Origin of the sequence: Kribbella sp. NPDC006257 (assembly GCF_040613535.1) — a bacterium.
Classification (GTDB): Bacteria; Actinomycetota; Actinomycetes; order Propionibacteriales; family Kribbellaceae; genus Kribbella.
Genome location: NZ_JBEXSJ010000022.1, coordinates 56,249 through 147,731, shown reverse-complemented (window position 1 = coordinate 147,731; position 91,483 = coordinate 56,249). Strand labels below are relative to the sequence as shown.

The following is a 91,483-nucleotide window of genomic DNA, read 5'->3' as shown; positions in this document are numbered from 1 at the left end:
CCCAGCGGCCGCGTGCGCGGGTGACGACGCCCCGCCAGGACCAACCACCCGACATAGACCGGGCCGCTCGTGCGGCGCCCGGGGTCCGCCGCGCCCCCCCCCCCCCCCCCCCCGCGCGACTCTCGTACTACCTGCGGGTGAGACCGATCCCCCTCCGCACCACCCCTCACCGACGCTCTTCCACCTGCGGGTGAGAACGATTACGTCGTAGGGTCTAGGGATGAGGATCGTCTCCTTGCTGCCGTCGGCCACCGAGATCTGTTTCGCTCTCGGTGGCGGCGACGACGTGCTCGGGGTGACCTTCGAATGCGACTACCCTCGCGAGGCGCGGGACCGGCGGATCGTCTCGACCACGAATCTTCCGGAAGGCCTGACGCCGGCCGAGATCGATGCGGCCGTCCGGGCGAAGGTTGCGGCGGGTGAGGATCTCTACAAGCTCGACCGCGACGCGCTGCGCGCTCTCGACCCGGAGCTCGTCATCACCCAGGACCTCTGCGCGGTCTGCGCGATCGACGTCGACGATGTCGAGGAGGCGCTGTCGTACCTCGGCTGCCGTGCCGACGTGGTGACCACCGATCCGCACGATCTCGACGAGGTGTTCGACTCGATCGAGACCATCGGCAACGCCATCGGGCGCCCGGCCGGCCGGTTCGTCGAGGATCTCCGCAAGCGGCTCGCGAAGGTCCGGATCCAGGGCAGTACCCGGGTGATGCTGCTCGAGTGGACCGATCCGCCGTTCGCTCCCGGGCACTGGATCCCCGAGATGATCGAGTACGCCGGCGGCGTCAGTGTGCTCGGCACCTCCGGAGTGCGGTCCGTCCGGACGACCTGGCCGGCGATCGAAGCGGCTCGCCCCGACGTGATCGTCTCTGCCCCTTGCGGGTTCGACCTCGACAAGGCTGCCCAGCTCACCACGGAGCTCCTCGACCGCAACGTCCTGCCTCCCGGCGTACCGGTCTGGGCGGTCGACGCCAACGGCTACTTCGCCCGCCCCGGCCCCCGCCTCGTCGAAGGCGTCGAAGCCCTGGCCGGCATCCTCACCAACAGCCCGGTAGAACCTTCCATCGCCCGGCGCCTCCGCTAGCCCGGTGAGCAGGTGGCCTGGTGATCCGTTAGGTTCCTGGCATGTTCTCGGGGTTTGCGGTTGTGGGCTTCATCGCCGTCGTGGGGTTCGCGGCGGTCATCGGGCTGGCGATCCGGCAGTCCCTCAAGCATCGCGACTTCCTGCAGGCCCGGGGGCACGCGGCGGCGCAGCTCGGCTGGTATCCGGCGCCGCCCAATCCGTGGCTGGTAGAAGTTGCCGCGGGCATCTATCAGCGGGGGAAGCCCGGGGAGATGTTCGCCGGCGACTTCCGCGGCCGGGGGATGTGCGTGCTGGACTACAGCTACACGACCACCTCCACCGGGTCGGACGGTCAGACCACGACGACCACGCACCGGGTGTTCATGGTCGCGCTCAACCTGCCGGTCGCGTTGCCGCCGCTGCGGTTGACGATGGACTCGAAGTTCCAGCGGATGTTCGGCGGTCGTGACATCGAGCTCGAGAGCAAGGCGTTCAACGACGCGTTCCGGATCAACTGTGCCGACGACCGGTACGCGTCCGCCGTACTGCATCCCCGGATGATGGAGTGGATGCTGCACAACCCCGGCCTCGAGTGGCAGCTGTCCGGCAACGCCCTGGTCAGCTGGGGGCGTGGGCATTTCACGATCCCGGACACCATCGCCCGGCTGGAAGTGATGGCGCGAGTGATCGACCTCCTCCCGCCCTTCGTACTACGAGACTACGGCCAACGGACCTACTGACGCCCGGTAAGACGGGGCCTCGTCGGACGAGCTACCGTCGCCGCCTCACCTACTGAGCCAGGCGCGTCCAGACCTGGCGAAGCGCGCGGGCCGTATCGCCTTCCAGACCGGCATCGTCCAGCGTCTCGGCCAACTCGTCGAACTCCGGCCCCCACCGCCACGCAACGCTCCGCAGACTCTCAGGCAATCCCGGATCCTTCAACGACCCAGCGTCCGCCCTGACCTGCTGCGCCACCAGCGACTCCGTCACCCCCTGCTTAGCCGCCAGCTCAAAGGCGAGAACCGCGAGCGCCGCCTTCCCCTTGTTGTAGAACGCGTACGCCGACTTGGCCGCACTCGCCGCTCCCGGCTCATCCCCCACGACCATCGGTGTCACCGCAGTCCCCGACCACAGCTCTGCCACCTCCGCAGCCGCAGTACCGGACAGCATCAGGTGCGTCGGTGAAGATCCCCCAACCGGCGGTGGTCCCACCACCCCCGCGTCAACAAAGGTTGCCAAGGGCAACGCTTCCTGGGCGGCCAAGAGCGACTTCGGCGACAGCGGATTCGCTTCGACGTAGAGCCCGCCGAATCCCTCCGCACCAACGCGCCGCGCGATCTCCAGAGCTCCCTGAGGTGCGCACGAGCACAGCACGACTTCCGCCGACCCGACTGCCTCCGCGAACGGCGTACCGATCAATCCCGCTGCCTCGGCCCGCTCCACAGACGCCGTACGACGCCCTTCGGGCACCCAGTGCACCTCATGCCCCGCCACCACCAGTTGCGCAGCGAGCTGAGATCCCATAGCCCCCGGATGAAAGACAGCGATCCGCATTCCAAAGCTCCTGACAAGATGCGAAGGGAAGGGAAGGGAAGGGAGTCTAGTGCTGACCAAGATAGGTCAGTACTGCGAGCACCCGGCGGTGATCCTCGGGGTTCGAGACGAGGCCGAGCTTGGCCATGATGCTGCCGATGTGGGTCTCCACCGTGCGCTCGTTCAGCCAGAGGCGACGGCTGATCCCCGCGTTCGTGTATCCCTCCGCCATCAGCGCCAAGACCTCCCGCTCCCGCGGCGTCAATGGTGCGAGGCGATCGTCGTGATGTGGGCGTCCGATCAGCCGGCCGACCACCTCCGGGTCCAACGCCGAACCACCAGCAGCGACTCGGGTCAACGCGTCCAGGAACTGGTCGACGTCCAGCACGCGATCCTTCAGCAGATACCCGAAGCCGCCCGAGCTGACCAACTCCACCGAATGCCGGGTCTCGACATGCTGCGACAGCAACACGATCCCCATCTTCGGCTGACTGATCCGCAACCGCCGCGCCGCCCGAGCGCCGTCATCGGTGTTGTCCGGCGGCATCCGAATATCAATCACCGCCAGATCAGGCACCGTCTCGGCAACCACGGTCATCAACGTCTCGGCATCCCCCGCCCGCCCGACGATCTCGTGCCCCGCATCGGCCAGCAACCGCGCCAGCCCCTCCCGAAACAACGCCGAGTCCTCCCCGATCACGATGCGCACAGCACCATCACCTCCCCGCGAGCCGCGCGGACCAGCCCTTTCACGACTCGCACGGCAGCACCGCCTCTACCGTCGTCCCGCGGCCGACCGGACTGCGCATCGACAAAGATCCACCGACTGCCGCCACCCGATCGACCAGACCGCTCAGCCCAGACCCCGGTCGTGGCACCGCTCCCCCGCAGCCGTCGTCCTCGACGCTGATCCGGACGTCGTCGCCTGATCGCGCCACCCGGACGGCGATCGAGGTCGCCTGGGAGTACTTCGCCGCGTTCGTCACCGCTTCAGCCGCCACGAAGTACGCGGTAGTCGCCAGATCCTCCGGCAACTGCTCGGCCGGGATATGCAGCTGCACCGGAATCGGCAAGGACTGCGTGATCGCGGTCAACGCCGCATGCAACCCGTCATCGAGGCTCGTCGGCCGCAACCCGTGCGCGATCTGCCGCAGCTCAGCGATCGCCGTAGCCAACTCCGCCACCCCCTGATCAAGCAGCCCGTTCACATCCACAGACCCGTCGTCGAGGTGCCGCTGAGCCAGCCGCATCGCCATCCCCAGCGACACCAACCGCTGCTGAGCCCCATCGTGCAGATCCCGCTCGAGCCGCCGCCGCTCCGCATCGCCGGCCTGCACCAAACGCGTCCGACTCGCCTCGACCTCACGCAACGCCAGCGCCAACTCCGCCCGCAACCGAGTCACCTCCACCAGACTCGCCGCCCCGGCAGCAACCGCCTTCAGTACTGCGGAACCACTCTCGGCCGAAGCCAGTACGCCGATCTGCGCGCCACCGAGCATCACCGGCACACCCCCTGCGGCAGCAACCGCCGTACCAGCTGCATCGACGAAGCCCGATGATCCCGGGATCAGCAGTCCGACTCGGAGTGAGGGGTCGCGCAACGCAGTACGGAGTGCTTTCTCCAGCTCCTCCGGTTGCGCCCGTTCGGTGTGGATCCGTTGCTGCAGGTCCTCGATCGCCAGTAGGGCGGCCCGTCGCGGCGGATAGAGCCGCCGATCGACAACGCGTTGCAGCCGTGCCCGCAACGGCGTGAGCGCCAACGCGCAAACAGCCGTCGCTGCAGCGGCTGCGGAGGCTGATCCCTGTCCGAGGAACAGCCCGAGAGTCAGCGCGCTCACCGCGTAGGTGCCGAGCAGCACCACGGTCACGATCGCGTACGTGACCGTGTCGGCGAGGACCCGATCCACGTCGTACAGGTCGTGCCGCAGCATCGCGACCGCCACCGACGCCGGCACCGCGATCAATGCGGCAATTCCGAAGACCGTCGAGATCAGCCCGGTCCGGCCGCTGACGAGGATCTCGGTCAGACAGACGAAGGGGAAGGTCACCACGGCCAGCCCCGCCAGCGACAGCCACTTGAGCTGCGCCCGGGGTCGGCCGGTCGACCGCCGGAAGCGGATGAACAACGAGACCCCGCACGCGAGCAGCAGCATGAGCATCGACCAGAAGACGGCCTCGCTGAGCACCCGCACCAGCAGAGGCGGTTCCCCGAACGGCCGCGGCAGATCCTGCAGCGGCGCCGGGAAGGGTGCACTTGCGAAGGCGCTCAACGCCTGCTGCGCAAGGCAAAGCACCAAGAGAAGAGCCGGTACGACGCGCCAGCGCCGCCCCGGCAACCGCCCGTCCGGGAAGTGCAGCAGGACAAGAGCGACCGCGACGAACAGCCACCAGCCCGACTCGTCAAGCGCCGCGACCACCCGGCTGTCCAGCGGCAACCCGCCCGGATCGGCGACCGCCACCGCGTAGTACACGTCTCGCGCCGCCAGGAACATCGCGCACGCACCGGCCCACGCCAGCAGCGGCCCGACCAGGTTCCCGCGTACCCGAACCGCGATCAGCAGCCCGAGCATCGTGATCGCCGCGCTGATCGTGCCCAGCGCGAGATAGTTGCGGGCTGTGTGCGGACCGAGCGGATGCGTGAGCAGCAGCCAGACGCTACCCACCGGCATCGCCACGACGATGAGCAGGAAGGCGCCGAGCAGACCCCGCCGCGGCCACCGCATGTCGTCAGAGTAAGTCCGAACCTTTGAGAAAGGCTCCGAGCCAGCACGGAGATCAGGTTCCGCGCCCGCTCCGATGTGCCGCACACCCCGCCGGCGGTTCTCTGAAGACCTCGAAACCATTCTTCGGAGGTTCCAGCCATGTCGACCGAAACAGCCCAACTCACACCGGTCTCCGATCCGGTCACCCGCCGCCGGGTCGGCTTCGTCAGCCTCGTCCTGGCGCTCACCGCCGTCGCCGCGCTCCCCGGCGGCCTCCTGTGGCCGTCCCCGTCAGGAGGCGGCGAGACCTACACGTACGCCGATATCCAGCCGATCCGCGATCGCTGGTGGATGCTGCTGGTCTTCCTCAGCGCCAACCTGATCCTGAATGTGCCAGCCCAGGCCCTGGCCACAGTCATCCTCGTACGCCGCCGCGGCGCCGCCTGGGCGTCGGCCGGTGGCGCGGTGATGTGGATCGGCACCGCCCTGTACGCCGTGGGCGTCGGCGGATGGGCCGCGACGTACTACTTCGCCACCTCACCAGCGGTCGGTCAGGCTGCCGGGTCCGCGGTGATGGACGCCACCGCCGACGACCTGCTGCATCTGTTCGGCGCGATGATCACCGGCTCGCTGATGGTTGCCGTGGGCACCGTGATCCAGACGGTCGGCCTGTGGCGCTCGCACGCCGTGCCGCGCTGGATCCCGCTGCTCTGGCTGACGACCATCCTGACCTTCGTCATCCCGGGCAACGGGGTCGCCGGGCTGCTGACCGCCGTACCGATGACCGCCGCATCGATCGGTACCGCGTACTACGCCTGGCGCGCGGCCCGGGCGGGTTAGGCGCGGCCCTCGAAGAGGCTGGTGACCGAGCCGTCCTCGAAGACCTCGCGGATCGCGCGGCTGATCAGCGGGGCGATCGAGAGCTCGGTCAGCTTGTCGAACTTGCGCTCCTCGGCGATCGGCAGCGTGTTGGTGACGATCACCTCCATCGCCTGGCAGTTCTTCAGCCGGTCGACCGCCGGGCCGGACAAGATGGCGTGCGTCGCGGCGATCACCACGCCCGCGGCGCCGTCGGCCATCAGCGCGTCGGCCGCCTTGGTGATCGTGCCGCCGGTGTCGATCATGTCGTCGACCAGGATGCAGACCCGGCCCTTGACCTCACCGACGACCCGGTTGGCGACGGTTTCGTTCGGCCGGTCGATGTCGCGGGTCTTGTGGATGAAGGCCAGCGGCGCGTTGTTCAGCCGGGCCGACCACTGCTCGGCGACCTTGATCCGGCCGGCGTCCGGGGAGACCACGGCCAGCTGCTGGTCGCCGTACTTGTTCCGCACGTAGTCCGACAGGATCGGCAGCGCCATCAGGTGGTCCACCGGGCCGTCGAAGAAGCCCTGGATCTGCGAGGTGTGCAGGTCGACGCAGATCAGCCGGTTCGCGCCGGCGGTCTTGAACAGGTCGGCCATCAGCCGGGCCGAGATCGGCTCCCGGCCGCGGTGCTTCTTGTCCTGCCGGGCATACCCGTAGAACGGCAGCACCACGGTGATCCGCTTGGCCGACGCCCGCTTCAGCGCGTCGACCATGATCAGCTGCTCCATGATCCACTCGTTGATCGGCGAGGTGTGGCTCTGGATCACGAACGCGTCCGAGCCACGCACCGACTCCTCGAAGCGGACGTAGATCTCGCCGTTGGCGAAGTCGTACGCCGACGTCGGCACCAGCCCCGCGCCGAGCTGCTCGGCCACCTCCGCCGCCAGGCCCGGATGGGCCCGGCCGGAGAACACCATCAGGTTCTTCTCGGTGGTCCGCTTCATGCCGCTCATGGTCATGCCTCCCGTTAGGCCTTCTCGCCAGTGTCGCTCAGCTTGCCCGCATGCGCTGCTGCCTGCGTCTGTCCTGCTGCTTCCTGGGCCTCGGCCGCTTCGGCCGCCTTCGCCGTCTTCGTGCCGGCCCGCTTGCGGGCGACCCAGCCGCGGATGTTGCGCTGTTTGCCGCGCGCGACGGCGATCTCGCCGGCCCCGATCGGCTCGGTGACCGCGGACCCGGCCGCGACGTACGCGCCGTCCGCGATCGAGGCCGGCGCAACCAGGACGGAGTTGCTGCCGACGAACGAGTACCGCCCGACGGTGCTGTGGAACTTGTTGACCCCGTCGTAGTTGGCGAAGATCGTCCCGGCGCCGATGTTCGCGCCTTCCCCGATCGTCGCGTCCCCGGCGTAGGTGAGGTGCGGGACCTTGGCGCCGTCGGCGATCACGGCGTTCTTGGTCTCGACGAAGGTGCCGATCTTGCCCTTCACGCCGAGCGTCGTACCGGGCCTGAGGTAGGCGAACGGGCCGACCGTCGCACCCGCTCCGATCACCGCACCCGAGCCGTGGGTGCGGATGATGCTCGCGTTCTCGCCGACCTGGATGTCGGTCAGCGTGGTGTCCGGGCCGATCGTGGCTCCGGTGGCGACGGTCGTCGTACCGTGCAGCTGGGTGTTGGGAAGCAGGGTCACGTCCTGCTCGAGAGTGACCGTGGAGTCGACCCAGGTGGTGTTCGGGTCGACGATCGTGACGCCGGAACGCATCAGGGTGTCGAGCGTCCGGCGGTTCAGTTCGGCGCGAAGGGTGGCCAGCTGGACCCGGTCGTTCACGCCCTCGGTCTGCATCGCGTCCTGGGTGACGAACGCTCCGACCCGCTTGCCGTCGCTCTTCGCGATCGCGAGCACGTCGGTCAGGTACAGCTCGCCCTGCGCGTTGTCGGTGCCGATCCGGCTCAGCCCGTCGCGCAGGGTGGCCGCGTCGAAGACGTAGATGCCGGCGTTGATCTCGTCGATCTGCCGCTGCTCGGGCGTGGCGTCCTTGTGCTCGACGATCCCGGCGACGCTGCCGTCCTCGGCGGGGACGATCCGCCCGTAGCCGGTGGGGTCGGGGACCCGCGCGGTCAGCACGGTGATCGCGTTCGCGCTCTTGTCGTGCTCCGCGACCAGCTCCTGCAGGGTGTCGGCGGTCAGCAGCGGCACGTCACCCGACGTGACGATGACCTCGCCCTCGAAGCCTTCCGGTACGGCGGTCAGCCCCGCGCGCACGGCGTCGCCGGTGCCGAGCTGCTGCTCCTGGACGGCGGTACGCACGTCCGGGTCGATCGCGGCCAGATGGGCCTCGACCTGCTCCCGGCCGGTACCGACCACGACGACCAGATGCTCCGGCGCGAGTGCACGGGCGGTGACCACCGCGTGCCCGACGAGACTGCGCCCGCCGATCTCGTGCAGCACCTTCGGGGTCGCGGATTTCATCCGGGTCCCCTGACCGGCGGCCATCACGATGACCACCGCAGGACGATGGGAAGTCACGCGGTCTTCTCCTCGAGTTCCCTGCGAATTCGGGTAGAACCAGTTTCTGGGCACTCGAAAACGGGGTGCCTGCGCAAGGGTACTTGCTCAGCCGGCGACGCTGCGCAGGGACTCCACCAGGGTGGTCTCGGTGAACCCGGTGTACTGCTTCATCAGCCGCTCGCGGGCGAACTGGTTGTACCCGCGCCGGGCCACCTGCGCGTAGTACTCGGTGACGGGCTTGAGGCCGATCTGCTTGATCAGGTGCTCGACGGCGATCCAGCTGATGTCGTAACTGTCCGTAGTCGAGAACTCGTCGTCGCCGGGCAGCCGGGTCAGGTCGCCGATCACCCGCCGGTTGATCTCGGTCCGCGCGTTGGCGATCTCCAGGGCCTTGCCGGACGCGGCGACCTGCAGGTTCTCGGCGTACTGCGCCATCCCTTCGGCCAGCCAGCGCGGTGTGCTGTCACCGAGCCGTACGGCGAGTAGGTGGACCAGTGCGTGCGTCTCCTTGGCGGTGTCGAACGTCGCGATCGCGGCTGGGCGGATGACGACGTAGCCGCCGACGGGTCGCGAGTCCGGGCCTGGGCTCGGCATCGGCTGGATCCGGGCCGGCTCGTCGCCGGGGAGCATCGGTGGGAGCTCGGTCAGGACGGTCGGCTCGCGCATCGCGACGACGAGCGGGACGACCTGGAGGTAGCCCTTCCAGAGTTTGCGGACCGACTTCGCCGTACGGACCGTTTGATCGGCCAGCCGTTGCGCGAGGAGTTGCTGGCCCTGGTCGACGATCACCAGGACGTTCTTGCGCTTGACCACGGCGATCTGGCCGAAGTCCCAGGGTTGCCGGCCGGCGCCGATCGCCTGGTCGAGATGGTCGTCGGCGACGAGCACCAGGTGACCGCCGCGAACGGTGTACGTGTAGCCGACGTCGGTGGCGGTCTGGTCGAGCCGGGCGCCGTAGATCTGGTAGCGCATGCTGACCCGGAAGGTGCCGGTGGCGAGGCCGAACCGGCGTACGGCCAAAGGATCGGTCCACACCTCGGCGCGCCGGTAGGTGACGAGCATGCCGACGGTGCGCAGGTTCTGGAACAGCACCCGCTGCTCGGCCCGCAGCTCGGGCGCGACATCGGCCAGGAACAGGTTCACGTCGCCGGTCTTCACGGCGATCCCGCGGCGCGCCAGGATCGCGTCGACAGCCGCCCCCAACCGGGGATCCAGGTCACCGGTCGCGCTCGGCCGCACCTGATCCAGCGTCGGCCCACTCATCGCGGCCGCGGTCAGGTCGAGGTTCTGGGGTCCCGGGGTGATGGCAAGCCAGAGACTGCCGCCCACCACCAGCGCAGCAACCACCCCCGGCCAGGCAGCACCAACCCACCGCCGCCCCGCCGCCCACAACCCCACCATCGCAGCCCTCTCGCCCAACCCCCACACCCAGCCCCGCCCAATAGTCGCCCACCCCCCACCCACAAACAAACCCGCTCGTCGAACCGAGACCTTCTATCTTGAGGGCATGGATGTGGAGTTCAGTGGTGAGGTGTGGTTCTGGCGGGGGCCGGCGCCCTGGTACTTCGTGACGGTGCCGGAGGACGAGTCGGGGCAGCTGGAGGCGACCTCGACGGCGGTCAGCTACGGCTGGGGAATGATCCCGGTCACCGCCCAACTCGGCGACACCTCCTGGACCACTGCCCTCTTCCCCAAGGACGGCGCCTACGTCGTCCCCCTCAAAGCCTCGGTCCGCAAAGCCGAACAAATCGACGAAGGCGACACCCTCACCATCCGCCTCACCGTCGATGTCTAGGCACCTCTCAACGCCTCACGTCATCGTCCACTCCTGGTTCACCACCCGCCGCATCCCGCGCGCCGACATCCTGAGCGCCCGCGCCACGCCGTACGACGGCCAGATCGGCCTCCACACCGACCGCGTCTGCCAACTGGAACTCGAACTCCGCACCCGCCCCGACCCACTCCCCGTCCGCGCGATCGTCGCCACCACCCGCAGCCGCCGGGTCCAGCGCATCGCCTACGTCCTCCGGTCGACCTCGAGGTCACCTAAAGTGTCCGGGTGACGACCGCCCTCTTCCTGTTGGTCCTGGTCCTGCTGGCCGGAGCTCTGATCGCGGGCATCACGAGCGCCCGCCAAGCCCGCCGCCTACCGGTACTCCGGACGCCGACCGTCTCGGACGGCACCGGCCCCGGAGAGTCGTACCGCCCGCCCGCCGAAGAACTCCCCGTGGCCGACGAGGACGAGGACGACCCGACCTACCGCGCTGTCATGGCCGCCCTCGAAGCCCACTCCAAGCGCGCCGACCGCAAGGCCCTTTACTCCAACATCCTCTTCTTCGCCGCCGGCGTCCTGGCCAGCATCCTCATAACCCTCTTGGTCCACCCTCTCTAAACCGAACGCCGGGCGACCACCACCAGCGACGGCACCCCCGCCACGCTCTCAGCCACCCGCAATTCGGCGACTCGCTCGAGCCCAGCCGCACCCAGCAACTCCCAGAGCTGGTCGGGTTGCCAGAGGTAGGTGGTCCAGGTGACTGGTACTCCGCCGTACGCCGTGGTGCGGGGGATCTCGCCGTCGCCCTGGTGGGTTCCGATGATCAGGTGCCCGCCGGGAACCAGCGCCTGAGCGAAGTTCCGCAGTACGGCGGGAAGAATGTCGCGCGGCAGGTTGAACAGCGACCACCAGCCGAGGATCCCGCCCAGCGAGGACTCCGCCAGCTCCAACTCGGTCGCCGATCCGACCTCGAACCGCAGCTCGGGATACACCCGATGAGCGTGCTCGATCATCCGCGGCGACAAGTCCACCCCGGAGACCTCAAGCCCCCGCTCAGCCAAGTACGCCGTCACCGTCCCCGGCCCGCACCCAACATCCAGCACCGGCCCGAGCCCCCGCACCGCCCCCACAAACCCGTCAACCGCCACCCGCAACCACGGGTACGCCGCCAGGTCCCCCAGATTCATCTCCACATAGTTGTCAGCCACCCGGTCATAAGACTCCCGAACCACCGACAGATCCCCAGGCTCCTCAATCCGCATAACCCCAAACCCTAGTAACCACCACCGACACCCACCCGCCACCAGACCCCGCCCGTCACCCCTGCCGGCGCGAGGAGCCAGAGAGCAGCCACCACCCACCGCGAAGAGGCACTGCTGTACCGACGGACATGAGGTGTCGTGTTTCGAGGGATGCGCTCCGCTCAGGTTGGCTGTCGCGACGGCGGATTTGGGCGACGCCTCATGTCCGTCGGTACGCCGGGACTGCGAGTTCTGCGCGGAACTGGCTTGTCCCGATCGACAGGAGATAGTCGGTCCTCGAGCCGCTCGCCACGCTCATCGGCGCGCCGGGCGGCCGTAGTACAAGGTTTATTTTCTGTCGATCGGGACAGCCGTTACGTGAAAACGGCCGGCGAGCGGCGGTGAGGGCTGTTGTCGGAGCTTGTCAGCGTTCGAGGCAGAACTCGTTGCCTTCGGGGTCTTGCATGACGGCGCCATCCTGGTCCTGGTGGACAATCGTCGCGCCCAGTGAGCGGAGGCGATCGACCTCGGCTCCGACGTCGCCGATCGCGCGGAGGTCGAAGTGCTGGCGGTTCTTCGCCGTCTTCTCCTCCGGGACCCGTTGGAACCACAGGTTGGGACCGCCCCAGCCGGCAGGTTCAACCCAAGCGCGGTCTTCGGTGCTGTCCTCGTCGACGTTCGACCCCAGCGCGGCAGCCCAGAACGTCGCGACAACGAGCGGATTGCGGCAGTCGAAGGTGACGGATTTGACGAAGGCGACCATTCCGTCATCCTACGGACGCTCACCGGCCCGGGCATGACACAAGCCCCAGGTCAGAAACGCTCTGACCTGGGGCTTCGGGCTGCTCCCCCGCCTGGTTTCGATCCAGATCTTCGAGATTCAAAGTCTCGCGGGCTGCCGATTACCCCACAGGGGATCGCGGTGTACGCCGGAACAGTGTGCCATGAGTGGGGGGACGACACGCGAGGGGTTCCTTACCTACGGAGCCGTAGGTTACGGTGGCGTAGGTAACCCGTCCGACTCCACGAGGGATACGCCATGACTCCAGTTGCCGCACCGGAGGCGCCCACCGGCGCCCAGCAGGCGAACGAGTTCGATGACAAGGGCACGCTCGGCGGTGAGCAGAAAGGCGCCTGGGAGCAGATCGCTCTGGCGTTGTTCATCGGGATCCCGTTCCTTGCCCTGCTGGCCGCGGCGCCGATCGCCTGGGGTGGTTTCCTCGGCTGGCACGACGTGGTGCTCGCGGTGATCTTCTACACGGTCTCCGGGCACGGCATCTCGATCGGCTTCCATCGGTACTTCACGCACAAGTCTTTCAAGCCGAACCGGCCGCTGAAGTACGCGCTGGCAATCGCCGGTTCGCTGGCGATCGAGGGTCCGGTGGTGCGTTGGGTGGCCGATCATCGCAAGCACCACAAGTTCTCCGACCGCGACGGTGATCCGCACAGCCCGTGGAAGTACGGCACGAGCATGAAGGCACTCACCAAGGGTTTCCTGCACGCGCACATCGGCTGGCTGTTCGACACCGAGCAGACCCCGGCCCGCCAGTACGCGCCGGATCTGCTGAAGGACCGCGACATCGTCCGCGTCTCGAAGCTGTTCCCCACCCTCGTGCTCTTCTCCCTGCTGGCCCCCGCGATCATCGGTGGCCTGTGGTCCTGGTCGATCGAGGGCGCGCTGACCGCGTTCTTCTGGGCCAGCCTGGTCCGGATCGCGCTGCTGCACCACGTCACCTGGTCGATCAACTCGATCTGCCACACGATCGGCGACCGGCCGTTCAAGAGCCGGGACAAGTCGGGCAACGTCTGGTGGCTGGCGATCCTCAGCCAGGGCGAGTCGTGGCACAACCTGCACCATTCCGATCCGACCTGCGCGCGGCACGGCGTACTGCGGGGCCAGCTCGACACCTCGGCCCGGACCATCTGGTTCTTCGAGCGCTGCGGCTGGGTCTCCGACGTCCGCTGGCCGGTCAAGGAGCGGCTGGAAGCCCGGCGGCTGACCGCCGCGGACCGAGCGGCGGCCTGAGGGCGCCGTAAATCTCCCACCTGGTGAGACCGAAGTACGGCATGATGCTGACGTGATCTTCAGGGCGTGGCATCAGTGACGGAACCCAAGCCACGACGCTCCACCCGGGTCCGGATGACGAGTGCGGAGCGCCGTGAACAACTCATCACCATCGCCCGGGGCCTTTTCGCCCAGAAGGGGTTCGAGGCGACTTCGGTCGAGGAGATCGCGGCCCGCGCCGAGGTCTCCAAGCCGGTCGTCTACGAACACTTCGGCGGCAAAGAAGGCCTGTACGCCGTAGTCGTGGATCGCGAGGTCCGCAAACTCCTCGACATGGTGACCGATTCGCTCACCGCCGGCCGCGCCCACGAGCTCGTCGAGCAGGCCGCGCTCGCGTTGCTGGACTACATCGAGAGCTCCTCCGACGGGTTCCGGATCCTGGTCCGCGATTCGCCGGTCGGCAGCTCGACCGGTTCGTTCATCTCGATCCTCAGCGACGTCGGGACCCGGGTCGAACACATCCTGGCCGAGGAGTTCAAGCGCCGCGGGCTGGATCCGAAGTTCGCGCCGATGTACGCGCAGATGCTGGTCGGCATGGTCGCGCTGACCGGCCAGTGGTGGCTCGACGTCCGCCGGCCGAAGAAGCCCGACGTGGCAGCACACCTGGTCAACCTCGCCTGGAACGGCCTGTCCGGCCTGGAGGCCAAGCCCACGCTCTCGACCCGGCCTCACAAGTAGCAGCCCGTACTGCGAACCGCCCGCCGGCGCCGCGTAGGACCAGGCGCGGACGGGCCGTAGGACCACGGTAGGACGGCGAGTCCCGCCCCTGGCATGACTTGGGACGCGGCCGATCGCCGTACCCTGACCCGCATGACGGGGATCCTGGCCGCGCGCAGCCTGCCGGCGAAGAGCAAGGCGTTCGACCTGCTGCTCGCCGGCGTCCTGACGCTGTTCTTCGGCCTGATCTCCCTCACCCAGGAGCACTTCGGCGGCATCCTCGGCCTGGCCATGCTGGTCCCGCTGGTCTGGCGCCGCAGCCATCCCGAACTCGTCTTCTTCGGCGTCTCAGCGGTAGCCGTCTTCCAATGGCTGCTCGGCGTCTCCCTGCAAGGCGGCAACGTCGGCCTGCTGGTCGCGCTCTACGCGATCTCCGTGTACGGCGCGGTGCGCTGGAGCCGGATCGCCCTGGTGGTGGGCGGCATGGGCGTCCTGATGGCGACCGCTCGCTACAACACCAGCAACGACTGGAAACAGCAGTTCACGATGATGGTGTCGCTGGGCGCGCTCGTCTTCGGGATCTGGGCCTTCGGTGAACGCCGCCGGACCCGCGGCCTGTACGTGCAGCAACTCGAGGAACGCGCCGCCCAGCTCGAACGCGACCGCGATCGCGAGGCCAAGCTCGCCGTCTCGAACGAGCGCACCCGGATCGCCCGGGAGATCCATGACGTGGTCGCGCACGGCCTGTCGATCATGATCGTCCAGGCCGACGGAGGCCTGTACGCCGCGGACGCGTCACCCGAACAGGCCAAGAAGGCGCTGGCGACGATCGGCGACACCGGGCGCGCCTCGCTGACCGAGATGCGCAAGATGCTCGGCCTGCTGAAACAGGACGCCCAGCCCGAACTGGATCCGAACCAGCCGCGCCCACAACCAGGTGTCTCCTCGCTCCCGGAGCTGATCGACAACGTCCGGCAGACCGGGCTGGCGGTCGACTACCAGGTGACCGGGATACCGCGGGATCTGCCCGCGTTGCTCGGCCTCACGGCGTACCGGATCGTGCAGGAAGGTCTGACGAACACGCTGAAACACGCCGGGCCGGGGGCGCAGACCTCCGTCCTGCTGGACTTCGGGCGCGAGATGCTGACCGTGGTGGTCACCGACAACGGCCGCGGAGCCGGGCTGGTGCCGGGCAGCGATCCGGGGCACGGCCTGATCGGGATGCGGCAACGCGCCTCGATCTCCGGCGGTACGGTGAGCGCCGGACCCAAGGTCGGCGGCGGTTACGAAGTGATCGCCAAGCTGCCCTACAACCTGCCTGCTGGAGGAGATCAGTGACCGAGACCGGACCTGTCGAAGACGGTGTGATCCGGGTGTTCCTGGTGGACGACCAGGAACTGGTCCGGGCCGGGTTCACGATGCTGGTGGATTCGCAGGCCGACATGCGGGTGGTCGGTCAGGCCGGCGACGGTGGCGAGGCGCTGGAGAAGCTCCAGGTGACCGCGAGCGACGTCGTACTGATGGACGTCCGGATGCCGAGGCTGGACGGCGTCGAGGCGACCAGGCAGCTCCAGTCGTTGCCGCAGGCCCCTAGGGTGATCGTGCTGACGACGTTCGACCTGGACGAGTACGCGTTCGCGGCGATCAAGGCCGGCGCGGCCGGGTTCCTGCTGAAGAACACGCCGCCGGCCGATCTGCTCTCGGCGATCCGGCAGGTGCACTCCGGCGACGCGGTCGTCTCTCCCAGTACGACGCGGCGCCTGCTCGAGCACTTCGCCGGAGCGCTGCCGGACGAGGAGACCGAGCGCCCCGACCTGGCCGCCCTGACCGCCCGCGAGCGCGAGGTTCTCGTCGAGGTCGCCCGCGGCCTGTCGAACACCGAGATCGCCACCCTCTTCACGTTGTCCGAGGCAACGGTCAAGACCCACATCGGCCGCATCCTGGCCAAAACCGGTCTCCGCGACCGCGTCGCCCTGGTAGTCCTCGGCTACGAGACCGGCCTGGTCAAAACCAGCAAGTAGGCGGCTCCGTACGACTGGGGTCGTACGTGGAGTCCATTCCGTGGTCCGACTCTTCTGGGGTTTCCGATCACTACCTTTTCGGAGTGTGGGCGAGAACGTCTCGTTCCTAGTGCTTCGAGGAGAACGATGAGCATCCAGACCGGTGAGCTCCCGCTCGGCCGTTTGCCGCAGGACGTCGCGGACCGGACGGCGATCCGGGCGCACGAGTTGCGCAAGGTGTACGGATCCGGCGATACCGCGGTGGCGGCGCTCGACGGGGTGTCGGTCGACTTCGGCGTCGGCCGGTTCACCGCGATCATGGGCCCGTCCGGTTCCGGCAAGTCGACGCTGATGCACTGCCTGGCCGGGCTGGACACACCGACCGGCGGTCAGGTGCTGCTCGGCGAGACCGAGCTGACCCAGCTGCCGGACGCCGAGCTGACCCGGATCCGCCGGGACCGGATCGGCTTCGTCTTCCAGTCGTTCAACCTGCTGCCGATGCTCTCGGCGAAGGACAACATCCTGCTCCCGCTCGAACTCGGCGGTCGCAAGCCCGACCAGCAGTGGCTGACCACGCTGATCGACGTCCTCGGCCTGCAGGACCGGCTCACCCACCGACCGTCGGAGCTGTCCGGCGGTCAGCAGCAGCGGGTCGCCGTGGCCCGCGCACTGGTCGGCCGGCCCGAGGTGGTCTTCGCCGACGAGCCGACCGGCAACCTGGACTCGCGGTCCGGCGCCGAGGTGCTCGGCTTCCTGCGCCGCTCGGTCCGTGAGTTCGGTCAGACCGTCGTGATGGTGACGCACGACCCGCTGGCGGCGTCGTACGCCGACCGCGTGGTGATGCTTGCCGACGGCAAGCTTGCCGGCGAGCTGCTCGAGCCCACCCCGGAGACCGTGCTCGGCGCGCTGCGGCAGCTGGGGGCCTGACCGTGCGACGTTCGATCCTCTCCTCCCTGCGCGCCCATCTGGGCCGCCTGATCGCCGCCTGTCTGGCGATCGTGCTGGGCGTCGGCTTCGGCACCCTGGCGATGACCACGCACGCCTCGGCAGTGCACGGCATCGACGAAACCATCGGCAAGCAGTACGGCGGTGTCGACGCGGTGATCTCCGCGCAGACCGCGAGCATCGCTCCCAAGGACGTGGCCGCGGCGCGCAAGGTGCCGCAGGCCGACTCGGTGGTCGCCACCACCTCGGCGTACATGCGTATCAAGTGGGCGGACAAGGTCCGGCCCGAAACGCTTGGTGTGCAGGCCCGCTACGACACCTCGAAGATCGCCGGACCCGTCGCCACCAGCGGCCGGCTCCCCGACAGCTCGCTCGAGGTAGCGCTGCCGGCGAAGCTCGCCGCGAAGCACCAGGTCGCGATCGGCTCGAAGCTGAGACTGGCCACGTACAACGACAAGGCCTTCACCGTCACCGTCGTCGGTCTGCTGGACGACTCGACCGCAGTCGGTACGGCGAACGCCGTGGCGACCGCGCAGTCGGTGAAGATCTTTGAACCCGAGGGCTACATCACCGATATCCGGGTCGCCGCCAAGCCCGGTATCTCCCAGGAGGCGCTGGCCGCGTCGCTGACCGATGCCGTCAGCAAGGACCTGCAGGTCTACACCGGCAAGGGGTACATCACCCACGAGATCGAGAGCTTCACGCACGGGATCGACATTCTCGGCGGAGTGTTCGGGATGTTCGCGGTGATCGCGTTGTTCGTCGCCTGCCTGGTGATCGGCAACACCTTCACGATCGTGATCGCCCAGCGGACCAGGGAAATGGCGCTGCTGCGCTGCGTCGGCGCCTCGCGTCGCCAGGTGTTCTCCTCGGTGCTCGCCGAGGCGAGCGTGGTCGGCCTGGTGGCGTCGGCCATCGGTGTGGTGTTCGGTGTCGTCCTGTCGGCGATCGGACTGACCCTGACCCGCCAGTTCGACTGGGGGATCCCGAAGATCGACCTGCACCTCAGCCCGGCCTCGGTCATCTTCCCGTTGCTGCTCGGCACGATTGCCACGATCGTCGCGGCGATCGTCCCGGCGCGGCGGGCGACCCGGGTCGCACCGCTGGCTGCGCTGCGTCCTGACACGGCACCGGTGGCCGCCTCCAAGGCCGGCCTGGTCCGGCTGGTCTTCGGCTTCCTGCTGATCGCCGGCGGCGGAGGACTGCTCGCCCTCAGCGCGCAGTCGAACCAGGTACTCGTCGGGGTCGGCGGCGGTGTCGTCTCGTTCGTCGGAATCCTGGCGATCGGTTCGTTGCTGGTGCCTGCGCTGGTCCGGCTGCTGGGCGCACTTCCGGCGCGGGGTGGCGGGGTCCCCGCCCGGATCGCGGTCGGCAACGCCGTACGGAACCCGAAGCGGACCGCTGCCACCACCTCCGCCTTGCTGATCGGCGTCACCTTGATCAGCCTGACCTGTGTCGGGATCGCTTCGGTCCGCAAGACGTTCGACATCACGATGGATGACCAGTACCCGGTCGATCTGATGGTGGAGACCTACAACGAGCCGATGCCGGCCACCGGCCAGCAGCAGTTGCACGACATCAAGGGAATCACCCAGGTGGTTCCGGTCCGGAGCGCCACCCTCAAGGCCGGTCAGGAAGAGGTCAACGTCTCCGGGATCGACCCGGTGGCGGGTGCTGCGGTGATCCACAACCCCGAGCTCGTCACAAAGCTGAAGACGCCGGGGACGGCGCTGCTCGACTACTCCACGATGAAGATGCTGCACCTGAGCGACGGATCCACGCTGACGCTGGTCTCCGGCAAGCAGAAGCTGGCGATGAAGGCGTACGTGGCGACCGGGCTGCATCCGATCACGATCAACGTGGCCGACCTGCAGAAGATCGCTCCGAAGGCGAACGTCGTCGGCTACTGGCTGGCGTCGGATCCCAAGGCGGACGGCTCGGACGTGATCGACGCGGTGGAGGAGTCGTTGCCGACGGTGAAGGACCTGTCGGTGAGCGGCGGGCTGGCCGAGCGTACGACGTACACGAAGGTCTTCGACGTGCTGCTGATCGTCGGGATCGGCCTGCTCGGGGTGTCGGTGCTGATCGCGCTGGTCGGGGTGGGGAACACGCTCAGCCTGTCGGTGCTCGAACGGACCCGCGAGAACGCCCTGCTCCGGGCGCTGGGGCTGACCAGGCGCCAGCTGCGCGGGATGCTCGCGATCGAATCGTTGCTGATGGCACTAGTCGCGGCCGGGTTGGGGATCGGACTCGGATTGCTCTACGGGTGGACCGGAACGACGGCGCTGATGGGTGGCCGGACGGCGACAGGTGCTGTCCAGTACGCGCTGCCGGTCGGCATGCTCGTCACGATCGCCCTGGTCGCCGCCGTAGCCGGCCTGCTCGCCTCGGTCCTGCCCGCCCGCCGAGCCGCCAAGGTCGCCCCAGCAGGAGCACTAGCCACCGAGTGAGCTCGTGGGTCTGAGGGGACCCACGAGTTCGCCGGGTCCGTGGATCTGAGGGGGTCCACGGAGCGGCGCAAGGGCCGGAGATCTCTGGGGAATCTCCGGCCCTTGCTCTTCTACACGATCTCGACGCGGTTCCCGTGGCCGTCGGCGGTGTGAAAGCGCCGGCGGCCCGGGATCGTCTCGTTGTCCCACTTCACCGGAAAGCCAAGCCCCACAAGCCTTTCCGCCAACGCATCGAGGTCATCCACCGCCAAGGCCGGATGCGCCTTCTTCGCCGGGCGAAAGTCCTCCTCGACCCCGACATGCACCTCCGCCGTACCGGCCTTGAACCAGCACCCACCCCGCGCCGCCAGCAACGGCGGCTTCTCCAGCTCGGTCATCCCGAGCGCGTCGCGATAGAAGGCCCGCGCGACCTCCTCACCGCCGGCGGGGCAAGAGACCTGCACATGATCGAGCCGCATCGGTCAGCCTTCCTTCTGCGCCACCGCGAAGATCCGACGGAACGGCAACACGGTCCCGAAAGAACGCTGCGGGTACGCCGCCGCCAGGCGGGCGCCGTACTCGGCCTCGAACTCCGTCCGCAGGTCATCGGGCAGCGACTGCAACACCGGTCGCGCGCCGGTCCCCTTCACCCACTCCAGTACGGCGTTCTCTCCCGGCAGGATGTGGTTGTAGGTGGTCTCCCACGCATCCACAACGCATCCTTCGGCAGTCAGCGCTTCGATGTACTCCGCTGGGCCCGGAACGTCCGGTCGTAGCGACTTCTCCGCTGCGTACTGCGCGTACGGTTCGGTCGACGCCAGTTCGCGCAGGATCGCGTGCGAGGGCGCGTCGCCGTTCCCCGGGATCTGGATCGCGAGCCAGCCACCCGGGCGCAGCGCACGAACGAACCCGGGCAGCAGCTCGAGCTGCTCCGGAATCCATTGCAGGGTGGCGTTGCTGACGATCACGTCGAGCGATCCCGGCTCGGCGGTCCACTCCAGCAGGTCGCCGACCACGAAGCTCAGCCGATCGGTCGCGTACTCCCCCGCGGCCTCGATCATCGGCTCGGAGCTGTCGATGCCCTGGATGGTCGCCTCCGGCCAGCGGTCCAGCAGGGTCGCGGTGAGATTGCCCGGACCGCAGCCCAGGTCCACCACCCGCTTCACCTCGTCGGCCTCGATCCGGTTGACCAGATCGTCGAACGCCCGGCCGCGCTTGTCGCCGAACTTGCCGTACTGCGTCGGGCTCCAGACCGGTGAGGTCCGCATCGGCTTCTCCTTCAGACGGGTTATCTTGACGTCGAGATACTTTACTCTCGCGAGTTGTCTTGATGTCAAGAGTCTTGATGGAATACGCTCACGCCATGAGAGACGAGGTCGACCGGCTGATCGAGGCCTGGCGCCGGGAACGACCCGACCTCGACGTGGCGCCGATGGAGGTGCTGTCGCGGGTCAGCCGGCTGGCCCGGCATCTGGATCGCGCTCGCAGCCAGGCGTTCGACACGCACGGCCTGGAGTCGTGGGAGTTCGACGTACTGGCCGCGCTCCGCCGGGCCGGCAAGCCGTACCAGCTCTCTCCCGGGCGGCTGCTCAAGGAGACCCTGGTGACGTCGGGCACGATGACGAACCGGGTCGATCGGCTGACCGCGCGCGGTCTGGTCGAGCGGCTCCCCGATCCCGGCGACCGGCGCGGGGTTCTCGTCCAGCTCACCGAAACCGGCCGCGACTCGGTCGACGCCGCGATGGCGGACCTGCTCGCGCACGAACGCACGCTGCTCGGCGGCATCAGCGACCGCGACCAGCAGAAGATCGCCCGGGTACTGCGCGAACTGGTCGCCCCGTTCGACGAAGAAACACACTGAAAGACTTTTCCCGTGCGACGGAACTAACCCGCCGGAATTTGGTCGGAATAATCTGAAAAGACGGCGCGTCACTTAATGCCGCCGACGATCGTTGCTAGTTGCAACGAGATCGTGAGATTGCTGTAGCGCACGACTATCGACACTGAGTGACCGGCCGAACTAGGGTCTCACTGTCGGTACCTGATCGACTACAAAACGTTCACATCACGGTGACTTCGGCGGCAAGAGGTGGTCCGCCGAAGCCTGCCGGTGGTGTCCGGGACTCGGGGCTCGGACAACATCGGCGGGCACGGGGCCCGCTCACCCTTGGGAGGCGGCATACCCTCCTGATCACAGGGGATGGGAGGGTATGCCGCAACTCCAGCGGCCTGGCTGACCAACCGCCGACCGCGGAGATTTGATCATGTATACATTCTTCGGAGTGAAGAACTATTCCGCCCGTTCGGCCGCTTCCAGCCACGCGGTTTCCAGCTCCGCGCGTTCTTCGGCCATCTTGCGCAACTCGGTGTCGAGCTCGGCCAGCCGCTCGTAGTTGCTCGCGTTCGCGGCCAGCTGGTCGTGCAACTTGGACTCGTTGTGGGTCAGCTTCGACAGCTGCCGCTCGATCCGGTTCAGCTCCTTCTTCGCCGCCCGGGCCGCCGCCGCGTCCACCGGCGCAGCAGCCGGTACGACGGATGCGGCGTCGCTGGTCGCCTCGGCCGCTGAAGCAGCATCGCTCGCCGCGGCACCCACGGATGCGGTGACCACCCTGCGTGGCGTAGTACCGGCTTCGAGTTCGTCCAGGTACTGGTCGACGCCGCGCGGCAGGTGCCAGACCTGGCCGTCGCCCATGATCGCGTAGACCATGTCGCTGACCCGCTCCAGGAAGTACCGGTCGTGGGTGACGATCACGACCACGCCCGGCCAGCTGTCGAGGAAGTCCTCCAGCACGGTCAGCGTCTCGACGTCCAGGTCGTTGGTCGGCTCGTCGAGGATCAGCACGTTCGGCTCGTCGAGCAGGATCCGGAGCAGTTGCAGCCGGCGCCGCTCGCCACCGGACAGGTCGTTGATCCGGGTGGTCAGCTTGTCGCCGGTGAAGCCGAACCGTTCGAGCAGCTGCGACGAGGTCATCTCGCCGCCCCGGCCGGCCAGCGCCGCCGTACGCCGGATGTCGCTGATGTGCGTGAGCACGGTCACCGAACCGTCGAGATCCTCCAGGGTCTGGGACAGGTTCGCGATCCGGACCGTCTTGCCCTGTTTCACCAGGCCGGTGTCGGGGGCGAGCTGTCCGGTCAGCACCTTGAGGAAGGTCGTCTTGCCGGCGCCGTTCGGACCGAGCAGACCGATCCGGTCCGACGGGCCGAGGCGGAAGGTGACGTGGTTGAGCATCACCCGGTCGCCGAAGCGGAGAGTGACGTCCTCGGCGTCGAAGACGTCCTTGCCGAGCCGGGAGGTGGCCAGCTTGGCCAGCGCGAGCTTGTCGCGGGGAGCCGGTTCGTCGGCGATCAGGGCGTTCGCGGCCTCGATCCGGAACTTCGGCTTCGCCGTACGGGCCGGGGCGCCTCTGCGGAGCCAGGCGAGCTCCTTCTTCATGAGGTTCTGCCGCTTGCCCTCGACGACCTGGGCGTTGCGCGAGCGCTCGGCCTTGGCGAGCACGTAGGCGGCATACCCGCCCTCGTACGAGTTGACCTGGCCGCCCTGGACCTCCCAGGTCTCGGTGCAGACCTCGTCGAGGAACCACCGGTCGTGGGTCACCACGATCAGTGCGCCGGCGTGGTCGACCACGTGCCGGGCGAGCCAGTTGACCGCCTCGATGTCGAGGTGGTTGGTCGGCTCGTCCAGGATCAGCAGGTCGACCTCGGTGAGCAGCAACTGGGCGAGGGACGCGCGGCGGCGCTCACCACCACTCAGCGTGCCGATCTTGGCCTCGTGGTCGATGCCGCCGAGCAGGTGCTCCATCACCGACCGGGCCTGCGGGTCGGCCGCCCAGGTGTAGGTCTCGGCGTCACCGATCACCGCCTGGATCACGGTCATCTCGGGATCGAGGTCGTCGCTCTGGCCGAGATACCCGAGCCGGAGGTCGCGGTTCTGGGTCACCCGGCCCTTGTCGGCCTCTTCGCGGCGGGCCAGCAGCCGCAGCAGGGTCGACTTGCCGTCGCCGTTGCGCCCCACCACGCCGATGCGCTCACCCCGGCCGACGCCGAGACTGACCCCGTCGAGCAGGGTGCGGGTTCCGAAGCCTTTGGAGACGGCTTCCAGATTGACCAGATTAGGTGCGGGAGTAGCTGCCATGTCCCCAACAGCCTATCCGGGCGAAGAAGTTTGGTGGGCCCCTGGTGCCTGTCCGGTCGGGTGTTCACGGCCGGACGGCCACCTGAACACCAGGGAACCCGTTGGGGATTTGATCACGACTTCGGATCACGGCGCAATGGGTTGTCTGCTTCATGCCTGGTTGAGGTGGAGGAGGTACTGCTTCTGGTCGAGCGGGTTGCCGTCGGTGCGCGGGTGGACGGGCGGCACACCGGTCACCGGACGGAAGGCATCGAAGGTGGTGAGCAGGATGCCTTCGCCGTGCGTGAGGCCGGGAAGCTGGGCTTCGAAGGTGTGGACGCGGCCGGCTGGAATCGTTCCCGTCAATCGCGCTTCTCCTTGCCCGACAACGCTGTTCTGCACGGTAGCCACGGCTTCCGCGAGCTTGCCGAGAACCGGGGAAAGCGCATAGGACGGGAGATCCAGTTCGAAATGATTCACCGGCTGGTTGACGCGGGTTCCTGCCTCTTGCAACGCCTGCATCAACACAAGTGGGACCAGCCGCCGGAAATCACCCGCCGCTGTCACCGGAGGGAAGTACCTGGTGTGGATCAGATCGACCCGGCAATCCACGACCTCCCACCCGTAGAGCCCTTGCAGCAAGGTCTGCCGCACGGTTTCCTCGATCGCGGTGTGGAATGCCCGAGGCAGCCCGCCCAGTTCGACTTCGAGCCGATAGTCGATACCAGTACCGATGGGTGCCGGTGACACCCGGAAGCCGACAGAGGCCGGCCAGAGGTTGTCGGGATCGCCGCCCTCGCGTTGCGCGCTGCCAGTCCCGATCGGTCGTTCGACATGGATCGGCGTGGTCTCGCTGAACTCGACGGCCAGCCGGTACTCGCTCTCGAGCAGGGCAGCGATCACCTCCTTCTGAACCTCGCCGTACAGGCTGACCGAGAGCTCCTCTTCGTGCTTGCGCACCTGGATCAGCGGATCCTGCTCGGCGAGTTGCTGCAAGGCCATGAACAGCTTCGCCCGATCCGCGCCGTGCACCGGCCGGACCACGGTCTCCAAAGTCGGTGGTGCGAAAAGATGACCACTGCCCTCGGTCGCCGTGCCGAGCTGGTCGCCGATCTGGATCTCCTTCAGTCCACGCAGTGCAACGATCCGGCCGGCCTCCGCGGTGTCGACGACGGTCGTCGCGCCGCGCTCGAACACCCGCAGGGAGGTCGGCTTCGCCTCGTACGTCGACGATCCGCGATGGATGTCGATCACCTGGCGCACCTGGAGTTCACCGGCGAAGATCCGGGCGGAGGCGATCTTCTCCCCCGCTGCTCCACGTTCCACCTTGAAAACCGAAGCCTGCAAGGGTTCCCCCGGTTTGGCGGTTGCCTGTGGCAACCACTCGCGGATGCCGGAGATCAGCTCCGGTACGCCGACGCCGGTCATCGCCGATCCGAAGTACACCGGATGCACTTCCGCTCGGCGTACCTGCTCGGCAAGCTCCCGTCGGTAGTCGGTCTCGGTCAACGAGTCGTCGAGATAACCCGCCAGGAACACATCGTCGCGTTCAGCAAGCACTTCGCCAAGTTCCTTACGAACAACGGGAAATCCCTCGTACAGCGCGGCGCGGCTACCGAGGTCGAGCACGGCACCCATTGGCACTGCGGACGGGGTGAGAAGTCGCTCGATGTCGGCCAGCAATCCGTCGTACCGGGCTCCCATCCGGTCGATCTTGTTCACGAACAGCAGGGTGGGGATGCGCAACCGGGTGAGTGTGCGCATCAGGAGCCGGGTCTGGACCTGGACTCCTTCGACGGCCGAGATCACCAGCACCGCGCCGTCCAGGACGGACAGCGCGCGCTCGACCTCGGCGATGAAGTCCGAGTGCCCTGGGGTGTCGATCAGGTTCACGGTCAGGTCGCCGAGTTGGAACGAGACCACGGCCGAGCGGATGGTGATCCCGCGCCGGCGTTCGAGGTCCATCGAGTCGGTGGTGGTGCTTCCGTCGTCCACCCGGCCGACGGTGTCGATCACGCCCGCGGCGTACAGCAGGCGTTCGGTCAGGCTGGTCTTGCCGGCGTCAACATGCGCCAAAATGCCCATCGTCAGGGTGTTCAAGAGTCCTCGCGGGTGCGTCGATGCGATCAGAAGTGATGGCGTAGACCGACACCTGGCGCATCTCTGACTCCTTCTCGCTCGAGGACTTCTTGCCACACTAGCAACGGGGATCGTCCCGCGGCGACTAGATTTGGGCCATGCCGAAGGGGGAAGGGACCAGCGCGGAGTTCGGCCGGTTGCTGACCCGGCATCGGCGCAAGGCCGGGCTGACCCAGGACATGCTGGCTGAACGGGCCAAGATGAGCGCCCAGGCAGTCAGCGCGCTGGAGCGCGGGATCCGCCAGTTCCCCCGCCGGGCCACCGTCACCGCGCTGGCCGACGCGCTCGACCTGCCGCCGCGGGCGCGAGCCACCTTCGTCGCCGCGGCAGCCCGTCCGCGCGCGCCCCGGACGGAAGCAGCGGCCGCGCCCGCACCCACGCCGTACCAGCTGCCGATGCCGGTGGCCGACTTCACCGGCCGCGAGGCGGAGTTGAAGCAGCTGGTCGGCATCCTCTCCGACGAGGGCATCGTCGCGGCCGCGGTGGTCGGCATGGGCGGCGTCGGCAAGACCGCCCTCGCCCTCCGCGCGGCGCACGCCGTACTGGACCGCTTCGGCGACGGCCAGCTCTACCTCAACCTGCAGAGCCACGGGTCCGGCGAACCGATGAGCCAGGCCGACGCCCTCACCTACTTGTTGCGCGGTCTCGGCCTGCCACCCGATGAGGTGCCGCGCGACCCGGACCTCGCGGCCGGCCGGTTGCGGTCGCTGCTGGCCGAGCGCCGGGTGCTGCTGATCCTCGACGACGCCGAGAGTCCGGAACAGATCCAGCGGATGCTGCCGGGCACCGGCGGTTCGGGCGTGATCGTCACCAGCCGGCGCGAGTTCGCAGGCGTCGCCTTCCCTGTACTACGGCTCGCCGTACTGCGCGCGTCCGAAGGCCTCGAGCTGCTTCGCCGGATCGGCTCGGCGGACCGGGTCGACGCGGATCCGCCGGCGGCCGAGGCGGTCCTGGACGCCTGCGGGTACCTGCCGCTCGCGATCCGGATCGCCGCCGGACGACTCGCGACCCGGCCTGCCTGGCCGCTGTCGCACCTGGCCGGCCTGCTCGCCGATGAACGCCACCGGCTGGACCAGCTGAGCCGCGCCGACCACGGCGTACGGGCCAGTTTCGCGCTGTCGATGCGGCAGCTGGAACGCAGTACGAACCCGGTGGAGCTGCAGGCCGCTGACGTCTTCGACCGGCTCGGGATCGCGCAGATCGACGAGTTCTCCGTCGATCTGGCGGCCCGGCTGCTCGATCTGCCGCAGCGCCGCGTGAGCGTCCTGCTCGAACAACTCTGCGACCTGCACCTGCTCGAAGCAGCCAGTCCGGGCCGCTACCGATTCCACGACCTGCTCCGGACCTATGCCCGCGAGCGAGCCATGGACCGGATCCCCCCAGCGGATCAGGCGGCAGCCCTGACCCGCATGGTCGACCTTTGCGCAGCCGTTGCCTGGCACACCGGCGAACTGGCGCACCCCGTCTCCGGCCGAAGATCCTGGTTCGATCCGCGCCCGTCGGACCGGACCTGGTTGCCGGCGCCGGGCGATCTGGCCTCCACACTGGCCTGGCTGGACCGGGAGCGGGCCGTGCTGGTGGCGCTGATCAGCCAGGCAGCCGGTACGCCGGCCGTGCCGGCCAGGTCCGTCCTGCGGCTCGCGGTCGGCCTCATCCCCTTCTACATCACGCGGGGGCACTGGCTGGACTGGTCGCGCGTCATCCGGGCCGGCCTCGCGGTGGCCGACGGCGATCCGCACGCCGAGGCCATCCTGCGCAACGACCTCGGACTGGTGCTGTCGGATGTGGCGCTGTACGGAACGGGCGACTACAGCGACTCGATCGCCGAGCTGGAACGGAGTCTCGCCTGGTTCGATGCCTCTGGCAACCTTTCCGGAACGGCGATGGTGCTGGCGAATCTCGGACACGTGCTGGAGCAGGCGGGCAGCTACGCCGCAGCGGTCACCATCGCGGAGCGTGCATTGAGCTGCTACCGCGAGCTGGACGATTCGGACGGAGAAGCGACCGCCCTGATCACCCTCGGCCAGCTGCACGGCAACCTGGATCACTCCGACCAGGAGCGGGACTGCTACGACCGCAGCATCGAGCTCAGCGACAAACATGGGCATCCGCGAACCTTGTCCATCGCCTCACTGCGCTCCGGAATCGCCTACCTGAACAGCGGTCAGGCAGAACTCGCGGTGCAGCATCTGGAGCGTTGCGTCGAAGGGTTCGAGGCCCTCGGCAACCAGGTCGGCCTGGCCGAGGGACTCGTCGAACTCGGGCATGCACATGAGGCGCTCGGGCACCGCAAGACGGCGATCGAGCACTTCACCGACGCCTACGAGATCTCGCAGTACTACGACGACGGCGTACGGCGGGCAGCTGCGCTCGAGCAGTTGCGCAGGCTCCGGTCACCCCTCGTGGAAGCAGCAGGACGCGACCGCACCGGTGGTCGTGTTGACGACGGCGCCGTCTAGTTCACGTGAACCGCGGACCCAGACCCCACCGGCTCCGTTCGCGACCAGGAACGCACCCCAGAGCAGCAGCAACGGCTCCATACCGTCCTCGGTCGGGAACTGCTCCAGCACCGGGTCGATCCGGCGCTGCAGGATGTGCGGCGAGTCCAGCGCGGCCGTCACGCTGCTCTTCCAGGTGGTCTCATCTGTCTGCCAGCCGAGGACCACACCCTGGCCCGCGTGCAACGTGGTCGGCTTGAGCACCAGCCGGTTCTGGTCGGCGAGGGCGTACTCGACCAGGTCGCGCTGCCGGCCGTCGACGGTCACCGGGCCCTGTCTGACCATCCGGGTCCACGGCAGGATCCGGTCGAGGCGGGCGAGCTCGTCCGCGGAGTACAGGTGCCGGTTCGCCTCGTCCGAGACCAGGGCGAGCGCGCCTTTGCTCCCGTAGAGTTCCGCGTCCAGCGAGGTGAAGATCGACACGTTCCCGAGCTCGGCGGCCCGTAGTACGGGCTCGAGTAGTTCCAGCGCGCCCGGTTTGATCAGATCCTCGATCATGAACAGCCGGTAGATCGTGTCGACCCGCCGGCCGTCCAGCCAGAGGCAGTCGTCGCGGAACTCCAGACTGTCCACCGAACAGGCAGTGGCATCGACGCCGTACGCCGCCAGATCGGCGGCACCCTTGTGCAGGAGCTGTTCCAGATCGGGGTAACTGTCAGGGAAGTCCGCGATCACGACGAACGGCTTCTCCCCGGTCGGCCCGTCGTCGGACAACTTGCCTTCGGCAATGATCGTCTGGACCAGCTCGGCCATCGTGTCCTCGAAGGTCAGCTGATGGGTCTCGACAAACTCCCGGATGAACGGCACCTCGTCGAGCATCGCCCGGTTGAGGACAGCGTTGTCGACGCCACCGGCCGTGCTGCCGGTGTTCAGTTCGAGCAGATGGAAACCGTCGGCGTCGCGGTACAGGTCCGCGCGGCAGAACCTGCTCGGTGCCCTGGTGCTCCCGCGCGCGACCACCTGCGCCTGCAGCTCGGAGAGCCCGACCGCCCGGGCGAACGCGACCAGGTCGCCGCCGAACAGCCGCTCAGGAAGGGCGGTGATGGCGGCGAACAGCACTTCGAGGTCGGCGATCAGCTCGGTGTAGGGCTCGCGTTCCAGGAACACCGGACGGCTCAACGAGTCGCCGCCGTAGATGGAGCCGGTCACGGCGCCGGTGACGGCGGCGCGGAGTTCGGCCGGCTTCGGCCCACGATCGGCGGCCGCGGTGAGGTAGGCATCGGTCAGCGTCATCTGGCCCTCCGGGAGTCTGTTGCCGGGGACAGTACCGAGCCGGAAAGCCGCCAGCCAGAGGCTTGCTGGAAATTGCTCACCGAATCAAACGCTCGTTTGGTGAATTTGGGAATTCGGCCTTGTTTTCAAGGGTTTTCCCGCCTGGCTGAGCCCTCGACAGAGGAGTAATCTCGCGGACTGCGACCGCGTCGGTGACCACCGTGACCGGCTGAGTTGCCGCGCCGAACGCCCCTCGGACAGGAGATTCATGAGCACCTCCACGAGAACCGGTGTCACCGTTGTCATCGTCCCGCCGGCCACCGCCAACGGCCCGATGCATGTGGGCCATCTGTCCGGCCCCTATCTGGCCGCCGACATCGCCGCCCGGGCCGCCCGGTCCCGTGGCGAACGCGTCATCACCACCGCCGGGTTCGACGTCCACCAGAACTGGGTGCTGACGCGGGCCGAACGGGAAGGTGTCGACGTCGAGAAGCTGGCCGCCTCGTTCCGCGAGGAGATCATCGCCGCGCTGGATGCCGCCAGAATCCAGTACGACGTGTTCCTGAACCCGCAGAGCGAGGACTACCAGCGCGGCGTCACCACGCTCGCCGCCGACCTCACCGAGGCCGGCCGCTTCCCTCTTCGCGAACTCAGGTTGCTCGCGTGTTCCGATTGCAACCGGACCCTGCATCAGTCGTACGTCGTGGGGACCTGCGCGTGGTGCGGATCGGAAGCGGCCGGTGGTGGGTGCGAAGGGTGCGGCGGATACACGTCGGCCGAGAACCTCGTCGATCCTCGCTGCAACCGGTGTGGCGGAGAGCCGCGGCCGTTCCTCGCGACGGTGCCGGTCTTGCCGATGGAGGATTACCGGGACCGGATCATGGAAGTCTGGCTGCGCGCCGAACTTCCCGATCGGGCCCGCAAGATCGTCGCCCATTACCTGGAGCACCGGCTGCCCGACGTACCGATTGCCTATCCGACCAACTGGGGTCTGGCCGGGGTCGGACCGCACGAGGGTCTGCGGCTGGAGGTGTACGCCGAGGTCGGGCTGAGCACGATGCACGGTGTCGCGCAGGGGATCAAGCCTGGTTCTCTCGGACTCGAGGCGGTTGGCGAAGCACTGTCCGAGGTGGATTCGCTGTGGCACTTCAACGGGATCGACAACGGGTTCTACTTCGCGTTGTTCTGGCCGGCGTTGTACATGGCGGCCGGGTTGCGGGCCGAGTCGATCGGCGGAGCGCAGGTGAACGAGTTCTACACGCTGGATGGGTCGAAGTTCTCGACGAGCCGCAATCACGCGATCTGGGCGAACGAGTTTCTGACGTCCGAGGATGTCGACGTGGTGCGGCTCTATCTCGCGTGGGACCGCCCGGACCGGTTCGCGAGCAACTTCACCCTGTCGTCGTACCGCGAGTTCGAAGCCTATGTACGACCGCTGCTCGATGCGGCTCGCGATTCCGCTGTTGCTGGGGAGCATCCTTTGCCGGCGGCCCTCGCCGAGGCGGACGTGACGCGGGGACTGGCTGCCTTGAAGCCCCGTGGGTTCGACCCAGCCCTCGCAGTACGGGCTGTTCTCACTGGCCTGGCGGCGAGTGCCCCGGGTGTCGATGCCCTCCTCCAGATCCTGACCGGGCGGTGAGCTGATGGACGCCCCCGACTACAACAACCGCATCTTCCGCCCCGTCGGCAATCCCCCCGGCGCCCCCACCGGCCACTACCACCAGAACGGCAACCTCATCTGGGCCGACTTCGGCGGCGGCAAACTCCACTTCGGCCGCCTGGTCGGCACCTGCGACACCTCAGGCACCATCACCGCCACCTACTGCCAACTAGCAGTAGACGGCACCGTCACCGCCGGCCAAGTCACCAGCATCCCCGACTACGACGAGTCCGGCACCCTGACCCTCACCGAACACTGGCACCGCCTAGACGGCTCCACCGGCATCTCAGTCATAGAACAAGTAGACGACTCCCTATCCCCACCCGCCCCCGAAACCCTCACCCCCTAACCCGCCCCCCGCTCGGGTATGCCCAACTCCCCGCTTCGGTGTGCCCAACTCCTCTTGGCGGGGTTCACCTCCTGCTATAGCAGGGGGTGAAGGACATCAGGAGTGGGTGAGCACACCGATGTGCCGTCCGGAGCCCGTGGGGGTTATCTGTTGATCGGGGCTGGGAGGATTCGGGCGCCGGGGACTGGGCCTTCGGCTTGGCGGACCATTCGGCAGAGGCCGGATTCGGCTAGTTCTACGGCTAGGTCTACTGCTCGGCGGCTGTCGGCTGCCAGGAAGAGGCAGGTGGGGCCGGAGCCGGAGATCATGGCGGCTAGGGCGCCCTGGTCAAGGCCGAATTGGAGCGTGGCGGCGAGTTCTGGGCGGAGGGAGAGGGCGGCTGCTTGCATGTCGTTGCTGAGGGCAACTGCTAGGGCGGCGGCCTGGCCGGACAGGAGGGCTGAGAGGAGTTCCGGGCGTACTTCGGGGGCCTCGACGCGGCGGAGGGGGCGGAGGCGGTCGAGTTCTTTGTAGACGGCGGGCGTGGACAAGCCGCCGTCGGCGATGGCGAAGACCCAGTGGAAGGTGCCGCGGGACATCACCTCGGTGACCTGTTCGCCGCGGCCGCGGCCGAGGGCGGTGTGGCCGACGAGGCAGAAGGGGACGTCGCTGCCGAGTTCCGCCGCGATGCGTTCCAGCTCCGCCTGGGCCAGCCCGAGGCCCCAGAGCCGGTTGCAGGCCACCAGGGTCGCCGCAGCGTCGGTGGAACCGCCGGCCATTCCGCCGGCCACCGGGATGGTCTTGCGGATGGTCAGGTCGACGCCCTCCTCGACGTCGAACTCGACCTGGAGCATCCGGGCCGCCCGGACCGCGAGGTTGGAGTCATCGGTCGGTACGTCGACGGCGAAGTCGCCGACCACCTCGACGGTGATCGCGCTGTCGTCGCGCAGGGTCGCGGTGACGTCGTCGTACAGGGCAACGGCCTGATAGACCGTAGCGAGCGGATGGAACCCGTCCGGGCGGGGCGGACCGACGGACAGACCGAGATTGATCTTGGCCGGCGACCGCACCGTGACCTGGGCATTTGGTGGCACGGCCCAAACCCTAGGGCAAATCAGGACATGCTGCCTGTACTGCGCGTCACTGCTCCGACGTGGCGGCGCCGGCGATGCGGGCGAAGTCTTCGATGCCGAGCATCTCGCCGCGCAGGGACGGATCGATGCCGGCGGCCTCGAACACCGCGTCGAGCCGGGCCCGGTCCGGCATCCACCGGGCCAGCGCGGAGCGGACGGTCTTGCGGCGCTGCGAGAAGGCCCCCTCGATCACCGCGAAGACCTCTTCGCGCGACGCCGCGGTCTCCGGCGCGGGACGACGGGAGAAGGCAACCAATCCGGAGTCGACGTTCGGAGCCGGCCAGAACACGTTCCGCCCGATCGGCCCGGCACGCCGCACCTCGGCGTACCAGGCAGCCTTGGCAGACGGTACGCCGTACGTCCGGGAGCCGGGTGGGGCCGCGAGCCGGTCCGCCACCTCCGACTGGACCATGACCAGGCCGTGCCGCATCGTCGGGGCGATCTCGAGCAGATGCAGCAGGACCGGCACGGAGACGTTGTACGGCAGGTTCGCCACCACTGCCTCGACCGGACCGATCTCGTCGGCGAGCACCGTCATAGCGTCCGCCAGCACGACACGGAACGACGAGGCCTGAGCGGGCGCGTATTCGGCGATGGTTCCGGGCAGCGCCGAGGCGAGCAGCGGGTCGATCTCCACCGCGGTGACCCGGTGGCCCTCGGCAAGCAACGCCAGGGTGAGCGAGCCGAGACCGGGACCGACCTCGAGCACCAGCTCGCCGGGCGACAGGTCGGCGGCCCGGACGATCCGGCGAACGGTGTTCGGGTCGATGACGAAGTTCTGGCCGCGCTGCTTGGTCGGCCGCAGCCCGAGCGTGGCGGCCAGTGAACGCACTTCCGCCGGACCGAGGAGTCTCGGTCCGGCGGAGGTGGATGAATCAGCGCTGGTCACACGGGCCAGTCTCGCACTAAAGCGCGAAAAGCTAGGCGCGCTTACCGCAGACCGGCCAGGCGCCGTAGCCACCGCGGTCGGCCTTGACCTTCTCCGCGATCGCGATCTGCTGCGCCTTGGTGGCACCGTTGGCGTTGTTCGCGTAGGCGCCGCCGCCGTAGGCGATCCAGGTGCCGTGGTCGAACTGCAGGCCGCCGTAGTACCCGTTGCCGCTGGCGATCGACCAGTTGCCACCGGACTCGCACTCGGCGATCCGGTCCCAGGCGCCGGTGCCACCGCTCGGGGCGGTCGGGGTGTCACCGGTCGGCGCCTTCTTGGTGCCGACCGTGACCTGCTCGTCGACCGGCGCCGTGATGACCTTGCTGGCGACGATCTTGGTGCTGGTCAGCTTGCCGTCGACGTACGTCAGGATCTTGCTGACCGACTTGCGGCCGGGCACACCCTTGGCGGTCGTCTTGGTGTCGCCCTCGGTCATCGTCGCCGACTTCGTCTCGTCCTTGCCGAAGGCGATCGGCTCGACGGCGTTGACGGTCTTGACGTCGACCTTGACGATCGTGATCCGGTTCACCGTGCCGGTCTTCAGGACGGCGGCGGTGCCCGGGGTGATCCGGTCGTCGGCGTCGTACGAGACCCCGGCGCTCTTCAGCGCCTCGGCCACGTTCATCGCCATCGACTTCAGCTGGACGACCTTGCCGCGCTGGACGAACTGCACGACCTTCGGCGTCCGGACGTCGAGCTCCAGGCCCTCGCGGCCGATCGGGGCGCTCCGGCTGGTGGAGAAGACCGCGGCGGTGTCGTAGCGCAGGCCCAGATCGGCCAGTGCCTCGTCCACGCTGTCTGCCGTGGTCCAGAAAGTCTTCTTGGTGCCGTCGGCGTTCACGATGAGCTGGCGGCCGTACTGCACCGCGATCTCCTGGCCGTCCTGGAGTTTCGCATCCAGGGCCGGAGCCACCAGGTCGCGCTCGCCGACCTGGATCTTCTTGGCCTTCAGAGCGTCGGCGACGGTGGAGCCGAAGGTGTGCACCTTCTGCACCTGCCCGTCGATCGACAGACTCACGGTCTTGCTCTTTTCGGCATAAGCCACACTGCCGCCCACGACGGCGAACACAGCCGTCGCACCGACGGCCGCGATGATGGACTTGCGCACTAATGCTCCCAGGTAGGGCTACCCGGGCACGGGGTGGGACAGCACTGGCGGAGGCCGCGAACGCCGGGATAACAGGGCCCGGCCAGCACGGTCAACGCCTAAGGGGCGTGCTGTCCGGGACCTTCCCCGATCCCGGCCAACATCACGAGACAGTAACGAAGAAGTCCCGAGAGCGCCAATCCTCTGGTCGGCGAGTCGCAAAAAGGTGTAATGGCCCGCTTACTCAGCGTGTATTCCCCAGTGCCCCCGATGGACCACTTCGGCAGTACTGCGACGCCCTCGTTTGAGGGACGGCGACCGCTTGTCGGGGGCCCGGTAACCGATCGAGATGACCCCGATCGGATCGAAGCCGTCCGGTACGCCGAACTCCTTCTTCAGCCGGCCGACTTTCTCGGCCGGTGGGCCGAAAAGGCAAGCACCCAAGCCTTCGTCAACCACCGTCTGCAACATCAGCAGGGCCGCCATGCCGGTGTCGATGTACCAGTACGGCGCCGTCCAGTGGCCCTCGTCGCGCTCGGTCCAGCCCTTGTCCGGCTCGGTGTACCGGTCGAGGTACGCGTCCTTGTGGGCGAAGGCGAAGATCAGCAGCGGCGCCCGGCGCAGCCCTGTGACCCACTCCACATATTTCGGATCGGGATCTTCGGCCGCGATCGACCAATAACGCTCCCGATCGTCGCCTTCGAGGGTCAGGAACGCCCAGCCCTGGCTGAATCCGCCCGACGGCGCCCGGAGACCGTTTTCCAGGATCCTTTCCCGGATCTCCGCCGGCACCGGCCGGTCCGGGTCGTAGTTCCGAACCATCCGCCGCCGCCGAACAACCTCACTGAACTCCATGCGGCTTGTCTACCAGGTCCCGCCGAAGGCCCGGTTCGCGTTGTCGGACAGAGCTTCGCAGAGTTCGGCGACCGAGATGTTCAGCACGCCGGCCATCTTGCGGACGGTGTGCGGGATCAGGTACGACGCGTTGGGCTGTCCCCGGTGCGGTGAGGGGGTCAGGTACGGCGCGTCGGTCTCGACCAGCACCCGATCGAGCGGCGTCACCGCGAGCGCGTCCCGCAGCGACTGCGCGTTCTTGAAGGTCACCACGCCGGCGAACGACAAGAACGCCCCGCGCTCGACGCACTTGCGGGCGAACTCGGTGTCGCCGGAGAAACAGTGCATCACCACCCGGTCCGGGACGCCCTCGCGGTCCAGCAGGGCCAGGATGTCGTCGTGCGCGTCCCGGTCGTGGATCATCAGCGTCTTGTCCAGCCGCTTCGCGAGCTCGATGTGCGCGGCGAACGACTCGTGCTGGGCAGCCCTTCCGTCAGGCCCGGTCCGGAAGTAGTCCAGCCCGGTCTCCCCGATCACGCGAACCTTGTCCGACGACTTCGCCAGCCGCTCGATCTCGGCCAACGCCTCGGGCAGCTCACCGGCAGCCTTGAGCCGCGGTGCCTCGTTCGGGTGCAGCGCGACGCCGGCGATCAGGTTCGGGTACTGCTCGGCGGCCTCGACCGCCCAGAGCGCACCGGGCAAGTCGCATCCCACCTGGACGATCCGGGTCACGCCGACCGACGCGGCCAGCTTGATCGCCTCGGCGGCACCCAGCCAGGCACCGTCCTCGCCATCGGCGATGTCCAGGTGGCAGTGCGCGTCGACCACACTCATCGGCAACGGGTCCGGCACCGCGGGCCGGGTCCGGTCCCGCGACCGCCCGTCCTCTCCGACGGCAGCACGTTCCCGTGTCGGGCGATCGACCTCCACATTGTCGGTAGACATGAGGACCAGCCTACTTAAGCCGGTAGATCCGGATGTCCTTATTACTGAAGGCCGGTACTGCGAGCTTCTCCAGCGCGGGTGATACCGGTCCGGCCCGCAGGTCGGCCACGATCCAGTCCACCCCGACCTTGTTCCGAAGCCTGGTCAGCAACTGGGGTGTCGGCCGCTCGATCGCGTTCAGGCTGTCCTTCAACCGATCCGGCCAGGGCGACGGCCGCTTCAGGAAGCTGGCGTCGCTGACCGCGCCGAGGTTCGCCGGCGTGTAAGCCCAACCACCCAGATAAAGCTGTACGCCGCTCAGCCCGGACACCCAGTAGGCGTCGTCGTTACAGCCCGGCCGGTACCGCGCGGGCAGGCAGAACACATTGGTGACGGCGACCTCGTCCTTCTTCCTGTGCTTGTGCAGCCACAACATCGCGGCCTGCTCGTCCTGAGTGAGATACAGCCGGGACGTCTCGTCCGGAGCCGGCCGGGACTTCACCATGCTCTCGACCCCGTTGCTCAGGCCGGCCACCTGAGCCGGTAGCCCGGCCGCGATCGTCAGCACGATCAGCTGCAGACTCATCGCGGCGGCGCCTCGCGCCCGATTGACCAGCAGAATCACCAGCGCGCCCACGGCCGCCAGGATCCCGAAGGGCGCGAGCAGACCGGCGGCCGCATCCGCGACAGTCTTCGTGTCGGGTTTCGTGGGCCAGAAGAGATAGAGCGCGCTCGCGGTGAGAATCCCCGCCCACGCCGTGATCACCAGGCTCAGCACATCCGCCCGCTCGGCGAGATCGGCGCCAAGGGCAACGACCGCGACCATTCCGAGCGCGAGCACGCCGGACAGGAAGTAGTACTCCGAATAGCCGGTCTGCGAGAGCACCAAGGTGACCCCGCCGCCGGCCGCCACGCATCCCCCGAACCACCAGTACGCCGGATCCCGTCGTACCGGGGTGTTGGTCAGGCCCAGCAACGCGAGCAGCCTCGGGGCCTCGATGACCAGGTACCAGACGACCAGGATGACGACGAACAGGATCATCCGGGGATCGCCGCCGGCCGCGGACGGGATGATCCAGCCGCCGGTGGCCGGATACGACCTGTCGCCGGTCACGGCTTGATAGAAGGGCTGGACCCGCAGAGCGGCGAAGAGCTGGAGCTTGCTGCCCTGCGCGCTGCCGACCAGGGTGAACGCGGAGACCAGCAACAAGAGTCCGACGATGCCGCTCAGGACGATCAGGCGCCAAGGCGGTCGGCGCTGCGAGAGCCAGTCGCAGATTCCCGCGAAGATGCAGCCGACCAGCATGAGCGGGAGCACGGTCGGCTTCGTCCCGGCGGCCAGCCCGAGGAGCAGGATCATCGCGACCCAGGTGCCGGGACCGGATTGCCGCCGGACGATGAGCAGCGTCGGCCCGACGAGCGCCAGCAGGACGACCGCAGCCATCGTCCCGGTCGGAGACTGCACGACCTGCGAGCCCGCCAGGTTGACGATCGGAGTCTCCGCCAACTGAAGACAACCGGGCAGTACGCCGGCCAGAACCCCCGCGAGCGGGCCGACCCATTTCCGGTCGCTGAGTGCCTCGCCGGCCGCCCACCCGACGAGGACGAGAGTGATCACCATCGTGACCGGCCACAGGTGCAGCAACGCCTGCGGCGGATCGACGTCGGACATCACAGATCCGCTGGCGATCGAGGCGGAGGCGAACCAGTGGTAGATCAGCGGCTCGCCGAGAACCGAGGGATCGGGTGGCGGGATGTGGTAGGAGAGCACTTGCACCAGCCCGAGCTGGTACCAGAAGTCCTGGTTACGCCCTGCGGCTTCCGGGGGCAACGGAATCGTTCGCAGCAGGGTCGCCACGGTACGGAGTACGGCGAGAATCAGGCTCGCCACCAGGACGGCGTGCCACCAGCGAGGCGGGGCGGGCGCCGTACCGCGTAAGCCGAGATGTGGGCGCAGCTCGGGGACCAGGACGAAGGTCAGGAGGAGTAGGCCGACAGCGAGCCATTGGAGCAGCGGCAGGCCGATCGCAGTACAGATTGCCCAGATCGCCAGTTGCCAGGCGAGGCCGAGGACCGCACCGAAGCCGAGGTCCTGGGTCACCGACCGACCGCCGGCCAGCAGCCGCCACAGCAGCGTGCCGGGAAGGAGGACGGCCAGGAGCCAGGTGATGAAGAAGCGGATGGCCTCGCCGCCGGAGTCGCCGATCGCGGCCAGCAAGAGGACCGCGCTGAGCGGGACCAGCAGCCAGTACCCGACCAGTCCGAGCCCGAGCTGCGGTGCTGGCCGGGTGGTTGCTGGGGCAGGTTCGGGCCGAGCATCCAGCGCCGCGCCGACCCCCGTCGCGCCGGTCATCACAGGTAATGATGCCCGAGACCCGCCAGAAGTTCGGTCAACCGCGTTCTGCAGCAACGTGCAGGGCGCGGCGGACGGCGTACCGGCAGGCCAGGTCAGCCGCGTTCGGCGGCCTCCTTGACGCCGCTCACGAGCATCTCCCACATCCCGCGCGAGTGCTCGGCCTCCTCCTCGCTGGCGTTGTTGTCCTGGCTGAGCGACAGATGCGTCGAGGTGCCGCGGTCCTCCAGCTCGTAGGTGAGCGTGTGGTAGTTCTCCGGCACATCCGGCTGACCTGTCAGCGGGCTGTAGTGGGTCACCTTGAGCAACCGCCCCGGATCGACCTCGATGATCTCCCCCTTGTCCTCATACTCCTTGCCCTCGTACACGCCCTGCCAGACGATCGAGCTCCCCGGCTGCCAGTCGGTCTTCACGTCGGCCCCGAACATGAACTTCTTGATCTGCTCCGGATCCGTCAGCACCTCCCACACCTGGGCAGGCGACGCGCTGATCTCGGTCTCGGCCGTGGCTACATAGCCAGTCATGGTTCCAACCTCTCGTCGATACCCCCGACGCTAGTCGCCTCCTCCCGGTACCTCTTGTAAGAAAGCGTCAAACCAGCCGGGCCAGCTCCTCGTCGACCACCGACGGTGCCAACTTGGTGAAGATCGGCGACGGCGGCGGCACCTTCGTGCCCGGTACGACGGGGCGCGAGGCCCACCCCGGTTGCGCCGAGTAGTCGCCCGTGATCACCGGATACCCCGGACCGCCGTCCAGATCGGCTACCTCGCGGATCTCCGGTCCGGGCGCGAAGGTGCCGGTGCCACCGAGCGCCTCGTGGACCCGCTGGGCCGAGTGCGGCAGGAACGGCGCAAGCAGACGATTGCTATCGGCAACCAATTGCGCGGCGACGGAGAGGATCGTCCCCTTCCGCTCCGGATCTGACTCCTTCCACGGCGCCTGCTGCGACAGGTATTGATTCGCGTCGCCGGCGACCCGCATCGCCTCGGTGATTGCCTGCCGCAACCGTTGCCGCTGCAGGTGCTCCCCGACGGTCGCGAAGGCCTGCCGGCCCGCTGCCAGTACGGCGTGATCGGCGTCGGTGAGAGCCACCTGTTCGGGGATCGCGCCGAAGTTCTTCGCGATCATCGAGGCGGTCCGGTTGACCAGGTTGCCCCAGGTACCGACCAGCTCGTCGTTGTTGCGGCGGACGAACTCGGACCAGGTGAAGTCGGTGTCGTGGGCCTCCGGACCGGCGACCGAGATGAAGTACCGGAGGGCATCCGGGCCGTAGCGTTCGAGGACATCGCGGACGTAGATCACCACCTGGCGGGACGAGGAGAATTTCTTGCCCTCCATGGTGAGGAACTCGCTGCTCACCACCTCGGTCGGGAGATTGAGTACGCCGTACCGGCCGGGTTTTTCGTTGTAGGCAAGGAGTTCTGCTGGCCAGATCTGGGCGTGGAAGGTGATGTTGTCCTTGCCCATGAAGTAGAACGATTGGGCGCTCGGGTCGCACCACCAGGCGCGCCAGGCGTCGTCGTCGCCGGTGCGGCGGGCCCATTCGATGCTGGCGGAGAGGTAGCCGATGACGGCGTCGAACCAGACGTAGAGCCGCTTGTTCGGGTTCTCCTCCCAGCCCGGCAGTGGGACCGGGATACCCCAGTCGATGTCCCGGGTCATCGCCCGCGGGCGCACGTCGTCGAGGAGGTTGGTGGCGAACTTGAGCACGTTCGGCCGCCAGTCCGTCCTGGTCTGCAGCCAGCCGCCGAGCTTGTCGGCCAGCGCCGGGAGGTCGAGGAAGAAGTGCTCGGTCTCGACGAACACCGGGGTCTCGCCGTTGATCCGGCTGCGCGGATTGCGGAGTTCGATCGCGTCGAGCTGGTTGCCGCAGTTGTCGCACTGGTCGCCGCGCGCACCGTCGTACCCGCAGATCGGGCAGCTGCCTTCGATGTAGCGATCCGGCAGAGTGCGCCCGGTCGATGGCGAGATCGCGCCCATCGCGGTCTTGGTGACCAGGTAGCCGTTGCGATGGATGGTGCGGAACAGTTCCTGCGCGACGGCGTGATGATTGCGCGTCGTCGTACGGGTGAAGAGGTCGTAGGAGAGTCCGAGGCCGTGCAGGTCTTCGACGATGACCCGGTTGTAGCGGTCCGCCAACTCCTTCGGCGAAACGCCTTCCCGCTCCGCCTGCACCAGAATCGGCGTGCCGTGCTCATCCGTCCCCGACACCATCAGCACGTCATGCCCGGCCATCCGCTGATAGCGACTGAAAACGTCGGAAGGAACGCCGAACCCCGAAACATGCCCGATATGCCGGGGCCCATTGGCGTACGGCCAAGCAACCGCTGCCAGTACGTGAGTCATGCCGCCGACTGTAAGGCGACCCCATCGCCCGCGCGACGGAATTCCGCGTCAACCTCAGGGCTTGCCACCACCCGCACTCTGGGCTTGCCACCACCCGCACACTCCCGCCCCCACTCGCGGTGCCGATCTCCACTTACCGGCTGGGCGAGTCGAGCCGGGTAGTGGCCGGTGGCGGCCTGCGCTCAGGGCGACAGTGCGGCTCAAGATGGTTCCAGCAGAGATAGTTTCTCCAGTGGAACCATCTTGCGCTCAGTTTTAGAGCTGGACGACGAGCTCTCCGCTGCCCTCGGAGATCTCTACGGCTTTGGCAGCGAGCCCGAGGCCGGCGGGCGGGCGGGCGACGGAATTAGGGCTTGAGGACGAGCTTTCCGGGGGCGTGGCCGGCTTCGGAGATCTCGGCGGCCTTTGCGGCGTCGGCGAAGGTGAAGGTTTCGCCGATGCGTGGCTTGAGCTTGCCGGCCGCGGCGAGCTGGAGGTGCTCGCGGAGGCCGGCTGCCTGTACGTCGGGAGGCGTGCCGCCGCCGGAGAACGGGACGCCCAGGTCCTGAGCAGCCATGTCGGCAATCGTGACGATGCGATCCGTTCCGCCGCGCAGCTCGATGGAGTCCGGCAGCGCGCCCTTGCCCGCGACGTCGTAGACGGCGTCGATACCCTGCGGCGCGACCGCGTGAACCCGCTCGACCAGACCGTCGCCGTACGCGACCGGGATGGCGCCGAGCGAGCGCAGGTAGTCGTGGTTCGCCTCGGAGGCGGTGCCGATCACGGTCGCGCCGAGCGCCACCGCGAGCTGGACGCCGACCGCGCCGACGCCACCAGCGGCGCCGTGGATCAGGATCGTCTCGCCGTGCTTCAGGCCGAGCAGGCGAAGCACCCGGGCGGAGGTCTCCCCGGCGACCGGGATGGCCACGGCGTCGGTCCACGAGACCTCGGCCGGCTTCTTGGCGATCGCACCGGCCAGGGCGTACTCCGCGAAGGAACCGGTCTTGGCCCAGCCGACCACCTCGTCGCCGACCGCGAACTCGGTCACTCCGTCGCCGACCGCATCCACCACACCTGCGACCTCGATGCCCGGGACGACGGGGAAGACTGCCGCCTCGGCGTTGAACCAGCCGTACCGCAGCTTGTAGTCCATCGGGTTCACTCCGGCGGCCCGAACCGCGATCCGGACGTCACCGGGACCCACCTGCGGTTCGTCGACCTCGAGCGTGTGCAGCACCTCGGGACCACCGAACTCTTCGTAAACGACCGCTTGCATGAGAGACCTCCGCTGGAGATGAGTTGATGCTTCAAGTTTGTGTTACTTGAAGCATCAATCGTCTCCGCGCTGAAGGTATTCCCGATCGTCAGAAGATTCTTAAGCCTCGACCTCGGCCAGGCGGGGGAAGAGGGCGTCGCCCTTGACCAGGACCGAGCCGGCCGGGAGCTGACCCCAGGTGCCGGCGTCCTGGACGCGCTGGTCCTTGAGCGGGCCGAGCTTGGCCTCGGCGCCGAGCAGGGTCCAGAGCTTGGCGGCCGTCTTCGGCATCGTCGGGTTGTGCAGGACCGCGACAGCGCGTAGTACCTCGGCCGACGTGTACAGGATGGTCGCCAGCCGGGCGCGCTGTGCCTCGTCCTTCGCGACCTTCCACGGCTCCTGCTCGGAGACGTAGCCGTTCACCGCGCCGACCAGGTCGTTGATCGCGGTCAGCGCGTCGGAGAAGGCGAGCGTGTCGATCGCCTTGTCCGCCGCCACGACCGTCGAGGCCAGCTTGTCGGCGAGTGCCTGCTCGGCCGGACCGTGGTCGGTCGCCTCGGGCAGTTCGCCGTCGAAGTACTTGCCGACCATCGCGGCGATCCGGCTGGCCAGGTTGCCCAGGCCGTTCGCCAGCTCCGAGGTGTAGACGGCGTTCAGGTGCTCCCAGGAGAACGACCCGTCCGAGCCGAACTGGATCGTGCGCAGGAAGTAGTACCTGAAGGCGTCGGAGCCGAAGTGGTCGGTGATCTCGGCCGGCGCGATCGCGGTCAGCTTCGACTTGCTCATCTTCTCGCCGCCGACCAGCAGCCAGCCGTGCGCGAAGACCTGCTTCGGTACGGCGACGCCGGCGGCCATCAGCATGGCCGGCCAGATCACCGCGTGGAACCGCAGGATGTCCTTACCGACCAGGTGCACGTCGACCGGCCAGAGCTGCTCGAACCGCTCCGGGTCGGTGCCGTAGCCGGCCGCGGTCACGTAGTTGAGCAGCGCGTCGATCCAGACGTACAGCACGTGGTCCTCGTCCCAGGGCACCGGAATGCCCCAGTCGAAGGTGGACCGGGTGATCGACAGGTCCTGCAGGCCCTGCTTCACGAACGAGATGACCTCGTTGCGCGCGCTGGCCGGAGCCACGAAGTCAGGCTGCTCCGAGTACAGCTCGAGCAGCCGGTCGGCGTACGCGGACAGCTTGAAGAAGTAGTTCGTCTCCGAGACCGTCTCCAGCTCGGTGCCGTGGATCATGCACCGCTGGGTGCCGTCTTCGTCGGTGCGGATGTCGGCGGGGAGCTTGAACTCCTCACAACCCACGCAGTACAGGCCTTCGTACTCGCCCTTGTAGACGTCGCCCTTGTCGTACAGCGTCTGCCAGAAGTCGCGGACCCGGTCGGTGTGCCGCTTCTCGGTGGTCCGGATGAAGTCGTCGTAGTCGATGTCGACGTCGACCCAGGCCGGCTTCCAGGACTCCTCGACCAGCTTGTCCGTCCACGCCTGCGGGGACATGCCCTGCGCCTCGGCGCTGCGCAGCACCTTCTCACCGTGCTCGTCGGTACCGGTCAGGTACCACTTGCGCTCGCCGCGCTGGGCGTGCCAACGGGTCAGGACGTCCCCGGCCACCGTCGTGTAGGCGCTGCCGATGTGCGGCGGGGCCGTGACGTAGTAGATCGGGGTGGTGACATAGAAGGACTTCTCGGGCATGGCTCAAGCGTAGTGCGCCGTGCCAGTGCTATTTACCAGGGTTCCGCGCAGCAAGCACGGCGTCATAAACAGTTCTCTTCGGTACGCCGTACCGCTTGGCCACGTCGGCAATCGCCTCCTTGCGCGGCGTACCGGCTTCCTCGTCAGCAGCCACCTCGGCCGCCAACTCCTCGGGACCCAGCTCCCGGGCCGACGGGTCCGCACCGGCGACCACGATGGTGATCTCGCCGCGCACCCCGTCGGCGGCCCACTCGGCCAATTCGGCCGCAGTACCGCGCTTGACCTCTTCATACGTCTTGGTCAGCTCGCGGCAGACCGCCGTCCGCCGGTCTTTGCCGAGCGCGTCGGCCAGATCCTGGAGCGAGGCGGCCAGCCGGTGCGGCGCCTCGAAGAAGATCATCGTCCGCTGCTCCCGGGCGAGCTCGGTGAACCGCCGCGACCGCTCGGCCGACTTCCGCGGCAGGAACCCCTCGAACGTGAACCGGTCCACCGGTAGACCGCTCAACGCGAGTGCCGTCAACACAGCAGACGGACCCGGTACGGCGGTCACCTGGAGGCCGGCCTCGATCGCCGCCGCCACCAGCCGGTACCCCGGGTCCGAGACACTCGGCATCCCCGCGTCCGTCACCACCACCACGGTCTGCCCCTCGAGCATCGCGGCCACCAGCTCCGGCGTCCGCTCCCGCTCGTTCCCCTCGAAAAAGCTCACCACCCGGCCCTGCACGACGATCCCCAGCTCGCTCGTCAGCCGCTTCAACCGCCGCGTATCCTCCGCGGCCACCACGTCAACTTCCGCCAGCACCCGCCGCAACCGCCCCGAAGCATCCGAAAAGTCCCCAATAGGAGTCCCCGCCAACACCAATCGCCCGGTCACGGCAGCAGCGTAAACGCATCGACATGCCGAGGCCGGACGATGTGGAAGTGCCGTTGGTCAAGCGTCGCGATCTCCCGTACACCGATCTCCTCCGCGATCGCCACCACGGAGGCATCAGCCAGACCGAGCGGCAGATCCGCATAGGTGTCCATCAGTTCGGCGATCCGCAGTAGTACGTCGTCACAGTCAGCGAGGGTGAAGTCTCCAGCCGCCAGCGAGTAGACGAAGTCGGCCTCGACCTTCGGACCTGCCTCCCGCTGGATCAAGTAGCAGACCTCCGGAACAACGAAACTCGGCACAACGAGTTGCTCGCCTCCGAGGTGGGCGGCAGCGAACATGTCCACACATGATCGGTGGTCGGCATCGCGGGACAGGACGGCCGCAACGAGCGGGCCGGTGTCCACAACGATCACTGGCGCTTGCCGAACTCGTCTCGCAGGATCTCCTCGCTCCGCGCAGCGATGTCGGGGCTGCTGCCCTCCGCAGCACCGAACCATGCCGGCGGCCAGGGGCGCGGACCGGTTGAGTTGCGCCGGCGCATTGCCAAGCGGTGCCGCAAGATCTCACGCATGTCGGGCACGAGCTCAACGGCCGCATCCTCCGGAAGCGCGTCGATCATCGCATGCAACTCTTCTCGCGCGGTACTCATGTGCCTCAGTGTAGAAGGCCCGGCGGATGTTTTTGCGGTTATCCACAGACCCGCTGGCCACGCGGAGGAGCAGTTCGACTGGGGCGTCCGTACGATGGCGGGCGTGACTGCCGTGATCGATGACGACACCGCGACGCCCGCCGAGCCGCGGGAGACGCTCGGGCGCGACGTACGGGGGCGTCGGCTGCCGCCGCTCAAGGAGCGGTTGTACCCGCCGATGCCGCGGGATTTCGAGGGTGGCTGGATCGCGACGCTGGCGATCACCGCGATGGCCGCGATCCTGCGGTTCTGGAACCTCGGCAACCCGGTCAAGTTCGTCTTCGACGAGACGTACTACGCCAAGGACGCGTACTCGCTGCTCAAGCACGGGTATGCACTGCAGTTCATCGACAAGCCGGAGGGGGCCGCCGACAAGGCGATCCTGGCCGGCAACCTGGACGTCTTCAAGGACACCCCGAGCCTGACCGTGCACCCCGAGGTCGGCAAATGGATGATCGCCGCCGGTGAGCAACTGTTCGGGATGAACACCTTCGGCTGGCGGTTCATGCCGGCCCTGTTCGGCACGCTGACCGTGCTGCTGCTGATCCGGGTGGTCCGCCGGATGACCCGCTCGACGCTGATCGGCTGTATCGCCGGCCTGCTGCTCGCGGTCGACGGCCTGCACTTCGTGATGTCGCGGGTCGCGCTGCTCGACATCTTCCTCGCCTTCTGGCTGGTCGCCGCCGTCTCCTGCCTGGTCGCCGACCGGGACTGGAGCCGGCGCCGGCTGGCGGACTCGTTCGACCAGAAGGCCGAGGGCGCGATCGGCCGGCTGCTGCTGTTCCGGCCGTGGCGGCTCCTGGCCGGCGTCTGCTTCGGGCTCGCGCTCGGCACCAAGTGGAGCGCGGTCTGGGTGATGGCGGGGTTCGGGCTGCTCACCTTCGCCTGGGATCTCGGCGCGCGCCGGATGATCGGCGTACGGCATGCGTTCTGGAAGTCCGCGCTGGTCGACGGCATCCCCGCGTTCCTGAGCATCGTGCTGGTCGCCGGGATCACCTACACCGCGACCTGGACCGGCTGGCTGCTGCACGACAACGCCTACGACCACGACTACGCGTCCAAGAACCCGGCGCACGGCGTGATGAAGATCGTGCCCGACGACTTCCGATCGCTGATCCACTACCACCAGGAAGTGCTGGCGTTCCACACCGGCGACTACATCAGGAACGCCACCCACCCGTACCAGTCGCACCCGGCGGGCTGGCCGATCATCGCCCGGCCGATCGGCTTCGACGCGGTCAACGACATCAAGCCCGGCCAGCCCGGTTGCACCACCAAGAACGGAGAGAACTGTCTCTCGGTGATCTCAGCAGTCGGTACGCCGTTGCTGTGGTGGGGTGGCGCGCTGGCGCTGCTCGCGGCCCTGGTGCTCTGGATCGGCCAGCGGGACTGGCGATTCGGCGTCGCCATCGTCGGCTACGTGACGTGCTGGGTGCCGTGGTTCGCCTTCGACGACAGACCGATCTTCTTCTTCTATGCGGTGACGATGATCCCGTTCACGGTGATCGCGTTGTCCCTGGTACTGGGCAAGATCCTCGGCCCGGCCAGAACCGCGCTGCAGACCGCCACCCCGCGCCGGCTGATCGGCAGCGCGGTCGTCGGCGCCTTCGTCGTCCTGGTCGTCCTCAACTTCGCCTACATCTGGCCGATCCTGACCGACAAGGTTCTCCCCCACTCCGCCTGGCTCAACCGCATGTGGTTCAAATCCTGGATCTGACCTGAACCGGCCAGCACCGGCCGTGGCCGGCTGAGGTTGCCTACCTTCGGCTCATGCGCGTCGCTCCGGTTGTCCTGATCGTTCTCGCCCTGCTCGGTGCCGGCTGCTCCTCGAACACGCCCGCCGCGGACGGGCCGCCGACCACCCCGACTCCCGCAGCGACCCCGACTCCGAAGCCGACACCGAAGGTGGTGGGCCGGGTGTTGCCGGTCAAGATCACCGGACCGGGCCAGCAACCGCTCCAGCAGGCCGACACGATCGGGCAGGCGGACCGCGACGCCGCTATGCCGCCGTCCCGCCAGATCATGTTCAACATGATCGACCAGACCGACGCCGTGGCGGGCTACAAGGCCGCCGGCTCGGTCGAGTGCCCGGGAGACGGCCCGGTGATTCAGCCGGACGCTCAGACCCAGTGCTCAGTGCGCTATCGCAATCTGAAGGTCCGCTGGATCGTGCGGATCGACTCCAACTCCGACCGGACCGGCCGGTGGGTGATCTACTTCCTGAGCCCACTCGACGCAGTCCTGCTGCGCAAGGCGGTCTACAACAGGTTCTGGACCGAGTTCCACACCAAGGGAACAGAACTGCGCTGTGGCCAACTGCCCGAGATTCAGCGGGTCAAGGTGTACGTCGACACCAAGAACCGCTGTCAGTACCTGCCGCCGGCCGATTCGGACGGCGTTCGTCAGTGGCAGGACGTCAAGGTATGGGTCGGTGACTCCGGAGTACGTGTCGACTACTCCGGGCCGCCGGCTCAGTGACCTAGGTGGCCTCGGTTTTTTCTGCGGTGGCGGCGGGAGCTGGTTTGGCCGCCGACGCCGCCGAAGAGGGCTAGGCCCTTGACTACGACGGTGGGTGCGTTGGGGTCGGGGTCGTCGCCGCCGCGGGCCGCGAAGCCGCCGAAGATGCCGACGCCCTCGTTGCGGACGTTGACGCTGTCCGGGACGGTGATGTCGACGCCGCCGAAGATCGCGATCGCCCAGATCGTCACCTCGCGACCCTCGAAGACCGCGTCGGTCATGTCCAGGTCGTAGCCGCCGAAGATGCACAGCGCGTTGGTCCGCCTCTTGACCCGCCACCGGCCGCGGCGCTCGCCACCGCCGAAGATGCCGACCACGGTCTCGAAGCTGTCCTGCGGATTGGCCGGCTCCTCGATCGGCACCGGGCTGTTCGACGGCGCTGCCGCGGCCGCCGGCCGGTACACCTGCCCCGGTACGGCGAGGTCCTGGGTGATCGGCTCCAGTTCGCCGATCGTGCGCGCCTTCAGCGTCTGCTCGAGCCGCTCGGCATGCTCGTCCTGCGTCAGCCGCCCGGTCATCAGCGCGTCCCGCAGCACCTCGACGACCTGGTCACGGTCGGTGTCGGAGGCGCGGAGATGCGCGTGCGGGTGCTGTGGCTCGGGCAGGTTTTCCATAGGACCGAACGATAGTCCTGTTACCGGCGCACCCGGAACGCAAAAAACAGCGCGAGGAGGGTGATCATGGCGAAAGCCAGGGCCGTACCCGGGTAACCCCCGAGCCCGAGACCGAGTCCGCCGACCGCGGCGCCCAGGAAGACGCCGAGGCTCATCCCGGCCGCATTGATCCCCAACGCCGATCCGCGCAGCTCTCCGCTTCGGCGTACGAGCAAGGTCGTGACGCAGGCGGCGACCGTTGCGTGGCTCGCGCCCATCAGGGCGGTCAGCGCCAGGGTCGACGGCAGCGTCGGTGAGAAGTAGAACGCCGTCACGCTGACCAGCGCGACGCTCACTCCGAGCACCAGCAACTTCTCCGGCATGATCCACGGCCGCTCAGCCGCGAGGTAGCGGCCGGCGAACAGATTGCCGACGAAGAACGACGCCCCACTGAGCGACCAGACCAGCGCGAACCACCCCGGCGCCAGCTCGAACTTATCGCCGTAGAACGCTGCCAGATAAGCCAAATACCCCATGAACGCGGCCGTCCGCAGCAACGCCACCGCGAGCAGCGGAAGCGCCCCAGGGATCCGAGCCAACGCCCGGTACGTCGCCACGTACCCGATTCGCTCAGCCCGCGCCGATCCCTTCCGCCCCCAGCCACGCCAGAAGAACGCCGCCGACAACGCCAACGAGATCACCGAAGCGGCGAGCAGATTCCCCCGCCATCCCCAGACCAGACCCGGTACGGCGAGCACGGGCGCAGCCAGCATTGCCATCATCGACGTGGTCGCCGAGACCAGCGTCGCAGCCCGGCCCGCTGCGGCCGGCGACTTGAATCTGTCCGCGGCGGCGGCGCCGATCGACGGGCCGAGGATCGAGGTCGATGCCCCGATCAACAAACAGAACGCGGCCAGCGCATACACGTTGCCGATGGCACCCAATGCCGCCGAGATCCCCAACAATGCAAGGCCGCCCGCAGCCACGAGCTCACGAGCCAGCCGATCGATCAGTGGCGCCAGGGCGACTCCGACGAGCAGTGCGGCCAGTCCGCCGAGCCCCCGCAGCCCGCCGATCTCCGCTACGTTCCCGCCCGCCGCGGCCGCGATCGGCACCAGGTACATGCCGAACACGGTGAACGGGATCAAGCTGACCGTCGAAGCCAGCAGGAACGGCCACAATCTCCGGGCCATCCGCAGATCCCCGGGCACCGCGGCCGGCGCCGCGCTAGCCGGGGCCGATGTCGGGTTAGCCGGGGCAGACGTCGGGCTGGCCGAAGCCGGGATCGCGGGGGATTGCAGGGTTTGCGCCGAGGAGTTGTCGGTGCTCACGTCCGTGGGTCTCCGTCCTGGGAGTGATAGCGGTACAAGCTCGTCGGGCGGGAGCTGAACTGGGAAAAGGGAAACGGCTCCGCAGACAGCGCAGTGACACCGGAGCCGAGGAAGGCGCGCACCACCGCCGCGCCGGTCTGAGCATAGACCGCCAGCGGCTTCTCTTGCTGACGGCAACGACCGAGCAGGACGTCGAAACTGCCGTTACTCAAGGTCATTCCGGTCGCCACGACAGCATCGGCGGCGTCGACAACCTCCGTCATGTCGCGGGAAACCGGCAACCCGGAGGCGGTACGCGCCAGGTTGAAATCACAAGGCAGACAAGTTCCGCCGCGTTCGGTGATTGCGTCGACCAACGGGTTCACCACGCCGATCAACGCGACCTTGGTGCCGGGCCGGACATCGAGGAGACCGGCGACAGCGGCATCCCGGGCCCGCGCGCGGACGTCCGGCGTACCGGCTGGGAGGACGACTTCTTCTGCATCAGGGGCGGTGTGATGCGGCTCGACCGATGCGAGGTAGGCGTCGAGGGCGGCGATGCGGACGGGGAGCGGGGCGTCGGCGATCAGCTTGTCCAACGAGAGTCCGGACGTCTCCTCGCAGTACGAGGGATCGAGTTCGCCCGCCTCGAAGGAGCACGCGCCGAAGACCTCGCCGACTCGCAGCAGCACGTAGTAGTTCCGGTAGGTGACGTCCGCCCCCGGCAGCCGAGTCGTGTGGTGCAGCCAGAACGCACTGATCACCGACAGCTCAGAGGGCGCCGGATCGCGTTCTCCCGCCAGAACAGATTCAGCTAACAAGGCAACAGAGGTCATGGCAGATCAGCCAGCCTTTCGGCGTCGTAGGTCAGCCCCGTCACCTGGGCAACATTAATGCGACGGGGTCGCAGATGGGAACTGCTGGTGGTGGAACTGGGCCGACTTGCGCCGGTCCCAGGACATCGCGGACCACGGGACCGCGAGGTCGTCCAGCGAGTCGATCTCGCGCGGCCGCATGGCGTCCATCGGGCGCGCCTCGGCATGCCGGGCAAAAGCCGACTCGACGTACCGGCTGCCGGTGTCGGCCGCCAGGAACACGTGCTTGCGGCTGCTGTCGCACTGGTGTTCCCAGAGGGCGGACAGATACGCGGCACCCGCGGACAAGCCGGCGAACACGCCCGACGTACGGAGCAGGTCCACCGCGGCGGACATCGCGTAGTCGAACGAGACCCAATGCAACCGGTCGTACAGCTCGTGCCGCACGTTCTGGAACTCGATCGAGCTGCCGATCCCCGCGATGATCATCTCCGGGTCCTGGGTGTGCCCGGCGCCGAACGTGATGCTGCCGAACGGCTGCACGCCGACCAGGTTCACGTCGCGACCGCGATCTCTGAGGAAGGCCGCGATCGCGCCGGTCGACGCGCCGGTGCCGACGCCGCCGACGAGGCAGAGCGGGCCGGTCGGCACCAGTTCGTCCACGAGATCCGCGACCGCGCCGTACCCGAGGTAGTGGATGTCGTCGTGGTACTGCCGCATCCAGTGGTACGACGGGTTGTCGCGCAGGATCTCGCCGATCCGGCGGACCCGCAGGTTCTGGTCGAGCTGGAGGTTGTTCGACGACGGCACCTGCTCGATCGTGGCGCCGAGGATCTCGAGCTGGATCTTCAGCGTCCGGTCGACCGTGGTGGATCCGACGATGTGGCACTTCATCCCGTAGCGGTGGCAGGCCAGCGCGAGCGCGTGCGCGTAGATGCCGCTCGACGAGTCGATCAAGGTGTCGCCGGGTTTGACCGCGCCGCTGTCGAGCAGGTGCCGGACCGCGCCGAGCGCGGAGTACACCTTCATCGTCTCGAACCGCAGGCAGATCAGGTCGTCGCCGACCCGGATCGGATCGGGATCCTTGATCGCCTCCGCCAGATGGTCGTGCAATCGGGAAGGCTTCATGCTTGCGTTTCGCTCCTCGTGTCGGCACAACTGGTCAGCACGGGCGGAGGCTGCATTTCCTGTACTACGTTCGTCGGTACGCCGGGCGCCTGGTCGCCAGGCGATCCAGGTCCGTCTCGGCCGAGGTGGGCGGCTTTCACCAGGCGTTTGGTCGTCTCGTGGGTCGGCGTCGCCATCACTGTTGCCGGGGCACCCTCTTCGATCACTCGGCCTGCGTCCAGAACCAATACGTGATCGGCGACCGCGGCGACCAGGCCTAGGTCGTGGCTGATCCAGATCAGGGCTGTTCCTGCGTTCTTCAGCTCGGTCAGTAGCTCTACGACGAGCGCGGTGCCGTTCTCGTCCAGCGCCGTGGTGATCTCGTCGCAGATGAGGACGTCCGGATGAGCGAGCAGAGCACGGGCCAACGCGGCTCGCTGGAGTTCACCACCGGAGAGCTGACTCGGCGGTCTGGCGGCGATCATCGCCGAGACACCGAGTCGCGCGAGGGTGGCGACGGCTTCGGCTTTGGCTTGCGATTGGGTGAGCCCGCGCAGGCGTTCCGCAGTACGGGCTACTTGGTCGTCAACGCGACGGCGTTCGTCGAAGGAACCGCGGACTTCCTGCCAGACATATTGGACCCGCCTGACCTGTTCGGGGGACCGCTTCCGCAGTACCGGAAGTTCCTGACCTGACAGGGTGATCCGGCCGCTCCGGCGTTCGTGCAGACCGGCCAGCGAACGCGCGAGCGTGGTCTTGCCACTGCCGGAACGACCGACGACGCCCACGCAGCCACCGGGCGGCACGGCGAGATCGACCTCCTGCAGGATCGGGTCGCGCCCGCGGGTACGCAACGAGGCGGACAAGTTCATTGCCTTGAGCAACGGCGTTCTGCCGCCCGTGGTTCCCGGTCGCGAGCTGATTTGTGTTGCAGCTGGAAGAACATCCGTCCCACCCGCGGCGATCACCCGGCCGGCATCCAGCACCACCACGTACTGCGCGAGCGCACGAACCAGGTCGAGATCGTGACTCAGCAGCAAGATCCCCAGCCCCTGCTCAGCCAGCTCCTTGAGCTCAGTCACCAACTGCAGCCGGGTGATCGAGTCCAGCCCCGTACTCGGCTCGTCCAGCACCAGCACCCTCGGCCGGCAAACCAGCGCCTGAGCCAACGCCACCCGCTGCCGCTGCCCACCCGAGAACTGATGCGGAAACCGCCGCCGATCAGCTCGACCAGCAGGCAGCTGAGCCGCCCGCAATGCTTCTGCAACAACCTCCTCGCCAGGATTGTGCAGACTCCCGAGCTCCCGCAGGACAGCACCGATTCGTCGCGCCGGGTTGAGCGCGCTGCCCGGGTGTTGTGGCATATAGGCGACGACGCGCCCCCGGACGGCCGCCGCCGCGAGCGTCACCCCGCCCCCGCCGTCCGGTCCCGCCTCGCTGCGCGGAAGCAGCACGCTCACACCGTCTACCGTCACCTCGCCCGACAAGCGCACGCCGTCGCCGTGTTCGCCGAGAAGCGCGAGGGCGGAGGTTGTCTTCCCCGAACCCGAAGCACCTACCAGCGCCGTCACCTGCCCGGGCCAGATCGTGAAGTCGACTTTGTCTACGAGGATGGCGGTGCCTGCTGTCGCGGACAGGCCGCGGACCTCGACCAGGGGGTTCACCTGGGCACCTCTGCCAGGCGGCGGGTGTGGTGGACCAGGCGGTCGGCTAGGAGGTTGAAGCCGAGGGTGAAGGCTACGAGCATGAGAGCCGGCGCGACGACGGCCCACGGTTGGAGGAGGATTCCTTCGCGGTTGCGGGAGACGCTGACTGCCCAGTCCGGTGCTGTGGGGCTCAGGCCGAGGCCGAGGAAGTTGACTGAAGCAACAAGGAAGACGGCGAGGGTGATCCGGGTGCCGAGGTCCGCGGCGACCGGACCGAGCACCGCGCGACCGACGTACCCGAGCTGGATCCCCACCCAACTCTCCCGCTGCATCCGCAACGCCTCGACCACCGGCCCACTCGCCGCATCCAACGCGGCGGCTCGCACCAGCCGGGCAACCGTCGGAACGTTGACCATGGCAACAGCCAACGTGATCGCCAACGGCGAAGCACGCCAGCCGACGGCGACCACGCTGATCACCAGCAAGGACGGCAGCGGCAACAACACATCCAGCGGACGAATCAACACCTCGTCAACCCACCGATGCCGGGTCGACGCCGCAACCAACCCGATCACTCCGCCGATCAAGTACGCGATCACCACAGCCCCCAGCGCCATCCCCAACGCCGTCCGCCCACCAACAAGCAACAGCTGCAACACGTCCCGCCCCAGCCCATCCGTCCCCAACCACCCCCCACCCTCATACGGCAACCCACGCCGCACATCCACCCGAACCAACGGCCCAAAAACTGCCACCCCCAAGGGAACCAACACCAGCCCCGCAGACACCACCAGCGGCGTCCGAGCAGCGATCCAACCCCAACCCCGCCGCCTCGGCAGTTGATCGGGCGCGGGCCGCCCCACCCCCTGACCATCGGGCTCGCCGGGCGTCATCGGAGGAGCTCTGTTCGGGGGACCAGGCGGTTGCAGATCAGGTCGGCGGTGAGGTTGATCAACAAGGCAGCGACGGCTAGGGCGAGGGTCAGGCCTTGGACTACGGGGATGTCTCGGGTTTCTACGCCGTTGACCAGGGCTGTGGCGAAGCCGGGGATGGCGAAGATTGCTTCTACTACTAGGACTCCGCCGAGTAGGGTGTCGCCGGTTCTTGCCAGCTCCTGGACGCCGGGAACAGCAGCGTTGGGCAACACATGGCGCAACAACAACTGCCTTCGTGGTACGCCGAGGCGGCGGGCCTGTACGACGTAGTCGGCGTTGAGCGCGTTGATCGTGCCGGCCCGCACCTGGCGAGACAGCAGGCAGACCGTCCGACCGAGCAGAACAGCAACCGGCAGCACCAGCAACACAGGACTTACCAGCACGTCCCCGCCGACCCACGTCGCCGGAAGCCAGCCGAGCTTCAGAGAGAAGACAGTCACCAGCACAACCGCGATCACGAAGTCCGGGATCGCACTCAGCGCCAGCGTGATCGACGTGATGACCCGATCGACGCGACTGTTCTCTCGCGTCCCCATCAGCAACCCGAGCGCGACAGCGGCCGGCACCACAACCGCCAACGTAGCCACCGTCAGCACCAGCGTCGCCCCGACCGACGCCTTCACGATGCCGAGCACCGGCCCACCGCTGATCAGCGACGTCCCCAGATCACCGCTCAGCACATTCCCGAACCAGTGCACGAACCGCTCGAACGCAGGTTGATCCAACCCGAGCTGCGACCGCAACCGCGCGATCTGGTCAGGCGTGAGCGTCTCGGTGAACCGCATGTCGGCGGCATCTCCCGGTAGCAACGCGGTCAGCACGAAGACCAGCACCGACAGGACAACCAGCTGCACGATCGCCAACAAGGCCCGCTGAGCGGCGTACGACCGCATTCAGGCCAGCCACACCTTGTCGAACCGGCCGGAGTCGAGCGTGTTCGGCGGCACCGCCTGGACGCCCTGCACCTTCGACGAGATCGCAACCAGAAAGTCCGGATGCCCCCACGCGAGAATCCCGCCCTCGTCCCGCAACGTCTTCTGCAGTACGCCGTACTTCGCGGCGCGCACCGCCTCGTCCGTCTGCACCTGGGCGGCTGCGAACGCGGCATCGAAGGCCGGCCGCCGCCAGTGCGTCGCGTTGAACGGCGACTTGGAAAGCAACCGATCGGTGATGTACTGCGGAATCGGCATCGCGCCCGACCGGTGACTCCCGATCACACCCTTGGTGAGCAGGTCCTTCGCATAGGTCTGCGCACTCCCGGTCGTCACCTTGAGCTTCACCCCGGCCTCGGCAACCTGCTCCGCGAACAAGGTGGCCGCCTCGACGAAACCGGCCGAAGCGTCGGAGGTGAAGATCTCCAGCTCCTTGCCGATCAACCCGGCCTTCTTCAGCAACGCCTTGGCTTGCTCGACGTCCCGTTCCCGCTGCGGCAGGTCGGCCGCGTAGTACTGGAATCCCTTGCCGAACAGGTCATTTCCGACCACACCCCGGCCCGCGAGTACGACGTCGACCAACCGCTGCCGATCCGCAAGCAGCTTGAAGGCGAGCCGGACGTCGGGGTTGTCGAACGGCGGCTGGTCGACCTTCATCACGAAGGCCTGCGTCGTCGATCCCTTCGCCGCCACGATCTTGACCGTCTTTCCGGCCTCGGCCGTTCGCGCGAACGTCGCGGTCATCTCGTTCGCGTACTCCGCCTGGCCGCCCTGCAACGCGTTCGCCCGGGCCTCCGCATCCGCCGAGAGGATCTGCAGCTCCTCAAGTTTCGCGGTGCCGTCCCAGTAATCGTCGAACCGGGTAGCGACCATCGACCGGCCGGCCTCGAACGACGTGAACTTGAACGCCCCGGTCCCGTTCGGCTTGGCCGGATCCTTGAAGCCGTCGCGGACGATCTGGGTGCCGATTCCGGCCAGCAGCGCAGGGAATTCCGCGTTCGGAGCGGCCAGGGTCAGCTCGACCGTGTGCTGGTCGATCGCCTTGCATCGCCGAAGGTCCAGTGCGGCGAGCGAGGACTGAGCCACTCGCTCCGGCACGTTCGGGTCGGTGATGCGGGCGAGGCTGTAGAGGACGTCCTGGCTGGTCAGCGGTTTGCCGTCGTGGAAGGTGGCGTCGCGCAAGGTGAACCGCCAGGTCGCGGCCTGGGCGTCCGGCTCCCACTTGGCCGCAAGTCGCGGTACGGGCTTCAGATCCGGACCGAGCTCGACCAGCTTCTCGTACATCGCCTTGTGCCGCGCGATGTCGACGAACAGGCTCTGCAGATGCGGGTCGAGAACCTCCTTGGCGCCACCGCCGGCGAACACCGCGCGCAGCCGGCCACCCGCCTTCGGCGTGGCCGCCGGGCTGTCGCCCGAGCCGCACCCAGTAACCGCGGCAACCGCCAAACTGCCTGCCAGGCCTAGGAATCCTCGTCTGTTCAGAGCTTCGGACATCCGCATTTCCTTCACGGTGAGGGGGCTCCGACGAGGAGTGGTCGCCGGGTCGAATCCTGCCGTTAATGAAAATAGTTGTCAAATTCAGGCGCATCTGAACGGACGTCCTTCATTCTTCCGGGCTCCCCCGGCCCACCGTCGGCCGTGACGGCGTGTCACCGCGATCTACCGCCGAGTACTCGCAGTCACGGTGCGTCGGCGGTATCGTCGCGACGAGGCAGGGAGGGACTGGGGAGGGCGATGCACGAGGCCGGGTTGTACTTCCCGTACGTCGACGTCCGCGACGACGACTGGCTCAAGCTGGCGATGCTCTACTGGCCGCGCATCTATCGAATCGTCCCGCCTGACTACCCGATGCGCGAGAGCCGGACTGCCCAGGACTTCCGTCGGGCGGGCTTGCTCGGCGCGGTGGATCCGATCCTGGGCTCCGATGCCGTTGCGATGATGGCAGCCCTGATGAGGATCGAGTTCTTCACGACCTTGGCGGAGAACGCCGACGCTCTCGACAACTACAGCACAGCTCGGGCGAAAGCCGAGTTCGACGGCCGGCCGTCGTTCGGCCCGCCGCCTGACGACCGGCTCGACCCCGCGCTCGGCTGGCTGCACAGCACGAAGGTCTCCTTCGCCGAAATCGTCGACCTCCGCCGAGCCGGGCTGGCGGAGTACGGGCCGCGGCTTCCCCTCGGCGAACAGTGGGTGGGCCTGCATCCCACCCTCGCGGGCGCCTACATGACTGCCCTGGCCAATGAGATCGCAGGCAGCTTGGCCCTGCAACCGTTGACCGATCAGGCGGATCTCCGGATCGTGGCACCGAACGGCGGCGTCGCCTCCGCGCTCGATCTTCTGGTCGGCCGGTCGCCTGACCGTCCCAGCGAGCCGGCGGCGGTCGACGAGTACGTGATGCTCGCGCTGGAGTGTGTTCGCCCGAAGACACTCGGCGGAGTCTCCGCCAAGCAGATCATCCGCTGCCGGAAGAACCTCGCTGGCGAGTTGGCCGACTTCCGGGCTTTCGTCGAACAACAGAACGCAGAACTGGCCGCCATCACCTCATTGCCGCCCGGACAGCGGAAGCTCGACGCCTTCGCCGACCATGTGCGCGACACGGTCGAAGCTCCGTTGCAGAGACTCGAACGAGGTCTGCAGCTGCACAAGCTGGACACTGTCCGGACGATGCTCGTCACCGGAACCCTGGCCACTCCCCCGCTGGCAAGCTTGGGGCTGGACCATCTCGGAGCAGGAAGCACCATCGGGATGTCGGTCGCGACTGTCGCCGGGATGGGTGCCGCCTGGTGGCAGGTCCATGCGGCCCGTGAGTCCGTACGCCGGAGTTCGCCGCTCTCCTACCTGCTCGACGTCCGCGACAAGCTCACCCCGAAGACCATCGCCGGCAGATTCCAGCGCATCGTCAAGGGCAGCTACTGAGCGATCAGCGGCCGGCCACCCACGGCAGCGGCTTCGGGAGCACGCTCGGCAGCATCTTGGGGATAGGGGACTTCGGACGGGTCCGGGCGGCAGAGGTCGCGATACGGGAGGTCCGCCAGGATGCGGTCGAGAAGGCCGGCGAGTAGGTCCTGCTCCTCACGGCTGAGTTTGTCGAGGAGATACGTCCGTACTGCGTCGACGTGGTCGGGCGCGGCTGCCTCGACAGCGCCCCGGCCCGCGTCGGTCAGCCGAACCATCGAGCCGCGGGCGTCGGACTCGCACTCCTCCCGGGTGACCAGGCCGCGCTTCTCCATCCGGCTGACCTGGTGCGACAACCGGCTCCGCTCCCAGCCGATCGAGCGGCCGAGATCGCGCGTTCGCAGTACCCCTTGATCGGCGGTCGACAGCGGCTGCAGCAGGGCGTAGTCCGCCCCGGACAGCCCCGAGTTCCTGAGCAGCCGCGTCTCCAGCGCACTGAGCAACTCGCGGTAGCTGTCCCGGTAGGCCTGCCAAAGATGCGCCTCTCGCGCATCCAAGCCCCGGATCTCCGCCATCAAGCTGTTCCTAACTTCTTTAAGAGCCACCTATTCTACCGGCCATCGTTGACATATCACCGAGCTGAAACTCAAGGTGTGCGCGAGAGGGCAACCGCCAACCCGACCGTCCCCGCCATCAGCACGATCTCCCCCGCTGCCAGTCGCCAAAAGGCGGCCGGCCGATCCGCGAGCAACGGAAGCGTCGCCCGCCGATGCCACCAGCCGATGCAGACGAGCGCCGCGAACGCGACCGCCTTCGCAAACACCAGTGCCCCATACCCGCTGGTCACCCACTGAGTGATCAGCCCCCAGCCACCCTCCCGCCCATCAAGATGGATCTCGGCCGTCAGCAACCCAGTGGCTCCCACCGCAACTGCGCAGCTCAGCGCCAACGCACTGAACCGTTCGATTGCGGGCCGTTCCCGGGTGTAGCGCAGCAAGGCGCCCAGCCCACCGATCCACACGGTCGCCGCGAACACGTGAACAACCAGCGAGGCGGTCGCAAGCACTGACCACAAGTTGGTCCGCACGATCGCCTCATGCCCGTTCAGCAACGGCCCGACCACCGCGGCCGCCGCCAGCACCAGGCAGACCCGTGCGGTGACGACGGTCCGGCAACCACTGAGCACCACCGCAAGAATCGCCGTCAGCACGATAGTCACCGCCAACGACCTGACCTGATTCAGCCCGCCGGCCAGCGACGCGTGTTCACCAAGATGCGACAGCGGTACGCCGAGGATCACCGACGCGGTTGCCACCAGTCCCGCGAGACTCGCCACCGCCCAGATCCCAGCGGCAATCGCAGCGTCCTGAACCGCCCGAAGCCCTTGTGCTGCAAGCTTTCCTCCGTCGGAAGGCAGCAGCACCACCGCCCCGAGCAACGCCCCGGCGCACGCGATCGTCGCGACATCAGCCACGAACCGCAGTACGGGCAAGGCCCAGGAAACCGGCATGCTGGCGCCGGAAAGCCCAGCAGGCAGCGGTTTCGGAGCACCACCCGCAGCCAGCAGAGCGACCACCAACACGACGATGCCTACGGCAACCATTCCAACGCCGAGGTACCTCCTCATCACGCGGCGGGGCGGCGGCGGACGATCACGATCGCCAGCGCGACGACCACGAGCATCACCAGCACCATGGCGACGATCACCACGACGTTGGAGTTGTCCTTCACCGGCTGGGGCTGGCCGGTGGTCACCACACTGCCCGGCGCATGCCCGGCATGCGTGACCGTGAAGCTGGCAGAGACCGTGATCGGATGCCCGTCCGCGGACACGATCCGAGCGTCGACGGTGTACTTGCCGGCTTCGATCATCGGCCCGACCGGCTGGGTCACCAAGTTGTCGATCACCTGGATGTCGCCGGTGGACACGTTGTTGCCGGTCGGCGACTTCACCTGGACCTCGGCGCCGGTACTGCCGACCGGCTCGTTGAACGTCAGAACCACCTGCGTCGGCGGCGCCGCCATCGACGAGCCGTCGGCAGGCGTCATGGACTCCAGTTTGGCGTGCGCCGCCGCCACCCCGGTCGAGATGACCAGGGCGAGCAGCGACGCCACCAGCAACGCAGCGAGTCGACGCACGATTACGGCGTCGCCTTCCGCGACCGCAGCCCGAAGGCGAGACCGATCAGCCCGGCCAGCAACCCGGCGCCGCCGAGAATCCGCGCCAGGGTGTCCGAGTCGGACTTGGACTCGTCGGTCGTCGCGGCCACCGGCGTGATCGCGGCGGTCAGCTTCAGCGAGGGCGCCGGGTGCTCCGGCTTGTCGGCGCCGTCCTTGGTGAGCTCCACCCACTTCACCACCTCGCCGTCACTGTACGTCTGGACAGCGGGGAAGTTGAGCGAGTCGACGCCCTCGGGCAGCCGGCCGACCGACAGCGCGAACTCGTCGAAGTCGTTCGGCGGGACGCCGACGCTGCCCGGCACCGACGTCCAGGTGACCGTGGTGATCGCCTCGGTCAGCGTCACGTCGCCGACCTTGACCGGTGCCGCCAGCTTCTCCTTGGTCTTCTCGACCTTCCAGCCGGCTTTCACCTGCGCGCCGACGCTGGCGAACGGGTGATCCTTCGGCAACGTGACGACAAGCTTCGTCGTACTGGCCGTGTCGGACTCACTCGGGACCCGGAACACCAGCTTGGCGTAGCCGCCCGGTTTGGCGTCCGGCGACGAGACGGTGACGTGGGCCGACGCCGAGCTGGCGGCACCGACCAGGACGAGCGCCGAGGCCGCGGCGATCGCGGCAGCGCGGAGTACGAATCTCTTGGGCATGACTGATGGACCTCTCACGGGACACGGAAGTTCACCCGGCCGACGGGTGATCCGCGACCGGTCAGGACAAGGCGAGTGACACCTGTCCGTACGGCGGTCCGCGCCGCGATCCGTTCGAGTTCAGCCAGCGCTGGGTGAGCCGCGGCTCCGGTACTGCGGTCAGCAGCCGACGGATCACCGGTACGACGATGAGCGCCATCACCGGGAGCTCCGGGACCAGGCGCGCGAGGATCCGTAGTACGCGGGTGGCCCAGCTGTGGGCGTGGCCGATCAGTCCGACCCCGGCGAGCAGGGCGACCAGGTGAGCCACCGACATCGCGAGAGTGCCGCCGACCGTCATGTGCATCGGCTCGGTTGCCATCGGCATCGACAGGTCGTGCCCGTGATGGTGGGACGAGTTCAGCGTGAAGTGGACGATCAGCTGGACTGCCGCCAAGGCAACCACTGCGAGCTCTTCGCTGAGGAACTCACCGAGGAGCCAGCATGCTCCGGCGAGTGCGAGCAACTGTGGGACCAAGGCGAGCGGGACGGATCCGCCGGAGACCAGGACGTGTCCGGCCACCGCGACCGCGACGCTCAGCGTCACGACAGCAGAGGTCGCACTCGTCTCGGCACGCACAACCAATCACCTTCATCGTGGGCGGAGTCACCATCGTTCCACAGCCTCTACGAGTAGGTGGGCGACATTGGTTCCGGGAACGGTTACGGACCTTTCACACGGTCCGCGAAGCCCGTTGAACGCCATCCCGTCGTACACGATGATCCCGGCGAGATGCTCGGGATAATCGAGCGCGTACTTCCATGCCACCAGTTTGCCCGAGGCATGCAACCGGCCACGGGCCGGTCAGGGATGATGGGCGGATGGCTGAGAAGGATGTTGTGGCGGTGCTGGAGGTCGGGGGCAGTCACGTGACGGCGGCCTCGGTGCGGCCGGACGACTGGGCGGTCGAGGTGGTGCAGCGGGCGGACCTGGACTCGAAAGGGTCGGCCGCCGCGATCGTCGACGCGTTGAGCGCTGCCGCCCGGCAGTTGCCGTTGGCAAATGGCTTGGTGGTGGCGTTGCCGGGGCCGTTCGACTACGAGAACGGGATCGCCCACTACCAGCTGGACAAGTTCGCCGCGCTCTACGGGCAGGATCTCGGCCGGAGTCTGCGCGAGGCGCTCGGCATCGAGCGCGTGGTGTTCCTGAACGACGCTGAGGCGTTCTCGGTCGGCGAGTGGACCGCCGGCGAACTCCGCGGCGAGGACCGCTGTGTCGGCGTCACCATTGGGACCGGGATCGGCTCGGGCTTCCTCGACGACGGGCGGGTCGTGCGGACCGGCGACAGCGTCCCTCCCGGCGGCGAGCTCTACCGCACGGAGTTCCGGGGCAGGCCGTTGGAGGACTGGATCTCGGCGCGGGCGATCCTCCGCCGGTACGACGAGCGCTCGGGCGAACTCCCCGAAGGCTGGGGCGTGAAGGAGGTCGCCGAGCACGCCCGCAGCGGGGACGAGATCGCGAAGACGGTGCTCCTGGAGAGCTTCGGCGTACTGACCGAGGCGGTGGCAGGCTGGCTGAGGCGGTTCGGCGCGAGCCGCGTAGTACTGGGTGGCTCGATTTCGGGGGCGTTCGACGTGGTCGAGTCGGTCTTCCCGTTCCCCACGAGCGCGACGGCCGACACGGAGCACTCCGCGATCCTCGGGGCTGCTGCTCATTTCCTGCGTTCTTAAGACGAAGTTCTGCGTTCTTAAGGCGAAGTAAGGATGCCGGAGGTGATCTTGTCGCCACCGTCCGTAGCTCGGACAGTGGCGGCGTCTTCCCCAAGGGCAGCCCGACCAGCCAACTCCTCTACACCGCGGCCGTCTTCGCGGTCGGCTTCCTGATGCGCCGTCTTGTGGATGACTAGTCTGGTCTGATGGCTGCTCGTAAACCTGCTGTTCGGATCGCCACGCCTCGTCTTCGGGGGCAGCTCGATGTCTATGAGGTCGGGCCGGACGGGGTGGAGGACGAGGACCGGCTGACCGACGTCACCCTCGACGAGCAGGATCTGAGCGAGCTCGTCGCGAAGCATGTCGAGATCAGCGGCGCCCGGCTGAACCGCTGCAACCTCGGTGGATCCGACCTGGAGAAGCTCAACCTGGTCGACGTCGTGCTCGACCACTGCGACCTCGCCAACGCCCGCTGGTCCGACGCCGCCGGGACCCGCCTCGCGGTGACGTCGTCCCGCCTCACCGGATTCGCCGGGCCCGGGATGACGCTGCAGCATGTGGCGGTGCGCGACTCGGTGCTCGATTTCAGTTCGTTCCGGTTCGCGAAGTTCACCAAGGTCGAGTTCACCGACTGCCGCCTGCAGAACGCCGACTTCGTCTCCGCCGACCTGACCGGCACCGTCTTCCGCCGCTGCGACCTCACCGCCGTCGAGTTCTCCCAGTCCCGGGCCGTCGGCGCCGTCTTCGTCGACTGTCGCTGGGAAGGCACCAAGGGCATCGCCAGCCTGGCCGGCGCCCAGATCGCCAACACCTCGCCGATCGACACCCTCGCCGTCACCGTCGCGATGGCCTCCGCCCTGGACATCACCCTCACCGACCCGGCCGACCACCCGGAGGAATGATGCAACCGATCCGGCCACCGTCGCGTTCATAGCGCAACAAGGCGAAGGGGCGGCTGGATGAAGAGCAGCTTGGAGAACGAGTACGTCGAGTTCGTCACCCACCACGCGGACCGGCTCTGCCGTACGGCGTACCTGTTGTGTGGTGACTGGCGCCGGGCCGAGGACGCGACCCAGGAGGCGTTGCTGCGGCTCTACCGGGTCTGGCCGAGGATCCAGCGCAAAGGCGAGATCCGCGGGTATGCCAGGAAGGCGGTGGTCTCGGCCACCCTTGACGGTCTCCGTCTGCGATCGAGCCGCGAGGTTGTCGGCGGCGACAGCTACTTCAGCACCGAGGCCGATCCAGCGGATCCGGTCGGGCAGGTCGAGAGCCGATTGGTGATCACCGACGCCCTCACGCAACTGCCACCCCGGCAGCGGGCATGCGTAGTACTCCGGTACTTCGACCAGCTCTCCGTCGAGGAGACCGCCGACGTACTCGGCTGTCGTCCCGGCACGGTCAAGAGCCAGACGAAACACGCGCTCGACAAGCTCCGCAGCCGGCTCGCCTTGTCAGACATCCACGACCTCACCGCACTCGGAGGCTGACATGACCCAAGATCTCAAACCACTCCTGGATCGGGCGACGGACCGCCCGACGCCTTACGTCCCGGACGTCGATCACCTCCTCACCATCGGGCGACGCCGTACCCGCGTCCGGCACCTCACCGGCGCCCTGGCCACCGTCGCGGCCGTCGGCGCCGTCGCCACCGCCGGCACCTTCGCTTTCCAGCAAGCCCCCGAATCCGCCGCCCCGGCCTCCTCGCTGATCGTCGAGAACCCCGATCCCGGCAAGGGCAAGATGAGATGTGGAGTGGTCGGCAGCGCGCAGTCACTCGAAGCAGCAGCCCGGTGGGCGGTTGTGGTGTCGACCACGGACGCTCAAGGGAGCAGTTCCGTCCGTCGGGCACCGGACGGACGCATCGCGTACTGCACAGCGGTACGCCCCGACCACAAGTCCGTCCTGATCCTGGGCGGCGGCGCTCCCCCCAAGCTGAGCCCGTACTGGATGATCGACGCGGCATGCACCGACGACGGCGGCACCAAGTGCCCTAGCTCAACCGTCTCCTTCGGTCCCCTCCCGCCAAGAGCAACCCGGATCACGGTCAAAACCGTGGGCAACCCACCTGGCGACGCAACCGTCCACGACGGCTACTTCGTCTACCGGCACCGAACTCCCGCCCTCGATCGAGCCAAACCAACGGCCTCCGCCCGCTTCGTCCCCCCCATCGTCAAGGCCTACGACGCCACCGGCCACGAGGTCCCGATCCCGAAGTGACAAGCGAACAGGGTGCGCCGCAGCGGGCGCACCCTGTCAGGTCGCTCAGTGGTTGTAGGGGTCGACCAGGAGTTTGAGGGTGGTGGGGGTTGGGGCTCCGGGGCCGGGGGTGGCGGTGATGGTGCGGGATTCGCCGGGGAGGAGCCAGAAGTAGTTGTCGGAGTAGGTGGTGGGGAGGACTCGGTTGTTGTTCGAGTCGCGGAGGGAGAGGCGGATCATCGCGGCGACTGTGGGGCCGTCGTTGCGGATGGTCGCGGTGAGTTTGGTCTTGGTGGTGGTGGACTTCATGGTCAGGCGCGCTCGCGCGAGGCTGTTGATCTGCTGGACATCCGTGGCCTCGCGGTAGCGCCAGTAGGTGTTCTCCGAAAGGAGGTTGCCTTGGGCATCGGTGTACTTCAAGCGGAGCAGGTGGAGTGCCGGGAGGTCGGTGCTGAAGGCAACGGCGAAGCCGTCGATCTTGTTCGACGCGGTGACGCCGAGCGGTTGGCTCTGCGTCGTACCGAGGCGTTTTCCATTGAGATCGAAGAGGTCGGCGGTGACTGTGCCGTTCACCGGGGTGTTGGTGTGGTTGACGACGGCAACCTTCCAGGTGTTCTGGTTGGCCTGGACGTGGATCGGTTCGCAGCCCTTGCGGGCGCCGTAGTACGTGCCGTTGACGTCGAGGTCGTAGTCGTAGGTCTGCCAGACCGTGCTGTGCCAGGCGGGGTGTGACATCCAGAGCAGCAGCGCCGACGCGTCCGCCCAGAGATTCGCGTTCCAGGCTTCGAACATCGCCCGCATGTTCTCGTAGTTCACGAACTGCGCCTTGCGGGTGAACTCCTCCAGCCCGCCGGACGAACCCAGCCGGTCGTCGATCGCTCCGAGGTAGGTCTCGGGGTGCTGGTTGCCGTGCGTCGACCAGTCGTGGTGGTACCACGGCGTACCGATCGGCCAGCCCGGGTCGTCCGCACCGACCAGGTTCCGCATCGATTCGACGACCGGGATGGTCGGCATCCCGATCTCGGTGTGGAAGCCGAAGTTGAACGTGTCGTAGGTGTTCTTGTCGAAGTACTTGACCGGATCGACCCAGTAGTAAGGACCATGCCCGGAGACGAAGCCGGCTGCGGAGTCCGGCAGGTAGAGGATCTCGTCGTCCTCCTCGGCGACCGCCGACGCGATGGCGGCGTGGATCGACGGCGGCGGGTGCTCCTCGTTGGCGCCACACCAGATCACGATGCTCGGGTGGGTCCGGTAGCGCACGATGGTGTCGCGCGCGATCTCGCCGTACCCGGGCAGGTTGTCGGAGAACTCGCCCGCCTCCCAGAAGTCGTTCCAGACCAGGATGCCGTTCTCGTCGCAAGCCTGGAAGAACTCCTCCCGGGTGCTCGATCCGATCCAGTTCCGGATCATCGTGAAGTTCATGTCCCGGTGCATGCCGATCACCGCGCGCATCTTCTCCGGCGGCATCCGGCGCAGCAGCTCGTCCCAGCCCCAGTTGCCGCCGCGGCAGAACACCCGCACCCCGTTGACGCTGATCTTCAACGGCACCGGAGCATTGCTGACCGCCTGCACATCGGTCCATTGATCACCGTCAGCAGAGACCTGTACGACGAAGTCCAGCGCGTACGCCGTCTCCCAGACGAGCACGACCTGGTCGAACGACTTCGCCTCGCCGAGATCGACCTGGATCCACTGGTTGTCGCTGTACTGCGAGGACCACCGCGTCCCGGGGTTGCCGTCGATCGCATTGGAGGCCGGATTGCCGTCGTCGGACGAGGCGGTCGCCGTACCGGGTCGGGCCAGGTCGACGTCCGGCGCGGCCTTGTCCTTCACCGACAGGGTCCAGAGCGAATCGCCCCAGCCCGTCGCACGCCGGCCGCACTGGATCCGGACGAATTTGGCCGTCTGCTTGGCGAAATCGACCGTCTGGGTGGCGCTGTTCGTCGCCGGATCGATCGCGATCGGGATGTCGTAGCTGTAGCCGAACTCGCGGATCCCGAAGGTCGTCGTACGGCTGTCGCTGGTCTTCCCGCCGATCGCCGCCGTCGCCGTCAGCTGGTGCAGATCGGGAGCGCCGTACCCGTTCGGCCACCAGAGCTTCGGGTTGTCGACGGTCACCACATCGAACGCGACCTGCGCGGTCTCTCCGGCTTCGATCGTGACGGTCTTCGCCAAGACGTTGCTGTCGAACGAAGCCTTCACCACAACGGTCCGGTCGGACGTCGCCACGTTCTTCACCGGAATCGTGATCGCGACGGTTGCCTTGTTGATGCTCGGGACCTTGGTGACCACCCGGGCGTCGCCGACCACGGCCTCGCCGGTCGACCTCAGCCGGACGTGGTTCCAGATGCCGGCGGCACGATCCCGTACTGCGGGCATCCAGTCCCACCCGGAGGCCGCGAGCAACGTGGGCGAATCCTGGTAGAGCTTGCCGGACTGGACGAACGCCTGCCCCGCATCCCCTTTGTCACCAGCACTTCCGGGATGCGGCATCGGCGTGATCTTCACCGCCACCGCGTTCGTCGCCCGCAGCGCCACCACCCCCTCGCCTTCCTTCCCTCCCTTTATGCTTTGCCCCTGCAGGGCATCAGTGATGTCGAAGGCGGCCCGGGCGAACGGGTGCTTCAGCGTTCCAACCTGTACGCCGTTGACCCAAGCGTCAGCCTGGTGGTTGATGCCGTCGAACTCGAGCCAGATTCGCCGGCCCGGGCTGGTGTCCAAGCCCTTGGGGAGATCGAAGGCACGGCGGTACCACCAGGCGTGCCGGCTGAGCGCCTCGGGGATCTCGAGGTTGTTCATCCCATCGACCGGGTCGGGGAAATGGCCTTGCTCCACCAGGGATCCGAGCACCGTACCGGGGACGGTGGCCGGCAGCCACCCCGACGTATCGGTGGCCGGTTGGGACAGAGCCGCGCCATCCGGCGTACCGGCGAAGTCGTCGAGGGTGAGGGTCCAGCCGTCTTCGACCGGGACCGTGCCATCGGATGCCAGTTCGAGGGTGGGCGGCGTGGTGTGGTGGGTGCCCCACGAGGTCCAGCCGGTCGCGGGCGGACGGCTGCCGCTGCTGGCACCGAAGACCTGGAAGCCGTTCAGGCCGAGGGCGTTGGCGTTGGCCTGTTTCGTGGCGGTCAGGCGGACGTACCTGGCGGTCGTGGGAGTCGGGAGCGCGATGTCGACCACGCCGCCCGGGCTGTTGGTCGCCTGGTGAACCGTGCGCCACGTCGTACCGTCGATGGACGCGTCGACGCGGAAGTTGAGCGGGGAGCTGGAGAGAACCTCGGTGCCGACCGTTTGGCCGTACGGGTTGCCGCCGGAGAAGTCGAACGCCGGGTCGGTGGCCTTCGCTTCGAAGGTCAGCCTGAGCCCGTCGACCCGGCACTTGGCCTGCAGGTCGACGGTGATCCACTGCGGATCGGTACTCCCGGCGCGCCAGCCGGATCCCCGCACGCCGGGCACCGGCAGGTTGTCGACCACGAACTGCGGCGGCGTCGCGGCATACGCGGTCGAGGAAGCGGTCACCGGCCGGTACAACGCCAGGTCAGTGGCCGCAGCCTCGACCTTGGCCGAGGCCTCGGCGGGCAGCGTCGTACTGAGGGTGAATCCGGCCAGCAACCCACCAGTGGTCGCCAGAAAGGTCCTGCGGGACGGATGCTCGGACGTCACGTGCACACTCCTTGGGCGGAGGAATAATTCATAAAAACTAACCTTCACGCCTCGAGCGACTTTCTTCAACCCCTCAAGTAACCCTTATAATTGACCACTTCTTGTCCAGTGTGTCATCGTCGTCGGCAACCCGCCCCGCGAGCCACTGGAGATTGTGATGCGACGAATCCGCTTGACGGCCGTCCTGATCGCTGCCGCCATCACCTCATCGGCACTGACCGCCAACGGCTACGAGAAGCCCGAACGCACCGCCCTGGCCATCACGTGGCAGGACGAGTTCAACGACCCGACCGGCACCAAGCCCAGCGCGGGCAAATGGAACTACGACCTCGGCGGCGAGCCGAACTGGGGCAACGAGGAGTGGCAGTACTACACCAACCGCAAGGAGAACGTCTCGACCGACGGTGCCGGCAACCTGGTGATCAGCGCTCGCAAGGAGAAGCTGCCCGGGATGGAGAACTGCCAGTTCGGCACCTGTGACATCACCTCCGGCCGGATCACCACGAAGGACAAGTTCGACCAGGCGTACGGCCGGTTCGAGGCGCGGATCAAGATTCCGGGCGGCCAGGGGTTGTGGCCGGCGTTCTGGATGATGGGCAACAACATCGACGACGTCGACTGGCCGGGCAACGGCGAGGTCGACATCATGGAGGTCGTCGGCAACGAGCCGAGCACCCTCTACGGCACCCTGCACGGTCCGGGCTACAGCGGCGACGAAGGTCCCGGTGGCCAGACCTCGGCGCCGGCCGGCCAGAAGTGGGCCGACGCGTTCCACACCTACCGGGTGGACTGGGCACCGAACGAGGTCAAGTGGCTGGTCGACGGCCGGCAGTTCCTCCGGATCACCCCGGCCAACATCCCCGCGGGCAAGAAGTGGGTCTTCGACCACCCCTTCTACCTCCTGCTCAACCTCGCTGTCGGCGGCGTCTGGCCCGGTCCGCCGAACTCCTCGACCCGGTTCCCGGCGAAGATGCTGATCGACTACGTTCGCGTCTACGGCTAAAGGGTTGGAGCGCGGTTGACAGTCAGTCTGCGGAAGCGCGATCGCGCCCGGGAGCACCTGATCGGGTTGATCGAGGCCCGCGCGGTCGGCCAGGCGATCCCGTCGGAGCGGCAACTCGCCGCCGAGCTCGGGATCTCCCGGCCGACCCTGCGCGCGGTCGTCGACGAACTGGTCCGGGACGGCTGGCTGACCCGCGAGCACGGCCGGGGCATGTTCGTCGGTGCGCCGAAGGTCGACCAGCGGATCGCCGGCGGCCAGGCCAGCCAGGGTGCCGCTTATCCGCCGGCGGCCGGCACCTGGACCAGTCAGGTCCTGAACCACGCTGTGATTCCGGCCGATACCGCGATCGGCAGCCGGCTGCGCATCGAGACCGGGACCCCCGTACTACGGATCGCGCGCCGTCGCCTCGTCGACGGCGAACCGATCGCCGTCGAGACCATCCACGTCCTGGACGAGCTCATCCACGGCCTGGAGATGAGGGCCGTCGAGAGCAACTCCTTCTATGCCCTACTCAGAGACCGGTACGACGTGTTCCCCACGGACGCCGAACAGATCCACGAGGCTGCCGCAGCGGACAGCACCGAAGCCGGCCTCCTCGAGATACCGGCAGGCTCTCCGCTCCTCATCCTCGAACGACTGACCCGCGACCAGCACGGCCGCCTCTTCGAGTACACCCGAGCCGCCTACCGAGCCGACCGCTACCGTGTCACCACGCATCTCTCCCTCGGCAACACGTAAGGAGTAGGTCGTGGCGGCGATCCTGCATGACGGCACCAGCATCGACTTCGAGGTGCACGGACCGGCCGGCGCACCCGCGCTGCTGCTGCCGGTCGACCCCGCGCCCGCCGTCGAAGGACCGGCGACCGACCAACTCCGGGCCTGGGGCGCCGATCCAGCGCTGGGTCACTCACTGACCAAGGGGTTCGGCGAGCACTTCCGGGTTGTTGCCTTCGACTATGAGGCGCAGCTCCAGGCATACCCGAAGCCGACCACCCTCACCCCGGACAACCTGGCCGCCGACTTCCTCGCCATCGCCGACGCCGCCGGAGTACAGACCTTTGCGTACTACGGTTACAGCTGGCTCGGCCTCGCCGGCCTTCAGCTGGCTATCCGCACGGATCGGCTGACCGCGTTGGTGATGGGTGGTTTCCCACCTTTGGACGGTCCGTACGAGGCGATGCTCCAGGTCACCGAAGCGACGCACGAGATGGCAGGCATCCCGGCCTCGGAGACGCCGGTCGAGCCTGGCGACTGGGATTCGACAGAGGTTGCCATGAGCAAGGAACAGACGCAGCAGTTCGTCACTCTCTATCAGAACCTGCGCTACTTCGACGATCACACTGCCGACGTCCGGTGCCCACGACTGTGCATCGTGGGCAGTTCCGACAACATCCAGTACGGCGACCGCTGGCGCAACGCCTACGTCAGCATCGGCGGGGCCGTCGAGAGGAACCGGTCGAGGCTCCAGGAGCTCGGCTGGGCGGTTCACCTGCTCCCAGGGCTGGATCACATGCAGGCCATGCACGCCGACAAGATCCTCCCGGTCGCAGAGCCTTGGCTGCGGGAGCAACTCGGAGTCTGAGAGCCACGGCGTACCGGGTCAGGCGGGTCGCGTACGGCGTACGGGCTGTCGCGTATGGCGTACTGGCTAGCGGGCCAGGTATTTGCGGATGTCGTCGGCGACCTGGGCGCGGGTCGTCATCTGGTACTTCTTCAGGATCGCGCTGAGGTGGGTCTTCACCGTGTTCAGGCTGATCCCGAGCTCCGCGGCCAGCTGATCGTTGTCCAGCCCCTCGACCAGCAGCACCGCAACCCCCTGCTGGGCCTTGGTGAGATTGGCATACCGTTGCTCAGGCCCCAGATCCGTCTCGAGCATCATCTCGACCAGCTCGGACTGGATCTGCTCGGCGGACTGGACCAGCCGGGTCAGATACTCCTGCACGACAGGGCCCGCGGCCTCCGGTTGCGCCATCGCCTCGCCCGCGATCTCCCGTAACGACCCGATCCGGTGCGCCAGGTACTCCACGACGTGATCGCTGGTGAGCAGGTTCGGTGCGTCGTCGCCCGCGGGCAACCGGCGAAGGGCGTCGCGGTCCTCGACCTCGCGGGTCAGCACCCGGGCCACCACTCCACAGAGCCATTCGAACGCGCGGACGACGTTGTCGTCGTAGACGTCCGGCTCGTAGCTGTGGATCGAGATCATGCCGAACAACTGGCCGTCGCCGGTCGGAGCCGGCCGGAAGAGTGGCACCGTTACCACATCGGCCGACGACCGTTTCGAGTCCCCGAACATATGGCCGGCCTGCAGGACGACGCCGTTGTCGTAGGCGTAGCGGTAGGTCTGGCGATGCCTGAGCAGCCAGGCGGTCTGACCGCTCGGCCCGAAGTTGTGGGTGTCCGGCTCCTCGTACTTGCCCGAGTCGTAGCCGTACGGATACCGCACCCGGCTGGTGCCCTGCAGGAACCCGACATAGAAGGTGTCCACGCGGGCGATCTTGCCGGCCACCGCGCGGACATAGTTGTAGAGGTTGTAGTGGTCGCCCCGGTAGAGCGCCTCGATCTTGTGATAAGCCTCGCGCAGGATGATGGCAGTCTCGGCATCCACCCGCAGCGGAGCCGGTTTGTCTGCATCCACGGTCGCGGACCCCCTTCAGCTCCAGTCTGAACTATGCCTAGGTCATGTTCCGTTGCCAAGTATCTGGCCTCAGGGGGTGAGACGGCTGCGGCTCTCGTGGTCGGACCAGGTGGAGAGCGGGTCGACGTACGGGCGGAGCAGGGTGGTGAGTTCGGCGTCGTCGGTGCCCTTGAGCTGGTCCGAGGCGATCTTGCGGGCGACGCCGGCGAGGAAGTCGGCGACCTGGACGCGCGGGTGGGAGAAGGAGTCGACGAGTTCGAGCTCTTCCAGGTTGCTGAGTTGCTTGAGCTGGGCGATCCGGTCCGGTGACAGGGTGGTCTGGCGATCGTGGGAGATGAGGACCCGGCCGTCGCCCCAGAGCTGGGTCGCGCGGATGATGGCGGGGAGCAACGGGTCCAGGGGTGGGAGCGGATCCTCGAGCAAGGCGGCGCGCGCCTGGTCGGCGTACGGGGGTCTGAGGGTCTCGAGGCCGTCGAGGTTCAGATTTGCGACAGCCTGGTCGAACGACTCGATCGGGGCGACGGCTTCTTTGGTGCGGAGGAGGGTGTTGGCGGCGGCGAGGAAGGCGTCCCACTCAGGTCCTCCGGCGCTGGCGCCGGCGGCGTACAGGGTGTTGGCGGTCTCTCTTTGCCCGACTAGTCGCGAGATCAGGAAGAAGGTCTTGTCGACCAGCTGCACGTGGGCCTGGCCGAGCAACGGGCCTGACGGTCCGAGCAACCAGATGAGCACCGGGCGATGCTTGGACCGCAGTACATGATTGGCCTTGTACTCCGTGGCAGGCGACCTGATCCGCTCCCGCAACTCCTTGATACAGCGAGCCGCGCTCTCCTCGTCGAGCCGGACAGCAGCGTGCGCGAACACATCCGTCACGCCACCGATCAGCTTCTCCCCCTCATACCCGGACTCGTCACAGGCGATCTCGACGGGGGCCTCCACCCGTCGACTCTCTCACCGATCGAGGGTTACCGCATGCGGATCGCGGGTCCACGGAGAACGGCGGTCGCGGGTGATGCGGGACTCTTTCCACCTATCGGGCTCACCACCAGATTGAGCCCGTTCTACTGGATTCGTCTCTCTGCCGTCCGAGGCGCCCTCCCAGGACCTCGTACGGACTACATCACCCACGACCGCTCTCCGGACGCCCAGTTTGTCGATCCCCTGTCCACCGATCCCGCGCCCCCACGCGATCGGTTTCCCCCCGACATACCCCCCGGCGTCCCCTCTAGAATCCCACCGGTCGCCCACCGTGACTATCGCCCACCGCATGACATTGAACGCTCACCCACCTCACCCCAGGGATGAGAGTTATCGAGGTACGCAGCCCCTGCCCACCCCGTCAAACTCTTACCGTCCGTGATCCTCCGCGGATTCGCAGATGCAGAGTTGGAGCGAGGCATCCCCGGCAAAGGGCCGGCCGGACCAGTCGCCGAAGCGCTCGACGAGCCGGAGGCCGCCGAGTGAGACGAGCAGCGGCAGCTCCTGCGGGAAGATGCTTCTGATCGCGAGCGGTGCGGCGACGAAGTCGGGCTCGGAGTCGGTCGAGAAGTACCAGGTCCCGCGGGTGACCTGGGCGGACGCGTCATAGATCTCGGCGACATCGACGCTGACGTTGCCACGGTCAGGGTCGGTGAACGACAACGATTCCCTGGTACGCCGTACGCCGTCGGCTTCGGCAAGGAGACGCACGCTCGGGTTGAAGACGTCGAAGACGAACCGGCCGCCAGGGGCGAGGTGTCTGCGAACCGACCGGAAGCAGCTCACCAGGTCCTCAGTCTCCTGCAGATGCAGCAGGGAGTTGGCGGTGATGAACACGAAGTCGAAGATGCGACCCAGATCGAAGTCCCGCATGTCGCCCTGCGACCACTCCACCGCGACACCACGCTCGTCCGCCTTACGCCGAGCTTCAACCAGCATCTCCGACGAGAAGTCCACGCCGACGCACGGATGCCCGTCGGCCGCGATCGGGATCAGCTTGTGCCCGGTACCGCACCCGAGCTCCAAGACACTTCCACCTTGCCGGTCGGCCTCGGCCCGGTAGAAGTCGACCGCCGGCCCGCCGCCCGGAAACATCAGGTCGTACAGCCTCGCGTGCGAGTAGAACTCCTCACTCATCATCCCTTTAGCGGGTGAGGTACTTCGCCAGGTGTTCGCCGGTGAGCGTGGTGCCGTCGGCGACCAGGTCCGCCGGGGTGCCTTCGAACACGATGCGGCCGCCATCGTGACCGGCGCCGGGACCCAGGTCGATGATCCAGTCGGCGTGCGCCATCACTGCCTGGTGGTGCTCGATGACGATCACCGACTTGCCGGAGTCGACCAGCCGGTCGAGCAGGCCGAGCAGGTTCTCGACGTCGGCCAGGTGCAGACCGGTCGTCGGCTCGTCGAGGATGTAGACGCCACCCTTCTCGCCCAGGTGCGTGGCCAGCTTGATCCGCTGCCGCTCACCACCGGACAACGTGGTCAGCGGCTGCCCGAGCGTCAGGTAACCGAGCCCGACATCGGCAAGCCGGTCGAGGATCTTGTGCGCCGCCGGCAGCTTCGCCTCGCCGTCCTCGAAGAACATCTCCGCCTCGGCGACCGGCATCGTCAGCACCTCGTGGATGTTCTTGCCGCCGAACTTGTACTCCAGCACCGATGCCTGGAACCGCTTGCCCTCGCACACCTCGCAAGGAGCCGCCACACCGGCCATGATCCCGAGATCGGTGTAGATCACCCCGGCACCGTTGCAGTTCGGGCAGGCACCCTCGGAGTTGGCGCTGAACAGCGCCGGCTTCACGCCGTTCTCCTTCGCGAACGCCTTCCGGATCGGCTCCAGAAGCCCCGTGTACGTCGCCGGGTTGCTCCGCCGCGAGCCGCGAATCGCACCCTGGTCGACCGACACCACCCCGTCGCGCCCAGACACCGAGCCGCGGATCAGCGAGCTCTTCCCCGACCCGGCAACACCGGTGACGACGGTCAGGATCCCCAACGGAATGTCGACGTCGACGTCCTGCAGGTTGTGCGTGTTCGCGCCGCGGACTTCCAGTACGCCGGACGCCGTACGAACCTTGTCCTTCAGAGCGGCCCGGTCGTCCAGATGCCGCCCGGTGATGGTGTTGCTCTTCCGCAGCCCCGCGAAGGAGCCCTCGTAGACAACCTCCCCGCCTTTGCTACCGGCTTCGGGTCCGAGGTCGACGACGTGGTCGCCGATCGCGATCGTCTCCGGCTTGTGCTCCACCACCAGCACCGTGTTGCCCTTGTCGCGCAGGCGGAGCAGCAACTCGTTCATCCGCTGGATGTCGTGCGGATGCAGCCCGATCGTGGGCTCGTCGAACACATACGTGACGTCGGTGAGCGACGATCCGAGGTGCCGGATCATCTTGGTCCGCTGGGCTTCACCACCCGACAGCGTGCCGGCCGGCCGCTCGAGGCTCAGATAGCCGAGCCCGATGTCGACGAACGAGTCGAGCGCCTCGCCGAGTGCCTCGAGCAAGGGCGCCACCGACGGCTCCTTCAACTTCCGGACCCACTCGGCCAGGTCGCTGATCTGCATCGCGCACAGATCGGCGATGTTGAGCCCGTTGATCTTCGACGATCGCGCTTCCGCGCTGAGCCGGGTGCCGTTGCACTCCGGGCAGGTGGTGAAGGTGACGGCCCGCTCCACGAAGGCGCGGATGTGCGGCTGCAGCGAGTCGACGTCCTTGGAGAGCATCGACTTCTGAAGCCTCGGCACCAGGCCCTCGTAGGTGAGGTTGATGCCGTCGACCTTGATCTTCGTCGGCGGCTTGTAGAGCAGGTCGTCGAGCTGCCGCTTGGTGAACTTCTTGATCGGCTTGTCCATCGGGAAGAACCCGGAACCGCCGAAGATCCGGCCGTACCAGCCGTCCATGCTGTAGCCCGGGATCTTCAGCGCGCCGTCGCTGAGCGACAACGTCTCGTCGTACAGCTGGGTGAGGTCGATGTCGTTGACCGCGCCGCGGCCCTCACAGCGCGAGCACATCCCGCCGAGGATGCTGAAGCTCCGCCGCTCCTTGGTGGTCCGGCCGCCGCTCTCGATGGTGACCGCGCCGGCGCCCGAGATCGAGGCGACGTTGAACGAGAACGCCTGCGGCGAACCGATGTGCGGCTTGCCGAGCCGGCTGAACAGGATCCGCAGCATCGCGTTCGCGTCCGTCGCCGTACCGACCGTCGAGCGCGGGTCGGCCCCCATCCGCTCCTGGTCGACGATGATCGCGGTGGTCAGACCTTCGAGGACGTCGACGTCGGGCCGGGCCAGGGTCGGCATGAACCCCTGCACGAAGGTGCTGTACGTCTCGTTGATCATCCGCTGCGACTCGGCCGCGATCGTGCTGAAGACCAGCGAGCTCTTGCCCGAGCCCGAGACCCCGGTGAACACCGTCAGCCGGCGCTTCGGGATCTCGATGCTGACGTCCTTCAGATTGTTCACCCGCGCCCCGTGCACGCGAATCAGATCGTGGCTGTCGGCAACATGCGACTTACTCATCGTCTCCCCATCTGTGGTGCGGCCCGGCGATCCTAATCCTGCAGCAAGCCGAGGACATTCCCGTCCGGATCGGTGAAAGTCGCCACCTGTCGTGTCCCGCCGACCTTCTTCGGCGCTTCCTTGACCGTCCCGCCCGCCGCGGTCACCTCGGCCAGCTTGGCCTCGATGTCGGCGACATGCCAGTACGACACCGGCCCCGCCTCGCTGCTCCCGGGCACCAGGCCGATGTGCTGCCCCTCGACGTCGTACCCCACGTAGTACTCCGAATCCGCCGTCGGCTCGGCCCCCAGCAACGCGGTGTAAACCGCCTTGGCCTTCTCCAGATCCGCCACCGGATGCAACACCGTCTTGATTCCTTCGGTCCCGCTCATCACAAACTCCTTCAGGTAGTAACTCTCAACACCCATCACGCTATCCGCGGTCCTACCACCCCTGCTTCTCGATTCCTGATCACTTCCAAGGTCTTCGCCGAGCTACTCGACGGTTGATCCGGTGATCGCTCATACTCGGTGTTCAGGCAGGCTGAGCGATTGTTCGCCGTGGTTGAACACCAAAAGATGAGGGGTGCTGTGGAGCGTCAGGAGATCGAGACGTTCCTCGTCCTGTGCGAAGAGCTGCATTTCGGCCGCACCGCCAAGCGTCTCCGGATCTCGCCGGCCCGCGTCACCCAGCTCGTCCAGAAGATCGAGCGCCGGATCGGCGCCGCCCTGTTCGAGCGGAACACCCGCGGCGTGACGCTCACCGACCTGGGCCGGCAGTTCCAGCGGGAGCTCGCCCCTGCCCACCAGGCCGTCGAGCAGATCGTCCAGCGAACCATCCAGGCGGCCAAGGGGATCGACGGCGAGCTGCGACTGGGCTTCCTCGGTACGGCGAACGGGCGGCACCTGGTCGAGCTCGCGCGACAGTTCGAAGCGCGCCGGTCCGGCTCCACCGTGCGTCTGGTGCTCGAGGCGGAGGTCGGCGATCACCTGCGGCCGCTGCGGGAGGACCGAGCCGACATCCTCGCCGTACCGCTGCCGGTCCGTGAGGACGGAGTCGTCGTCGGCCCGGTGGTCCTGCGCGAGTGTCTGCTGATGGCCGTCCCCGAAGGGCATCCGATCGCGCTCCGGGGTCACGCAACGCTGGAGGATCTCGCCGACAACCCGGTCGTCGTCGCCGCAGGTGACCCGGAGTCGTACTGGATCGACTACTTCATGCCGCGCCGAACGCCGTCGGGACGGCCGATCGAGCGCACGCATCTCGTCGAGAGCTTGCAGGCGGGGGTTGCGTTGGTCATGGCCGGCCAGGGCATCGGGGTGATCCTCGCGCAGTTCGCGCAGTACAACCAGCATCCTGGGATCGCCTACACGCCGATCGAGAACGGGCCGCCCGTCGCGTCCGCGCTGATCTGGCGCGCCGACCGCGAGACCGAGCTCATCCGCGAGTTCGTCCGGCTCGCCGAGGCCCACGGCCCGGTCATCCTCGACTGGCCCGCCGCCGAGGAGGTCCGCAGACCGACCGGGTAATGCGGACCTGCGAAACAATCCTTGACCCCCGCTGAATGCCGGACCGGCACTCACGCGGATCTTCAGCCGTGCTGAACAGGCGTTGAGCACATCGCCGTTGTCGCTGTATCTCCAGGGACTCCACAGTGGACCAGCCATCCACTGTTCCCAAGGAGTCACATCGATGAGAGTTCTTCTGGCCGGCGCTACCGGCGCCATCGGAACCCCGCTCACCCGAGCGCTCCTCGAGTCCGGGCACGAGGTCGTCGCCCTGACCCGCCGCCGCGGCGGTGCACCACCCGGCACCGTCGAACTGGTCGGCGACGCGCTCGATCGCGACGGCCTGCTGGCGACCGTCCGAGGCCTGGCAGCCGACGCGGTCATTCACCAGCTCACCGCACTGAAGAAGGCGCCGCTGCGGCATCGGGACCTGGCCCCGACCAACCGCCTCCGCATCGAGGGCACCGCGAACCTCCTCGCCGCCGCCCGAGCCCTGGGCGCCCGGCGCTTCCTCACCCAGTCGAACCTCTACGGCTACGGCTACGGGAATCTCGGCGAACACGTCCACACCGAGAAGGACCCGTTCGGGCAGGGCGGGTACGGGCGTTTCGACCAGCACATCGCCGCCATGCGGTCCACCGAACAGCAGGCTTTCACTGCCGACGGCATCGACGGCATCGCCTTGCGGTACGGCGCCTTCTACGGCGCCCGGGGCGACCACCTCATCGAAATGCTCAAGCAGGGGAAGCTGCCGGTCCTCCCAGGCGGCCCCACCTCCTTCATCCACGTCGAGGATGCCGCCGCCGCGACGGTCGCCGCCCTCGAGCACGGCCGAGGCGGCGAGGCGTACAACATCGTCGACGACGAGCCCGCCCCTTGGCGCGACCTCTTCCGCACCGCCGCCGCGCACCTCGGTGCCCCGCCACCGAAGTCGCTGCCCGGCTGGATACTCCGGCCGAGCCCACTCCTGTACGCCGTCATGACCGGCTCCTACCGCCTGTCCAACGCCAAGGCCAAGGCCGAACTCGGCTGGACGCCGGCCCGGCCGACGTACCGCGAGGGCATCAGCGCGATTCGCGTCTGAGATCCCATCCCCTGCACTCCGTCAGAACGAATGGACATGGACATGAAGCACCGCATCGTCGTCCTCGGCGCCGGGTACACCGGCATGATGGCCGCCCACGGCATCGCGCGCCGTACGAAGGACACCGACGTCACCCTGGTCAACCCGACCGACGTCTTCACCGAGCGCCTCCGCCAGCACCAGGTCGCTGTCGGCCAGGAACTCGCAGTCCACCGCATCCCCGACCTGGTCAAGCCTGCGGGCGTCGCCTTCGTCCAGGGCCGCGCGGCCCGGATCGACGCCGCCGGCCGTCGCGTGATCCTCGACGACGGCCGCGAACTCATCTACGACTACCTGGTCTATGCGATCGGCAGCACCACCCCACGCGTCGAGCATGCCTTCACCATCGACGACCCGGCGTTCGCGCAGGCCCTGCGCAGCAACGCCGAGGGCGTCCTGGCTGTCTGCGGCGCGGGTCTCACCGGCATCGAAGCAGCCGCCGAGGCCGCCGAGGCGTACCCCGGGCTGCGGGTGCTCCTGCTCAGCCGCGGCGAGCCCGGATCGATGATGGGTCCGAAGGCCCGCGCCTACCTGATGAACACGCTCGACCGGCTCGGCGTCGAGATCCGCACCGGGGTGACGGTCGCCCGGGTCCTCCCGCACGCGGTCGAACTCAGCGGTGGCGAACTGGTCCCTAGCGACGTGACTTTGTGGACGACGGGCGTCGTACAGGACCGTCTCGCCGCCGACGCCGGCCTCGCCGTCGACGACACCGGGCGGGTCGTCGTCGACGCAGTACTGCGCTCGGCCTCGCACCCCGAGGTGTTCGCGATCGGCGACGCGGCGGCGATCCGGCAGGCCTACGGGACCATCCACGGAACCTGTCAGAGCGGCATCCCCACCGGCGCGCACACGGCCGAGTCGATCACCCGGATCCTGCGCGGCAAGGGCCCTCGCCCGTTCCGCTTCGGGTACATCCATCAGCCGGTGTCGTTGGGCCGCAAGGACGCCGTCATCCAGTTCACCAACCCCGACGACACCCCGAGCCGCTGGTATCTCAAGGGCCGGGCCGCGATCGCCTACAAGGAGGCGGTCAGCTCCAGCCCGCTCAAGTTCTACCGGTCGAAGACCGCCGTCCCGTCCGCCTTCACCAAGCGGACCGGTGGACGTCGCAACCGCCTCGTCCCCGCTACTCCACTCACGAACCTGAGCAAAGGAAGTGCACGATGATTCTCCTCACCGGGGCCGGCGGTGTGGTCGGACGCGCAGTGACGCGCTTGCTGCTGCAGGAGGGCAGAGCCGTCACGGCAGTCACCCGTGGTGAGACCCACTTCCCCGACGCTGTCCGAGTCGTTGACGGCGACCTGTTCGGACCGCAGTGGCTCGAACCGGTTCTCGACGGCGTGGAGGCGATCCAGATCAGCCCGCGGGCTACTGGGCCGGGCCTGCCCGAACTGCTGCAACTTGCCAGCAAACAAGGCGTACGCCGTGCGGTGTTGCTGTCGGCCACCACCGTCGCGTACCCGGCCGGAGAGCCTCGTTTCGCAGCCCAGTTCAAAGCCGCCGAAGACCTCGTCAAGGACTCCGGCCTCGACTGGACGATTCTCCGCCTGGCCGACTTCGCCGCCAACGCCCTCGCCTGGGCACCGCAGATCAAAGCCGGTGACGTGGTGCGCGGTGCATACGGCGACGCCACCACCTCGCCGATCCACGAAGCCGACATCGCCGCGGTCGCCGTACAGGCTCTCGTGGACAAGGCTCACGCCGGTACGACGCTGACGCTGACCGGACCGCAGTCGCTCGACCAGCCGGCGAAGGTGCGCATCCTCGGCGCCGCGATCGACCGCCCGCTGTCCTTCCAGGAACTCCCCGCCGAACAGGTCCGCCAAGCCATGCTCGCCCAGGGCCTCCCCGAAGAGGTCCCCGCCCGCCTCCTAGGCTCCCTGGCCGACTACGCCGCCCACCCCGGCCCCACCACCACAACCGTGGCAGACCTCCTGAACCGTCCCGCCCTCACCTTCGCCGACTGGGCCCGCGACAACGCCGCCGCTTTCGGAAAGGCAAGCTGACCATGCCCACACCACAAGAAGCCGCAATCACCGCGCAGCTCGACAAGCTGATCCACGCCCTCCACACCAAGGACCTCGACCATCTCGCCCAGCTCTACACCCCCGACGTCGTCTCCTTCGACATCGACCCTCCCCTCCAACACGTCGGCCGCCCCGCCAAACTGAAGAACTGGGAGAGGGTCTTCGCGGTCTTCCAGGACCTCACCTACGAACTCCGCGACCTGAAAATCACCGCCGCCGACGACCTAGCCTTCGCCCACGCCTTCGGCCGCCTCAGCGGCACCCTCAAGAACGGCCCAACAACCCCCGGCCTCTGGGTCCGAGCCACCTTCTGCTTCCGCAACACCACCGGCACCTGGCAAATAGCCCACGACCAGATCTCCGTCCCAACCGACATCCCCACCGGCAAGGCCCTCACCAACCTCGAGCCCTAGCCCCAAAGCCGGTTAGTCAAGGCGAGCCGGTTGCTGTCAACCGGTGTGCGTCGGAGTTGGAGTGGGCTGGTGGGGCTTACCTGCCCGGCATCGGCAGCAGGACCCCCAGTCGCACGACACGCAGCCCGGTCCACGGCAACGTCTTGCGCCGAAGAGGTGGCTCACCTCCTCCAGTCGGGGTCAGCCCCCTGCTATAGCGGGGGGCTAAGCATCAGACGAGGAGCGAACCCCCTTCCGTTGACAGGTCCGCCTTACCGGCCTTGGGGTTGTCCTCTCAAACTGTGGGTTGCGAGCGTGCATACCGGGTGCCAACCCACAGTTTGAGGGGACAACCCCTGAAACTGTGGTTGCCTGCGTGCTGGGCTGACGGGTGCCGGGGCGGTAGAAGGCGTGGCGGCGCCCGGGGCTAGCCGCGACGCCGGAGCGGCGTGCCGCGACGCAGGGAGCGGCGTGCGCGAGGCATACGCGGGTGCTGGATGCGAGGGGTGCGGGGGTGCGGGGGTGCGGGGGTGCGGGGGTGCGGGGGTGCGGGAGGCGAGGGGTACGGGGGTGCGGGTGGCGGAGCCCCCGCACGCGGCAAGCGAAGCGCAGCCGCACAACACGACGAAGGCGACCCGGTCCGCGCTTTCAGCGGACACAAGTCGCCCATCGACTTCGTGGAGCTTAGGGGATTCGAACCCCTGACCTCTTCGTTGCGAACGAAGCGCGCTACCAACTGCGCCAAAGCCCCGAGCGGTCGCGGTGGTGCGTTGCGACCGCGAAACTTTAACACGGCGAGGCTTGGGATCTGAAACTGGGGGAAGCAAGCGAGCCGACTGCCCAGGTGGGCGGTCGGCTCGCTGAAGGTTGGGGGTTGGGGCGGCGCTCAGCTGGCTAGCTGGGGCGCTCGGCTCCCCCGCAGTGGGAGGGGTTAGTCGCCTACTGCTCGGCGGATTTCTTGTTCTTCTTCGACGGGGGCGGCGGGCTCCGGTACGACGGGGGCCGCTTCGGGTTCGGGGTCGGCGGTGCGGGCTGAGGAGAAGACTTCCGGCTCGGACAGGTTGATCGTGCGAACCGTGGGGGCGGGGGCCTTTTCCTTCATGACGTACGTCGGAAGCGTCACCGGGACCGGGTCCCAGAGGCCTTCCGCGGCCGGTTCGGCGGGAGCGGCCGGTTCCGCGGTGGGCTCGGCGGGGAGCTTCACCTCGACGGTCATCTCGTGGTCGGGAGACGGCATGGGTGCCGTCGCGGGACCGCAGTCGTGGTGGGCTTCCCGGCGGGCACGGCGCTCGGCTGCAAGAGCGGCGCGCTCGCGGTCCTGGCGGCGGAGTTGGACCCGGGTCAGGACGACGAAGGCGACGATCAGGGCGGCGGGGACCGCGACGGTCCACCACAGCAGGATCTCCAGGCCGGCCAGCGCGGTGACGGACAGGAGCGAAAGGGTCAGGATCGACAGCACCCGCCGGCGGCGCATGGCGGCCACCCGGCGGGCTCGGTTCGGTACATAACGCGCCGGCGGCGACGAATCCGTCCCCACCGGCTCCCGATGCGAACCGGCACCGGAGTCACCCGAGCCTGAGAGTTCCGGAGCAGCAGCGCCCGTAGTACCGGCGGCGCCTGCGCCCGAAGTACCAGAACCGGCCGGTCGTACGACGTACTTCGTCTGGGACTGGACGTCGTGGTTGCGCGCCAGGACGCGGGCGTCCGACGACGAGTACTTCGGCGCCGAGCGGCGCTTGCTGACCTCGTCGCCGCGCTTCAGCAGCATCGGGACGAGGTAAGCAGCCCACGCGGCGACGATCGCCACATAGATCAGCCCTGTCGTCCCCATGCGACGACGCTAAGACCAGCGGACGGCGACTTCCGGTACGTGCGCCGGTGTGTCGCAAGAAGACTCGTGTGACTGGTGTGAATAAGCACGCAGTGTGATCACGGCAACCGTGCTACCAGCCCCGGACCGACCTCCTCGGCGTTCAGCGCGAAGATGCGATGGTCGCGCCACTCGCCGTCGATGTGCAGGAACCTCGGCCGTTCGCCTTCGTAGCGGAAGCCGAGTTTCTCCACCACCCGCAGACTCGCCTTGTTCTCCGGGCGGATCGCCACCTCGATCCGGTGCAGGCCGAGCGTGAACCAGCAGTGGTCCGCGGCGAGCGCGACCGCCACCGGGACGATGCCGCGGCCGGCGTACTGCTCGTCGACCCAGTAGCCGAGGTTCGCCCACCGCGCCGATCCGTAGGTGACACCGGAGACCGTCAACTGCCCCACCAGAGGCCACTTCGACCGGGGGCCGGACGCGCCGCCATAGGTGATGACGAACGGCAGCATCCGCCCGTACCGCGCCTGCCGGTTCCAGTCGCGAGCCATCGACCGGAACGTCCGTGCCCCGTCGTCGGCACCCGGCGGCTGAGTCGCATCCCAGGGACGCAACCAATTGAGGTTCCGCTGCCGCGCCGCACTCCACTCCGGCCCGTCACTCGCCCTGAGCGGGCGCAGTCCGACCGGTCCGTGCTGGAGCTCGACCGGCCAATGCACCACGGCCATCAGCTCTCGTCCGTCCGTGGGTGATCGCCGCCCCGGACCTGGTCGACCGCATGGACCAGCACGGGTTCCAGCACGACCAACCCGTCTTTGACTCCACCGCGCGAACCGGGCAGGTTCACGATCACCGTCTTCCCGGCCACCCCCGCGAGCCCGCGCGACAGGGACGCGGTCGGCACACCCTTCGACACCCCATAAGCACGAATCGCCTCGGCGATCCCCGGGATCTCCGTCTCCAAGACGGCAGCGGTCCGCTCGGGCGTCTCATCCGTCGGCGAGATTCCCGTCCCACCGGTGGTCACGACGACGTCGTACTCCGCTGCGACTGCTGCCAGCAACGCCTCGCCGACCGGCGCCCCGTCGGGCACCACCTGCGGCCCGTCGGCAGAGAAGCCCCACGAAACCAGCGCTTCGACGATCAGCGGGCCGGTCGTGTCGGAGTAGACCCCAGCGGCAGCGCGGTTGGACACGCTGATCACGAGCGCTCTCACGGGCGGGCCCAGTGACCGGTCTTGCCGCCCTCTTTGGATTCCACCCGTACGTCGGTGATCACGGCGGCCGGATCGAGCGCCTTCACCATGTCGATCACCGCGAGCCCCGCAACCGTCACGGCGGTCAAGGCCTCCATCTCGACGCCGGTACGGTCGGTGGTCTTCACCGCCGCAACGATCTCCACCGCGTCGTCCGCCACGGTGAGATCCACCTTCACCCCGGTGATCGCGATCGGGTGGCACAAAGGAATCAGCGACGGCGTCTGCTTGGCGCCCATGATCCCGGCGATCCGCGCGACGGCGAGCGCGTCGCCCTTCGGTACGCCGTCACCGCGCAGCGCCGCCACCACTTCGGCACTCACCAGAACCTTGCCCGAGGCAACAGCCCGCCGGGCGCCGGCCTCCTTCGCCGACACATCAACCATCCGCGCGGCCCCGGTCGCGTCGACATGAGTCAACCCACGCCCGGCATCGTCCGCGCCCCCGGAGTCCGCACCATGCCCGGGAGTTCCCGCCAGTCCGGCAGCGTCGGCGGCGCGCCCAGTGTCGTCGGTCATCCGGTCTCCTCGTCCAGCAGCCACAGCTCGGCCTGATCGCCGGCCCGGACGGCGGTGACGTCCTCGGGCACCACGATCAGCGCGTTCGACCGGCTCAACCCGCCGAGCAGGTGTGAGCCGTGCCCGCCGACTGTACTGGCCATCCACCCCTCGTCGCCGGAGGTGGCCGCTGCCCGAACGAACTGGCGCCGCCCCGCGGGCGAGGCGAACCCGTCCAGCACGATCCCCTGCACCGGTGTCCGGCGGTACGGCATCGCGCCCATCATCTTCCGCAGCGCGGGCCGCACGAACACCTCGAACGACACGTACGCCGACACCGGGTTGCCCGGCAGCGTGAAGATCGGCACCTCGTCCTCACCCATCACGCCGAACCCCTGCGGCTTCCCCGGCTGCATCGCGACCTCGGGGAAGTCGATCGTGCCCAGCCGGGTCAGCACCTCCTTGACCACGTCGTAGAGACCCTTGCTCACCCCACCCGAAGTGATCACCAGATCCGCGCGCACCAACTGGTCCGACAGCGTGTCCATGATCTTCTTCGGATCGTCGTCCACGATCCCCACCCGATAGACAACAGCACCCGCATCCCGAGCCGCCGCCGCAAGCGTGTAGCTGTTCGAGTCGTAGATCTGCCCCTCACCAAGCCGCGTCCCAGGCTCACGCAACTCAGCACCGGTCGACACCACAACAACCCGCGGCCGAGGACGAACAGTGACACGAGCACGCCCGACAGCAGCCAGTACTGCGATCTGCCGCGGTCCCAGCACGGTCTCCGAGTCCATCACCTTGTCGCCTGCCTTCAGGTCCTCTCCCGCACGCCGTACGGACGACCCGAGACGCGGCTGCTCGGTGATCCGCACCGAGGCGGCTCCACCATCCGTCCACTCAACCGGTACGACGCTGTCGGCGCCGCGCGGCATCGGAGCGCCGGTCATGATCCGCACGCAAGTCCCGGCAGTCACCACGATCGGTTCGCTCCGCCCGGCGGCGATCTCGCCGACCACGGGCAGGGTGATCGGGTTCTCGGAGGAAGCCCCGGCGAGGTCAGCCGCCTGTACGGCGTACCCGTCCATCGCCGAGTTGTCGAAGCCGGGCAGGCTCACCGGCGAGACCACGTCCTCACACAGCACCAGCCCGAGCGCCTCCATCAGCGGCTGCTCGAACGGCGGCAACGGCTTCACCCTGCCGAGAACAACTTCCAGATGCTCGTCAACGCTGCGTCTCACCCACGGAACTCTATCTTTCCGGGTGCGCGCCCCAGACCATCCGTACGTCGGGGACCTTCTCTTCGTTCGCGGCTCCATCCGTACGGCGTACTTCGACGAAGCCGTGTCGCGCGTAGAACACCTGGGCGCGGAGATTGCTCTGGAACGTCCACAACGCCAGCCCACCCGGCCGAAGGTCCTTCGCCAGATCGACCAGCATCGACCCCACACCCTGCCCAGCAGCATCCGGTACGACGTACAGCTGGTCCAGGTCGTCACCGTCGAGCGTCAGCACCGCCACGATCCGCCCGTCGTCGAGGGCGACCCAGGTCTGAGCGTCCGGCAGCAGGACCTCGGCGAACCAGGTCCGGACCTCCTGGATCGAGTGGATGGCCGGCGGGAGCTGGGCACCTTCGGCGTGCCGGGCAGCCCACCAGACGTCCGCGGCCTCGTCGGTGTCGTACGGCTCCAACGGCCGGATCCAGACATCATCCACTCAGCTGGGTCCCGTCCTCGATCTCCCGCCGCTGTCCGGGTGCCGCCTCGACCTCGACGTCGCCGACCACGACAACCTCCTTGCCGAAGGCAACATCTCCGCGGACCTCGAACCGGTCGGCCCGGACCAGCGACGGCGGCCCGCCGGCGAACCGGGCCTCGAAGTCGGCCAGGATCCGGAAGTACTCCGGGTCCAGATCGACGTACGGTTCGTCGCCCTCGTGGGTCGTGGTCAGATCGCCGGCCTCGTCGAGCTGGTACACGTCGGAGCGCAGTACGAGCAGGTCGTTCGTCGTCTTCACCGGCTTGAACCGGCTCCGGTCCACGATCACGGCCTGCGAACCCTCGAAGGTCTCGATCGCCGTACCCATCCCGGTCTCCAGCTGGATCACCTTCGGCGACGAGGCGTCGGCCGGGTCGACGGTCTTGCGGTTCACGATGATCGGCAGGCCGAGGATGCCGTCGTGGCCGGCCATCAACTCGGCCAGCCGGTCCAGGTCGATCCACAGGTTGTTCGTGTTGAACGTCGTGTGCAGCTTGGTGTTCTGGAACGAGTCGACGTCGTCGGGGTGCACCTGGGCGCTGTCGCGCAGGATCAGCCGGCCGTCGGACTTGCGCACCGCGACGTGGCCGCCCTTGCGGTCCGACCGGGTCCGGCGGCAGACCTCCATCCCGAACGGCACGTCGTGCTCGGCCATCCAGGCAGCGATCCGGCCGTCCGGGGTGGCGCCGAGGTTGTCGGCGTTGGAGATGAAGGCGTGCCGGAAGCCCTGCTCGCGCAGCGCGTCGAGGGTGCCGGAGGCGACCAGCGCGGTGAACAGGTCACCGTGCCCGGGCGGGCACCAGGCCAGCTCCGGGTCCGCGGGCCACTCGGCCGGCGTGAGGTCGTCGGCGAGCAGCTTGGGTTCCATGTTCTGCAGGAAGTCCAGCGGCAACCCGTCCACCGGCAGATCGGCGTACCGGCTGAGGGCGGCGAGCGACTCCTCCTTGGTGCGGAAGGAGTTCATCAGCACCAGCGGCAGCGGTACGTCGTACTCCTTGCGGGTGCTGAGGATCTGCCGCGCGATGATGTCGAGGAAGGTCAGCCCGTCCTTCACCGGCAGCGCCGACTTCGGCCCGGTGACGCCCATCGAGGTTCCGAGGCCGCCGTTGAGCTTGATCACCACCGTCTCGGCGAGTGCCGCGCGCATCGCGTCGGCATCGGTGTCGAGGTGTTCGAGGTGAGGAAGATCACCCACCGGCTCGATCTCGGACTCCCGGATCGTTCCTTGCTGGCCCGATTCGAGCAGCCGGTAGTAGTGCGAGAAGACCTTGATCGCCACCTCGGCCGCACCGGCCGCGCGCATCTTCTCCTGTGCCTGCTGAAGCCCCGCCTCACTCATAGCGAACACCCTAGGGGAAGTCGTGTATCCAAGGGGTTTCGGATCCGTACGATCTGGTTGTGTTTGTTACCAAGACGGCCGCTCGCCATGCGTTGCTTGCCGCCCGGAATGCCAGGCCCGCTGGAAAGGGCTTGCTGGAGTCCGCGCGCGCGAATCTCGGCGCGTACCGGCGGATCGCGCTCTACGTCTCGATGGGCCCCGAACCGCAGACCGGCGCCCTGATCGACTGGCTCCTGGCCGACGGGCGCGAGGTGCTGCTGCCGATCCTGTACGCCGACAACGACCTCGGCTGGGGGATCGCTCCGGGCGCGGCCGACCTGGTGCCCGGCCGGCTCGGTCTCTCGGAGCCACCCGTCGACCTGGGTTCGGCGGCGATCGCGACGGCAGACCTGGTGATCTGCCCGGCACTCGGGGTGGACCGGCACGGCGTACGGCTCGGTCGTGGTGGCGGTTCGTACGACCGCGCGCTCGCCCGCCTCTCCCCCGGTACGCCGGTGTGGGCCGCCGTCTTCGACACGGAAATTCTTGACCAGCTCCCCGCCGACGCCCACGATCAACCGGTGAGCGCGGCTCTCACGCCAACCCGACTCGTTCCCCTGAACGGAGACCTCGGTTGACCAGCTGGCCGGAAGCGGACCGCCTCGACGAGGCGATGACCGGGTACGTCGAACGCAGCGAGGTCGCCGGCTTGATCACGCATCTCAGCCGGCCGGGCGAGACCCGGGTGAACGTGCTCGGCAGCATGGCGTTCGAGGGCGAGCCGTTGCAGCGCGACAGCCTCTTCCGGGTGGCATCGTGGACGAAGCCGATCGCGGCCGCCGCGGCGATGATCCTGGTCGACGAGGGTCGCCTCGCGCTCGACGTACCGGTTGATGACCTGCTGCCCGAAGTGGCGTCACCGCGGGTGCTGGCGCGACCTGATGGACCGGTCGACGAGACGGTGCCTGCGCAACGGCCGATCACCTTGCGGGATCTGCTGACGTTCCGGCTCGGGCTGGGCGAACCGATTGCCGCGCCCGACAGCCTGCCGCTGCAGAAGGCGGAGGCCGACCTCGGCATCCGGACGTTCGGACCCCCGAAGCCGCGGACGACGTTGGAGCCGGATGAATGGATGCGCAGGTTGGGCACGCTGCCGTTGCAGTTCCAGCCTGGCGAGCGGTGGCGGTACGCAACCGGCTCGCACGTGCTCGGCGTACTGATTGCGCGGGCGACCGGTCAGCCGCTGGAGGAGTTTCTCGCCGAGCGGCTGTTCGAACCGCTGGGGATGAAGGACACTTCGTTCACCGCATCGGATGCCGCGCGACTGACCACGTCGTACTCCGGTGACGAGGTGTACGACGATCCGGCGAGCAGCCAATGGCTGTCACCGCCGAGCTTCCCCGACGCCGGTGGCGGACTGGTGTCGACAGCTGACGACTTCGCGGCCTTCGCCCGGATGCTCGCCTCGGGCGGCGACGGGATCGTGTCCCGTGAGTCGGCCGAGCAGATGACGACGGACCAGCTGACTCAGCCGCAACGCCAAGATGCCGCCGCCTTCCTCGGCCAAGAGGCCGGCTGGGGCTTCGGTCTCGCCGTCCTCCCGGACCGCTACGGCTGGGCCGGCGGCCTCGGCACCCTCTGGTACACGCTTCCCGCCGATCAGACCGTCGCCCTGTTCCTGAGCCAACGCACTCTCTGGACCATGAACCCCGACCTGATGCAGACCTTCGACACCGCCCTGACCGGCTAGCCGGCTGGATCCTTCTCCGGCTTGCTGAAGGTCAGGGTGTGTTTGCGGGTCGCCTCGACCGCGCCCTTGGTGAACGCCCAGGGCAGCGTCTCGCCCTTGACCCACAGCTCGGTCTGGTCGGTGTAGTGGGACGAGAACGCGTGCCCCGAGATGCCGGTCAGGTTGATCCACCGGGACTTGTCGAAATCGGACAGGTCCACGACCATCCGCATCGACGGCGTCGCCGTGACGGTGTAGCCCTCGGCCGCGTCCCAGCCGGTCGCGTCGACCGTCGAGGAGCCGCCGCCCAGCAGGTACGGGCCGCGGTTGAACAGCTTCTTGATCGGGCCCGGTGCGCCGGTGCCGAGGGTCTGGTTCGTCAGGGTCAGCTTGTGCAGCTTGCCCCACTGCCAGTTCGCGGGTTCGCGCGCCATCTTCGTGGTGATCTCGGCCCGCGAGTCCACCAGCGCCTCGCGGAGGATGTCGTCGCGGGTCTCCCGCTGCGGCGTCCCCTTCTTGTCCCACCAGCCGTTGTCCGGCTGCACGACGAGCGTGCGCATCACCTCGAACCAGCGTGAGCCGCCGTCCGGCCAGGCCGACTCGGGCAGCTGGTCGTGGAAGGTGAGCGCCAGCAGGTTCTTCCAGACGATGTTGAAGTACGCCGCCGGCGCGGAGTCGGCCGGCTGGGTGAAGTCCCAGCCGCGCAAGGTGTCCTGGCCCTGCTTGTCGAAGTCGTCGTTGATGGCGATCCGGAGCAGGTACGGCACCAGCGTCTCGGCGTTGCGGTTCTTGGTGTCCAGCTGGATCGACGCCATCGAGTTCACGTCCAGCTTGCCGGCCGCGCGGATCCGGTCGAGGATCTGCTGCGAGCGGTAGCCGTAGTCCCAGTCGTCGCTCAGGTAGTACTTGTACGACTTCGGCACCACCGCCTGGTTCGCGGTGACGATGATCCCGTCGTCCGGATCGAACTCGGTCGGCATCGCCTGGAACGGGATGTAGCCGGCCCATTCGTACTTCGGGTCCCAGCCGGGCACCGGCCAGTCACCGGTTCCCGACTTGCGGATCGGCACCCGGCCGGGC

General features: G+C 67.8%; 86 protein-coding genes and 1 tRNA gene (1 of these 87 only partly in view). 33 read left to right on the top strand and 54 right to left on the bottom strand.

Annotated features, from left to right (window positions below; genetic code table 11):
- Positions 1-220: 220 nt before the first annotated feature.
- Positions 221-1,084, top strand: a complete 864-nt coding sequence (locus ABZ004_RS25645) for a cobalamin-binding protein (RefSeq protein WP_355683483.1) — start codon at positions 221-223, stop codon at positions 1,082-1,084.
- Between the two features lie 41 nt (positions 1,085-1,125).
- Positions 1,126-1,803 (top strand): hypothetical protein, encoded by a 678-nt coding sequence (locus ABZ004_RS25640; protein WP_355683481.1) that lies wholly within the window; start codon positions 1,126-1,128, stop codon positions 1,801-1,803.
- Positions 1,804-1,852: 49 nt separating this feature from the next.
- On the opposite strand, the gene ABZ004_RS25635 is transcribed toward ABZ004_RS25640, so the two are convergent.
- Genes ABZ004_RS25635 through ABZ004_RS25625 form a run of 3 tightly spaced genes read right to left on the bottom strand, consistent with a single transcriptional unit; the run spans position 1,853 to position 5,319 of the window.
- Positions 1,853-2,617, bottom strand: a complete 765-nt coding sequence (locus tag ABZ004_RS25635; protein ID WP_355683479.1) for a DUF1932 domain-containing protein — start codon at positions 2,615-2,617, stop codon at positions 1,853-1,855.
- A 46-nt stretch (positions 2,618-2,663) separates the two neighbouring features.
- On the bottom strand, positions 2,664-3,305 hold the full coding sequence (locus ABZ004_RS25630) for a response regulator transcription factor (RefSeq protein ID WP_355683477.1): 642 nt from the start codon (positions 3,303-3,305) through the stop codon (positions 2,664-2,666).
- Between the two features lie 40 nt (positions 3,306-3,345).
- Positions 3,346-5,319: a histidine kinase gene (locus tag ABZ004_RS25625; protein WP_355683475.1), complete on the bottom strand. Its 1,974-nt coding sequence runs from the start codon at positions 5,317-5,319 to the stop codon at positions 3,346-3,348.
- Positions 5,320-5,457: 138 nt separating this feature from the next.
- Here ABZ004_RS25625 and ABZ004_RS25620 point away from each other — a divergent pair, with 138 nt between their 5' ends.
- The gene (locus ABZ004_RS25620; RefSeq protein WP_355683474.1) at positions 5,458-6,138 is read left to right on the top strand and encodes a hypothetical protein; all 681 of its coding nucleotides are present in this window, start codon (positions 5,458-5,460) and stop codon (positions 6,136-6,138) included.
- On the opposite strand, the gene ABZ004_RS25615 is transcribed toward ABZ004_RS25620, so the two are convergent.
- The 3 genes from ABZ004_RS25615 to ABZ004_RS25605 all read right to left on the bottom strand — a co-directional run bounded on the left by ABZ004_RS25615 (position 6,135) and on the right by ABZ004_RS25605 (position 10,027).
- Positions 6,135-7,115: a ribose-phosphate diphosphokinase gene (locus ABZ004_RS25615; protein WP_355683472.1), complete on the bottom strand. Its 981-nt coding sequence runs from the start codon at positions 7,113-7,115 to the stop codon at positions 6,135-6,137. The two genes, ABZ004_RS25620 and ABZ004_RS25615, sit on opposite strands and share 4 nt — an antisense overlap.
- A gap of 14 nt (positions 7,116-7,129) precedes the next feature.
- Positions 7,130-8,626: a bifunctional UDP-N-acetylglucosamine diphosphorylase/glucosamine-1-phosphate N-acetyltransferase GlmU gene (glmU, locus tag ABZ004_RS25610; RefSeq protein ID WP_355683470.1), complete on the bottom strand. Its 1,497-nt coding sequence runs from the start codon at positions 8,624-8,626 to the stop codon at positions 7,130-7,132.
- A gap of 87 nt (positions 8,627-8,713) precedes the next feature.
- Positions 8,714-10,027 (bottom strand): hypothetical protein, encoded by a 1,314-nt coding sequence (locus tag ABZ004_RS25605; protein ID WP_355683468.1) that lies wholly within the window; start codon positions 10,025-10,027, stop codon positions 8,714-8,716.
- 88 nt (positions 10,028-10,115) lie between these two features.
- On the opposite strand from ABZ004_RS25605, the gene ABZ004_RS25600 reads away from it, so the two are divergent.
- The 3 genes from ABZ004_RS25600 to ABZ004_RS25590 are packed head-to-tail and all read left to right on the top strand — an operon-like array spanning position 10,116 to position 11,000.
- Positions 10,116-10,403, top strand: a complete 288-nt coding sequence (locus ABZ004_RS25600; protein WP_355683467.1) for a DUF1905 domain-containing protein — start codon at positions 10,116-10,118, stop codon at positions 10,401-10,403.
- Positions 10,396-10,671, top strand: a complete 276-nt coding sequence (locus tag ABZ004_RS25595; protein WP_355683465.1) for a hypothetical protein — start codon at positions 10,396-10,398, stop codon at positions 10,669-10,671. The genes ABZ004_RS25600 and ABZ004_RS25595 overlap by 8 nt, the downstream gene beginning before the upstream one ends.
- Positions 10,668-11,000, top strand: coding sequence for a hypothetical protein (locus ABZ004_RS25590; RefSeq protein ID WP_355683463.1), 333 nt, complete (start codon positions 10,668-10,670; stop codon positions 10,998-11,000). Before ABZ004_RS25595 ends, ABZ004_RS25590 begins: the two co-directional genes overlap by 4 nt.
- Here ABZ004_RS25590 and ABZ004_RS25585 read toward each other — a convergent pair.
- Positions 10,997-11,644, bottom strand: coding sequence for a class I SAM-dependent methyltransferase (locus ABZ004_RS25585; RefSeq protein WP_355683461.1), 648 nt, complete (start codon positions 11,642-11,644; stop codon positions 10,997-10,999). The genes ABZ004_RS25590 and ABZ004_RS25585 overlap by 4 nt on opposite strands.
- Before the next feature lie 403 nt (positions 11,645-12,047).
- Complete coding sequence (locus tag ABZ004_RS25580; protein WP_355683459.1) at positions 12,048-12,386, bottom strand: VOC family protein; 339 nt, start codon at positions 12,384-12,386, stop codon at positions 12,048-12,050.
- A gap of 276 nt (positions 12,387-12,662) precedes the next feature.
- Between ABZ004_RS25580 and ABZ004_RS25575 the strand changes: the two genes are divergently transcribed.
- The 6 genes from ABZ004_RS25575 to ABZ004_RS25550 all read left to right on the top strand — a co-directional run bounded on the left by ABZ004_RS25575 (position 12,663) and on the right by ABZ004_RS25550 (position 19,740).
- Positions 12,663-13,649, top strand: a complete 987-nt coding sequence (locus ABZ004_RS25575) for an acyl-CoA desaturase (protein WP_355683457.1) — start codon at positions 12,663-12,665, stop codon at positions 13,647-13,649.
- Between the two features lie 75 nt (positions 13,650-13,724).
- Complete coding sequence (locus tag ABZ004_RS25570) at positions 13,725-14,366, top strand: TetR/AcrR family transcriptional regulator (RefSeq protein WP_355683488.1); 642 nt, start codon at positions 13,725-13,727, stop codon at positions 14,364-14,366.
- Between the two features lie 132 nt (positions 14,367-14,498).
- Positions 14,499-15,683, top strand: coding sequence for a sensor histidine kinase (locus ABZ004_RS25565; RefSeq protein ID WP_355683455.1), 1,185 nt, complete (start codon positions 14,499-14,501; stop codon positions 15,681-15,683).
- Positions 15,680-16,366, top strand: a complete 687-nt coding sequence (locus ABZ004_RS25560; protein ID WP_355683453.1) for a response regulator transcription factor — start codon at positions 15,680-15,682, stop codon at positions 16,364-16,366. The genes ABZ004_RS25565 and ABZ004_RS25560 overlap by 4 nt, the downstream gene beginning before the upstream one ends.
- Before the next feature lie 126 nt (positions 16,367-16,492).
- The gene (locus ABZ004_RS25555) at positions 16,493-17,272 is read left to right on the top strand and encodes an ABC transporter ATP-binding protein (protein ID WP_355683452.1); all 780 of its coding nucleotides are present in this window, start codon (positions 16,493-16,495) and stop codon (positions 17,270-17,272) included.
- A 2-nt stretch (positions 17,273-17,274) separates the two neighbouring features.
- Positions 17,275-19,740, top strand: a complete 2,466-nt coding sequence (locus ABZ004_RS25550) for an FtsX-like permease family protein (protein WP_355683450.1) — start codon at positions 17,275-17,277, stop codon at positions 19,738-19,740.
- A gap of 110 nt (positions 19,741-19,850) precedes the next feature.
- On the opposite strand, the gene ABZ004_RS25545 is transcribed toward ABZ004_RS25550, so the two are convergent.
- Positions 19,851-20,198, bottom strand: coding sequence for a VOC family protein (locus ABZ004_RS25545; RefSeq protein WP_355683448.1), 348 nt, complete (start codon positions 20,196-20,198; stop codon positions 19,851-19,853).
- Positions 20,199-20,201: 3 nt separating this feature from the next.
- Positions 20,202-20,987 carry a methyltransferase domain-containing protein gene (locus ABZ004_RS25540; protein ID WP_355683446.1) on the bottom strand — a complete coding sequence of 262 codons (786 nt, stop codon included), beginning with the start codon at positions 20,985-20,987 and terminating at the stop codon, positions 20,202-20,204.
- A 95-nt stretch (positions 20,988-21,082) separates the two neighbouring features.
- On the opposite strand from ABZ004_RS25540, the gene ABZ004_RS25535 reads away from it, so the two are divergent.
- A complete protein-coding gene (locus ABZ004_RS25535) occupies positions 21,083-21,580 on the top strand; it encodes a MarR family transcriptional regulator (protein ID WP_355683445.1) in 498 nt (165 codons plus the stop codon).
- A 429-nt stretch (positions 21,581-22,009) separates the two neighbouring features.
- Here the strand turns inward: ABZ004_RS25535 and ABZ004_RS25530 are convergent, their stop codons facing one another.
- Both ABZ004_RS25530 and ABZ004_RS25525 read right to left on the bottom strand, forming a co-directional pair.
- On the bottom strand, positions 22,010-23,851 hold the full coding sequence (locus ABZ004_RS25530; protein WP_355683443.1) for an ABC-F family ATP-binding cassette domain-containing protein: 1,842 nt from the start codon (positions 23,849-23,851) through the stop codon (positions 22,010-22,012).
- A gap of 150 nt (positions 23,852-24,001) precedes the next feature.
- Positions 24,002-25,915 carry a translation factor GTPase family protein gene (locus ABZ004_RS25525; RefSeq protein ID WP_355683441.1) on the bottom strand — a complete coding sequence of 638 codons (1,914 nt, stop codon included), beginning with the start codon at positions 25,913-25,915 and terminating at the stop codon, positions 24,002-24,004.
- Between the two features lie 152 nt (positions 25,916-26,067).
- Here ABZ004_RS25525 and ABZ004_RS25520 point away from each other — a divergent pair, with 152 nt between their 5' ends.
- Positions 26,068-28,428, top strand: a complete 2,361-nt coding sequence (locus tag ABZ004_RS25520; RefSeq protein WP_355683439.1) for a tetratricopeptide repeat protein — start codon at positions 26,068-26,070, stop codon at positions 28,426-28,428.
- On the opposite strand, the gene ABZ004_RS25515 is transcribed toward ABZ004_RS25520, so the two are convergent.
- Complete coding sequence (locus ABZ004_RS25515) at positions 28,363-29,700, bottom strand: hypothetical protein (RefSeq protein ID WP_355683437.1); 1,338 nt, start codon at positions 29,698-29,700, stop codon at positions 28,363-28,365. The genes ABZ004_RS25520 and ABZ004_RS25515 overlap by 66 nt on opposite strands.
- A 247-nt stretch (positions 29,701-29,947) precedes the next feature.
- Here ABZ004_RS25515 and ABZ004_RS25510 point away from each other — a divergent pair, with 247 nt between their 5' ends.
- Together ABZ004_RS25510 and ABZ004_RS25505 are read left to right on the top strand one after the other, a co-directional pair.
- Positions 29,948-31,318, top strand: coding sequence for a class I tRNA ligase family protein (locus tag ABZ004_RS25510; protein WP_355683436.1), 1,371 nt, complete (start codon positions 29,948-29,950; stop codon positions 31,316-31,318).
- A gap of 4 nt (positions 31,319-31,322) precedes the next feature.
- Positions 31,323-31,688 carry a hypothetical protein gene (locus ABZ004_RS25505; protein WP_355683435.1) on the top strand — a complete coding sequence of 122 codons (366 nt, stop codon included), beginning with the start codon at positions 31,323-31,325 and terminating at the stop codon, positions 31,686-31,688.
- A 143-nt stretch (positions 31,689-31,831) separates the two neighbouring features.
- Here ABZ004_RS25505 and ABZ004_RS25500 read toward each other — a convergent pair whose 3' ends face one another.
- The 13 genes from ABZ004_RS25500 to ABZ004_RS25440 form a co-directional block, all read right to left on the bottom strand.
- On the bottom strand, positions 31,832-32,761 hold the full coding sequence (locus ABZ004_RS25500) for a 4-(cytidine 5'-diphospho)-2-C-methyl-D-erythritol kinase (RefSeq protein WP_355683434.1): 930 nt from the start codon (positions 32,759-32,761) through the stop codon (positions 31,832-31,834).
- Between the two features lie 46 nt (positions 32,762-32,807).
- The gene (gene rsmA, locus ABZ004_RS25495; RefSeq protein WP_355683432.1) at positions 32,808-33,689 is read right to left on the bottom strand and encodes a 16S rRNA (adenine(1518)-N(6)/adenine(1519)-N(6))-dimethyltransferase RsmA; all 882 of its coding nucleotides are present in this window, start codon (positions 33,687-33,689) and stop codon (positions 32,808-32,810) included.
- A 31-nt stretch (positions 33,690-33,720) separates the two neighbouring features.
- The gene (locus ABZ004_RS25490; RefSeq protein ID WP_355683430.1) at positions 33,721-34,836 is read right to left on the bottom strand and encodes a ubiquitin-like domain-containing protein; all 1,116 of its coding nucleotides are present in this window, start codon (positions 34,834-34,836) and stop codon (positions 33,721-33,723) included.
- Between the two features lie 219 nt (positions 34,837-35,055).
- Complete coding sequence (locus ABZ004_RS25485; protein ID WP_355683428.1) at positions 35,056-35,670, bottom strand: nitroreductase family protein; 615 nt, start codon at positions 35,668-35,670, stop codon at positions 35,056-35,058.
- Between the two features lie 9 nt (positions 35,671-35,679).
- Positions 35,680-36,594: a TatD family hydrolase gene (locus ABZ004_RS25480; RefSeq protein ID WP_355683427.1), complete on the bottom strand. Its 915-nt coding sequence runs from the start codon at positions 36,592-36,594 to the stop codon at positions 35,680-35,682.
- Positions 36,595-36,604: 10 nt separating this feature from the next.
- The gene (locus ABZ004_RS25475; protein ID WP_355683425.1) at positions 36,605-38,926 is read right to left on the bottom strand and encodes a hypothetical protein; all 2,322 of its coding nucleotides are present in this window, start codon (positions 38,924-38,926) and stop codon (positions 36,605-36,607) included.
- Between the two features lie 95 nt (positions 38,927-39,021).
- Positions 39,022-39,450 (bottom strand): SRPBCC domain-containing protein, encoded by a 429-nt coding sequence (locus ABZ004_RS25470; RefSeq protein ID WP_355683423.1) that lies wholly within the window; start codon positions 39,448-39,450, stop codon positions 39,022-39,024.
- 67 nt (positions 39,451-39,517) lie between these two features.
- Complete coding sequence (metG, locus tag ABZ004_RS25465; RefSeq protein WP_355683421.1) at positions 39,518-41,272, bottom strand: methionine--tRNA ligase; 1,755 nt, start codon at positions 41,270-41,272, stop codon at positions 39,518-39,520.
- A 346-nt stretch (positions 41,273-41,618) separates the two neighbouring features.
- Positions 41,619-42,527, bottom strand: a complete 909-nt coding sequence (locus tag ABZ004_RS25460; protein WP_355683420.1) for an NADP-dependent oxidoreductase — start codon at positions 42,525-42,527, stop codon at positions 41,619-41,621.
- A 99-nt stretch (positions 42,528-42,626) separates the two neighbouring features.
- Positions 42,627-44,198, bottom strand: coding sequence for a methionine--tRNA ligase (gene metG, locus ABZ004_RS25455; protein WP_355683418.1), 1,572 nt, complete (start codon positions 44,196-44,198; stop codon positions 42,627-42,629).
- 28 nt (positions 44,199-44,226) lie between these two features.
- Entirely contained in the window at positions 44,227-45,072 is an 846-nt protein-coding gene (gene rsmI, locus ABZ004_RS25450; protein ID WP_355683416.1) for a 16S rRNA (cytidine(1402)-2'-O)-methyltransferase, read from the bottom strand.
- On the bottom strand, positions 45,069-45,485 hold the full coding sequence (locus ABZ004_RS25445; protein ID WP_355683414.1) for a PIN domain-containing protein: 417 nt from the start codon (positions 45,483-45,485) through the stop codon (positions 45,069-45,071). The genes rsmI and ABZ004_RS25445 overlap by 4 nt, the downstream gene beginning before the upstream one ends.
- Positions 45,482-45,721, bottom strand: coding sequence for a hypothetical protein (locus ABZ004_RS25440; RefSeq protein WP_355683413.1), 240 nt, complete (start codon positions 45,719-45,721; stop codon positions 45,482-45,484). The genes ABZ004_RS25445 and ABZ004_RS25440 overlap by 4 nt, the downstream gene beginning before the upstream one ends.
- A gap of 217 nt (positions 45,722-45,938) precedes the next feature.
- On the opposite strand from ABZ004_RS25440, the gene ABZ004_RS25435 reads away from it, so the two are divergent.
- Positions 45,939-47,477: a phospholipid carrier-dependent glycosyltransferase gene (locus ABZ004_RS25435; RefSeq protein WP_355683486.1), complete on the top strand. Its 1,539-nt coding sequence runs from the start codon at positions 45,939-45,941 to the stop codon at positions 47,475-47,477.
- Positions 47,478-47,530: 53 nt separating this feature from the next.
- On the top strand, positions 47,531-48,238 hold the full coding sequence (locus ABZ004_RS25430) for a hypothetical protein (protein WP_355683411.1): 708 nt from the start codon (positions 47,531-47,533) through the stop codon (positions 48,236-48,238).
- Here ABZ004_RS25430 and ABZ004_RS25425 read toward each other — a convergent pair.
- The 8 genes from ABZ004_RS25425 to ABZ004_RS25390 all read right to left on the bottom strand — a co-directional run bounded on the left by ABZ004_RS25425 (position 48,232) and on the right by ABZ004_RS25390 (position 57,109).
- Positions 48,232-48,891: a DUF1707 domain-containing protein gene (locus tag ABZ004_RS25425; RefSeq protein WP_355683409.1), complete on the bottom strand. Its 660-nt coding sequence runs from the start codon at positions 48,889-48,891 to the stop codon at positions 48,232-48,234. The two genes, ABZ004_RS25430 and ABZ004_RS25425, sit on opposite strands and share 7 nt — an antisense overlap.
- Positions 48,892-48,911: 20 nt before the next feature.
- Positions 48,912-50,063, bottom strand: a complete 1,152-nt coding sequence (locus ABZ004_RS25420; protein WP_355683408.1) for an MFS transporter — start codon at positions 50,061-50,063, stop codon at positions 48,912-48,914.
- A 134-nt stretch (positions 50,064-50,197) separates the two neighbouring features.
- Positions 50,198-51,016, bottom strand: a complete 819-nt coding sequence (locus ABZ004_RS25415) for a DUF364 domain-containing protein (protein ID WP_355683406.1) — start codon at positions 51,014-51,016, stop codon at positions 50,198-50,200.
- Between the two features lie 54 nt (positions 51,017-51,070).
- Positions 51,071-52,123, bottom strand: a complete 1,053-nt coding sequence (locus ABZ004_RS25410; protein ID WP_355683405.1) for a pyridoxal-phosphate dependent enzyme — start codon at positions 52,121-52,123, stop codon at positions 51,071-51,073.
- Positions 52,120-53,766 carry an ATP-binding cassette domain-containing protein gene (locus tag ABZ004_RS25405; protein WP_355683403.1) on the bottom strand — a complete coding sequence of 549 codons (1,647 nt, stop codon included), beginning with the start codon at positions 53,764-53,766 and terminating at the stop codon, positions 52,120-52,122. The genes ABZ004_RS25410 and ABZ004_RS25405 overlap by 4 nt, the downstream gene beginning before the upstream one ends.
- The gene (locus ABZ004_RS25400; RefSeq protein WP_355683401.1) at positions 53,763-54,434 is read right to left on the bottom strand and encodes an ABC transporter permease subunit; all 672 of its coding nucleotides are present in this window, start codon (positions 54,432-54,434) and stop codon (positions 53,763-53,765) included. Before ABZ004_RS25400 ends, ABZ004_RS25405 begins: the two co-directional genes overlap by 4 nt.
- Positions 54,435-54,637: 203 nt before the next feature.
- Positions 54,638-55,576 (bottom strand): ABC transporter permease, encoded by a 939-nt coding sequence (locus ABZ004_RS25395; protein WP_355683399.1) that lies wholly within the window; start codon positions 55,574-55,576, stop codon positions 54,638-54,640.
- Positions 55,577-57,109 carry an ABC transporter substrate-binding protein gene (locus tag ABZ004_RS25390; protein WP_355683397.1) on the bottom strand — a complete coding sequence of 511 codons (1,533 nt, stop codon included), beginning with the start codon at positions 57,107-57,109 and terminating at the stop codon, positions 55,577-55,579.
- Between the two features lie 240 nt (positions 57,110-57,349).
- Here ABZ004_RS25390 and ABZ004_RS25385 point away from each other — a divergent pair, with 240 nt between their 5' ends.
- Positions 57,350-58,531: a DUF6236 family protein gene (locus tag ABZ004_RS25385; protein WP_355683395.1), complete on the top strand. Its 1,182-nt coding sequence runs from the start codon at positions 57,350-57,352 to the stop codon at positions 58,529-58,531.
- Here ABZ004_RS25385 and ABZ004_RS25380 read toward each other — a convergent pair.
- The 5 genes from ABZ004_RS25380 to ABZ004_RS25360 all read right to left on the bottom strand — a co-directional run bounded on the left by ABZ004_RS25380 (position 58,525) and on the right by ABZ004_RS25360 (position 61,954).
- Positions 58,525-59,085, bottom strand: coding sequence for a MarR family winged helix-turn-helix transcriptional regulator (locus ABZ004_RS25380; RefSeq protein WP_355683394.1), 561 nt, complete (start codon positions 59,083-59,085; stop codon positions 58,525-58,527). The genes ABZ004_RS25385 and ABZ004_RS25380 overlap by 7 nt on opposite strands.
- Before the next feature lie 71 nt (positions 59,086-59,156).
- The gene (locus ABZ004_RS25375) at positions 59,157-60,113 is read right to left on the bottom strand and encodes a CopD family protein (protein WP_355683393.1); all 957 of its coding nucleotides are present in this window, start codon (positions 60,111-60,113) and stop codon (positions 59,157-59,159) included.
- Positions 60,114-60,136: 23 nt separating this feature from the next.
- The gene (locus tag ABZ004_RS25370; protein WP_355683391.1) at positions 60,137-60,649 is read right to left on the bottom strand and encodes a copper resistance CopC family protein; all 513 of its coding nucleotides are present in this window, start codon (positions 60,647-60,649) and stop codon (positions 60,137-60,139) included.
- Between the two features lie 2 nt (positions 60,650-60,651).
- Entirely contained in the window at positions 60,652-61,335 is a 684-nt protein-coding gene (locus tag ABZ004_RS25365; RefSeq protein ID WP_355683390.1) for a YcnI family protein, read from the bottom strand.
- A gap of 61 nt (positions 61,336-61,396) precedes the next feature.
- Positions 61,397-61,954: a hypothetical protein gene (locus ABZ004_RS25360; protein WP_355683388.1), complete on the bottom strand. Its 558-nt coding sequence runs from the start codon at positions 61,952-61,954 to the stop codon at positions 61,397-61,399.
- A gap of 242 nt (positions 61,955-62,196) precedes the next feature.
- On the opposite strand from ABZ004_RS25360, the gene ABZ004_RS25355 reads away from it, so the two are divergent.
- The 4 genes from ABZ004_RS25355 (at position 62,197) to ABZ004_RS25340 (ending at position 65,241) form a co-directional block, all read left to right on the top strand.
- Positions 62,197-63,045, top strand: a complete 849-nt coding sequence (locus ABZ004_RS25355) for an ROK family protein (RefSeq protein WP_355683386.1) — start codon at positions 62,197-62,199, stop codon at positions 63,043-63,045.
- A gap of 185 nt (positions 63,046-63,230) precedes the next feature.
- Positions 63,231-63,926 carry a pentapeptide repeat-containing protein gene (locus tag ABZ004_RS25350; protein ID WP_355683384.1) on the top strand — a complete coding sequence of 232 codons (696 nt, stop codon included), beginning with the start codon at positions 63,231-63,233 and terminating at the stop codon, positions 63,924-63,926.
- A gap of 57 nt (positions 63,927-63,983) precedes the next feature.
- On the top strand, positions 63,984-64,511 hold the full coding sequence (locus ABZ004_RS25345) for a SigE family RNA polymerase sigma factor (RefSeq protein WP_355683383.1): 528 nt from the start codon (positions 63,984-63,986) through the stop codon (positions 64,509-64,511).
- Between the two features lies 1 nt (position 64,512).
- Positions 64,513-65,241, top strand: a complete 729-nt coding sequence (locus tag ABZ004_RS25340) for a hypothetical protein (protein ID WP_355683381.1) — start codon at positions 64,513-64,515, stop codon at positions 65,239-65,241.
- 45 nt (positions 65,242-65,286) lie between these two features.
- Here the strand turns inward: ABZ004_RS25340 and ABZ004_RS25335 are convergent, their stop codons facing one another.
- Complete coding sequence (locus ABZ004_RS25335; protein ID WP_355683379.1) at positions 65,287-68,883, bottom strand: discoidin domain-containing protein; 3,597 nt, start codon at positions 68,881-68,883, stop codon at positions 65,287-65,289.
- A 157-nt stretch (positions 68,884-69,040) separates the two neighbouring features.
- Here ABZ004_RS25335 and ABZ004_RS25330 point away from each other — a divergent pair, with 157 nt between their 5' ends.
- The 3 genes from ABZ004_RS25330 to ABZ004_RS25320 are packed head-to-tail and all read left to right on the top strand — an operon-like array spanning position 69,041 to position 71,468.
- Positions 69,041-69,886 (top strand): glycoside hydrolase family 16 protein, encoded by an 846-nt coding sequence (locus ABZ004_RS25330; RefSeq protein ID WP_355683377.1) that lies wholly within the window; start codon positions 69,041-69,043, stop codon positions 69,884-69,886.
- A 15-nt stretch (positions 69,887-69,901) separates the two neighbouring features.
- Complete coding sequence (locus ABZ004_RS25325) at positions 69,902-70,624, top strand: GntR family transcriptional regulator (RefSeq protein WP_355683376.1); 723 nt, start codon at positions 69,902-69,904, stop codon at positions 70,622-70,624.
- A gap of 10 nt (positions 70,625-70,634) precedes the next feature.
- Entirely contained in the window at positions 70,635-71,468 is an 834-nt protein-coding gene (locus tag ABZ004_RS25320) for an alpha/beta hydrolase (RefSeq protein ID WP_355683374.1), read from the top strand.
- Between the two features lie 66 nt (positions 71,469-71,534).
- On the opposite strand, the gene ABZ004_RS25315 is transcribed toward ABZ004_RS25320, so the two are convergent.
- From ABZ004_RS25315 to ABZ004_RS25295, 5 genes are all read right to left on the bottom strand, one after another.
- Complete coding sequence (locus ABZ004_RS25315; RefSeq protein ID WP_355683372.1) at positions 71,535-72,521, bottom strand: LuxR C-terminal-related transcriptional regulator; 987 nt, start codon at positions 72,519-72,521, stop codon at positions 71,535-71,537.
- Between the two features lie 69 nt (positions 72,522-72,590).
- Positions 72,591-73,457: a DUF3800 domain-containing protein gene (locus ABZ004_RS25310; protein ID WP_355683371.1), complete on the bottom strand. Its 867-nt coding sequence runs from the start codon at positions 73,455-73,457 to the stop codon at positions 72,591-72,593.
- A gap of 408 nt (positions 73,458-73,865) precedes the next feature.
- The gene (locus ABZ004_RS25305) at positions 73,866-74,633 is read right to left on the bottom strand and encodes a class I SAM-dependent methyltransferase (protein ID WP_355683369.1); all 768 of its coding nucleotides are present in this window, start codon (positions 74,631-74,633) and stop codon (positions 73,866-73,868) included.
- 7 nt (positions 74,634-74,640) lie between these two features.
- Entirely contained in the window at positions 74,641-77,001 is a 2,361-nt protein-coding gene (locus ABZ004_RS25300) for an excinuclease ABC subunit UvrA (RefSeq protein ID WP_355683367.1), read from the bottom strand.
- 32 nt (positions 77,002-77,033) lie between these two features.
- Positions 77,034-77,372: a VOC family protein gene (locus ABZ004_RS25295; protein ID WP_355683366.1), complete on the bottom strand. Its 339-nt coding sequence runs from the start codon at positions 77,370-77,372 to the stop codon at positions 77,034-77,036.
- 198 nt (positions 77,373-77,570) lie between these two features.
- Here ABZ004_RS25295 and ABZ004_RS25290 point away from each other — a divergent pair, with 198 nt between their 5' ends.
- The 5 genes from ABZ004_RS25290 to ABZ004_RS25270 all read left to right on the top strand — a co-directional run bounded on the left by ABZ004_RS25290 (position 77,571) and on the right by ABZ004_RS25270 (position 82,051).
- Complete coding sequence (locus ABZ004_RS25290; protein ID WP_355683364.1) at positions 77,571-78,506, top strand: LysR family transcriptional regulator; 936 nt, start codon at positions 77,571-77,573, stop codon at positions 78,504-78,506.
- A gap of 163 nt (positions 78,507-78,669) precedes the next feature.
- On the top strand, positions 78,670-79,569 hold the full coding sequence (locus tag ABZ004_RS25285) for an NAD(P)-dependent oxidoreductase (protein WP_355683362.1): 900 nt from the start codon (positions 78,670-78,672) through the stop codon (positions 79,567-79,569).
- Between the two features lie 42 nt (positions 79,570-79,611).
- On the top strand, positions 79,612-80,778 hold the full coding sequence (locus ABZ004_RS25280; protein ID WP_355683361.1) for an FAD-dependent oxidoreductase: 1,167 nt from the start codon (positions 79,612-79,614) through the stop codon (positions 80,776-80,778).
- Positions 80,775-81,617 (top strand): NAD(P)H-binding protein, encoded by an 843-nt coding sequence (locus tag ABZ004_RS25275; protein ID WP_355683360.1) that lies wholly within the window; start codon positions 80,775-80,777, stop codon positions 81,615-81,617. Before ABZ004_RS25280 ends, ABZ004_RS25275 begins: the two co-directional genes overlap by 4 nt.
- 2 nt (positions 81,618-81,619) lie before the next feature.
- Positions 81,620-82,051: a nuclear transport factor 2 family protein gene (locus ABZ004_RS25270; protein WP_355683359.1), complete on the top strand. Its 432-nt coding sequence runs from the start codon at positions 81,620-81,622 to the stop codon at positions 82,049-82,051.
- A 657-nt stretch (positions 82,052-82,708) separates the two neighbouring features.
- On the opposite strand, the gene ABZ004_RS25265 is transcribed toward ABZ004_RS25270, so the two are convergent.
- From ABZ004_RS25265 to ABZ004_RS25230, 8 genes are all read right to left on the bottom strand, one after another.
- Positions 82,709-82,781: transfer RNA gene (locus ABZ004_RS25265), tRNA-Ala, on the bottom strand.
- Between the two features lie 180 nt (positions 82,782-82,961).
- Positions 82,962-83,861, bottom strand: coding sequence for a hypothetical protein (locus ABZ004_RS25260; protein WP_355683357.1), 900 nt, complete (start codon positions 83,859-83,861; stop codon positions 82,962-82,964).
- Positions 83,862-83,959: 98 nt separating this feature from the next.
- Entirely contained in the window at positions 83,960-84,571 is a 612-nt protein-coding gene (locus tag ABZ004_RS25255; RefSeq protein ID WP_355683355.1) for a GNAT family protein, read from the bottom strand.
- Positions 84,571-85,059 carry a molybdenum cofactor synthesis domain-containing protein gene (locus ABZ004_RS25250; RefSeq protein ID WP_355683354.1) on the bottom strand — a complete coding sequence of 163 codons (489 nt, stop codon included), beginning with the start codon at positions 85,057-85,059 and terminating at the stop codon, positions 84,571-84,573. The genes ABZ004_RS25255 and ABZ004_RS25250 overlap by 1 nt, the downstream gene beginning before the upstream one ends.
- A complete protein-coding gene (gene moaC / locus ABZ004_RS25245; RefSeq protein ID WP_355683352.1) occupies positions 85,056-85,616 on the bottom strand; it encodes a cyclic pyranopterin monophosphate synthase MoaC in 561 nt (186 codons plus the stop codon). Before moaC ends, ABZ004_RS25250 begins: the two co-directional genes overlap by 4 nt.
- Positions 85,613-86,839, bottom strand: a complete 1,227-nt coding sequence (gene glp / locus ABZ004_RS25240) for a gephyrin-like molybdotransferase Glp (protein ID WP_355683350.1) — start codon at positions 86,837-86,839, stop codon at positions 85,613-85,615. The genes moaC and glp overlap by 4 nt, the downstream gene beginning before the upstream one ends.
- 10 nt (positions 86,840-86,849) lie before the next feature.
- Positions 86,850-87,314: a GNAT family N-acetyltransferase gene (locus ABZ004_RS25235; RefSeq protein WP_355683348.1), complete on the bottom strand. Its 465-nt coding sequence runs from the start codon at positions 87,312-87,314 to the stop codon at positions 86,850-86,852.
- Positions 87,307-88,695, bottom strand: a complete 1,389-nt coding sequence (locus tag ABZ004_RS25230) for a UTP--glucose-1-phosphate uridylyltransferase (protein ID WP_355683347.1) — start codon at positions 88,693-88,695, stop codon at positions 87,307-87,309. Before ABZ004_RS25230 ends, ABZ004_RS25235 begins: the two co-directional genes overlap by 8 nt.
- A 59-nt stretch (positions 88,696-88,754) precedes the next feature.
- On the opposite strand from ABZ004_RS25230, the gene ABZ004_RS25225 reads away from it, so the two are divergent.
- The gene (locus ABZ004_RS25225) at positions 88,755-89,312 is read left to right on the top strand and encodes a 5-formyltetrahydrofolate cyclo-ligase (protein WP_355683345.1); all 558 of its coding nucleotides are present in this window, start codon (positions 88,755-88,757) and stop codon (positions 89,310-89,312) included.
- Positions 89,309-90,424, top strand: coding sequence for a serine hydrolase domain-containing protein (locus tag ABZ004_RS25220; RefSeq protein WP_355683343.1), 1,116 nt, complete (start codon positions 89,309-89,311; stop codon positions 90,422-90,424). Before ABZ004_RS25225 ends, ABZ004_RS25220 begins: the two co-directional genes overlap by 4 nt.
- Here the strand turns inward: ABZ004_RS25220 and ABZ004_RS25215 are convergent.
- On the bottom strand, positions 90,421-91,483 hold the 3' end of the coding sequence (locus ABZ004_RS25215) for a penicillin acylase family protein (protein ID WP_355683342.1). 1,478 nt of this gene lie beyond the right edge of the window; the window shows 1,063 of its 2,541 coding nt (coding positions 1,479-2,541); its start codon lies off the right edge, out of view; its stop codon occupies positions 90,421-90,423. The two genes, ABZ004_RS25220 and ABZ004_RS25215, sit on opposite strands and share 4 nt — an antisense overlap.

Bases quoted from the DNA above. Each gene is read 5' to 3' on its own strand.
- ABZ004_RS25255 (WP_355683355.1), bottom strand. From the start codon at position 84,571: ATGGCCGTGGTGCATTGGCCGGTCGAGCTCCAGCACGGACCGGTCGGA.
- ABZ004_RS25305 (WP_355683369.1), bottom strand. From the start codon at position 74,633: ATGAGTGAGGAGTTCTACTCGCACGCGAGGCTGTACGACCTGATGTTT.
- ABZ004_RS25510 (WP_355683436.1), top strand. From the start codon at position 29,948: ATGAGCACCTCCACGAGAACCGGTGTCACCGTTGTCATCGTCCCGCCG.
- ABZ004_RS25380 (WP_355683394.1), bottom strand. From the start codon at position 59,085: ATGGCGGAGATCCGGGGCTTGGATGCGCGAGAGGCGCATCTTTGGCAG.
- ABZ004_RS25555 (WP_355683452.1), top strand. From the start codon at position 16,493: ATGAGCATCCAGACCGGTGAGCTCCCGCTCGGCCGTTTGCCGCAGGAC.
- ABZ004_RS25410 (WP_355683405.1), bottom strand. From the start codon at position 52,123: ATGAAGCCTTCCCGATTGCACGACCATCTGGCGGAGGCGATCAAGGAT.
- ABZ004_RS25520 (WP_355683439.1), top strand. From the start codon at position 26,068: ATGCCGAAGGGGGAAGGGACCAGCGCGGAGTTCGGCCGGTTGCTGACC.
- ABZ004_RS25430 (WP_355683411.1), top strand. From the start codon at position 47,531: ATGCGCGTCGCTCCGGTTGTCCTGATCGTTCTCGCCCTGCTCGGTGCC.
- ABZ004_RS25435 (WP_355683486.1), top strand. From the start codon at position 45,939: ATGCCGCGGGATTTCGAGGGTGGCTGGATCGCGACGCTGGCGATCACC.
- ABZ004_RS25345 (WP_355683383.1), top strand. From the start codon at position 63,984: ATGAAGAGCAGCTTGGAGAACGAGTACGTCGAGTTCGTCACCCACCAC.
- ABZ004_RS25640 (WP_355683481.1), top strand. From the start codon at position 1,126: ATGTTCTCGGGGTTTGCGGTTGTGGGCTTCATCGCCGTCGTGGGGTTC.
- ABZ004_RS25425 (WP_355683409.1), bottom strand. From the start codon at position 48,891: ATGGAAAACCTGCCCGAGCCACAGCACCCGCACGCGCATCTCCGCGCC.
- ABZ004_RS25275 (WP_355683360.1), top strand. From the start codon at position 80,775: ATGATTCTCCTCACCGGGGCCGGCGGTGTGGTCGGACGCGCAGTGACG.
- ABZ004_RS25600 (WP_355683467.1), top strand. From the start codon at position 10,116: ATGGATGTGGAGTTCAGTGGTGAGGTGTGGTTCTGGCGGGGGCCGGCG.
- ABZ004_RS25260 (WP_355683357.1), bottom strand. From the start codon at position 83,861: ATGGGGACGACAGGGCTGATCTATGTGGCGATCGTCGCCGCGTGGGCT.
- ABZ004_RS25580 (WP_355683459.1), bottom strand. From the start codon at position 12,386: ATGGTCGCCTTCGTCAAATCCGTCACCTTCGACTGCCGCAATCCGCTC.
- ABZ004_RS25575 (WP_355683457.1), top strand. From the start codon at position 12,663: ATGACTCCAGTTGCCGCACCGGAGGCGCCCACCGGCGCCCAGCAGGCG.
- ABZ004_RS25350 (WP_355683384.1), top strand. From the start codon at position 63,231: ATGGCTGCTCGTAAACCTGCTGTTCGGATCGCCACGCCTCGTCTTCGG.
- ABZ004_RS25300 (WP_355683367.1), bottom strand. From the start codon at position 77,001: ATGAGTAAGTCGCATGTTGCCGACAGCCACGATCTGATTCGCGTGCAC.
- ABZ004_RS25440 (WP_355683413.1), bottom strand. From the start codon at position 45,721: ATGAGTACCGCGCGAGAAGAGTTGCATGCGATGATCGACGCGCTTCCG.
- metG (WP_355683418.1), bottom strand. From the start codon at position 44,198: ATGCCCGAGAAGTCCTTCTATGTCACCACCCCGATCTACTACGTCACG.
- ABZ004_RS25480 (WP_355683427.1), bottom strand. From the start codon at position 36,594: ATGTCTACCGACAATGTGGAGGTCGATCGCCCGACACGGGAACGTGCT.
- ABZ004_RS25355 (WP_355683386.1), top strand. From the start codon at position 62,197: ATGGCTGAGAAGGATGTTGTGGCGGTGCTGGAGGTCGGGGGCAGTCAC.
- ABZ004_RS25330 (WP_355683377.1), top strand. From the start codon at position 69,041: ATGCGACGAATCCGCTTGACGGCCGTCCTGATCGCTGCCGCCATCACC.
- ABZ004_RS25375 (WP_355683393.1), bottom strand. From the start codon at position 60,113: ATGGTTGCCGTAGGCATCGTCGTGTTGGTGGTCGCTCTGCTGGCTGCG.
- ABZ004_RS25420 (WP_355683408.1), bottom strand. From the start codon at position 50,063: ATGGCCCGGAGATTGTGGCCGTTCCTGCTGGCTTCGACGGTCAGCTTG.
- metG (WP_355683421.1), bottom strand. From the start codon at position 41,272: ATGACTCACGTACTGGCAGCGGTTGCTTGGCCGTACGCCAATGGGCCC.
- ABZ004_RS25540 (WP_355683446.1), bottom strand. From the start codon at position 20,987: ATGCGGACCTCACCGGTCTGGAGCCCGACGCAGTACGGCAAGTTCGGC.
- ABZ004_RS25395 (WP_355683399.1), bottom strand. From the start codon at position 55,576: ATGCGGTCGTACGCCGCTCAGCGGGCCTTGTTGGCGATCGTGCAGCTG.
- ABZ004_RS25340 (WP_355683381.1), top strand. From the start codon at position 64,513: ATGACCCAAGATCTCAAACCACTCCTGGATCGGGCGACGGACCGCCCG.
- ABZ004_RS25270 (WP_355683359.1), top strand. From the start codon at position 81,620: ATGCCCACACCACAAGAAGCCGCAATCACCGCGCAGCTCGACAAGCTG.
- ABZ004_RS25635 (WP_355683479.1), bottom strand. From the start codon at position 2,617: ATGCGGATCGCTGTCTTTCATCCGGGGGCTATGGGATCTCAGCTCGCT.
- ABZ004_RS25485 (WP_355683428.1), bottom strand. From the start codon at position 35,670: ATGGAGTTCAGTGAGGTTGTTCGGCGGCGGCGGATGGTTCGGAACTAC.
- ABZ004_RS25615 (WP_355683472.1), bottom strand. From the start codon at position 7,115: ATGAGCGGCATGAAGCGGACCACCGAGAAGAACCTGATGGTGTTCTCC.
- ABZ004_RS25460 (WP_355683420.1), bottom strand. From the start codon at position 42,527: ATGCAAGCGGTCGTTTACGAAGAGTTCGGTGGTCCCGAGGTGCTGCAC.
- ABZ004_RS25230 (WP_355683347.1), bottom strand. From the start codon at position 88,695: ATGAGTGAGGCGGGGCTTCAGCAGGCACAGGAGAAGATGCGCGCGGCC.
- ABZ004_RS25415 (WP_355683406.1), bottom strand. From the start codon at position 51,016: ATGACCTCTGTTGCCTTGTTAGCTGAATCTGTTCTGGCGGGAGAACGC.
- ABZ004_RS25545 (WP_355683448.1), bottom strand. From the start codon at position 20,198: ATGCGGCTCGATCATGTGCAGGTCTCTTGCCCCGCCGGCGGTGAGGAG.
- ABZ004_RS25625 (WP_355683475.1), bottom strand. From the start codon at position 5,319: ATGCGGTGGCCGCGGCGGGGTCTGCTCGGCGCCTTCCTGCTCATCGTC.
- ABZ004_RS25595 (WP_355683465.1), top strand. From the start codon at position 10,396: ATGTCTAGGCACCTCTCAACGCCTCACGTCATCGTCCACTCCTGGTTC.
- moaC (WP_355683352.1), bottom strand. From the start codon at position 85,616: ATGACCGACGACACTGGGCGCGCCGCCGACGCTGCCGGACTGGCGGGA.
- ABZ004_RS25525 (WP_355683441.1), bottom strand. From the start codon at position 25,915: ATGGGCATTTTGGCGCATGTTGACGCCGGCAAGACCAGCCTGACCGAA.
- ABZ004_RS25535 (WP_355683445.1), top strand. From the start codon at position 21,083: ATGAGAGACGAGGTCGACCGGCTGATCGAGGCCTGGCGCCGGGAACGA.
- ABZ004_RS25295 (WP_355683366.1), bottom strand. From the start codon at position 77,372: ATGAGCGGGACCGAAGGAATCAAGACGGTGTTGCATCCGGTGGCGGAT.
- ABZ004_RS25505 (WP_355683435.1), top strand. From the start codon at position 31,323: ATGGACGCCCCCGACTACAACAACCGCATCTTCCGCCCCGTCGGCAAT.
- ABZ004_RS25390 (WP_355683397.1), bottom strand. From the start codon at position 57,109: ATGTCCGAAGCTCTGAACAGACGAGGATTCCTAGGCCTGGCAGGCAGT.
- ABZ004_RS25515 (WP_355683437.1), bottom strand. From the start codon at position 29,700: ATGACGCTGACCGATGCCTACCTCACCGCGGCCGCCGATCGTGGGCCG.
- ABZ004_RS25475 (WP_355683425.1), bottom strand. From the start codon at position 38,926: ATGACCGGCGCGACGGGGGTCGGCGCGGCGCTGGATGCTCGGCCCGAA.
- ABZ004_RS25385 (WP_355683395.1), top strand. From the start codon at position 57,350: ATGCACGAGGCCGGGTTGTACTTCCCGTACGTCGACGTCCGCGACGAC.
- ABZ004_RS25645 (WP_355683483.1), top strand. From the start codon at position 221: ATGAGGATCGTCTCCTTGCTGCCGTCGGCCACCGAGATCTGTTTCGCT.
- ABZ004_RS25280 (WP_355683361.1), top strand. From the start codon at position 79,612: ATGAAGCACCGCATCGTCGTCCTCGGCGCCGGGTACACCGGCATGATG.
- ABZ004_RS25365 (WP_355683390.1), bottom strand. From the start codon at position 61,335: ATGCCCAAGAGATTCGTACTCCGCGCTGCCGCGATCGCCGCGGCCTCG.
- ABZ004_RS25585 (WP_355683461.1), bottom strand. From the start codon at position 11,644: ATGCGGATTGAGGAGCCTGGGGATCTGTCGGTGGTTCGGGAGTCTTAT.
- ABZ004_RS25470 (WP_355683423.1), bottom strand. From the start codon at position 39,450: ATGACTGGCTATGTAGCCACGGCCGAGACCGAGATCAGCGCGTCGCCT.
- ABZ004_RS25530 (WP_355683443.1), bottom strand. From the start codon at position 23,851: ATGGCAGCTACTCCCGCACCTAATCTGGTCAATCTGGAAGCCGTCTCC.
- ABZ004_RS25620 (WP_355683474.1), top strand. From the start codon at position 5,458: ATGTCGACCGAAACAGCCCAACTCACACCGGTCTCCGATCCGGTCACC.
- ABZ004_RS25565 (WP_355683455.1), top strand. From the start codon at position 14,499: ATGACGGGGATCCTGGCCGCGCGCAGCCTGCCGGCGAAGAGCAAGGCG.
- ABZ004_RS25285 (WP_355683362.1), top strand. From the start codon at position 78,670: ATGAGAGTTCTTCTGGCCGGCGCTACCGGCGCCATCGGAACCCCGCTC.